A 114912-nucleotide genomic window follows, 5' to 3' on the forward strand; every position below is an offset into this window, starting at 1 on the left:
CTATGCCATTAAGGGCTGCCCGATGCACGAAGAACCGCTGCATCTCATTCCGAACGAGCTTCGCCCGGAGGCGGAGCGCGAGCTTGGCGTTCGCATCGAGGGCAACTTGTGCCCGTCCTGCCAGATGCGGCTCAAGACGGAATTCGGCGGCGAAATCGAGAACGTCCAGGTCGAACGCGTGCTCGTCTCCGAAGAAAACCGCGTCGGCATCGGCACGTTCAGCCCCTCCGATCCGAAATCGCAGGATATCGCCGACCTGACCGGCAGCATCGACTTCTCGACCATCACGGAGTTCGGCTCCGAATCGGACCCGCGGGCCTACCGGTTCGACGGCGAGCTGAACAAGGCGAACCGCGGCCTGATGGAATTTCAGGAGATGCTGAAGTGCGACGAGAAGTTTCTGTGGAACCTGCTCTCGCTGACGCAGGAGGGCAATTTCAAGGCGGGCCGCTTCGCGCTGATCTCGGCGGATGAGCTCATCGTCGCGCATACGAACGAAACGGAGTACAAATCGTTCATCGCCAACAAGAAGAACGAGGCGCTCCAATCGCGGATGATCGTCATGCCGATCCCCTACAATCTCAAAGTATCCGAGGAAGAGAAAATCTACAATAAACTGATCGGCCAGAGCGACATGAAGCACATCCATATCGCGCCGCATTCCTTGCGGTCGGCCGCGATTTTCTCGATCCTGACCCGGCTCAAGGAGACGAAGAAGCAGGGCATGGACCTCGTCAAGAAGATGCGCATGTACGACGGCGAGGAAGTAGAGGGCTACAAGGAAGCCGACCTCAAGGAGATGCAGAGCGAATACATCGAAGAGGGCATGTCGGGCATCGACCCGCGCTACGTCATCAACCGGATTTCGAGCGCCCTCATCAAGCAGGACCTCTCGTGCATCAACGCGCTCGACGTGCTGCGCGCCCTCAAGGACGGCCTGGACCAGCACCCGTCCATCACGAAGGAAGAACGCGAACGGTACTTGAACTTCATCTCGGTCGCGCGCAAAGAATACGACGGCCTGGCGAAGAAGGAAGTGCAGAAGGCGTTCGTTTATTCCTTCGAAGAGTCGGCGCGGACGCTGTTCGAGAACTACCTCGACAACATCGAGTCGTACTGCAACTGGACGAAAATCAAGGATCCGCTGACGGGCGAGGAAATGGATCCGGATGAGCGCCTCATGCGGTCCATCGAAGAGCAAATCGGCGTATCCGAGAACGCGAAGAAGGCGTTCCGCGAAGAGATTCTGATCCGCATCTCGTCGTACTCCCGCAAGGGCAAGAAGTTCGACTACTTCAGCCACGACCGGCTGCGCGAAGCGATCGAGAAGAAGCTGTTCACGGACTTGAAGGACATCGTCAAGATTACGACGTCGACCAAGACGCCGGACGAGAAGCAGCTGAAACGGATCAACGAGGTGACGAAGCGGCTGATCGACGAGCACGGCTACTGCCCGGTTTGCTCGAACGAGCTGCTCCGGTACGTGGGCAGCCTGCTCAACCGTTAATCCGCCGACTTGCTCGGACACGGAATCGGAAACCGCAGCATGCGTTGCAGCATGCTGCGGTTTTGTGTTATCCGGGTCAGGAAGGTGAAAATGCCGGTCCGGCTATGTTAAAATAGGAACACGGAACGAGAACGCATGTTCCTATTAAAGCGAAGGAGTGTGGGGGAATGAAGCTGCTGCTGCAAAACGAGGAAGGCGCGCCGCGCTGGATCGCCGTCGAGGACATTCGCTTGATCGCGCCGACGCCGAACGGGCCCGCGTTCACGATGAGCGACGGAACCGTGTACCGTTACGCCCAGACGATGGAGGAGCTTGACCGGATGTTCGGCCTGTACGGGTTCGCGCGGCTCGACCGCAACGTGATCGCCAACGTGGAGGCGGCGGAGCGGTACGATCCGGAGCTGAGAAAGGTGTTCTTCGGCCAGCCGGAGGGCGGCGAAGGGGAGGCGCTGTACGCGACGGTATCGGGGACGAACGCGCCCAAGGTCAAGCATCTGACCGCGCGCGAATACCGGAGCGGCTACGACGTTTGCGGTGCGGCGTAGATGTTAATATTATGTTATATAAGTTGACATATAATTCGGGATTGGATATGATTTAGATACCGAAAACGAAGGGGACCCGGCGATATCATTCGGAAAACCGAAATACCTCACATTATTCGATAGAATTGGACAACTGACGGCTTTGGAGGCGGAAATCATGTCGATGGCGATGCAATCGCAATTCCACGCTTACGATCCACAATCGTTTTACGACGAGATGTTCGAACGGGACCTGACCGTGCGCCCCCACTACGAAGGCGTCCATCGAACCTTCGCCCGCATGAAGCCGCCGGAGCTCGCAGCCCGGCATGCCGCGATACAGCAGCGGATGCTGGAGGAAGGCATCACCTTTACGCTTTACGCCCAGAACCAGCGCGAGCCGCTCGAGCGGACCATCCCGTTCGACTATATCCCGCGCATCATCCCGAGGCACGAATGGGAACACATCGAGCGGGGGATGAAGCAGCGCGTGTCGGCGCTGAACGCGTTCCTGCGCGACGTCTATCACGGGCAGGCGATCGTGCGCGACGGGATTATCCCGCGGGGGATGATCGTCGGGAACAAGTATTTCCGGCCGGAGATGGCCGGGCTCGAAGTGCCGCGACAGGTGTACATGACGGCATCGGGCATCGATTTGATCCGCGACGAGCAGGGCCGGTATTACGTGCTGGAGGACAATCTCCGGACGCCGTCGGGATTCTCCTACCTGTATAAGGGACGGAGCCTGATGAGCGAGCTGTTCTCCGACTTGTACCTGTCCAGCGCCGTGGCGGACATCGAACGCAGCTTGAACGTGTTCCTCCGTTCGCTCCGCAGCCTCGCTCCGTCCGGGAAACGCGATCCGCTGATCGTGCTCCTGACCCCGGGAGCATACAACTCCGCTTACTTCGAGCATGCCTTCCTCGCGCAGCAGATGGGTATCCATCTGGTGGAGGGCCGGGATTTGGTATACCGGGACCACAACATCTATCTGCGCGGCCTCGGCGGCTTGCGCCAGGTCGACGTCATCTACCGCCGCCTCGACGACGATTATTTGGACCCGCTGGCTTTCCAGTCGGACTCGCTGCTCGGCGTGCCGGGGCTCATGAACGCCTACCGCGCCGGCAACGTCGCCATCGCGAACGCGCCGGGCACCGGGGTGGCGGACGATAAAGCAATCTATGCGTACGTTCCGGAAATGATTCGCTATTATTTGCATGAAGAACCGATTCTGCACAACGTGCCGACGTACATTCTTTCCCGGCCGGAGGACCGCGACTACGCGCTCGCGCATCTGGACCAGCTCGTCGTGAAGGAGACGTCGCTCTCCGGCGGGTACGGCATGCTGATCGGGCCGGCCGCGACGCGCAAGGACATCGACGCGTTCGCGGACGCCATTCGCCGCGATCCGGGCCGCTACATCGCCCAGACGACGATGCGGCTGTCGCGGGCTCCGGTCATGATCGGCGGCGCGATGCAGCCGCGGCATATCGACCTGCGCGTGTTCGTGCTGGACGACGGCTCGGAGACGCACGTCATTCCCGGCGGGCTGACCCGCGTCGCGCTGCAGGAAGGCTCGCTCGTCGTCAACTCCTCGCAGGGCGGCGGCGTGAAGGATACCTGGGTGCTGAGCCGCTAAGGATGAAGAAGGAGGGATGAACGAATGCTCAACCGTAACGCGGAAGCTTTGTTTTGGATCGGCCGGTACATGGAGCGCGCGGAGAATCACGCCCGGCTGATCGATGTCCATTTTCACCTGCAGGACGAAGACGCGCCGTCCGTTCCGCGTGACGGGGCCGACGGCGTGCCCCCGGCGCTGTGCAAGTGGGGGCGGATCGTCGACGCGCTGGGCAGCCGCGCGGCTTACGAGCAGCAGTACGGCGGCGCCTACAACGAGCAGGACGTCGTGCGCTACGTCACGCTGGACCGCGATCACGCGAATTCGCTGGTGACGTGCGTCAACCACGCCCGGGACAACGTCCGGACGCTGCGGGAGAAGCTGCCGAGCGAGCTGTGGGACGTGGCGAACGGGTTCTATCTGTGGCTGCGCGAGAAGCAGGCCGGGGACCCGGCAAGGGAGTCGCCGCATCAGTTTTTCGGGCGGATCAAGGAATGGACGGCGCTGTTCTGCGGGGTGACCCAGTCCGTCATGCCGCGCGAGAACGAATGGCATTTCATCGAATGCGGCCGGTATCTGGAGCGGACCGAAAACACGCTGCGGATCATTCAATCCGCCATTGCGGCAAGCGCCTCGGCGGCGGAAGCGGGGGACGGCTGCGAGCTGTACCCGTACCTGCAGGCGGTGCTCCGCTCCGTGAGCGGCTACCAGCCGTTCCGGCGCCACTACGCGGACGGGGTGTCGGCGGACGCGATCATCGAGTTCCTCGTCCTGAACGAAGCGTTCCCGCGCTCCGTGCAGTTCTCGCTCGACGCGCTGGACGAGAATCTGCGCGGCATCGAGCTGCAGGAGAAGCAGCTGCGCGCCGCGCACGACCGGATCGTCCGCCAGGTGGCGAAGCTGAAGGCGGAGCTCGCCTGCCTGGAGCGGGAGGACCTGGGGCTCGACCGCGAAGGCGCCGTGACCGGACGTTTGCTCCAGGCGGCGGGGCAGCTGGGCACCGCGTTCGCCCACACCTTTTTTCGCGTCGGGGAGGCCACCGCATGAAGCTGCATATCTCGCATACGACGCAGTACACGTACAAGGACGCGGTCGGGGACAGTGTCAATGAAGTGCGGCTGACGCCGTTCACGAACGAGCAGCAGTCCTGCTATCAGCATGCGATCTCCGTCGAACCGAACGCGCCGCTGTTCAGCTACGACGATTATTTCGGCAACCGCGTGCACGCGTTCTCGGTCAACCGCCAGCACCGGAAGCTGACGATCCGCTCGACGATGACGGTCGTCACGCGGGAAGCCTTCAAGCCGCAGCTCGGCAAGGACGGCCTGCCGCCGAAGGACGCGTGGCGGTGGCTCGCGGGCGAGAAGGCGGCCAACCGCTTCGCCGAGTTCCTGCTGCCCACCGCGTACACGGACGTCACGCCCGAGGTGGCCGCCTTCGCGGACGCGACGATCCGGCGGCAGCCGGACAGCGGCGACGGCGCGGAACGGCTCGGCGTGTACAGCTGGCTGCTCGCCCTCTCGAACAAGATCCGCAGCGAATTCGTCTACGATCCGGACGCGACGAACGTCCATACGATCGCGGGCGACATGCTGCGGCGGCGGCGCGGGGTGTGCCAGGATTTCGCCCACCTGATGATCGCGGCGTGCCGGTCGAAGGGCGTGCCGGCGCGCTATGTCAGCGGCTATCATTTCGTCGGCGACCTGCAGGGCGGAAGCGCGGACTTCGAGCAGGCGTCCCACGCGTGGGTCGAGGCGTACGTGCCGGGTCTCGGCTGGTGCGGCTTCGACCCGACGAACGACGCGCTGGTCGGCGAGCGTTACGTCAAGCTGGGCCACGGCAGGGACTACAAGGACATCGTCCCCGTCAAAGGCGTCTATATGGGCACGAGCGAAGCCGTGCTGGAAGTGACGGTCGACGTGAAGCGGGCCGATGAGTAAGCGGCGGCGGTGCCCGGGATTCGGGCATGCCGAACGCAGGCAGGTTGAATTAAACGTCCGGTTCGGCGGAGGCCGAGGCGGGCGTTTTTTTTGGTTTTGGGAAGTTAGCGCGACGGGGAGGGGCGGAAGCCGCCAGCGCCTGCGCGCAGCGCAAAACGCCCGTCCCGGGCATTCCGGGACGGGCGTTTCCGTAACTTCAACTGTCGGCCTCGCGGCGCATCCGATCAAATAAACTTTCGGCTCGTCTTCTTCCCGTCGCAGCTGAACACGATCCGTTTATCCTCCACGATCGTCTCGAGATGAACCGATTTGCCCCACAGGTGGACGACGTAGGGCAGCGTCTTCTCGACGTACTTGAGGTCCAGCTCCACCCCTTCGTACCGGTGGAACAGGTACAGCTCGCCGACGCGGTTGAAGTCGCCGTCCGTGACGACGATGCTCGGGAAGCCCCCGTTTACCCGCGAGAACACGAGCTGGTCGCGGACGGACTCCCACGCTTTTTCGGTGATTTTCCACTCCGCGCCTTTCTTCTCGAACACGTACAGATCCAGGTCGTTCACGAGCTTCTTCGTCAAGTAATTGCGGAGGAAGGAGATGTCGGAGTCGAATTCGCGGACCTCGAACATCTTTTCCCGGCCCAAGCCCGGCTTGCGTCCCATCCGGTCCCGTTCTTCCTGCGTCGGGTTGTCCCAGCGCTTCTCGATGTCCTCGAAAATTTTCAGGCCGAGGTAGTAGGGGTTCAGCGAATGCCGGGACGGCTGCACGACCGACGAGTTCAGATGGGCGAATTCGATCGTCTCCTCGCTCGTCAGATCCAGCTCCCGGATGATTCGCTGATGCCAGTACGACGCCCAGCCTTCGTTCATGATTTTCGTCTCGATCTGCGGCCAGAAGTACAGCATCTCGTCGCGCAGCATCGACATGACGTCGCGCTGCCAGTCCTGCAGGTTCGGGGAATATTCCTCGATGAACCAGATCAGGTCCTTCTCCGGCCGGGGCGGGAATTTCTTCGTCTCCGCGCTCGTTTTCGCCTCGGCGGCGGCCGCTTCCTTCTCTTCTTCGTCGAGCCCCCACAGGTCGTCGTACTGCGATTGCCGCTGCGGCTTCACGCTCTGATTCTCCTTGTTCAGCAGCTCGATGTACTGGGCTTTGTCCAGCTTGTACGGCCGGATGAGGGTGGAATCGACATGCTCCTGGATGGCGAGCACCGCGTCGATGAATTTCTCGACTTCTTCGGTGCCGTATTCCATCTCGTACTGGCTGACGCGCTCCGCGGTCGCGGACATGCTCTCGACCATGTTGCGGTTCGTCATGCTGAAGCGGGCGTTGTTCTTGAAGAAGTCGCAGTGGGCCAGCACGTGCGCGACGATGAGCTTGTTCTGGATGAGCGAGTTGCCGTCGAGCAGGAACGCGTAGCACGGATTGGAGTTGATGACGAGCTCGTAAATTTTGCTGAGGCCGAGGTCGTACTGCATCTTCATCTTATTGAACGTCTTGCCGAAGCTCCAATGACTGAAGCGCGTCGGCATGCCGTAGGCGCCGAACGTATAAATAATGTCCGCCGGACAGATTTCATACCGCATCGGATAGAAGTCAAGACCGAATCCTTGCGCGATTTCGGTGATTTCGTCAATGGCTCGTTCGAGCGCTTTGATCTCGTCCTGATGCACGTTCGCTTCCCCCTCGCAACGCGAATTGTGTTTCATAGCTATATGTATGGGAAGGGGGGAAACGATATGTCCCGCCGCCGCGGTTCCGCTAAAATTGTAGTCCGCGCGATCTCATGGTGGTCGTCAGCCTCATCCGCGCCATGGCCGGCGAGACCGCGATCAACAGCAAGCGGGGGCACGGCACGGTCTGCGAGATCGGGTGCCGGCTCTGCGAGGTTTAAGCCAAACGAACACCCCCCGCCGAATCCGGCGGGGGGTGTCTGGGTATCGTGGATTTTCGGGATAGCCGTCGGTTACGGACCGACCGGCGGGAGCTGCGTGACGTAGCTGTCGGAAAGCTGCAGCAGCTTGAGCGACCGCGTATACTGGTCCTCCGTGGTCGGGACGGCCGCCGCGGCGTTGCCGTGCAGCGGATGGTTCGTGCCGTCCTTGAACGTCGTGCCGGGGATGAACATTTGAGTGTCCGTGATGAGCGAGCCCGTCGGCAGGTAATACCGCTCCGGCAGCAGGTTGGACGGCTGATTCAGCAAGTCTTGGCCGAAGTGAATATGGTCCTGCAGCGAGATGCCGAGCAGGTTGGCGACGGTCGGCATGATATCCGATTGGCCGCCGGTTTCCTTCAGCTCCATCGGCGTCGTAACGCCCGGCGACGAGATGATGAGCGGGATGTTGATCATGTCCGAGTTCGCGTACTCGCGCCCGTAAATGTCCTTCATCAGCTTCTTCTCGTCGCTGTTCAACGAATAGATCGGGAGGCCGAGGTGGTCGCCGTAGATGACGAACACGCTGTTGTCCCAAATGCCGCGCTTCTTCAAATCGTCGATGAACAGGCCGAGCGCGTAGTCGGCGTAGTTCTGGGCGCGGATGTAATCCCCGACGAACGTCCCCTCGTATTCCGGAGGCAGCGTGATCTTGTACTTCCGCGGCGGGATGGAAAACGGATGGTGGGACGACATCGTGATCAGCTGCGAGTAGAACGGGCCGTTCTTCTGCATCGCGTCCAGCTGTTCGGCCGTCTTCTTATAGAGCACCTCGTCGGAAGGGCCGAAGAAGACCGCATCGTCGTGGCCGAACCAGTTTTGGTCGTAATACTTCTCGAAGCCGAGCGCCTTGTACAGGTCGCTGCGGTTCCAAAACTCCACGTAATTCGTATGGAACGTGGCCGTCTGGTAGCCGTTCGCCTGCAGCAGCTTCGGCAGGCTCGGCAGCGCGTGGTTCGTATAGACGACGGACGCGGCGCCGGCCGGCGGCGTGTAGAAGGACGTGTTGACGACGAACTCGGCGTCGGACGTATTGCCTTGGCCGACCTGCTGGTAGAAGTTCGAGAAGTAGATATGCTCCTTCGCCAGCTTGTTCATGTTCGGCGTCACTTCCTGTCCGCCGATTTCGAGGCCGATCAGAAAATTTTGGAACGCTTCCATTTGCACGATGATCAGGTTCTTGCCTTTGGCGGCTCCCCGGTATTTCGGTTCCGCCGGTTCCGTGATGCCCTTCTCTTGGTCGATCGCGGCCTGCGTAATCTCGCTCATCGGAATCGTCGGCTGCTTCGGGTCGGAGAACAGCGTGTACACCTCGTAATTGAGAATGCCCATGTCTTCGGCCTTCACGATTTCGTTCATGCTGGCGCGGTTCGGCAGGATATTGAACAGGCACAGCGCGAGCGAGACGATGAAGAGGGCCGATACCACGGCTTTGTTGAGCGGCAACTGGCTCATCCGCTTCCAGTCGACGAGCCGTTTGCGCCGCGCCAGCAGGGCGACCAACACGACGATATCGAGAAAGATGAACAAATAATAAGGCGCGAGAAGCGAGAAGACGCTGCTCTTGACGGCGGTGACCTGGTTGATCTGCTCCAGCGCGTGGTACGTCACGATGATGCCGAAATACTTGTAATACATAATGACGGCGAAAAAGATGGCGGTTACAAGCAAGTTGACGGTCACGTAATAGACGAGCTTGCGCTTGGAGGCGAACCATTCGATCAGGCAGAACAGCAGCCAGAAGAACGGCATTTCGGTCATCAGCAGCGTCCATGACGGTCCGCCGTCGAAAATGACGAAGTAAGCGAGCATGCTTTTAAGCACTAGAATGAGCGTAAAGAAGACGAACGGACGAACCTGAGACATCCGCCTGAATGACCATGCGGGCATGAAAATATCCTTCCTTTCAACGCGCGTACTGCAAATCCCATAACGTTCATTATGCTCCCTTTGCCAACGGTTTGTCAAAATGGCAAATCGGCGAAATCCTGGCGCCGTTCCCATGGTATACTGGAGCTAAACCATGACCCCCGAGAGGATAGCCGACCCGTGACGACCGCACTCAAAGCCAGATTGGAATCCTTCAAGCTGGGCCTCGGACCGAGAGCCTGGCACAATTTCCGCATCGATGCGGGCGCTTCCGTATTGTTCAGCTTCTTCAACGTCGTCTTCAATCAATTCTATCTTCCGATGGCGATCCAGCAGGGGGCGTCCAACCTGCAGGTCGGCATCATATCGGCCGCCCCGGCCGTCGGGCTGCTCTTCTCGCCGCTCTGGGCGGCGTTCATCGAGCGGTCGGACCCGAAGCCGTTCGTCGTCATCCCGAACTTGATCGCGCGGGCGCTCATCGTGCTGCCGGCGTTCTTCGGCGTGCCGCTTGCGTACGTGGGGGCCGCGCTGCTGTTCCAAATGCTGATGGGCATCCAATCGCCCGGCTACGCGGCGCTCGTCATCCGGATGTATCCGCCCGAAACCCGCGGCCGGCTGATGGGCAACACGCGCGTCATCATGGGCGGGCTCATGATTCCCGTGGCGTTCCTCATCGGCCGGTGGACCGACGCCGCCGGCCCGTCCGGCCCGCTGCTGTTCGCCGCCGCGACCGGCGTGGCGTCGATCCTCGTCTTCGCGCGCGTCAAGGCGCGGAAGGCCGCGCCGCCGAAGCTGCTCGGCGCGAAACGGTTCAACTTCCGCGAGCAGCTGCAGCTCGTCAAGCAGAACCGCGAGATCGCGGTGTTCTTCCTCGCCTGCACCTTCACCGGCTTCGGCAACATATTGGCCGTGCCGCTGTACAACATCATGCAGGTGGACCGGCTCGAGCTGTCCAACACGCAGATCGGGATCGCGCGCGCCGTCTACTACGTCTGCCTGCTGTCCGCCTACTTCGTCACCGGCCGCGTCATCGACAAGCTGTCCCCGAAGCATACGGTCGCGTTCGGCCTCGCGGCGTTCAGCATCGTGCCGTTCTGCTATGCGCTGCTCGGCAATTACGGCGCCGTGCTGCTCGGCAGCGGCATCCAGGGCCTGGGCGATGCCATCTGGGACATCGGCTTCCTCGCCTATATGTTCCGGCTCGCCCCGGGGCGCGAGGCCATCGTCGTCGGGCTCCATTTCATGCTGTTCGGCTTCCGGGGCACGGCCGGCCCGCTGCTCAGCACCTACTTGGCGGACTCGGTGCCGCTGCCCTACCTGCTCGTCGGCGCCGGCGTCTGCGGCCTGCTCGGGCTGACGGCGTTTCTGGCGTATAACCGCGGAACGCTGGGGGTTCGCGGACGCTCCGCATCCCTGTAAACGCGAAGAAGCCTCCCGCGCCGCCGGACGAAATCCGGGGCGGGAGGCTTCTTATATGGTGCATTCGAATAGGATGCATTCGAACGGCTCAGACGGCGACCTCGCGCTTGCGGAAGAACGATTTCAGCGCGTTGTACACTTCGCCTTTTTCCTTGATGACGTAATGCATGAAGTTCGGCAGATTAATATGCTTGTAAGCCGACATGAGCGTGCTGGAGCGGTTGTACTGGTTCACTTCGCCGTAGCCGAACAGGTTGGCGCGCTTCAGCAGCTCGCCGATCAGCTTGACGCAGCGCTCGTTGTCGCTCGTCAGGTTGTCGCCGTCGGAGAAGTGGAAGGGGTAGATGTTGTATTTCGAAGGCGGATACCGGCTGTCGATAATGTCGAGCGCTTTAATGTAAGCGGAAGAGCAGATCGTGCCGCCGCTTTCGCCGCGGGTGAAGAATTCCTCCTCCGTCACTTCCTTCGCCTCGGTATGATGCGCGATGAAGACGATCTCCACGTGCTCGTATTGATGCCGGAGGAAGCGCGTCATCCAGAAGAAGAAGCTGCGCGCGACGTACTTCTCGAAGCTGCCCATGCTGCCGCTCGTATCCATCATCGCCAGAATGACGGCGTTGGACTGCGGCTTCACGATCTCTTCCCACGTCTTGTAGCGCAGGTCGTCCGGGGAGATGCCGTGGATGCCCGGCGCGCCGCTTGTCGCATTGCGCTTCAGGTTTTCGAGGATGGTCCGCTTCTTGTCGATGTTGGACATGATGCCTTTCTTGCGGATGTCGTTGAACCGGATTTCCTTCGTTTCCAGCTGGTCGCGGTCCTTCTGCTTCAGGAAGGGCAGCTCCAATTCTTCGAAGAGCATCGTCTCGAGCTCCGCGAGGCTGATTTCCGCTTCGACGATGTCGTCGCCGGGCTGATCGCCGGCGTTTTCGCCTTTGCCGCCCTTTTGCGCGGAAGCGGGATCGACGCCGAGCACGTCGCCGACCTGGCTGTCGCCGTCGCCTTGGCCGACGTGCTTGTTTTTGTTGAAATTATAGACGAACCGGAATTCGTCGAGACTGCGGATGGGCACTTTGATGACATGCTTGCCGTCCGACATGATGATGTTTTCCTCGGAGACCAGGTCGGGCAAGTTTTGCTTGATCGCTTCGCGTACCTTTTGTTGGTGTCTGGCTTGATCTTGATGTCCCTTCCGGTGCAGCGACCAGTCCTCACGCGACACGGTATACAGCGTTCCGTTGTCCTCTGCCATGCGTAGACACCTCCATGACCAAATGCTTGTTGTTATTCATTGTATTCAGGACGCCGCGCGATATGTGAAGCAAAATGCCCATGGGGAAGCGCCCGATTGACCCGCGGCGCCGGATGGCGGCGCGAAAAAGACCGCGGTCCATGAAGGACGCGGTCTCCCGGCAAGCCGTCTCGCGGATTACGAAGCGGTTCCGCCCAGGGCGAGCCCGAGCACGATCAAGCCGAAGAAGCCGACCGGCAGCAGCGCGCTGACGATGATGCCGATGATCGGGAACGTCTTGGTTTTGTTTTTGGAGCAGGCGCCGACGATGCCGAGGATCAGGCCGACGAGGCTGCCGGCGAAGGAGACGAGCATGAGCAGGCCCGCCACGAGAACGGGCATGACGGCGTTCACGTCGCTGAACCGGGTTTCCAGGTCGGCGCGCAGCTGATTGTAGTTGCTCTCGTTCCCGAACTGGTCCATAATAAAGGTTGTCGTCATGACGATGGCCACGGCGAAGACGATCAGGCTGAGCAGCCCGATGACGAACGAAGCGATGCCCAGCTTGGATTGGGTTTTCTTCGGCGCGCCCTCGTCCGGATCGGGCGGGTACCCATAGGGCGATTGGCCGCGGTCTGCGTGATAGTCATTCAAGGGGATCTCTCCTCCGTGTCGTTCGATATCGTACATTTTATCTTATTTTACAAACCTTGGAAAGAGAAAGGGCGGATACGCGAGGATGTTTAACAAATACGGGGCTTACGGGGCGATTCACGCCCTGCTCGCCGTCGCGCTGGGCGCCTTCGGGGCGCACGGGCTGAAGGCGAAATTGTCGGAGGAAATGCTGAACGTCTTCGAAACGGGCGTCCGTTACCATATGTTTCACGCCATCGGCCTGCTGCTCCTCGCTCTGGCCGCGGACCGGATCGGCCGAAGCAACAACGCGATCCGCTGGGCCGCGCGGCTGATGCACCTCGGCATCTTCCTCTTCTCGGGCAGCCTGTACGCGCTCAGCCTGTCGGACGTGAAGTGGCTCGGCATCATTACGCCGTTCGGCGGCCTGGCGTTCATCGCCGCGTGGGGACTCGCCGCGTATTCCATCTGGAGAGCGAAGGGCAGCGAGTAAGCGTACGGGACGAAGCCTATTCGGTCCCGCATCGCCTGATACGACGAACAGCGGTACAGCCTGCAGCCGCGAACGGACATCGACCGCCAAAAGAGCCGCACCGCCTATCCCAGGCGGCGCGGCTCTTTTGGCGTTGGCGTTAATTCATCTCGTCGATCTCGTTCAGGCCGAACGTGTAGACCTGCTTCTCGTCCACGTGGTACACCGTCAGCGACTGCGCGGCCTCGTCCAGCTTGATGACCCGGCACGGCATGTTCAGCTTCGCGCCCGCGCCCTTGTTGACGCTGATCCGGATCAGCGCATTGCTCGCGATGCTGTCCGCGATCCGCCGCATGACGGGCGATCCCATCGGCGAGGGCTCCGGCGGCCGCGCGCCGGATTCGGCCGGGACGGGAATGGGCTTCGGCTCGGCCTGGGCTTCCAAGGCCGCGATCAGGCGGCCCAGCTCCGCGCCGGAATTGATCCGGTAGTCGGCGAAGCCGGCCTCGTTCAGCAGGCGCAGCAGCCGTTCCAGCGCCTTGGCGGCGGACTCGCTTTCGACAAGCAGATCGACGTTGAACAGATGCGCGTTCGGCCGTTCGGCGCGTTGATTCATTGGATTCATTCGACCAATCTCCGTTTAGTTCGATAGTAACCCCATCATACCACTAAAGACCCGGGTTATGTAGTCCTAATTGCGAAACGGATCGGGCCCCGATCGAAGGCGCGACGATCGTGCAAATCGCCAACACTCCGCGCCCCGGACCCGCATATAGTGAAGAAGCGATTCAGGAAGGCAATGCTGGTGCATCGCGGGAGGAGGTGGCTCGGATGATGCGAATGGTACCTATTCCGCTTGCGGACGGCAGCACGGCGCTCGGCGTCGAAGTGCTTCTGCCGAAGACGACGCTGCTCGCCGTGACGACGGATAAAGGCTACATCATGTGCGGCGCGCTCGACGTCGCGCTGCTGAACGACCGGTTGAAGGACCGGGGCATTATCGCCGGCCGTGCGGTCGGCGTCAGGACGCTGGAGGAATTGATGGAAGCGCCGCTCGAATCGGTAACGGGGAAAGCGGAATCGCTCGGCATTACGGTCGGCATGAAAGGGGCGGACGCCCTGCTCTTGATGGTATAGATCACCGCGACGACGGACGCGGACGCAAGAAAGAAGGCAGCCCGGCACGATGGTTCATCGTGCCGGGCTGCCTTTCTTGCGTTCGTGCGAATCACGCGTTGTCGAACAGCTTCTTGAGATTGACGTCGAACGGGGGGCGAACGATGCCTTTCTCGGTGATGATCGCGGTCACGTACTCGTGCGGCGTCACGTCGAACGCGGGATTGAACACTTTCACGCCCGCCGGCGCCGTGCGCTTGCCGAATCCTTCCGTAATCTCTTCCGCGCTGCGTTCTTCGATCGGAATTTGGTCGCCGGACGGCGTGTTCAGATCGATCGTCGACAGCGGGCAGGCGACGTAGAACGGAATGTTATGCGCCTTGGCGAGCACGGCCACGCTGTACGTGCCGATCTTGTTGGCGACGTCGCCGTTGGCCGCGACGCGGTCCGTGCCGACGATGACGGCGTCGACCCAGCCCTTGCTCATGACCATGCCGGCCATGTTGTCGCAGATCAGCGTCACGTCGACGCCGGCCTGCTGCAGCTCGAACGCGGTCAGCCGCGCGCCCTGCAGCACCGGGCGCGTCTCGTCCGCGAAGACGCGAAGCGCGATGCCCTGCTCCTGCGCGAGATAGAACGGCGCGAGCGCCGTGCCGTATTTCGCAGTCGCGAGCCCGCCGGCATTGCAGTGGGTCAGAACGCCCATGCCGTCCGCGAACAGCGTCAGCGCGTGCTCGCCGATGAGGCGGTTCGTCGCTTCGTCCTCGCTCTGGATGGCGATCGCTTCCTGCAGCAGCGCGTCCTTGCCGGACGCGAGATCGGCGTCCGACGCGGCGAGCGCTTCGGCGCGCGCCTTCATGCGGTCGAGCGCCCAGAACAGATTAACGGCCGTCGGGCGCGACGTTGCGAGGTAGGCGGCCGCGTCGCGCACCGCCTGGAGCCAGGCGGGCTTGTCCCCGTCGGTTTCGCGGCTGCCGAGCACGACGCCGTACGCGGCGGCGATGCCGATCGCCGGCGCGCCGCGGACCTTCAGGTGCCGGATCGCCTCCCAGACGTCTTCTTTGGAGACGAGCGGCAAATAAACGATTTTTTCGGGCAGCAGCCGCTGGTCGAGCAGATCGAGCCGCGATCCGGACCAGATGACGGATTGCAAGCCTTGGTAAGCCGTGGATTCGGTCATGTCGTTCATCCTTTCCTTATGCCTTCGCCGCCGACGAAGCCGATTGAACGGCGGCAATCACCTGATGGATGGAAGCCGCGCCGCGGTTGAGCTTGATCAGCGATTTGCCGATGCGCAGGGCGAGCCGTTGGGCGCGCTCGCGCGCCGACGCGTCCTCGAGCTTGTCGATGTCGGCGACGTGCGCCAAGCCGACGACGCGGCGCACCATCTTGCAGCCGGCGAAACCGACCGTATCCTGCAGCAGGCGGCGCATGTAGGCTTCCTTGTAGCCCGGCGCGGCGTTCGCCAGCCGGTCGACGCCGTGCTCGTTCCAGAGCGCGAGGAATTTCTCCTCGAACTGGGTCCAGATGTCCGCGACGGTCTCGAGCAGGTAGTCGCGGTACCGCTCGCGCTCCGCGTCGGACTTGTCCCAGCCTTCGCGGGAAGCGTAGTTCAGCAGCAGATTCGCCAGCACCGCGCCGATATCGAAGCCCATCGGGCCGTAGTACGCGAACTCGGGATCGATGACCTTCGTCGATTCCGGCGTGATGAAGATGCTGCCCGTGTGCAGGTCGCCGTGGAGCAGCGCCTGCGCGTGCGTCAGAAACTTCTCGCGGAGCAGGGCGACCTCCAGATGCAGTTCCCCGTCGCTCCAGAGCGCCTGCGCTTCGTCGCGGATGGCTTCTTCGAAGCTGTTGGTGTCGGCGTCGCGGTACGGATCGTCGAAGATCAGGTCTTCCGTGATTTTGCACAGCTCGGGATTGGTGAAGCTGCGGGCGAGCAGCTTCTTGTCCTGCTGGTTGTGCCCGAGGTCGCTCGTGAAGAACAGCGTCCGCGCCAAGAACGTCGAGATATGGCCGGCGAAGAGGGGATAGCGGCTGCCTTTCATCAAGCCTTGGCGCATGATGACGTGGTCGCTCAGGTCTTCCATGACCGTCAGCGCGAGCTCCGCGTCGTACAGGTACACCGCCGGCACAAGGCCCGGCGCCAGCTTGCCTTCCAGGATGAGCGCTTCGCTCTCGATGCGCGCGCGGTCGAGCGTGAGCGGCCACGACTCGCCGACGACCTTGGCGTAAGGCAGCGCCTGCTTCAGGATGATGCTGCGTCCCGCGGCGGGATCTGCGATGCGAAAGACGAGATTCAGATTGCCGTCCCCGATTTCGCGGCAAGCCAGCTGCGCGCCCGGCTCGAAGACGCCGTCCAGCTTGCGGGCGATTTCAACCGCTTCGGTTTCGTTTAAAGGATGATAAGCAGACATGAACTGTCCACCTCCGGATCGTTAGAGTGGGAGAGAAGTCCCGTCGCGTCGACGTTCGGACCCCAAATATATATAGTATAGCGAAATTTTTTTCGCGTTGGAATACCCGCCTTTGTTATAATGATTCTAAACAGACCGAAACGAGGGTGAATCGAGCAGATGAACGGCCTAACGCGAGGCGCGGCGGAGAACGCCGCGATGGAGAATGCGGCTGCCGAGCATGCGGCGGCGGAACACACGGCAGCCGATACAAACGAACCGGAGCCGTACGTAGCGCTCAAGGAATGGGCGGTCGCGGTCAAGGCGCTTGCCGAGGGCAAGCAGATCATGGTGCTCCGCAAAGGCGGCATCGCGGAGGAGACGCGGGATTTCCGGTTGAAATCGACGCGGTTCTTCCTGCTTCCCGCCTACGAGCACCAGAGGCCGGGGCTGCTGAAGGAAGCGTACCGGGACGACCTGAAGGCGGCGCTGGACGGCTGGACGCCGGGATCGCCGACGGTGGAGATCGCCGCTTACGCCGAGGCCGCGGACGACATCGAAATCTTCGATCAGGAGACGGTGGACCGTTTGGCGAATTATCATATCTGGACGGATACATTTACCGAAGAGCGTCTAAAATGGAAAAGGAAGCAGCCGCTTCATCTGCTGCTCCTGCGCGTGTACCGGCTGGAGCGGCCCGTGCCGCTGCCGATGCGGGACGCGTATGCGGGCTGCAAATCGTGGGTCGGCCTGGAGGATTTTCCGGAAGGTCTCCGCGGGCAAGCGGTGCTGAGCGACGCGGAATTCGCCCGGCGCGCGGCGGAGATCCGCGCGGCGATCGCCCGTTAGCGGGGTGCCCGGATCCCTTGCGGGGACTAGGGCCGATTGCTTTATAAGCGCTCATATACTAATATATAATTGAGAATCAGTGAGAATCAGTTTAGAGTGATTACTAAAGAGGAATTGTTTCAATATGAAACAACGGACTTTCGGAGGGAGCAGCATACCATGGCAACACATTTCAAGATCGACGGCCTGAAGGCCGCCATCGAAGGCAAAGATATTTTGAAAGGCATCAACCTTGAAATCAAGGGCGGTGAAGTCCATGCCATCATGGGGCCGAACGGTACCGGCAAGAGCACGCTGGCGTCGGCGCTCATGGGTCATCCCAAATACGAAGTAACGGACGGCGAAGTCGAACTGGACGGCGAGAACCTGCTGGAAATGGCTGTCGACGAGCGCGCCCGCGCGGGCCTGTTCCTCGCGATGCAGTATCCGAGCGAAATCACCGGCGTCACGAACTCCGACTTCCTGCGCAGCGCCATCAACGCCCGCCGCGAGGAAGGCAAGGAAATCTCGCTCATTAAGTTCATCCGCCAGATGGAAGGCAAGATGAAGGAGCTCGAAATGAATCCCGAGTTCGCGCACCGCTACCTGAACGAAGGCTTCTCCGGCGGCGAGAAGAAGCGGAACGAAATCCTGCAAATGATGATGCTGGATCCGAAAATCGTCGTTCTCGACGAAATCGACTCCGGCCTCGACATCGACGCGCTCAAAATCGTCGCCAACGGCGTGAACGCGATGCGTTCCGAAGACCGCGGCTTCTTGATCATCACCCACTACCAGCGCCTGCTGAACTATATCAAGCCCGATTTCGTTCACGTCATGATGCAGGGCCGCATCGTCAAGTCCGGCGGTCCCGAGCTGGCGGAGCGTCTGGAGAACGAAGGCTACGACTGGGTCAAGGAAGAACTCGGCATCGTGGACGAAACGGTCGGACAGGTTTAATTCGGAGAGGAGTTTTTGGAAATGAGCACACAACTATCGACTCCGGTAAACCGCCAAACCGTTTCGGCATTGTCCCAAAGCAAAGGCGAGCCGGCATGGCTTGAAGAAATCAGAACGAAGGGCGCCGAGCTGGCGGAAACGCTGGAATGGCCGACGCCCGAGAAAGTCCGCATCGGCCGCTGGAACCTGACGGCCGTCGGCGCGCATAAGCCGCAGGACGCGATCGCGTCCGCGGAAGAGCTGCCCGAAGCGGTCCGCGAGCTGGCCGGACAATCCCCGGCAGGACTCGTCGTGCAGCGCAACTCCGCCAGCGTGCTTCGGCAGCTGTCGCCGGAGCTCGCGGCGAAAGGCGTCATTTTCACGGATCTCGAGACCGCGGCGCGCGAACACGGCGAACTGGTGCGGCAGTACCTGTTCCAAGCCGTGCCGCAGGACGAGAACAAGCTGACGGCGCTGCAATCGGCGATCTGGAACGGCGGAATCTTCCTGTACGTGCCGAAGAACGTCGAAGTGGAGCTTCCGCTGCAGGCGCTGCTGTACAGCGACGACGCCGAAGCGGCGTTCGCGCCGCGCGTGCTCGTCGTAGCCGACAACCACAGCCGCGTCACGTACGTCGACAACGTGGTCAGCACATACGGAGAAGCCGCGCGGCCGGTCACGAAGCCGACGATCGTCGAAGTCATCGTCAAGCCGGGCGCGCACGTCCGCTACGCGACCGTTCACAATATGGGCGACAACCTGGTCGACCTGACCGTCCGCCGCGCCGTCGTCGAGAACGACGGACGCGTCGAATGGGTCATCGGCGACCTGCATGACGGCCACACGCTGTCGGAGACGCAGTCGCTGCTCAAGGGCAACGGTTCGTCGTCCGACGCGAAGGTCATCAGCATCGGCTCCAAGTCGCAGCAGATGAGCCTGACGACCGGCGCCGTCCACTTCGGGCGGAACACGGAGAGCGACATGGTCACCCGCGCGGTCATGAAGGATCAGGCGACGGCGATCATCAACGGCGTCACGAAGATCGAGAAGGGCGCGACGAAGTCGAACGGCCAACAGACCGAGAAGGTGCTCATGCTGAGCCCGAAAGCGCGCGGCGACGCCAATCCGATCCTGCTGATCGACGAGGACGACGTCAAGGCGGGCCACGCGGCGAGCGTCGGCCAAGTCAATCCCGAGCAAGTCTACTATCTGATGTCCCGCGGCATTTCGAAAAAGGATGCGGAGCGCCTGATTATCTACGGATTCCTGACCCCGGTCGTGACGGAAATTCCGATCGACGCGGTGCGGGAACAGCTCCAGCGTCTGCTGGAAAGGAAGCTTGAAGGATGAACGTGCACGCGATCAGAGAGCAATTTCCGATCCTGCATCAACAAGTGAACGGGCATCCGCTCGTTTATCTGGACAGCGCGGCGACTTCCCAGAAGCCGCGTTCCGTCATTGATGCGGTCGTTCGCTATTACGAGCACGACAACGCCAACGTGCACCGCGGGGTCCACACCCTCGGCTCGCGCGCCACGGACGCGTACGAAGGCGCCCGCGAGAAGACGGCCAAGTTCCTGAACGCGGCCAGCCCGCAGGAAATCATCTTCACGCGCGGCACGACGACGGCGCTCAACCTCGTGGCGTCCAGCTACGCGAGAGCCGTCTGCGGCGAAGGCGACGAGATCGTCATTACGCAAATGGAGCACCACTCCAATCTCATTCCGTGGCAACAGGTCGCGAAAGCGACGGGCGCTTCGCTCAAATACATTCCGCTGCAGAAGGACGGCTCCATCCGGCTCGAGGACGTCGAAGCGACGATCACGGACCGGACGAAGGTCGTCTCGGTCATGTACGTGTCCAACGTGCTCGGCGTCGTCAATCCGATCAAGGAAATCACGGCGATCGCGCACAAGCGCGGCGCGGTCATGGTCGTCGACGGCGCTCAGAGCACGCCGCACATGAAGGTCGACGTTCGCGACCTCGACTGCGACTTCTACGCGTTCTCGGGCCACAAGATGTGCGCGCCGACCGGAATCGGCGCCCTGTACGGGAAGAAGGCGCTGCTCGAGGCGATGGAACCGGTCGAATTCGGCGGCGAGATGATCGACCACGTCGATCTGTACGACTCGACATGGAAGGAGCTGCCGTGGAAGTTCGAAGGCGGCACGCCGATCATCGCCGGGGCGGTCGGGCTCGGCGCGGCGATCGACTTCCTGAACGAGGTGGGGCTGGACAACATCCGGCGGCACGAGCACCAGCTCGCCGCCTACGCTTACGATCGTCTGAGCGCGCTCGAAGGCATCTCGATCTTCGGGCCGACGGAGAACCGCGCGGGTCTCGTGACGTTCAATCTCGAAGACGTGCACCCGCACGACGTGGCGACGGTGTTGGATACGAAGGGCATCGCCGTTCGCGCGGGCCATCACTGCTGTCAGCCGCTTATGCGTTACCTGAATGTTTCGTCGACGGCAAGAGCAAGCTTCTATCTATACAATACCGAAGAGGACGTTGATCGGCTCGTTGACGGCCTCCAGCAGACAAAGGAGTTCTTCGGTTATGGAATTGGATGATCTGTACCGCAGAGTGATCATGGATCACTACAAGAACCCGCGCAACCGCGGGAGCTTGGACGACGACTCGCTGACGATCAACCTGAACAATCCGACCTGCGGCGACCGCATCACGCTGCAGCTGCAGGTGGAAGACGACATTGTCAAGCAGGCCAAATTCACCGGCGAAGGCTGCTCCATCAGCATGTCCTCGGCTTCCATGATGACGGAGGCCGTCAAAGGCAAGACGACGGAACAAGCGCTGGCGCTGGCGGAGAAATTCTCATCCTTCATCAAAGGCGAAATCGCGGAGTTCGACGAGCTCGAGGATATCGAGGCGCTTTCCGGCGTCACGAAATTCCCGGCGCGGATCAAGTGCGCGACCCTGTCGTGGAACGCGCTGCGCAAGGGCATCGAACATCAGCAGCAATTATAACGCGCCCCGGTGCGAATCATATACGCACTACGCTGGACTTAAGAATCAGAAAGAAGGAGGCTGTAACGATGGCGAAGCAAATGCCAGATTTGGAAGAGTATAAGTATGGTTTTCGCGACGAGCACAAGGCGATTTTCGAATCCGGAAAAGGGTTGACGCCGGAAGTCGTGCGCACGATCTCGGAAATCAAGGGCGAGCCGGAGTGGATGCTGGAATTCCGGCTGAAGGCGCTGGAGCAGTTCAACAAGATGCCGATGCCGAAATGGGGCGGCAACATGGACGATCTGGATTTCGACGATATCCAGTACTACGTCCGTCCGTCCGAGAAGCAGGGCAAAACGTGGGAAGAGGTACCGGCCGAAATCAAGGAAACGTTCGACAAGCTGGGCATTCCGGAAGCGGAGCAGAAGTTCCTCGCCGGCGTATCCGCGCAGTACGAATCCGAGGTCGTCTACCACAGCATGCAGGAAGACCTGGAGAAGCAGGGCGTCATCTTCACCGACACGGACACGGCGCTTCGCGAATATCCCGAAATTTTCAAGCAATATTTCGGTACGATCATTCCGCCGTCCGACAATAAGTTCGCGGCGCTGAACAGCGCGGTGTGGTCCGGCGGCAGCTTCATCTACGTGCCGAAGGGCGTCAAATGCGAAATCCCGCTGCAGGCGTACTTCCGGATCAACTCCGAAAACATGGGCCAATTCGAACGCACGCTCATCGTGGCCGACGAAGACAGCTTCGTGCACTACGTCGAAGGCTGCACGGCGCCGATCTACAGCACGAACTCGCTGCACAGCGCGGTCGTCGAAATCCTCGTGCTGAAGAACGCGCGCTGCCGCTACACGACGATCCAGAACTGGGCGCCGAACATCTACAACCTCGTCACCAAACGCGCCGTCGCGGAAGAAAACGCGACGATGGAATGGGTCGACGGCAACATCGGCTCCAAGCTGACGATGAAATATCCGGCGGTCGTCCTGAAAGGCCGCGGCGCGAAAGGCATGGTGCTCTCCATCGCCGTCGCGGGCAAAGGCCAGCATCAGGACGCGGGCGCCAAAATGACGCACCTCGCGCCGGACACGACGTCCACGATCGTCTCCAAGTCCATCAGCAAGCACGGCGGCAAGGTGACGTACCGCGGCCTGGCGTCGTTCGGACGCAACTCCGAAGGCTCCAAAGCGAACATCAAGTGCGATACGCTCATTCTGGATAACCAGTCGACGTCGGATACGATTCCGTACAACGAAATCATGAACGACAACATCACGCTCGAGCACGAGGCGACGGTCTCCAAGGTATCCGAGGACCAGCTGTTCTACCTGATGAGCCGCGGTCTGACGGAAGCGGAAGCGACGCAAATGATCGTCATGGGCTTCATCGAGCCGTTCACGAAAGAGCTGCCGATGGAATACGCGGTCGAAATGAACCGTTTGATCAAATTCGAGATGGAAGGTTCGATCGGCTAACGAACCGCGTTCGCCGCATCGCCCCCAATCAAAAAAACTCCGGGAAGGCTTCGCTAAGAAGCTTCCCGGAGTTTTTGCGTTGCGGATCTTACGGGGATGGAGGATCGAGCAGCGTGCGTACGGAGCCGAAACCCTCGAATGAAGAACATTTACATGAACACGTGCTTGACTTCGTAGTCGCGTTCGACCGTCAGGTCCACGAAGCGTTCGCCGAGGCGGACGAGCGGCCGGAAATATTCGGACGAATGCGTCATGACGATCGTGCCCGTCTCGCCGGATTCGAGCTCGACCCGCTTGCCGATGAAATTCGGAATCATGTGGCGGATGAACGTATGCGTCGTCTCGGGATCCAGCTCGGAGAAGCTCATCCGGTACAGCTCCTTCAGCACGTACAGCAGATCGCGCTTCTTCTGGTAGACGCGGGACGAGATCATCGCGCTGTAGACGTCGGCGACGGCGACGATCTTGGAGACGGGATGCATGGCGGAGCCGGGCAGGCAGTTCGGATAGCCGGTACCGTCGATCCGTTCGTGATGCTCGAGCGCGACCGTGGCGGCGATCGAGTCGCCGAACGACTCGCGGATGATGCGGTGGCCGAACACGGTATGCTGCTTGATCGTTTCGAATTCGTCCCGGGACAGCTTGTCCGGCTTGTTCAGGATATCGTCCTGAATCTGGCACTTGCCGATGTCGTGCAGGAAGCCGGCTTGCCCGATCTTGACCGCCGCTTCTTCGCCGTACCCGAGCCAGGAAGCCAGGTAGTACGAGAGCATGCCGACTTGAACGGAATGCTGGTACGTGTAATCGTCCTTCGTGTTCAGCAGTAGCAGCATCGAGACGACGTCGCGCTCCATCTTGAAGTTGTCGACGAGGGGCTGGAACGTCTGGACGACGTCGTCCTCGGCGATTTTGCCGTTCTGGAACGCGTCCCGGAACAGCTGCTCGCAGCCGTTGACCGCGTCCTGGTAAATCGGACCTACGGTCGGGAGCCACTTGGGGTTCAAGCCGGATTCGATCGTGCGGATCGCCGGCTCCTCCGCCGATCTCGTCTCGATGTCGACGTAGTCGATCCGATGCTGAAACAGCTTCGCGATGTCCGGCGCGTTCAGTTCCTTGCCCGCGGACAGCACGTGCAGGCCGTAAGAATTAAAGGTATCGCGAATCAGTCTGTCTCCTTGTTGCAGCTCCGTCACATGAATATGCATGATCCACCTCTACGCGGCTGTAAAATGGGCAAAATAGTAGGTTAATGGTAGCAATAAAATGCAAAATTGGCAATATCAGCATATAAGAATATCATGAGGATAAAGGCCTATATACCTTATCGGCACAACTTCGCCGCTTGTTAACCTGCGTTTTACGCTTCGGACCCCGCCTGCGCGAGCGGATCCCACGGCCCCTGCTGATGCCCCTTCCACTCGGAGCCGTCCTCCCAAATTTCCCGCTTCCAGATCGGCACGATCTGCTTCAGGCGCTCGATCGCGTACCGGCTCGCTTCGTAGCAGCCTTCCCGGTGGGGGGAGGAGACGGCGATGACGACGCTGATCTCCGCGATGTCCACGACGCCGGTCCGATGCCAAATGGCGCATGCCGTGCCCGGCCAACGTTCGGCGATCTCGTCGCCGATCTGCCGCAGCGTCTTGACGGCCATGGGAACGTAAGCCTCGTACTCCAGGCGGACCGTCCGCTGGCCGTGCGTCCATTCCCGCGTCGTGCCCGTGAACGTCAGCGCCGCGCCGTTGTTCGGCACGATCACTTGGGCCGTGACGGCCTCCACCGACAGCGGCTCCGGCGTGACCCGGTATCGGGCGTCCGCGTCGCCGGCCGTTTCCCCGGCCGGCTCGTCTTCGCCGCCCGACACGGGCGGGAGCAGCGCGAGCTCGTCGTCCGCGCGCACCGGCTCGCCGTCGGCCGCATAGGCTTGATTGCGCGCCATGAAGGCGGCGGCGATCAGCCGCGCGTGCCCCGGATAGCGCGCGGCGAGCGCTTCCTTCAGCTGCGCGACGGTCAGCTCGTCCTCCGGCAGCTCGAGCTCGGCGGAAGGGCCGCCGAAGCGGTCGGCAAGGCCGGCGAACAGCCGGACGTTCCATTTCACAGTCATGTCAAAAATCCTCTCGCTTCCAAGGGTAATGGTTCCCATAGCATACCATATCGGGTGCAAAAATGTTATGCTAGGAGGAGTAACGGAAGAATCGCAAAGGAGAGTGCGGGCCATGTCAGCGTTAACGGATCGATTCGGACGCGTCCACGATTATTTGCGCATTTCCGTGACGGACCGCTGCAATCTGCGCTGTCTGTATTGCATGCCGGAGGAAGGCGTTCAATTCGAGCCTTCCGAAAACCTGCTCGGGTACGACCAGATCGCCGAGGTCGTGCGCGCAGGCGCGCGTCTCGGCATTTCGAAGCTGCGCATCACGGGCGGCGAGCCGCTCGTCCGGCCGGGCTTGCCCGGACTGGTGCGGGAGCTTGCGTCCATTCCCGGCATCCGGGACATCTCGCTGACGACGAACGGCGTGCTGCTCGCGGATCAAGCGGAGGCGCTGCGGGCCGCGGGCCTGAAGCGGGTCAACATCAGCCTCGATACGCTCGACGCGTCGAGGTTCCGCTTCATCGCCCGGCGCGGGGAGCTGCGGCGCGTGCTGGAGGGCATCGAGGCGGCGGCGGAAGCGGGCTTCGCGCCGATCAAGCTGAACTGCGTGCTGCTGAAGGGCGTCAACGAGGACGAAATCGCCGCGTTTCTGGATATGGCGGTCAAGCGGCCGCTTCATGTCCGGTTCATCGAATATATGCCGATCGGCCATGCCGACGACAATTGGCGCAACCACTACCTGCCGCTGTCGCGCGTGCTGGAGATCGCCGGAGAGCTCGGCCTGGCGTTCGAGCGGATCGGTGACGTCCTGGGCAACGGGCCGTCCGACGATTACCGCATCCGGGGCGGGGCGGGGACGTTCGGGTTGATCCACCCCGTGAGCGATCAGTTCTGCACGCGCTGCAACCGGCTGCGCCTGACGGCGGACGGCAATTTGCAGCCTTGCCTGTACTGGGTGGACGAATTGAACGTGAAGCCGGCGCTGGGGCATCCGGAAGAGCTGGAGAAGCTGTTCCTGAAGGCGCTGGCCATCAAGCCGCGCAACCACGAGATGGCCGCCAAGCTGGCGGACGAAGCGCAGTCCCACGAGCCGACGGCGCGCCGGATGTCCCAGATCGGCGGTTGACCGCGGGAGAGCGGACGTCGGGCGGGACCGCGAAGCGAAGCGGATCGATCAAGGATGAACAAGCAAGTTGAAAATACGCGACGGACGGAGACGATAGAACCGATGACGCAGCAACAGCAGCAACGGATTGCCGTTCACGACGGGGACCGGGCACCGGTCCTCTTTTCGCCGGAAGAGATGGCCGCATCGGCGGGCATCGTCTTTCCGCTGGCCGAGCGCGTAAGCGGCGCCGCCGGCGACGCGTTCGATTTCGGAGCCTGGTTCGCCCGGTTCCGGGAGCGGGAGGGCGCCGATCCCGGCGAACCGCTGCCGACGCATTTGAAGCTGGAAGCGGCCGATACGTTCGAAGCGGTCATCCCGTGGGAACAGCTGACGGACGCGGCCGTGCAGTTTGCCCTGGACGGAGCGCCTTTGCCGAAGAACGGGCCGGTCCGGCTCTACGTGCCGAACGGGTCGAGCGAATGCCTGAACGTCAAGAGCATCGTCGCCTTCCGCCTCCTGCGGGACGAAGCGCGGCGCGGAGAAGCGTCGTACGGGTTCAAGCGGACCTTCTCGGCGGACGACATGCGAATCAAGAAGCCATAACCAACGCCGCACAGAACCGGGAGGCAGTCATGAAGGAAACGGCAACGAAGGCGCCTGACGTCGTGCTGCTTCACAGCAACGACATTCACAGCAGGCTGGAGCAGGCGGCCAAGATCGCGGCCTACATCGAAGAAACGCGGCGCGCGCACGGGAACGACCATGTGCTGGTCCTCGATATCGGGGACCACATGGACCGCATGCGGGTCGAGACGGAAGCGAGCGACGGCCTGGCGAACGTCGCGCTGCTGAACGCGGCCGGCTACGACGCCGCGACGTTCGGCAACAACGAAGGCTTGACCTTCACGCCGGAGCAGCTGGACGAGGCGTTCGGCGAGCGGGCGGCATTCCGGACGGTGTGCGCGAATCTGTTCCGGAGCGAGGGCGGCGGCCGGCCGGCCTGGATGCTGCCGCGGACGGTGATCGAGAAGGCCGGCATCCGCTTCGGCCTCGTCGGCGTGACCGCGGCGTTCGCGGAATTTTACGCGCTGCTGGGCTGGGACGCGACGAACCCGCTCGAAGCGGTCGCCGAGCAGGTCGGGGCCGTTCGGTCCGAGGCCGACGTGGTGATCGTCATGTCGCATGTCGGGCTGCCGTTCGACCGGCGCCTGGCCGAGACGGTCCCGGGCATCGACGTCATTCTGGGCGGGCATACCCATCATCTGTTGGAAGAGCCCGAGATTGTCGCAGGGACATACCTATGCGCGGCCGGCAAGTACGGGGAATACGTCGGACGGGTGGACATCCGCTATGACGCCGGAACGGGCCGCGCGGCGATCGAAGCCGGCTGCGTGGCGATGGCCGCTTATCCCGAAGACCCGGCCGCGAGCGGCGTCATCGGAGGCTTCCTCGCGGAAAGCGGGCCGCGGCTCGCCCGCGTCGTCGCCGAGCTCGCGGCGCCGCTTCCCGCGCTTCACGGCAAGGAATCGCCGCTCCCGAATTTGCTGGCCGCCGGGCTGCGCCGCTGGACGGGGGCCGAAATCGGCCTCGTGAACGCGGGCCAGCTGCTGGGCGGCCTGGCCGCGGGCGGCGTGACGGCCGGCGATCTGCACGCCTTATGTCCGTCGCCGATCAATCCGTGCCGCCTGACGCTCGCGGGCCGCGACATCCGCGCGAGCCTGGAGGAAGCGCTGCTGCCCGGCTTCATCGAGAAGCCAATCCGCGGCTTCGGCTTTCGCGGGATCGTCCTCGGGACGCTCGCGGTGGACGGGCTCGAGATCCGGTACGACCCCGACGGACCGCCGGGCGCCCGGATCGCGGCCGTCGCCGTGAACGGGGAACCGCTGGACGACGAACGCGCGTACGCGGTTGGGACGATCGACATGTTTACCTTTGGCGTCGGCTATGAGAAAATCAAGAACGGCACGAATGTCGCGTATTTTCTGCCTGAATTCATTCGCGACGTGCTTGAGCGGGAGCTGCGGGACGGCGAGACCGTCGCCGACAGCTTCCGTACGCGCTGGTCGACGTTATGACCGCGCGGAATGATGCAACTTGCGGAAGCGCGCCGTCTTCATAAGGGCGCCGCGTCTTTCGCGACCGTCAGGCGGGAATCCGGCAATAACAGTTTCAGGAGGGTAAAATGGGAGACATTATTCATTCGATTATTCTAGGGATCGTAGAAGGCTTAACCGAATTTTTGCCCGTTTCATCCTCGGGTCACATGATTTTGACGAACAAGCTGCTCGGCATCGCATCGGACGATCAAGCGATCGTGACGTTCGAAATCATCATTCAATTGGCGGCCATCCTGGCGATGGCGCTCGTGTACCGCAACCGGATCGCGGATCTGTTCGGGCTCTCGCGCCGCACGGAATCGCTCGGCACGTTCACGTCCGGCCATTCCGCGCCGCGCCGCAAACGGTTGAACCTCATCCACGTCGCGCTCGGCATCGTGCCGGCCATGCTGCTCGCTTACGTATTGAAGGACGTCATTAAAGGCGAAGGCTTCAACCAGGCGCCGGTGCTGCTGTCCCTCGTCATCGGCGGGATCTATATGATCGTGGCGGAGAAGCTGTCGAATTCCGGCCGCATCCGCGTCAAGTCGGAAACGATGGACGACATCTCGTATCGCCAGGCGTTCGGGATCGGCCTGCTCCAGTGCCTCTCGCTCTGGCCGGGCTTCTCGCGTTCCGGTTCCACCATCGCGGGCGGGATGCTCGTCGGGACAAGCTATAAAGCCGCCGCGGACTTCTCGTTCCTGATGGCGATTCCCATCATGGTGGTCGCGTCCGGCTACGAGATGCTCGACAGCTACAAATACATCACGGGCGACAATCTGTCGTTCTTCATCGTCGGCTTCATCGTTTCGTTCGTGGTCGCATGGCTCGTCATCGTGCTGTTCCTGCGCTTCATTCAGAAGGTCCGCTTGACGCATTTCGCCATCTACCGGTTTATTTTGGCGGCGGCGTTCTGGATTTTCGTCATGAGATAGGAAAATTTTGTCGACATTTGGCGAATCTGATCTTGCTCTTTTTCCTTAAATCCCTTACATTAACATTACGGCACTCATCCTAAAATAGGAAAATAGAAGCAGAGCAGGGGTCGATAAGATGCGTTTATTGCCCGTCCAACTGTGTCAACCCGGCATGCGGCTCGCGAAGAAGATCTATTCCGAGGAAGGCCTCGTGCTGCTTGGCGCCGACGTCGAATTAACCCAGAAGCTGATCAAGCGCCTCGATGAATGCGGCATTCATTTCGTCTATATCCACGATCCCCGGACGGCCGACCTGGTCGTCCCGGATTTGATCAGCGAAGAGACGCGCCGCCGCGCGCTGACCGAGATACGCACCAACTTCCGGAACCTGATGGACCGGCCCGACCGGAAGAGCGGCATGACGTATCCCTACATCGGCAAGGCGTTCCGCCAAGTCATGGGCATGGTCATCGACGATTTGACCGGACAGAAGGACGCCATGGTCATGCTGATGAACATGGGCATCGTCGACAACTATTTGTACCATCATTCGCTGAACGTGGCCGTCTATTCGACCGTGCTCGGCATCGCGAACGGATACTCCCGCGACGAGCTGATGACGCTCGGCCTCGGCGCGGTGCTGCACGATATCGGCAAGACGCAGATCAGCGTGAACATTTTGAAGAAGGAAGCGCAGCTCTCCCGCGAAGAATACGAGGAGATGAAGCGGCACGCGGAGCGCGGCTTCAACCTGCTCAAGGACGAGCCGAACATTCCGCTCTTGGCCGCGCACTGCGCCTACCAGCATCACGAGCGGCTGGACGGCAGCGGCTACCCGCGCGGCATCAAGGGCGACCAGATCCACGAGTACGCGAAATGGATCGGGATCGTCGATTCGTACGACGCCATGACGACGACGCGGATCTACCGCGACCCGATGCTGCCGCACGAAGCCGTGGAGTCGCTGTACGCCGGAAGCGGCACGCTGTACGAGCAGCGGATGCTTCAGCTGTTCCGGGACAAGCTCGCGATCTACCCGCTCGGCATCAGCGTCAAGCTGCAGACCGGCGAGCGCGGCGTCGTCGTCGACATCCATTCGTCCTGCCCGCACCGGCCCGTCGTCCGGGTGCTGAGCGACGAGAGCGGCGAAGCGCTCCGCGCGCCGTACGAAGTGGACTTGTCCAAGCAGTTGACGGCGATGATCGTCGGCGTGAACGAAAGCGAGAAGCGGCCGATGGCGGGGGCGGCGAGCTCATAGCGGCCGCTTCCGTGCCAGCGGAATATGACGTCCAAGGAGCCGAAAGGCTCCTTTTCTCGTCTAACCGGGAGCCGGCGCTGCCGGGCGGTTGGGGACAGGCGCCGCCGAAACCCGTTTGCATCCGCCGCCCCCGGACATTACAATAAGAACAAGCCGCGAAGAACGGCGGGCGATTACGTTGAAAAGTCAGGTGCTGAACAGATGTTGAACGCATTACCGTACCCGTTTACCCCCAAGGACGATCCTTGGGATCCCATTCTTTCGCTCCGCCGCCACGGGCGCCATCGGCTCACGAGCGTGGAGATGACGCTGTCCAATCTCTGCAACATGCGCTGCGAGCACTGCGCGGTCGGAGACACCCTCGTCCTGGCCGAGCCGGAGAAACTGCCGCTCGATCTCATGCTGCGCCGGCTCGATGAGATCGACGAGCTGAAGACGATCAGCATTACCGGCGGGGAGCCGACCTTCTCCGGCCGGACGGTCAAGGAATATATGATTCCGCTGCTTCAATACGCGCGGGACCGGGGTATATTTTCTCAGCTCAATTCCAATATTACATTGGATTACTCCCGTTACGAGGCGATCGCGCCTTACCTGGACGTCATGCACATTTCGTTCAACTATACGTCCGCGGACGATTTTCACGCCATCGGGTTCGCCAAGAGCGGCCATCCGGTGCCGATGCCGGTCGCGAGCCGCATGTACGAGCGCATGATGGACAACGCGCGCAAGCTCAGCGATGGCGGGCTCTTCGTGTCCGCGGAATCGATGATCAACTTCCGCACGCACCGCAACATGCGCGAGATTCACCGGCTCATCGTCGAAATGGGCTGCAAGCGCCACGAAGTGCACCCGATGTATCCGAGCGCGTTCGCCGCGGATTTGCCGGTCATCTCGCCGCAGGAGATGCGCGACGCGGTGAAGGAGCTGCTGGATCATCGGGACCCGTCGCTGTGGATGCTGTTCGGCACGCTGCCGTTCTACGGCTGCAGCGACGACGCCGCGGACCGCGAGCTGCTGAAACGGCTGGCGAGCGAGCCCAACGTCACGGTCCGCAACGATCCCGACGGCCGCAACCGGCTGAACGTGAATGTGTTCACGGGCGACGTGTTCGTCACCGATTTCTCCGACGTGCCGTCCTTCGGCAACGTCAAGCAGGACCGCTTGAACGATCTGTTCGACCGCTGGCTGTCCCACCCGCTCGCCAAAAGCGTGGACTGCCACTGTCCCGCCGCCTCGTGCTGCGGACCCAATCTGCTCGTGAAGGACATGTATTACCGCGACGTGGATTTCGGTACGCGCCAAGCGGTGCTGTGACGGAGGGCGACAGACAGAGAGACAGCGGCTGCAAGGCCGATGAGAGGAGCGGAAACGACTTTTGCAGGAATTTGAATTCGGGAAGATCTTTTGGAATCTTTGCATCGTTCTCATTCTCGTACTGTTAAACGGCTTTTTCGTCGCCGCGGAATTTTCGCTCGTGAAGGTCAGGCAGTCCCGGTTGACGCAGCTCGTCAACGAAGGCAACGCGCGCGCCAAGTACGCGATCAAGGTCAACCAGCGGCTGGACGCGTATTTATCCGCGACGCAGCTCGGCATCACGCTCGCGTCGCTCGGCCTCGGCTGGGTCGGCGAGCCCGCCATCTCCGAGCTGATCGTGGAGCCGCTGTTCCATCTGCTCGGCCTGGACGACGGCGCGTTCATGCATACGGTCTCCGTCGTGATCGGGTTTCTGTGCATCACGTTCCTGCATATCGTGCTGGGGGAGCTCGCGCCGAAATCGCTCGCGATCCAGAAGTCCGAAGGCACGTCGCTGTTCGCGTCCATGCCGCTTCTGTACTTCTACCGGGTGTTCCTGCCGGCGATCTGGCTGCTGAACGGATCGGCCAACCGGCTCCTGCGCCTCTTCGGCGTGCAGCCGGCGAGCGAGCACGATTCCGCCCATACCGAGGAAGAGATCCGCATCCTGATGGATCAAAGCGCGAAGAGCGGCATCATCGACAAGGACGAACTGGAGCTATTCGACAACATTTTCGAGTTTTCCGACCGACTGGCCCGGGAAGTCATGCTGCCGCGAACGGACATGGACTGCCTGTACGCGAACCTGCCGTTCGAAGAGAATTTGAAAACCGTGTACGCAAGCAAGCATACGCGCTACCCCGTCTGCGTCGAGGACAAGGACCAACTGATCGGGTTCGTGCACATTACCGATCTGCTGACCGCGGATCCGGACGAAGAGCATGATTTGCGCCGCTACCTGCGCCCGATCCTGAACGTGCCGGAATCGATGGAGGTCAGCCATGTCCTGCAGCTGATGCAGCGCAGGCACTCCCAGCTGGCGATCGTCGTGGACGAATACGGCGGCACGGCCGGCATGCTGACGACGGAGCTGATCCTGGAACAAATCGTGGGCGAAATCCACGACGAATTCGACGACGTGCAGCCGGAAATCGTCGTCAAGGGCGACGTCACGTCCGTCGAAGGGCGCATGCTGATCGAAGAGATCAACGACATGTTCAACCTCGACATCGAAGACGAAGACGTCGACACGATCGGCGGCTGGCTGTTCACGAAGCTCGAAGGCAATCCCGAACGGGGCAAGAAGGTCGAATTCGACGGCTACGCGTTCGAAGTGGCGGAAAGCGAGCCGCTGCGCGTGCTGCGCGTCTTCATCTACCGGACGGCGAAAGAAGAATTCGAGGTCACGGGGTTCGGCGATTAACGGTCTCCCCTCCCATACATACGCGAAGAGCTCATGTCGGCGGACATGGGCTTTTTTGCGCTGCGTCCGGGTTTAATAAATCGGGCCAAGCAAGATCGCCCGCCCCGCGACATAAGAATAGGAGTGGCAGTCGAATTGTTCGCATTTTCAACATGAGGAGGGGGAAGCGAAGTTGAACGCGGTAAACCCGACGCGAGATTGGTATCCCTTTGTAGGCCCGTGCGACCCGTGTCCGCCGAAATACGTGAAAACCTACTACGTTCCGCCGAACCAGTTCATCCCGTACCAGCCCATGAATCTCCCGCAGTTCCCGCTGCCGGAGGCGCTCAGGAGGGGAACGCTGTGGCCGGCGCTCTACGGCCCGTACGAATCCAAATGCCAGACGGGGAGGCCGGAAGAAAGTGAACAACACTAACCAGACGCTGGACGAACAGTATTATCGCATGCTGCTCGAGCTGCAGCAGATCGAATTCGCGTTGGTCGAATTGACGCTTTACCTCGACACGCACCCGAACGATCTGCAGGCGCTGCAGCAGTTCAACCAGCTGGCCCAGCAGCGCATGCAGAGCGCGCACCAATTCGAGATGCATTACGGACCGCTCATGCAGTTCGGACACAGCTACTCCAAGTATCCGTGGCAGTGGGTCGAAAGCCCCTGGCCGTGGCAGGTGTAACCCAAGCGCCGAGGGAGGTGGAACGCTCGTGTGGATTTATCAGAAAAAGCTCCAATATCCCGTTCGGGTCAGCAAATGCGATCCGCGGGTAGCCCGTTATCTGGTGGAGCAATACGGCGGTGCGGACGGCGAGCTGTCGGCCGCGCTCCGGTACTTAAATCAGCGCTACAGCATTCCGGATAAAGTCATCGGGCTGCTGACCGACATCGGAACCGAGGAATTCGCGCATCTGGAAATGATCGCGACGATGATCTACAAGCTGACGAAGGACGCGACGCCCCAGCAGATGGAGGCGGCGGGCCTCGGCGACAGCTACGTCATTCACGACAACGCGCTGTTCTACAACAACGCGTCCGGCGTTCCGTGGACGGCGGCCTACATTCAGGCGAAGGGCGATCCGCTGGCCGACTTATACGAAGACATCGCGGCGGAGGAGAAGGCGCGCGCGACGTACCAATGGATCATCGACATGACGGACGACGTCGATTTGCAGGACAGCCTGAAGTTTCTGCGCGAACGGGAAATCGTCCACTCCATGCGGTTCAAGGAAGCGGTGGAGATGATCAAGGCCGACCGCGAGACGAAAAAAGTGTTCTGAGGGCGCCGACGACCGGCAAGCTCCCGCGGCATGGAGGCCTCGGGGGCTTTTTTGCGCCGGGTTCCGCCCGCAGACTCGGCGGGGCGGGCGCCGGAACGGGTCGCGATTCCGGTAAACGGCGTTAAACGCGACCATTGCCGGAAAACGGACAAGCTTGCGACGCGCGAACCGGTCCGGCCCGATGGAAGCCGGGGCGAATGCGCGCGGCCGTTGTCGATTGCGGGCCGATGCTGAAACTTTCCGCGGTCGTTTCTCGTCTACTAGGTATCCGCAAGCCGGAGAGCAGAAGGGGAGGACGACAAGGTGAGCACGAGAGTTTCCGCCGGGACCGCCGGCGTTGCCAGGGGCAAGCGCCCGCAGGGGAAGTCGGCGCCGAGACGCGCGGCCAAACGAAAGCGCAAACGGTTCAGGCGGACGGCCGCCGTCTTCGCGCTTCTGCTGGCGCTCGGCGCCGCGGGGGCGGGCTGGTTGTTTTTAACGCCGTCCGGCACCGATATCCGCTACCTGGTCGCGGACACGCTGATTACGACCCAGCACCGGAAATGGGCGAAATATATTATCGGGCAGCACGCGCTGGATACGCGCGTGCAGGCTTATCAGGCGCAATTCGACGCCATGGGAGAAGAGCGGGACACGCACGAAATCCACACGCCGCCCGCAGGCGCCTCCGCGCCCGCGGCGGATGCGGACGGCGAGGCCGAGGAACAGAAGCCCCTCGTCGAGATCGAGCCGGTCTCCGGGCACGGCTACAGCGGCTACGTCATGACCGTCAACGATCCGACCAAGATCCGCGTCGCCGTGCCCGCGAAGCCGGGCCGCGGCGAGCGGGTCGCGAGCATGGCGCAGCGGACCGGGGCCATCGCCGGCGTGAACGGCGGCGGCTTCGCCGACCCGAACTGGCAGGGGAACGGCTTCCAGCCGATCGGCATCGTCATGTCGGGCGGCAAGCTGTTTTACAGCGACCTCGGCCGCTCGAAGTCGACGCAGGTCGTCGGCATCGACGGCAGCGGCAAGATGGTCGCCGGGAGGTACACGCTTGACGAGCTGCGGCAGATGGGCGTCAAGGAAGCGGTCACGTTCCAGCCGCGCATCATCGTCAACGGCAAAGGGCTGATCAAGAACGCCGCCGACGGCTGGGGGATCGCCCCGCGCACGGCGATGGGCCAGCGCGAGGACGGCGCCATCCTGTTCGTCGTCATCGACGGCCGCCAGCCGGGCCACAGCATCGGCGCGAACCTGTACGACGTGCAGCAGATCATGCTGGCGCACGGCGCGGTCATCGCGGCGAATCTCGACGGCGGCTCCTCGACGGTGCTCGTGAAGGACGGCGCGGTGCTGAACAAGCCGTCGACCAAGAGCAGCGAAGGCCGGTATTTGCCGTCCGCGTTCCTGGTCTTCGAGCATCCGGAGCAGGCCGATATCCGAAACGTATGGGAGGGCTTGAAGCCGGGCGACATCGATCCGGCGAAGTGGTAGCTTCAGGAGGCCGCGGCGTTGCGCGCGGTCCACGCCGGCAGCGCCGCCTCCCGCGGGCGGTGCGGCCGGGCACGCCGCGCCGACGCGCCCAAGAGATGTTCCGCGCTCGCCGCGGCAGCCCGCGCAACGGCCGTTTCCTTCTTGCGCGGCGGCATTCCTTTCCAGTATGATTAAGGGCATTACGGACTGGAAAGGGAGTTGCACGATGCAAAGCGGCGTTACGCTTCCGCGGCCGGAAGCGCTCATTTTCGATATGGACGGCACGCTGTTCGAGACGGATACCCTGCTCAAAGGGGTGCATGAACGGATATTCGCGACGCTGCGGGCGGAGGGGCTGTATAGGCAGCCGACGCCTCCCGTGGAGGCGCTGCTCGGCTGCCTCGGCATGCTGCTCGCGGACATCTGGCGCAAAGTCATGCCGGACGCTTCGGAGGCCGCCCGCAACCGGGCCGACGAGCTGCTCCTTCAGTACGAGGTCGAAGGGCTGGAGAACGGCGAGGGCTCGCTCTATCCTCACGTGGCGGAGACGCTCGCGGCGCTGAAGGCGCAGGGCTTCAAGCTGTTCGTGGCGAGCAACGGCCTCGAGCGCTACGTGAAGGAGATCGCCCGGCTCAAGGGCATCGGTCCGCTGTTCGACGGCTTGTACAGCGCCGGCGAATACGGCACGGCGTCGAAGGTGCACCTCGTCGAACGGCTGCTGCGCGACCATGGCGTCCGCTCGGCGTGGATGGTCGGCGACCGGTCCTCGGACGTGGAGGCCGGCAAGCGGAACGGGCTGCAGGTCGTCGGCTGCGCCTACGCGGTGTACGGCCGCAAGGAAGAGCTGAACGGCGCCGACGCGCTCATCGCGGACTTCCGCGACCTGCTGGCGCTCGTGCCGGAGGAGCTGCAGCAGCCCTAACCGGCGGCTCGAGGACGCTTCGACCGGAGATGCAGCGCCGACGAAACGCAAAAAAGAACCCGGCTCGCGCCGTCGCGCGGGCCGGGTTCTTCGGCGTTCAGTCGGGCTCGTGCCGCATGTTCGCGGTCTCCGCGCCCGTCTTCCGTTTCTGCTTTTGCTCGTACAGCCATACCGCGTATTCCAGCGGCCGGACGATGGCCCGCCGGTACGTCTCGCGCTCGCCGGCCTGGATGAACACTTCGCGCGACGGCTTCGGATTGACCTCGAGCAGCCAGATCTGCCCCTTGCGGTCGATCGCCAGGTCGAGCGCCAGCTCGCACAGCCGGCCGTACGACTTCTCCAGGTACGCGGCGACGTCCACTCCGAATTCCTCGGCCTTCCGGACGACGCTCGTCACCGTGTCCTCGTTCCGGATCCAATCCCCGAGCAGCGTCCGCATCTTCGCGGCCTGCCCGCCGCCGTGCAGGTTGGACGTGATGCTGCCGCTCGCGCCGATCCGGCCGGCGCAGCCCGTCACTTCCCATTCGCCGCTGCGGTTCTTCTGCACGAGCATGCGGTAATCGTGCACCCGGCCGCTTGGCAGCTTCAGCTGGATGCCCTGCTGCACGAGGTACCGGTTTTCCTTCAGGTTCCACTTCGCGAGCCGGCCGTGCAGGCCGGTGAGTCCGACGCGCCGCGGACTGATGATTCGCCGGGACTGGTCGCGGCCTTGAATCAGGAAGGTGCCGGTCTGTTCCCGCTCGATCCGCAGGATGCCGCGTCCGCCCGTGCCGTTGATCGGCTTCAGGTAGATGAGCGGATACTTGCGGATGAGCTCGGCGAGGTCGCTCTGATTCTCGTACAGACGCGTCAACGGCAGATGCGGCCGGAACCGCTCCTCCCGGCCGAGCGTCTTGTAGACCGTGTATTTGTTGCGCAGCACCCGGTTGAGGAAGGTCAGGTGGCCGTATTTCCGCCGGAACTGACCCAGCTGGGCGAAGCGGTGGCTCTTCTGGATCCGGCAGCGGTCGTAGATCATATGAGGAAAGGAGCGCCAGCGGCGGCTCCAGGATTTCGCGGTCGGATCGTACTGATGCGCGTGAATGCGGTTCGTCTCGAAGTTGACGTCCGCCGGCGTGAAGACGAAGATCTCGAGGCCGAGACTCTTGCCGGCTTCCGTCATCCGCGCGTAAATGGGCTTCTCTTCCATGAGGCCTCGGTCGTTCAGATAGAGGGTTAAGATGCCGAGAACCGGCTGACCCATAGAGGTTCCTCCTAGCGTTCGAATCGAAGGGTCGGCTTGCCGGTCGGGCCGCTGTGCAGGCTGACCGCTTTCATGCCCGCCCGGAAGCACATGTTCATGCTGGAAGCGTTGTCGGAGGCTACGCTGCAGGTAAGCCGGCCGAGCCGGCGGTGCAGCGCCCGCAGCAGGGCGCTGCCGGTTCCTTGGCCGCGGTATTCGGGCGACACGACGACGAGGCAGGCGCGCTCGCCGCCGTCCTCCGCGAACGCGACGGCCGCCAGCCGTCCGTTCTGAACGGCGACGGCGACGGCCGCCGCGGCGCCTTCGGCCGAGCGGCCCGCGGCCAGGCGGGAGGGCGTCAGCGCGTTCAGCGCGGCGAGTCCCGCGTGGGTAATGCGGCTGTCGCCATACCGGTACAGAAATCGGGTGATCTTCTCCTTGGATGCCGACCATTGGGACGGCGACAGCAGCTTTACCTGCATGAGCTTACCTCCCCGCTATTTGTTCTTGTTGCGCAACAAATAGCTGCTGTATTGGAAAATCCGCTCCAGCGAACGTTTCCGGATGTCCGGCTCGTCGAACTTCATCGGCTTCGCGTTGGCTTCGAAAAACCAGATGCTGCCCGACTGGTCGATGCCGAGATCCATCGACATCTCCGCCAGCCTGCGGCCGGAGCCGCGTTCGATCTGGCGGGCGATGACGAGCGCGGCGGAGCGGGCCTTCGTAAGAAGTTTATTAGCTTCGTCTTGGCCAAATACGCCGACAAGCAGTTTCTCGGGATCCTCGATGCTGCCGCCGCGCGGGACGTGCGTCGTGATGCTCATGGAGCCGGCCAGCCGGGCGCCGATGCCGGAGACGTCCCATTGTCCCCGCTGGTTCTTCTGGATCAGCGCCCGCAGGTCGAAGGAACGGTCGTTGTACGCGGCCAGCTGGATGCCCTGCTGGGCAATGTACCGGTCGCTGCTGCATTCCTTCTTGATGCGGCTCCACAGCTTGACGATCGAGCCGCAGTTGTAGGTCGTGCTGCCTTTGTTGCCTTGGATCTTGAGCCGGTACGGCAGCGCCTTCTCGGGGTGCAGCTCGATCGTCATGATGCCTTTGCCCGCCTTGCCGCTCACCGGTTTCAGGTAGAGAAACCGGTGGCGCTGCATCATTTTGCCGAGTCCGCCCAGCGTCAGCAGCCGGCGCGTCGCGGGGATATAGGGGCTCGTGGTGCGCGACTGCCGGAGCCACTTGAAGAGGCTCCATTTATTGAAGAACTTCGGATTGAAGATTTGCACCTTCGGATTCTTCATGCAGGCGGCGATTTTGCGCCGCACCTCGGGCTGCAGTTCGTCCTCGCGAAGGGGAATCCGGTTGTAGATCAAGTCGGGAAACGGAAACTGCGACTGGATCCACGTATCCGAGCCGGGATCGTACGTGTAGCCGTTCAGCGACTTCCGTCCGATCCGCAGCTGTTTGACGGTCAAGACGTAAACGAGGAAGCCGTTGTCCTTGCCCGCGGCGATCAAATCGGCGAAGTTTTCGCGGTTGCCGCGGAAGAACTGCAGCTCGTCGTCGATCGTCAGAATGGCGAGGACCGGTTGATTGGACTTCGTCTGAGCCGAAGGGTCCGCCGCCGTATCCTCGTGGATGACGAACGCCATCAGTCTTCGCCTCCCTGCTCCTTGAACTTGCTCAAGTACATGCAGTGCTCGAGGATATGCGACATGGAATCGCGGCCCTGCGCGCGCAGCGACGGGTGGGCGAAGATCGAGCGCCCCGGCTTCGCGTTCGCTTCGAACATCCAAACCTCGCCGTCCTTGTCGATGCCGATATCGAGGCCGAGCTCGCCGAGCGTGTGCGGGAAGTTGCGTTCGATCGCCTGCGAGAGCTTGACGGACACCGCCTTCGCTTTGGTCAGCATGTCGTCGGCCTTATCGCCGAACACCCGGCTGAGCGCCTGCTCCGGCGTGAGCAGCGAGCCGCCGTTCTTGATATGGGTCGTGACGCTGCCGCGCCCGGCTTTCTTCGCGCCGATGCCGACCGGCACCCATTCGTTTCGGCCGTTCTTGTGCATGTGGAACCGGAAGTCGATCGGGCAGCCGTCGATCTCGATCAGCCGCACGCCCTGCTGGCTGACGTACCGCCCGAGGCCGCTGCCGTGGCGCGTCTCCAGCATGCGCATCAGGCTGTTGAAGTTCGTGAAGCGCAGCAGCACGTTCGTGTTGCCGCGCCGGTAGCGGGCGAAGTAGCCCCGCTTCGGATGGTAGGTCAGCCGGTAGATGCCGATGCCGAGGCTGCCGGCCGTGGGCTTGAAATAGATGAACTGGTGATTCTCCAGCATCTCCTTGATCTTCTCGGCGCGCGGGTTGTTGACCGATTCCGGCAGGTGCTCGAGCGCCTCCACGTCTTTGTCCAGCAGCTTATAGACGTCGGATTTGTTGAAGAAGCTCCAGTTGAAGAACGGCACGCCCTTGCGGACGAAGCGTTCCCGCATCGACATGATCGAGGCCGTCGTTTCGGCGTAGCGGCTCGGCAGCCGGTTGTAGACGACGTCCGGCAGCGGCACGACCTTGCGGTACCAAGCGCCGGCGCTGTTGAGGAAGTAGCCGTTGACGGTCTCCTTCGTCCAGTTCACGTCGCGCGGCGTGAAGGCGAACACGTACGCCTTGCGCTCGCCCATGCGGATCAGCTGGCGGATGTAGCCGGAGCGGGAGCCGAAGGGCGAGTCGCTCTTGCGGTCGCCGTCGGTCAGCACGCCGATCAGCGGCCCGAGCTGGAGATCGATGTCTTCGCCTTGCACGTACGAGATGCTGCCGGTCTTCGGAACCTTGATCGTCTGGCGGACGCCGGCGGACAGGTACAGGTGGTTGCCCTGCCGGTTGATGGGCTTTACGGCGGCCGTCAGCGTTTCGTGCCCAAATTTCAGTTGGATCGTCTTCTTGCCGGACAGTTTCAGGGAGCGAAGGAGTGAGCCCGACAGGTAGACGATGCGTTCGCTTGAGGGTGAGAAGTGTACATGACAAGATGTCAAACTCATGGATGAACCTCCTGGATGTATCTCCTTTGAATTCGGGTGGTCGGGAACAGGGGACGCTGGCGCGAAGCCAGCAGCATCGCATAATCGAGCGGCCGGCGAACGGCCGCCTCGGCGGCGTCGGCGTCGGCCGCGAAGGACGCGCGGCCCGGCTTGGCGTTCGCCTCCAAAAGCCACAGCCGGCCGTCCGGCTCGAGGCCGAAATCGAGGCCCAGCTCGGCGAACCGGCCGAAGTGCGCTTCGAGGCACGCGCCGGCCCGTTCGCTCGCGCGACGGACGCGCGCCAGCAGCTCCGCCGCGCCGTCCTCGCCGAACCGCGGCCGGAACGCCGCCGCGGCCGTGGCGGCCGTGCCGCCGCCGTGCAGGTTGGCGGTCACGCTGCCCGCGCCGCCGCGCCGCACGGCCGCGCCGGTGAAGGTCCAGCGGCCGCCGGCGTCCTTCTGCAGGAGCGCCCGGACGTCGAAGGCGCGGCCTTCCTCGTCGGTCAGCCGCAAGCAGGGCTGAACGAGGTACGGGGCCGCGGACGCGAAGCGGTCGAGCCACGCGCCGGCGGCTTCCCGCGTGCGGAAGCGGCGCGCGAGCGGGCGGTTATGCCGGTCGCGGCCGTCGGCGCGCCAGCCCTCCGCGTCCGCGAGCAGCCGCAGCGCGCCCTTGCCGTGCATGCCCGCCGCCGGCTTCAGGAACAGGCCGCCCGGATGGCGGGCGAGCAGGCGCGCCAATTGGCCGGCGCCTTCGTAAGGCTCCGTCTCCGGCAGCAGCGGGCGCAGCGCTTCGTCATGCGCCATGGCGCGGAAGACGTCGAGCTTGCCGGGCAGCGAGCCGTTCAGCAGCGCGTACCGCTTGCGCTGCTTCAGCCGCGCGAGCGCGTGCCGGAACCGCCGGGCTTCCGCGGCCGACGCCGGCAGCGCCCGGTCGTAGACGACGTCGGGGAGCGGAAAGCTCTCGGGCCGCCATTCGCCGCTTCGCAGCGCGTAGCCGCCGATCGTCTCCCCGGCGGAAGCGGCGTGGGAGGCGCAAAACAAAAAAACGAGCATGCCGATCGTCTGCCCATACGCGCAAAGTCGGCGGCAAAAATCGTCCTCCGGCATGACGGGAGCTTCTTCGCACCCGCCGGCGCCGTCGAACCGCCGCTGGCTGATCAGGATGCCGAGGATGCCGGTTCGTGCCGGTTCAGCCATCGCCGCTTCCTCCTTTTGCTTCAAAATTCGGCCAAGTGCCGCGCGTAACGGACCATGTTGCGGACGGAGGGACGGATCTTCTGATCCGGCAGCGGCGTATTGTCGTTCTTGGAAGGCTTGGAATTCACTTCCAGCAACCAGACGCGGCCGTGCGTATCGAGCGCCAGATCGATGCCGAGCTCGCCGAAATGCGCGGGAATGAACGCGTCGATGCCGTGCGCGATGTCGATCGCGGCCCGCTGCAGCTTCCCGGGGGCGTCGTGGCTGTTCGCGCCGGACAGGTTGGACCGGCCGACGGCCTCGCGAACGGTGCTGAGCGTGCCGCCTCTCGCGAGGTTCGACACGAAATGATGGCTGCCCGCCGTGCGGGCGACGATGGACGTGAGCACCCATTTGCCGGTTTCGTTCTTCTGCACGAGCGCGCGGAAGTCGACGGGCCGGCCCATGATGTCGATCAGCTGCAGCCCTTGCTGGATCTGGTACCGGACGGTTTTCATCTTGCCGGAGATGGAGCCGTAGAGCTTGAGCAGGCTGCTGAAATAATGCCGGCGCGTCCCTCCGACGGTGGCGTACTGCGCGGAATACGAGTCGCCTTCGAGCCGGGTGATGCGGATGATGCCTTTGCCCAGGCTGCCGCGCACCGGCTTCAGGAAGACGGTGTGGTACCGGGCGCACATCGCCTTGAGCATCGGGAAGGTTTTGAGCACGTGGGATTCCGGCAAATATTTGACCAGGGACGGGTCCTTCGCCAGCGCTTCGAACACTTCCGGCTTATCGAGGAATTTTTCGTTGAACACCGTGCTGTTGTGCCGCGTCTTGACTTCTTGAATGAACGCCTGCACGTTGGGCCGGTTCTCCAGCTTGCGCGACGTGAGCCGGTTGTTGACGACGTCCGGCGACGGCATGAACGCCTTGCGCCAGCCTTCGTTCGAATACGTCCAGCCCTCGACGGTATTGAAATTGCCTTTCAGGTGAAGCGGCGTGAAGAAGTACACGTGGGCGCCCTGCGCGGCGCAGGCATCCACCAGTTCCTTGCAGAACATCGTGATGGAGCCGAACGGCCGCTCGCGGTGCTCCGGGTCGTCGCGGCTGATCAGCACGCCGATCAGCGGCCCGAGCGCGAGCACGGCGTCCTCGGCGCGATAACGGATGCGAAGCGTCGTGTTCTGCAGCAGTCCCATCTTCCTTGCCAGGCTTTGACCGATCCGCATCCCGTCGAACCGTTCGACCGGCACGACTTTGACATATTGGCGCAATGCCCCGAATTTGAGCGTCACCGGCTGACCTTGCGGGATTTTCCATTGTCTCAGATAGGCGTCGCCGAGCATGATGGCGTCATCCGGCAGAATGCCGGGGCTGATGACGTGAACGGCGACTTTCGTTTTCAGCATCGACGGAGCTCCTTCCATGCCGGAGGATGTTGACGTTTTGGCCAGGGGTCCATAGGATTTTGACACGAATTAGTTCATCATATGAGGACATCTATCCCTTGGTGATTGGCGGACAGAGCCGTTTTCAACATAAAATGACGCGTCTCCGCGCCCAAAGAGCGGTGCGTCCGCGTCTAGCTTTCTGGTAAAATGGAATCAGACAGGCAGCGAACGCTGCGCAAAGGACAAGGGGTGAACGCCGTGGCATCCGGAGGGAAGGCGCCAGAGGCGCAAACGAAGCACGAACGGCTGATGGACTATATCCGCCAGCTCGAAATCGGAACGAAGCTGTCCGTCCGGACGATGGCGGAGGAGCTGGACGTGAGCGAGGGAACGGCGTACAAGGCGATCAAGGAGGCGGAGGCGACGGGGCTCGTCAGCACGAAGGAGCGGATCGGGACCGTCCGGATCCAGCGCCGCGGGCGGGAAACGCCGGACCGGCTGACGTTCGGGGAAGTGGCCGACATCGTGCAGGGCCAGCTGTACGGCGGCGCGGGGGGCCTTGAGAAGACGCTGCACAAATTCGTCATCGGCGCGATGGAGCTCGACGCGATGGTCCGCTACATCGACGCGGGCAGCCTGCTCATCGTCGGCAACCGGCAGGGCGCCCACCGCCTCGCCTTGGAGCAGGGCGCGGGCGTGCTCATCACCGGCGGCTTCGGCACGAGCGAGGACATCCGGCTGCTCGCGGACGAGCTCGGGCTGCCGATCATCTCCTCCAAGCACGATACGTACACGGTCGCGTCCATGATCAACCGCGCGATGTTCGACCGGCTCATCCGGCAGAAAATCATGCTCGTCGAGGACATCGTGACGTACAGCCGCCCGGTGGAGACGATGCGGCTCGGCGAGACGAAGGGCGATTACGTGCGGCTGGCCGCCCGGGTCGGGGGCACGCGGTTTCCGGTGCTGGACGAGCGGGGGCGGGTCGTCGGGATGATGACGGCGAAGGACGCGGAGGGCGCGGACGAGGCCGTGCCGGTCGAGAAGCTGATGGCGCGCAATCCGATCACGGCGGCGCCGAACATTCCGATCGCGTCCGCGGCGCACACGATGGCGGCCGAGGGGATCGACCTGCTGCCGATCGTGGACAAGAACCGCAAGCTGCTCGCCGCGGTCAGCCGCAACGAAGCGCTGGAGGCGATGCGCTACGCGGGCAAGCAAAAGGAATCCGGAGAGACGTTCGACGAGCTGATCGGGGCGGGCTTTCGATTGACGGAGGATGCGGAAGGGGAACGCGCGGCGTACGAAGGACGGATCACGCCGCAAATGTCGGGGACGTTCGGCACGATCTCGGAGGGCGTGCTCGTCACGCTGATGACGCAGGCGGCCCGGGGGTTTATCCGGGAGCTGGGGAAGCGGGATTACGTGATCGAGAGCATGACGACGTATTTCGTCCGGCCGCTCCAGCTGGAGAGCGAGATCGTCATCGTGCCGTCGCTGCTGGAGATGAGCCGCAAGAGCGTCAAGCTCGAGATCGAGCTGAAGGACCCCGCGGGCACGGCGGCCAAGGCGATGCTCGCGGCGCAGCTGATCGATCCCTACTAAGGGGGGCGGTTCCGGACTGCGAAGGGGAACGCAAGATTCGACCGAGCTGCTTCGCGAGGGGAAGGCCGGGTTTCGAGCGCCGAGCAGGTTGCGCAAGCCTGAAGGAAGCCGGCCGGCTAGCCTTTCATCGAACGGTAGACGCTGTTGTTGCGCAGCCCCGCGAACAGGTTGAACAGGCCGATGACGATGATGAGCGCGCTGATGATGACCTTGACCGTCGAGCCGGAGAAGGCGAGCATCATGAACAGCGCGATGAAGACGAGCATGACGCCCATGCACATGTTGGTGCGGGCGGCGAGCATGCCGCGCCGGCGCGTGTCGGACGTGCGCCGCGCTTTGTAACTGAAGACGGCCGACATCACCGACGTGAGGCAGATGACGAGGACGATGGCCCAATGTAAGGCGTTAACCATGACTGGCGTGCAGCTCCTTTGCCCAAAGCAGGGCTTGTTTTCTGCCCACCATTGTACCATGAACGGCACGGCAAACGAAAATGCCGTTTTCGTCGCCCGCCCTGCGCCGGCCGCGCCTCGCAGGACGCGAACGCCGGCCGCGGAGCGCTCATTTGATCGGCCGCGCGTACGGCTTCGCCGTAAACCACACCTGCAGCACGTTGTCCACGACCAGCATCGTATGGATTTGCACCGTGAACTCTTTGTTCCCCCCGACGAGATAGGTTTTGTCGTTCAGCAGCAGCCGGGCCAGCTCTCCGTTCGAGTTGATCTTGTAAATGCTCGTCCCGAGGAAGACGGAGAGATCCTTCTTCAGCTTGGTCTTCAACTCCAGCTTCGTCTGCTCGTCCAGCCCGGCGACGGGCTCTTCCTCTTTCCGGTCCAGCAGGATCGGCTGCACGCTCTTCACCACCGTATGCTGGTTCTTGAACTGATTCAGCTTCTCGAGCCGGTCCTCGTAGTCGCTCAGCTTGTCCTCCAATTCCGTATTCGTCTCGCGCAGCGCGTCGAAATTCATGAAAAAAACCGCATGGTACGCCATGGCGCCGAGAATGCCGCCGAGCACGACGAAGGCGACGGCCTGCGTGAACCGCGCGAACCGTTCGAAGGGGGGCACGCGCATCGCTAGGCCGCTCCTTTGCAGAGCCAGCGGATGAGCTCCGTGCCCATATGCGCGCCCAGGAAGGCGCACAGGATGTAGAAGACTTGCTGCACGACGGGCGAGAGATGCCCTTCGAGCATGTTGCTTTCGATGACGCGCATGGGGTCGATCGTGCCGCCGACCGCCGCGACGAGCGCCCATATTTTCAGCCGGGAAGCCGTGTCGATCATGATCGCGGCGGGGGCGGCCATGACGAAGACGGACCCCATGCCGGCGAGCATCGAGCCGCCGAACACGACGCCGAACGCGATGAAGAAGTCGACGATGGATTTCGATAAGAAGGACTCCATGCAGGCTGCGCTCCCTTCGGTTCCGGGGGATCTGGCGGGGACGCGGCCCGTCCCCTCTCGAATCCATTGTATGGGCTTGCGGGGGGCCATTATGATAAAATGATAGAAAAAGATGCTCGTTTACGAGAAAGAAGGAATGGCGATGAGCGGCGACCGCGAGTTTGTACATTTGCACGTCCATAGCGAATTCAGTCTCCTGGACGGAGCCGCGCGGATCAAGGATCTGGTCGAGACCGCCGCGGAGCTGGGCATGAAGGCGCTGGCGCTGACCGATCACGGGGTCATGTACGGCGCCGTTCCGTTTTATAAGGCGTGCCGGGCGCGCGGCATCAAGCCGATCATCGGCTGCGAGGCGTACCTGACGACCGGCTCGCGCTTCGACAAGGGCGCGCGCAAGGACAATCCGATCTATCACCTCATCCTGCTCGCGAAGAACGAGACGGGGTACCGGAATTTGATGAAGCTCGTCTCCATCGGGCATTTGGAGGGGTTCCACTATAAGCCGCGGATCGATTTCGAGGCGCTGCGCGCGCATTCGGAGGGCCTGATCTGCCTCAGCTCCTGCCTCGGCAGCGAGATCGCGCAGCTGCTGCTGCACGACAAGCACGACGAGGCGCTCCGGTCGGCGGAGCGCTACCGGTCGATCTTCGGCGACGATTTCTACCTCGAGCTGCAGGACCACGGCATGCTGGAGCAAAAGAAAGTGCTGCAGGCGACGCTCGAGCTGGCGGCGCGGACCGGCATTCCGACCGTCGCGACGAACGACGTGCACTACCTGCAGCCGGCCGACGCGGCCGTGCAGGACGTGCTCATCTGCATCGGCACCGGCAAGACCGTCGAGGACGACGATCGGCTGCAGATGCTGACCGACCAGATGTACCTGAAGAGCGCGGACGAGATGTACCGGCAGTTCCGGCAGGCGGAGGACGCGGTCCGGCGGACCGCCGAAATCGCGGCGAAATGCGAGCTCGAGCTGACGTTCGGGCGCGCGCTGCTGCCGGCGTTCCATCCGATTCCGGCGGGCATGACGTCCTCCGCGTACCTCGAGGCGCTGTGCCGCGAAGGGCTGGAAGCGCGGTACGCCGGCGATCCCGCCTGGACGGCGGACGAATCCGCGAAGCGGAAGGCGCTCGAGCGGCTGCTCTACGAGCTGAAGGTCATCGACAATATGGGCTTCAGCGATTATTTTCTCATCGTCTGGGACTTCATCCGCTTCGCCCACGAGCAGGGCATCCGGACGGGACCGGGCCGGGGCTCCTCGGCGGGCAGCCTCGTGGCGTACACGCTGCGCATCACGGACGTCGACCCGCTCAAATACAAGCTCCTGTTCGAGCGCTTCCTGAACCCCGAGCGCGTGACGATGCCGGATATCGACATCGACTTCAACGACGAACGGCGCGACGAGGTCATCGCCTACGTCTCGGCCAAGTACGGCGAGGAGCACGTCGCCCAAATCATCACGTTCGGCACGATGGCGGCCAAGGCGGCCGTTCGCGACGTCGGCCGGGCGATGGCGGTGCCGTTCGGCGAGGTGGACCGCGCCGCGAAGCTGATCCCGAGCCAGCTCGGCATCTCGCTCGAGGAGGCGCTGCGGACGAGCGCCGAGCTGCGCGAAGCGGCCGAGCGCCAGCCGAAGACGGCGGACCTGCTGCGCATGGCGCTGAAGGTCGAGGGCATGCCCCGGCACGCTTCGACCCACGCGGCGGGCGTCGTCATCTCCGGCGAGCCGCTGACGAATTACGTGCCGCTGCAGGCGGGCACGGAGCGGACGGCGCTGACGCAGTATTCCATGGAAAACCTCGAGGCCGTCGGCCTGCTGAAGATGGACTTTCTCGGCCTGCGGACGCTGTCCATTCTGGAGCGCGCCCTGGATTGGGTGAAGCGGCAGCAGGGCATTACCGTCGACTTCCGGCGCATCCCGGACGACGATCCCGCGACGTACGCGATGCTGACGCGCGGGGACACGACGGGCATCTTCCAGCTGGAGTCGGCCGGCGTCCGCCGGGTGCTCCGCGAGCTGAAGCCGACGCAATTCGAAGACATCGTCTCCGTCCTGGCCCTGTACCGTCCGGGCCCGATGGAGTTCATTCCCAAATACATCGCCGGCAAGCACGGCCTCGCGGACGTGGAGTACCCGCATCCGTCGCTCGAGCCGATCCTGGCCGACACGTACGGCATCATCGTGTACCAGGAGCAAATCATGCAGATCGCTTCGGCGATGGCGGGCTTCTCGCTCGGCGAAGCCGACCTGCTCCGCCGCGCCGTCTCGAAGAAGAAGCGCGAAGTGCTCGACGAGGAGCGGGCGCACTTCGTCGCGGGCAGCCAGGGGCAGGGCTACGGCGAGCGCGACGCGAACGCCGTCTACGACATGATCGTGCGGTTCGCCGATTACGGCTTTCCGCGCGCGCACGCGGCGGCTTACGGGGTCCTCGCCTTCCAGACCGCTTGGCTGAAGGCGAATCATCCCGTGCCGTTCATGGCGTCGATGCTCGCCTCGGTGACCGGCAACCAGCGCAAGACGGCGGAATACGTCGACGAATGCCGCCGCATGGACATCGAGGTGCTGCCCCCGGACGTCAACGAAAGCAGCGTGACGTTCACGCCCGTCGGCGGCGCGATCCGCTTCGGCCTGGCGTCGATCAAGAACGTCGGCACGCAGGCGATCGACGCGTTGCTGAAGGAGCGGGCGCAGCGCCGCTTCGACAGCCTGACCGACCTGTGCCGGCGCGTCGACCTGCGGGTCGCCAACAAGCGCGTGCTGGAGTCGCTGATCCAGGCGGGCGCGTGCGATTCGCTCGGCGCGCACCGGGCGCAGCTCGTCGCGGTGCTCGACGAGACGGTCGAGGCGGCGCTCAAGTGGCGCAAGGAGCGCGAGGAGCTGCAGATCGAGCTGTTCGGCTTCGACGAGGTGCAGAATTGGGACGTCGAGCTGCCGGAGGTGCGGCCGTACACGACCGGCCAGCTGCTCGGGCTGGAACGGGAGCTGCTCGGCATGTACCTGTCCGGCCATCCGCTGGACGCGTTCGACGAAGCGCTGGCGGGGCTGCCGACGGACCGGCTGGTCGACCTGGCCGAGGCGCCGGACGGGACGTACGCCGTCTCCGCCGCGATGGTCGTGTCGAAGAAGCCGCTCATGACGCGCAAAGGACAGGCGATGGCGTTCCTCGAGGTCGAGGACCGCATCATGCGCGTGGAGGCGGTGGCGTTCCCGACGATCTGGAAACGCTGCGAGCCGCTGCTCGAGCCCGGCCGCCTCGTCGTCCTGCTCGCGAAGGTGCAGCAGCAGGACGAGGATTACAAGCTGCTGCTGGAGGACGCGATCCCGCTCGGCGACGGCGGGATGGACGGCGCCGGCGCGCCGCGCGACCTCGCGGCGCAGGTGCAGCGCCTGCTGCGGTTCGGCCAGAGCCGCGCCGCGCGCGACGGCGCGGCGGCCGGCGGCGCGGGCGGCCGCGCGCATGCGGCGCCGGGCGGCTCCGCGGCCGCTCCGGCCGCGACCGCAGGCGCGCGGCCCGCGGCCTCGCCGCCGGCCGCCGCCGCCGGCGGCCAAGCGCCGCCGCGCGCGGCGGCCGCGAACGGCGGCGCCGCGGGCCGGGCGCGCCCGGCTCCGCCGGCGAAGCGCGCGCAGCGGCTGTACGTCAAAATCGCCGCCGGCCGCGAGGAGGCCGGCGCGCTGGAGCGGCTGAAGTCGCTGCTGACGGGCAGCGCGGGGCCGCTCGAAACCGTGCTGTTCTACGAGCGCGAGGGGCGGACCGTGGCGCTCAGCGACGCCTTCCGCGTGAAGCCGTCGCAGCAGCTGCTGGCGGGCATCGAAGCGCTCTTCGGCAAAGGCTCCGCCATCGTGAAATGACGCTTGTCCGTTTAGGGGCGATCTTTAATTTTCCGGCATGCACATGTTTCCGCAACTCCGCATACATTTAGGAGACACGGAGCTAGATTGACTGACGGCTCCGCATTTTCGAAGCTTGCGCGAGATCGGCCGCCGCCCGCGCGCCGGGTTTTCCGGCTGCTCTGGACGGGCCGTTTCGTACAAGCCGATGCGGGGGGATGGGCATGTCGTCCAACATGGAAAAATGGCTGAACCGGCGAGGCGTCGAGGTGAGCGACGTGGCGGATATCGTATTTTCGCTGCAGCGCCCTTATAATCCGGACCTGACTTACCAAGAATGCGAAGAGAGCGTCCTGCACGTGCTCGGGAAGCGCGAGGTGCAGTACGTGCTGTTCACGGGGATCGCGCTGGATGAGCTGGCCGAGCGGAAGCTGCTTCCGGAGCCGCTGCAGGCGATCATGGAAGCGGACGAATCGCTGTACGGCGTCGACGAGACGCTCGCGCTCGGCATCACGAACGTCTACGGGATGATCGGCCTTACGAGCTTCGGCTACCTCGACAAGGTGAAGCCGGGCATCATCCGCAAGCTGAACGAGAAAGGCAAGCACGTCCACGTTTTTCTGGACGACCTCGTCGCCGGCCTCGCGGCCGCGGCTTCCGCGCGGATCGCGCATCAGGATCCGAAGGCTGCCCGCTACGAAATCGCCGACCAGACGAATTGACACGCGATGGGAGATTTCCGGCGGGAACGGCGGGGCCGGAGGGGGCGGCGTTGCGATGGAATCTAAACATATGGTATCATTATGACATCATATGCCCAGATAACGAGAGTTTATATCGCGGCCATGGTTCTCCATGTGCGTACAGATGCCCCTTTAACAACGGCTCAGGAGGTTCCTTTCATGTGGACGGTTATCTATATCGCGCCGACGGCCAAAATTGCGGAGAGCATCAAAAACCGGCTGACCCAGGAAGGGTTTCTCGTAAAGATAAGACCGATCAACGTTTCGAAGCAGCAGTACGAAATATTGGTCCCATCTGGCGAACTGGAAGAAGTGCAGGAAGTGCTGAACCATATTTTAAACTCGCAGCGTTAACCATAGCTTCGGCGTTTCCGGGCGCCGGCCGCGTTGCCGGAAGCGTTCGCGTTTCCGAACGCCGTCCGCGATGACGGCGGCCGCGACCGGGCGCACCGTGAAAGTTAAACTATCGCGCTCCCAAAGAGGTGTCACTCGTGTTCAAGGACTTATTCCATAAAAAAAAATACGCCACGATTCCTTCGGGCCAGCCCCGCACGAAACCGGAAATTCCGGAGGGCTTGATGTCCAAGTGCCCGAAGTGCGGCAACATTCAGTTCAGCAAGGAGATCGAGAAGAACCTGAAGGTTTGCCCGAGCTGCGGCTATCACTTCCGGCTCAGCGCCTGGGAGCGGATCGCGATCACGCTTGACGAAGGCCGCCTGACGGAATTCGACGCGGACCTCTCCTCCGAGGATCCGCTCGGTTTTCCCGGCTACGCCGCCAAAGTGGAAGCGCAAAAGAAAAGCTCCGGCCTGACCGACGCGGTCGTAACCGGAGAAGGGACGATCGGCGGACTGCCGGTCGTCGCCGCTTTCATGAGCTTCGATTTCTTCGCGGGGAGCATGGGCTCGGTCGTCGGCGAGAAGATCGCGCGCGCGATCGAACAAGCCCACGCGAAGAAGCTGCCGCTCCTCATTTTCTCGACGTCGAGCGGCGCCCGGATGCAGGAGAGCATCCTCAGCCTCATGCAGATGGCCAAGACGAGCGCCGCGCTCGCGAGATTCCAGGGCGACGGCGGCTTGTACATCTCCGTCATGACGGACCCGACGACCGGCGGCGTTTCCGCCAGCTTCGCGATGCTCGGCGACTTCAACCTGGCCGAGCCCGGCGCGCTCGTCGGCTTCGCGGGCCGCGTCGTCATCGAACAGACGATCCGCCAGAAGCTGCCGGACAACTTCCAGACGGCGGAATTCAACCTGCAGCACGGCCAGCTGGACAAAGTCGTGCACCGCAAGGAAATGAAGCCGATGCTGACCAAACTGCTGGATATGCATGCCGAGAAAGGGGATTGGATTCATGGCGGGTGAACTGCCCTTTGAGAAACCGCTGAACGAACTGCAAAAGAAAATCGAAGAGCTGAAAAAATTCGGCCAGGAATCGGGCATCGATTTCAGCGATGAAATCGCCCGCCTCGAGGAGCGCTGCAAACAGCTGCAGGAAGACCTGTACAACGAATTGACGCCCGCCCAGAAGATGCACCTGGCACGCCATCACGGCCGCCCGACGTCCCTGGACTTCATCGGCGAAATCTTTACCGACTTCATCGAACTGCACGGCGACCGGCTGTTCGCGGACGATCTGGCGATCGTCGGCGGCCTCGCCAAGCTGAACGGCGTGCCGGTCACGGTCATCGGCCATCAGCGCGGCAAAGACACGAAGGACAATATCGCGCGCTTCTTCGGCAGTCCGCACCCGGAAGGCTTCCGCAAGGCGCTGCGCCTCATGCAGCAGGCGAACAAATTCGGCCGCCCGATCGTGACGTTCATCGACACGAAGGGCGCCTATCCCGGCAACACCGCCGAAGAGCGGGGACAATCCGAGGCGATCGCGCGCAATTTGCGCGAGATGGCCACGTTCGGCGTTCCGATCATTTGCGTGGTCATCGGCGAAGGCGGCAGCGGCGGCGCGCTCGCGCTCGGCGTGGGCAACCGCGTGCTGATGCTGGAGAACGCCATTTATTCCGCAATTTCGCCGAACGGCGCGGCTTCCATTCTGTGGAAGGACGCGGGCCGCGCGGACGAAGCGGCGGCAGTCATGAAAATTACGGCCGGCGACCTGCTCGGCTTCGGGATCATCGAGGAGATCATCGAGGAGCCGCAGGGCGGCGCGCACCGCGATCTGGCGGCGCAATCCGAATCGATCAAGGAAGCGGTGTGGCGCCATTTGACGGAGCTGTCCCGCATGACCCCGGACGAGCTGATTACGGACCGTTACAATAAATTTCGCAAGGTCGGCGCCTACCGTACGCCGGCGCCGGCCGCGCAAGCGCCGGAGCCCGCGGCGGAAGCCGAGTCCGCTCAAGTTTGACAACCCAATATTCGTAGACGGAATCACGGAGGATGGAAACCACTCATGCGCAAAACAAAGATTGTATGTACGATCGGTCCTTCCAGCGAATCGCTGGAAAACACGAAGAAGCTCATTAACGCGGGCATGAACGTCGCCCGTCTGAATTTCTCGCACGGCGATTTCGAAGAGCACGGCAACCGGATCAAGAACATCCGCCAAGCCAGCCGCGAGCTGGGCAAGAACGTCGCGATCCTGCTCGACACCAAAGGCCCCGAGATCCGTCTCGGCAAGCTGAAGGAAGAGCCGATCGAGCTGAACCAGGGCGAGACGATCACGCTGACGACGGAAGAGATTTTGGGCGACCGCGACCGGATTCCGGTCACGTATTCCAACCTGCCGGCCGACGTCCACGTCGGCTCGACGATTCTGATCGACGACGGCTTGATCGGGCTGACGGTCGAAGACGTGCAGGGCACGGAGATCAAGTGCCGCATCGTGAACAGCGGCCCGATCAAGAGCAAGAAGGGCGTCAACGTTCCGGGCGTGCATATCTCGCTCCCGGGCATCACGGAGAAGGACGCGGGCGATATCGTGTTCGGCATCGAGCAGGGCATCGACTTCATCGCGGCATCGTTCGTGCGCAAGGCGACGGACGTGCTCGAAATCCGCGAGCTGCTGGAGAAGCATAACGCGAGCCATATTCAGATCATCTCCAAAATCGAAAACCAGCAGGGCGTCGACAACCTCGACGAGATTCTGGAAGTGTCCGACGGCCTGATGGTCGCGCGGGGCGACCTCGGCGTGGAGATTCCGGCCGAAGAGGTGCCGCTCGTCCAGAAAAACATGATCCAGAAGTGCAACCGCGCCGGCAAGCCGGTCATCACGGCGACGCAAATGCTGGATTCCATGCAGCGCAACCCGCGCCCGACGCGCGCGGAAGCGAGCGACGTCGCGAACGCGATCTTCGACGGCACCGACGCGATCATGCTCTCCGGCGAGACGGCCGCGGGCAAGTATCCGGTGGAATCCGTGCAGACGATGTCCCGCATCGCGATGCGCGCGGAGTCGGCGCTCGATTTCCGCGAGATCTTCACGAAGCAGGCGCAAGCGCAGCAAACGACCGTGACGGAAGCGATCAGCCAAGCCGTGGCGAATTCCGCGCTCGACTTGAACGCCAAAGCAATCATCACTTCGACGGAAAGCGGCTATACGGCGCGCATGGTATCCAAATACCGTCCGAAATCGCCGGTCATCGCGGTCACGCCGAACGAGCAGGTCATGCGCCGCTTGGCGCTCATCTGGGGCGTCATTCCGTCGCTCGGCACGCCGGCGCAAACGACGGACGAGATGTTCGACATCGCCGTTCAAGGCGGCATCAATTCCGGCCTCGTGAAGCTGGGCGACACGGTCATTATTTCGGCGGGCGTGCCCGTCGGCCGTTCCGGCTCCACGAACCTGATCAAGATCCACACGATCGGCGAAATGCTGGCGAAGGGCCAAGGCATCGGCACCCAAAGCGCGACGGGCAAAGTCGTTACGGCCCGCACGCCGGAGGAAGCCGTCGCGAAGACGACGGAAGGCACGATTCTGGTGACGTCGACGACGGACCGGGAGTATATGCCGGCGATTCAGAAGGCGGCGGCCGTCATCACCGAGCAAGGCGGCATCACGAGCCATGCGGCGATCGTGGCGCTTAACCTCGGCATCCCGGTCATCCTCGGCGTGCCGAACGCGCTCGAGTTGCTGCACGACGGCATGGAAGTGACGGTGTACGCCGAGATGGGCGTCATTTATTCCGGACAAGCCAAGGTCATGTAATCGTAAGCAACCCGGCAACGGCATAGCACGTATAGAGAAGCGATGGCGCGGTAAGCGCCGTCGCTTTTCGTTCAAGTAAGGAGAGAATAACGATGGCGCAGGAAACCGCCGCCGCGGCTTGCCGCTGGCATTTGCACCCCCTTCGGGTGCGGTATCAGGAAAGCGACCAAATGGGCGTCGTGTTCTACGGGAATTACGTGACCTGGTTCGAGATCGGACGGACGGAGCTCGTGCGGTCGCTGGGCATGCCCTACAACGAAATCGAGAAGAAGGGGCTGCTGCTACCGGTCGTCGACCTGGACTGCGCGTACGTCTCGCCGGCACGGTACGACGATCAAGTGCTCGTCTGCACGCGGATCGACGCGCTGTCGCCGGTCCGGATGGCGTTTCGCTCCGAGGTGCGGCTGATCGGGGAAGGCGACTCGTACCCGCTCTTCTGGGACGGCCCCGAACCGCCCGGGAAGCTGCTGGTCAAAGGCGGCACGCGCCACGTCTGGGTGAACCGCGATTGGCGGCCGGCCCGGCTGGACAAGGCGCTGCCCGAGTTTTACGCGATGCTCGAAGCCCGCGCGCGTGCGTAGACGGTCATCGTCAGGAAGCCAAGGAGGAATACGAACATGCTAAAATGGCTCGTTGCGGCGATCATCGTCATTCCGGCGATCGAATTGTGGGGCATTATCCGGATGGGGCATCTCATCGGGGGCTGGTGGACGTTCGGCCTCATTCTGCTGACCGGCTTTTTCGGCGCCAAGCTGGCGAGCAGCGAAGGGCGCAAGGCGTTCGCCGACGTACAGGCGCAGCTGCAAAGCGGGCGGCCGCCCGGTCATGCCATGCTGAACGGCATTTGCGTGCTTCTCGGCGGACTGCTGCTGCTGCTTCCGGGCTTCTTCTCCGATATCGTGGGCATTACGCTGCTGCTCCCGATGACGCGGCCGTTCTATCGGATGCTCCTGTACCGGTGGCTGGAGAAGAAGGTTCGGAACGGTTCGTTCGTCATCCGCCGCCGCTAAGGCACGCGTTCGGAAGATGGCGCCATAGTCGCATCGCCCAACTTGGACGGCATGCAAAAAGACCTGCTTTCGCGAAGGAAAGCAGGTCTTTGGTTTGCGTGCATTCGCGGCTATCCTTGCGGTTATTTGGGCCCTCGGACGATGAAGCCGTAGAGATCTCGGAAGACGTTGGCCCTATGTACGGTGGTGAGGATAACGAGCGAGACGGGCCCGATGATGAGGCCGAGCACCCCGAACAGCTTAAGGCCGACGAACATCGCGATGAGCGTGGGGAGCGCTTCGAGGCCGACGCTCGTCGCCAGCACCTTCGGTTCGATCGTCTGGCGGGCGACGAGGATGATGCCGTAGAGCACGGAAAGCGAGATCCCCAGCTTGACGTCGCCATAGATGAACGTGTAGGCGATCCAAGGCACCATGGCCGCGCCGACGCCGAGGTACGGCAGCAGGTCGACGAGCCCGATGAGCATGCCGATGGTAATCGCGTAGTTCACGCCGATAATGAGCAGGCCGGCGGTGACGACGATGGCGGTAATGGAGATCATGATGAATTGGGCGCGGAGGTAGCCGAACAGCGCTTTTTTGAGCTCGTTCCAGACGATGGAGACGGACTGCAGGATGCCCTGCGGGAACCAGGCGGACGTCCGCTGGCCTAGCCGGCGCCAGTCCTTGCTGATGAAGAAGGCGGCAAGCAGAACCACGACGGAGATGGTGGCGACGTTCGGAAGCGACGTGATGATGTTGACGATGCCGTTCAGGAAGAACGTTACGATGTTAGTGCTCGTCTGGGCGAGCAGATTGGCGGTATCCGAGATGCGGCTGTTGATCGGTTCCTGGTAGTTCGGATTATCCTGGTAGAAGGACGTGATCTTCTCGATCAGGTTCTGGAGTTCCGGCTTGTTCAGGACGTACTCGAACTGGTCCCGCCACCAATCGATGTTGCTGCTGAGCGACTTGGAGAGCGCGATGATCTCGACGACGATGCGCGTGACGAGCGCGGAGACGATCGTCAGCATCGCGACGGCGAAGACGAGGAGCGAGACCGAGACGCCGAGCCATCTGGGAATTTTTAATTTTCGGTTAAGCAGGTTGACAATCGGATTAATCGCATACGCGAGCAGCCATCCTAACAGAAAGGGATACACGAGCGGCGTGACGTAAATGACGGCGAGCACGAAGAGCACCAGCAGCGCCAGCACCAGCGCGGCGCGCCATACCCGTTTCCAGACGACACGATCCATAGACAGCAACACTCCTCCAGGTTTAAGCGGCCGATTTTTCCTGATACAATATTGTATAATTGTAGCATAGCGAGTATGGCCTTTACCAAAAAATAAGTCCGGCGGCATTTCGTTTACGCCCGCTTTACAAACTTTTAATATGCGAGAAACATTGGCCCTACATAATAGAATGGATATCTACGATAGAATGGATATCTACGTTGGGAGGATCCTGGTCTGATGAACAAAATCATGTCGCCCTATTTGAACCGCGATTTAAGCTGGGTCGAGTTTAATCGCAGAGTATTGGAAGAAGCGCAGGATCCCGAAAATCCGCTGCTCGAGCGGGCCAAGTTTCTGGCCATCGTGTCGAGCAATTTGGACGAATTCATGAGCGTCCGCGTCGCGGGCATTCAAGACTTGATGAAAGCCGGTTATTCGAAACGGGATTTCACGGGCTACACGCCCGCCGGCTTATGGAAAAGGCTGATCAAACGTACCGGCCAGATGGTGTCGGATCAATACCGGACCTACCGCGAAGTGCTGCGGGGGCTGACGCGCGAAGGCATCTGCTTCCGCGCGCTGGACGAATTGAATCCGCAGCAGCTTCGGGCGGTCGACGAATATTTTCACGAAATCGTGTTTCCCGTGCTGACGCCGATGGCGGTCGATCAGAGCCGCCCCTTCCCGCTGCTGCACTCCAAGGAGCTGTATCTGGCCGTGCTCCTCGGGCGCGGCGAGCAGCCGGAGCCCGAAGAAGAGCCGTTCTTCGCGATCGTGCAGGTGCCGTCGATTCTGCAGCGTTTCGTGCAGGTCCCGGGCCGGGTCAACAGCAAGAAGCATGAATTCGTGCTGCTCGAGCATCTGATCGAACGCCATATCGCCACGCTGTTCAATGGATATACGACGATCGCGGTCGATCCGTTCCGTTTGACGCGAAATGCCGATCTGACGCTCAACGAGGAAGGCGCGGAGGATTTGCTGGAGGAGATCGAGAAGGAGCTGCGCCGCCGGCGCTGGGGGCTTCCGGTCCGCCTGGAATACGTCAAGGGAATGCATGCGTTCTCGCTGCGGATGCTGAAGGAGGAGCTCGAGCTCGGGGAGAACCTCTTCGAGATCGACGGTCCGCTCGACCTCAGCTTTCTGATGCGCTTCGCCGGCTCGCTGGACGGGTACGAGACGCTGCGTTATCCCAAGATCGAACCGGTGTACCCGCACGAATTCGAGGAGACGGACGATTTGTTCGCCGTGTTGCGGCAGGAGGACGTGCTCGTCTATCATCCGTACGAGTCGTTCGAAGCGGTCACCGACTTCGTCATGGACGCGGCGCAGGATCCCAATGTGCTCGCGATCAAGATGACGCTGTACCGGGTCAGCGGCCAGTCCGCGCTCGTGCAGGCGCTGGCGCTGGCCGCGGAGTCCGGCAAGCAGGTGACCGTCGTCGTGGAATTGAAAGCGAGGTTCGACGAGGAACGGAACATCGCTTGGGCGCGCCAGCTGGAGAAAGCGGGCTGCCACGTCGTCTACGGTCTCGTAGGATTGAAGACCCATGCGAAAATCACGCTGGTGGTACGCCGGGAGCAGGGCATGCTGCGCCGCTACGTCCATGTCGGCACCGGCAATTACAACGACAACACGGCCAAGCTGTACACGGACATCGGCCTCTTTACGAGCCATCCCGTCATCGGGGCGGACGCTTCCGCGCTGTTCAACGAAATCACCGGCTATTCGTCGCCGTACGAATGGCAGGCGTTCGGCGTCGCGCCGACGGATTTGCGGCAGAAGCTGTTCGGGCTGATCGATCGCGAGAAGGCGCATGCGGCGGAAGGGCGGCCGGCGCACATCATCGCCAAAATGAACAGCCTGTCGAATCAGGAAATGATCGACAAGCTGTACGAGGCGTCCATGGCGGGCGTCAAGATCGAGCTGATCGTCCGCGGCGTATGCTGTTTGCGTCCCGGCGTGCCGGGCTTGAGCGAGAATATCCGGATCATCAGCATCGTCGACCGTTTCCTGGAGCATTCCCGCATCATGTATTTCCATAACGGCGGCGACGAGGAGCTCTTCCTCTCCAGCGCCGATTGGATGACGCGGAATTTGACCCGCCGGATCGAGCTGATGTGCCCGGTATTCGACGCGCGGCTCCGCGGCGTGCTGATGAACGTGCTTCGCATGAACTTGAACGACAACGCGAAAGCGCGTGAGCTGACGTCGAACGGCAGCTACGAGCCGGTCCGCAACGAGCTGCAGCCGCTGCGGAGCCAGTTCCAGGCGACCGACATCCGCAGGTGGAAGTACTGATTAGCGGAGATCCGGCGCGTAGAGAACCGGCGACAAGCCCCACAGCTTCTTGAAATCGCCGGCCAGCGCGTCGACTTCCTTCCGTTCGATGGCCAGGGCGCCGTTCGCCCGCACCGCCCGTAGATGAAGCGCGCCGTCCGCAGCTTCGGCCTCGAAACGGCCGATGGCCTGCGTCTCGCTGCGGTCGAGCGCGATCGCGAGCTGCAGCAGCATGCCGAGCAGGCCGACGAGCGCGATGTCGTCCTCGGTGAGCAGCGGCTTGTACAGGACGGCCGTCTGCTTCACGCGGTTTTTGCTTTTGTAGGACGCGATCAGGGAACAGATGAGCAGCTCCCGGTGGGACAAGCCGTTCAGCCGGGAGTTGATCATGAGATAGAACGTGTGCTTCTTGTAATCGTAATAGTCGATGCTCGCGCCGATCCGGTGCAGCGTGGACGCGATGTCGAGGTACAGCTTGGCGCTGCCGGCGTCCGCCAGCCTCGGGCAGAGAAGCTCCGCCAGCTGGAGCGCGATCCGATTGACTTGCGACGTATGCTGAAGCGGCGCTTCCGGGTGCAGGGCGGCCAGATTGTGCACGCTGTACGAGACGACGTCGTCGAGCCGGGGCTTATCCGGGAAACGGGTGGAGAAGAACAGGCCGTCGCGCAGGCCGGCGCCGCAAATCACGTAATGCGAAGCGCCGACCGCGCGGAAAATCGTCCGCAGGATGGCCAAGCCGGGCACGATGATGTCCACGCGGTCTTTGGACAAACCGGGAAAATTTTTGCGCTTGCCGATCGGCAGCTTGCGGAGCAGCTCGAACAGCTCGCCGGCCGCATCGCCCGCGATGGGATAGTTATGCGTGCTTTCGAACGGGTATTTAACGTATGCCTGGTGCATTTTGCCGAGCGACCGGACGGTGCCGCCGACGCCGACGAGCGGCTGCCCCGAAGCCTGCTTAAGCCAGGAATGGCGGGCGACGGCTTGTTCGACATGCTGCTCCAGCTCTTTCAGGGACTGGTCGGACAGCATGCCGTTCTTGGCGTATTGCCGGGTCAGGGAGACGCAGCCGAACGGGAAAGACACGGCTTGGACGAGACTCCGGTCCTTGAACAGGGTCACTTCCGTGCTGCCGCCGCCGATGTCGATCAGGAACCCGTCCCGGACGGGCATCGTGTTGATCATGCCGAGAAATCCGTAGCCGGCTTCCTGCTCGCCGGAGATAAGCTCGATCGGCAGCCCGGTTTCGGCCTCGATCCGCCGGAGCACGCGGTCGCGGTTGGCGGAATTGCGGATGGCGGCCGTCGCGACGGCGCGGATCATGCCGGTTTTGTGATGGGCGCAGATCAGGCGGAAATGGTTGACCATGTCGACCAGTTCGTCGACGGTTCCTTCGGGCAGGGCGCCGTTCTCGTCCAGGTGCTCGCTGAGCCGGGCCGCTCGTTTGCTGCCGTCGATGACCCGGTTGGCGCCGCCCGCGGTCCGTTCGTAGACGACGAGGCGGACGGAGTTGGAGCCGATATCGATGATGCCGATGCGTTGTTCTGTCATAGTGCGGGTATCCTCCTTCGCGGCCGCTTGCGTTAATCGCTACCGCACATTTTACCATTTGCCGCTGCCTACAACAAAGCGGTTTTTATTTGAACCCGGAGGGTAAAAGCCTGTTGTTCTGGGTAAAATCACGGAAGGATTTCACCCGGAAACGCCGTTTTTACGCGGGAAAAAAGCTTTTATGATGCCGATAAAGCATTTTTATGTCTTGTTTTGTTTCCTTCCGCATCGAAATCCGATATGATTAAATACGACGATACGGAACTCGAATCCAACTATTGTTAAAACGTACAATGCATTTTTTAAATAAAAAGTGCTAAAGGAGAGAGAAACATGACAGTAACCAAAGGACTGGAAGGGATCGTCGCCACGACCTCCTCGATCAGCTCCATCATCGACGGCGTTCTGACTTACCGCGGGATCAACATCGACGATTTGGCGGAGAACGCGACGTTCGAAGAAGTGGCTTACCTGCTCTGGTACGGCAAGCTTCCCAGCCAATCCGAGCTGAACGGGCTCCTGAAGCAAATCGGCGAATACGCGGCGGTACCGGCAAGCGTGCTGGAAAGCCTGAAGCTTTATCCGAAAAACACCAATTCCATGGCCGCTCTGCGCACGGCCGTATCGAGCCTGGCGCTCTACGACCAGCAGGCGAACGATATGTCCAAAGAAGCCAACCTGCGCAAAGCCATCAAAATCCAGGCTCAAATTCCGACGCTGATCGCCGCGTTCGCGCGCATCCGCGACGGCAAAGAGCCGATCGCGCCGAAGCAGGGCGCGTCCATCGCGCACAACTTCCTGTACATGCTGAACGGCACCGAGCCGGATCAAGTCGCGGTCAAAGCGCTTGACCAAGCGCTCGTCCTTCACGCCGACCACGAGCTGAACGCGTCGACGTTCGCGGCGCGCGTCACCGTCGCGACCCTTTCGGACATCTACTCCGGCATCACGTCCGCGATCGGCGCGCTCAAAGGCCCCCTGCACGGCGGCGCCAACGAAGCGGTCATGGTCATGCTCGAAGAGATCGGCTCGTTCGGCAACGTCGAACCATACATCAACGAGAAGCTGGCGAACAAAGAGAAAATCATGGGCTTCGGCCACCGCGTGTACAAGAACGGCGATCCGCGCGCGAAGCATCTGCAAAAGATGTCGCGCGAGCTGGGCAAGCTGACGGGCAACATGGAGCTGTACGAAATGTCCGTCAAAATCGAAGAGATCGTCACGGGCCAAAAAGGGCTGAAACCGAACGTCGACTTTTATTCCGCCTCCGTCTATACGACGCTCGGCATCCCGCGCGACCTGTTCACGCCGATCTTCGCGATCAGCCGCGCATCGGGATGGACCGCCCACATTCTGGAGCAGTACGATAACAACCGCCTGATCCGTCCGCGCGCGGAATACACGGGTCCGGTCGATCAGAAAGTCACGCCGATCGCGCAGCGTTAACCGACAACTGCAAATGGACGCCGGGGGACAACCCCCGCGCCGTCTTGCCTCTGACGGGGTGTTGACGCGCAGCTAGCATTCGGGCTGCGTTGCCGGCTCCCGTCAAGTTATGTATACTGAACAAATACGTTTATAGGAGGAATTCATCTCATGCAATTGGAAAAATTCGCGCTGCCTACAGAAGGCGAAAAAATCACGATCGATAACGGCTTGCTTCAAGTGCCGAACAACCCTATCATTCCTTTCATCGAAGGCGACGGCACGGGCCGCGACATTTGGAAAGCCTCCAAGCGCGTGCTGGACGCGGCCGTAGAGAAAGCTTACGGCGGTCAGAAAAAAATCGCGTGGTACGAAGTATTTGCCGGCGAAAAAGCGTACAATACGTATGGCGAATGGCTCCCTGCCGACACGCTGACGGCAATCCGCGAATACATCGTGGCAATTAAAGGCCCGCTGACGACGCCGATCGGCGGCGGCATCCGTTCCCTGAACGTCGCGCTGCGCCAAGAACTCGACCTGTACGTCTGCCTTCGTCCGGTCCGTTACTTCGACGGCGTGCCTTCCCCGGTTAAACATCCGGAGCTCGTGAACATGGTCATCTTCCGCGAGAACACGGAAGACATCTATGCCGGCATCGAGTACCAAGAAGGCTCCGACGACGTGAAGAAGGTCATCGCGTTCCTCCAGAACGAGATGGGCGTCAACAAAATCCGCTTCCCGGAAACGTCCGGCATCGGCATCAAGCCGGTTTCGGCGGAAGGCTCGAAGCGTCTGGCCCGCGCCGCGATCGAATACGCGCTGAAGCATGGCCGCAAGTCGGTTACGCTCGTGCACAAAGGCAACATCATGAAGTTCACGGAAGGCGCGTTCAAAAACTGGGGCTACGAAGTGGCCGAGCAGGAGTTCGCGGACAAAACGTTCACGTGGGGCCAATACGACCGCATTAAAGAAGCGGAAGGCGTAGACGCCGCCAACAAAGCGCAAAAAGAAGCGGAAGCGGAAGGCAAGCTGATCGTGAAGGACGCCATCGCCGACATCGCGCTGCAGCAAGTGCTGACGCGTCCGACGGACTTCGACGTCATCGCGACGCTGAACCTGAACGGCGACTATCTGTCCGACGCGCTGGCTGCCCAAGTCGGCGGCATCGGCATCGCGCCGGGCGCCAACATCAACTACCTGACGGGACACGCGATCTTCGAAGCGACGCACGGCACGGCTCCGAAATATGCCGACAAAGACGTCGTGAACCCGGGCTCCGTCATCCTGTCCGGCGTTATGCTCCTCGAGCACCTGGGCTGGCAGGAAGCCGCAGACTCCATCTACAAAGGTCTGGAAACGGCGATCAACAACAAAACGGTCACGTACGACTTTGCCCGCCTGATGGAAGGCGCGACGGAAGTCAAGTGCTCCGAATTCGCCGACCAAATCATCAAACATCTGTAAGGGCCGATTCGGCGCCCTTCTCACATTTTCTTGAGCCGAGGCTTGTCCCCTGGACAACCGGCCCGGGAGCAACCGCAAGATCCGCATGGCGTTCGCCTATGCGGATTTTGCCCGCTTTGCCGCCATTCGCGGGCGGCTTCACGCTTGCAGCGCAGCTTTGTTTCGGACCATTGGCCGCTTGACGCATCCAGACGCAGTTGTTCATTTGACCGCTTAGCGGCGAAGGAGGCAATACCCAGATGGCGATTCAACGGAATAAGATTACGGTCGTCGGCGCCGGATTCACGGGGGCGACCACGGCCTTGATGCTGGCGCAAAAAGAGCTCGGCGACGTGGTGCTCGTCGATATTCCCCAGCTGGAGAACCCGACGAAGGGCAAAGCGCTCGACATGATGGAATCGACGCCGGTCCAAGGCATCGACGCCAAAATCGTCGGCACGTCGAGCTACGAGGACACCAAAGGCTCCCAGGTCGTCATCATCACGGCGGGCATCGCCCGCAAGCCGGGCATGAGCCGGGACGACTTGGTCAACACGAACGCAGGCATCGTGAAGTCCGTGTGCGAGAACGTCAAAGCGACGAGTCCCGACGCGTACGTCATCATTCTATCCAATCCGGTCGACGCGATGACCTATGTCGCGTATAACGCGCTGGGCTTTCCGAAAAACCGCGTCATCGGCCAGTCGGGCGTCCTCGACACCGCCCGCTACTGTACGTTCATCGCGGAAGAGTTGAACGTTTCCGTCGAGGACGTCCGCGGCTTCGTGCTCGGCGGACACGGCGACGACATGGTGCCGCTCGTGCGCTACTCGAACGTCGGCGGCATTCCGATCGAGAAGCTCATGCCGGCCGAGCGGATCGAGGCGATCGTGCGGCGGACGCGCGTCGGCGGCGGCGAGATCGTCAACCTGCTCGGCAACGGCAGCGCGTATTACGCGCCGGCGGCGTCGCTGGTCCAGATGACCGAGGCGATCTTGAAGGACAAGAAGCGGATCACGCCGGTCATCGCGCTCCTGGAGGGCGAATACGGCTACGACAACCTTTTCATGGGCGTTCCGGCGATTCTCGGCGGCGACGGCATCGAGAGGATTTTCGAACTCGATCTGACCGCCGAAGAGAAAGCCGCCCTGGACAAATCCGCGGATTCCGTTCGCGGCGTCATCGCCATCGTCCAAGGCTGAGAGAGCGGACCGCAATTGACTCATGAAGCACATGAGACCCTGACCGAGCATCGTCAGGGTCTCTGTTTTTATCGAACGAAAGAGGAGGGGTATCATGCATCAGGAAGCGCTGCAGACGCTGAAGCAAGTGTACGGCTACGACAGCTTCCGCAAAGGACAGAGCGACATTATCGAAGGGCTGCTGGACGGCAAGGACACATTGGCGATTTTGCCGACCGGCGGAGGGAAATCCGTCTGTTACCAAATCCCGGCGATGCTGCTGCCCGGCACGACGATCGTCGTCTCGCCGCTCATATCGCTGATGAAGGATCAAGTGGACGCCCTGAACCGGCTGGGGGTATCCGCGGCTTACCTGAACAGCTCGCTCGACGCCGCTACATACCGGGAGGTCGTCCGGCAAACGTCGCAGGGCGCCTATAAGATGCTCTACGTCGCGCCAGAGCGGCTCGACGGCGGCATGTTCGAATCGCTGTCTTCCCAGCTGCACATCCCGCTCATCGCCATCGACGAAGCGCACTGCGTCTCCCAATGGGGCCATGACTTCCGACCGAGCTACCGCCAGCTGGCGGGCTGGATCGGCCGGCTCGAGAACCGTCCGCCGGTCGCCGCGTTCACCGCGACGGCGACGCCGGAGGTGTCGGAGGACATCGCGGCCATGCTCGGCCTGCACCGGCCGAATATTTTCGTCACGGGCTTCGCGCGCACGAACTTGACGCTGTCGGTCGTCACGGGGACGGACAAACGGAAGTTTTTGCGCGACTTCGTGCGGCAGCGGCCGGACCAGTCCGGCATCGTCTATACCGCGACGCGGAAGGAAGCGGAGGAGGTCTGCGACGATCTGTCGAAGCTCGGCGTCTCGGTCGGCAAGTACCACGGCGGCTTGAACGACGAAGAACGCGCCGACGCGCAGGAGCGCTTCCGGTTCGACGACAACCGGGTCATGGTGGCGACGAACGCGTTCGGCATGGGCATCGACAAGCCGAACGTCCGGTACGTCGTGCATTGGCAGATGCCCGGCGACGTGGAGTCGTACTACCAGGAGGCGGGCCGCGCGGGACGGGACGGCGAGGAGAGCGAATGCGTGCTGCTGTTCGAGCCGCAGGACGTGCAGGTGCAGCGGTTTCTGATCGACCGCGGCACGGCGGACCCGGACCGCAAGACGATTCAGCTCAACAAGCTTTACACGATGATGCATTACGCCCGGACCGAGAAGTGCCTGCTGCAGTACATCGTGAAATACTTCGGCGAAGCGGACGTCCCGGAATGCGGCAAATGCAGCAACTGCCTGGACGCCAGCGCGATGGCGGACGTGACGGAGGACGCCCGGAAGGCCTTGTCCTGCGTCGGGCGGCTGAAAGGGCGCTTCGGCATCTCGATGGCGGCGAAGGTGCTGAAGGGCTCGCGCGAGAAGCGGATCCTCGAATTCGGATTCGACCGGCTGTCGACGTACGGGCTCATGCGCCAGTGGGCGGAGCGGGACATTTCCGACCTGCTCTATTATCTTGTCGCGGAGGGATATCTGCGCATCAGCGACGGCGAATACCCGACGGTCTCGCTGACGGCGGAGGCGCTGCCGGTGCTGGAGGGGACGGTGCCCGTCCATCGCCGCCAGAGCGCGGCGGCCAAACGGCGGGACACGGGCGGAACGGGGCTGTCCGCCGCGAACGCGCCGCTGTTCGACGCGCTGCGGGAGTGGCGCAGGGAGACGGCCGCGCGCGAGAAGGTGCCGCCGTTCATGCTGTTCTTCGACGCGGCGCTGCGCGAAATCGCCGACCGGCAGCCCGTAACCTCGGAGCAGCTGCTCGGCGTGAAGGGCATCGGGGCCGCGAAGGTGTCGAAGTACGGACATGACGTCATCGCGATCGTGCGTAAGTTCAAGCAGGAGGCGGGCGGATCGTCAGCCGGAGGCGCGGCGGACGAGGACGCCCCGATGCAGCCGGCGCTCTTCGGCGCCGCCGCGACCGGCGGGGCCGGGAACGGGCGAGGCGCGGGTTCGAACGCAACCGTCTCGGGGAGCGCCGCGGACGCGGCGTCCGAAGGCGAGCTTGCGCGGCTTGAAGGCATGCCGAGCCATCTTCAGACGCTCGCCTTGTATGCGGAAGGCAAGTCGCTTGCCGACATCGCCGGGCTTCGGGGCATGAGCCGCGTAACGATCGAGAATCATTTGCTGCGCTGCGGAGAAGAGGGCGAGGAGCTGCCGTGGAACGAGTTCATTCCCGAGCGGCACGAAGCGCTCATCGTGGAGACGATCGGCCGCGTCGGCGCGGACAAGCTGAAGCCGATCAAGGAAGCGCTGCCCGACGAGATCGACTATTTCGCCATCAAAGCCGTGATCGTGAAGCACCGTTTGTCGGCTGCCGGCGAATGAACCGATTTCTTTGAATTGGCAGGCCGATTTTAGTATACTCATAAGTGACTATGAATACCGAGGAGGACGCTAGATGTTTAGTTTCATGCTCTTTTTGCACGTCATCGGCGCGGCGGGATTGGGATTCTATATTGCCCTTCCGTTCATGGCCGGACGTGCGTCCAAGCTCGACGGGGGCGGACAAGCCGGCTTGGCCGACGGACTCGTCTCCGCGAACCGCATCGCCCAATATTTTCTCGTGCTTCAGCTTCTGACGGGCGGCTATTTGATGTCGCAAAGCGACTACGCGGTCATCTGGATGATCATCGTTACCGTTCTCTTCCTGGCGATCGCCGCGCTCGGCGGCATCATCACGAAGCCGCTCAAGCGGATTTCCGCTTCGATCCAAAGCGGTCAAAGCGCATCGGCGCATATCGCGAAGGTGCGTACGCTGAGCGTCGTGCTGCTGCTCGTGTACCTGGTGACGATCTACTTCATGAAATACCCGATTCTGAAATAGGCTGCGGCAGCGGACCGCTATGGAGGGGATACGGTTGTCGAATACGCAAGCACCGGATTTGCTGACCTTCGGGGAAACGATGGCGCTCTTCATGCCGCAGGAATACCGGAGCCTCGAGCAGGCGTCTTCGCTGGAGCAGAGCTTCGGCGGAGCGGAAAGCAACGTCGCGATCGGCGTCGCGCGGCTCGGCTGTTCGGCAGGCTGGTTCGGCGCGCTGGGCGACGATCCGTTCGGCCGGATGATCCGGAAGCGGGTCCGCGGGGAAGGCGTCGACGTCTCGCGCTCGAAGCTCGTGCCGGACGCGCCGACGGGCATGATGTTCCGCGAAACGGTTGCCGGCAAGCTGGCCGTGCATTATTACCGCAAGCATTCCGCCGCCAGCCGCATGACGCCGGGCGACTTGGATCTCGACTACATAAAGGGCTGCAAAATCCTGCACGTGACGGGCATCACGCCGGCGCTGAGCGACAACTGCCGGGAGACGCTGATCGCGGCCGTGTCGGCGGCCAAAGCCGCGGGCGCGCGCATCAGCTTCGATCCCAACCTTCGGCTCAAGCTGTGGACGATCGAAGAGGCGCGCCGCGTCGTGCTGCCGCTCGCCGAGCAGGCGGACTACTTCCTGCCCGGCTGGGACGAGCTGCGCCTGCTGTACGAGACGGAGGACTTCGCGGAGGCGAAGGAACGGCTGTCCCGCCTGAACGCGGTCAGCATCGTGAAAGGCGTCGGCGATACGACGGTGGTGCTGGAGAACGGCGGCGCGCTCGAGATTCCGTTTTATCCCGCCGATATGGTCGTCGATACGGTCGGCGCCGGCGACGCGTTCTGCTCCGGCTTCCTCGCCGGCTTGCTGAAGGGGATGAAGCCGGCGGAGGCGGTCCGTCTCGGCAGCATCAACGGCTCGCTCGTCGTGCAGATGCGCGGCGATTGGGAGGCGCTTCCGGATTGGGAGACGGCAAGCCGCAGATTATCGGACAAAGGCTGGGTGGAACGGTAAATGGCGGACGCGCAATCGTCGAAAGGGCAGCGCCGGCGGGAAGGCATCATGAACGCGTTGAAGCGGCAGGGCCGGATTACGATCCAGGAGGTCGTCGAACGCTTCGGCGTCTCCGAAGCGACGGCGCGCCGCGACCTTGAGCTGATGGAGAAAGCCGAGCCCGTGATCCGGACGATTGGCGGCGCCATGTACGACGGGATGAACGCGGTGCGCGAGCTGCCCTTCGCCGAGAAGGAAGGACTGTTCTTCCTCGAGAAGGAACGGATCGCCGCGGCCGCGGCAAGCCTTATAACCGAAGGGGACGTCGTCGGCCTCTCCGGCGGCACGACGAATTATTTGCTGGCGAAGCTGCTCAAGACGCGGCGCGGCATCACGGTCGTGACGAACACGGTCAACGTGGCGATGGAGCTCGCGGGCAGCGAGATCAACGTCGTCGTGACCGGCGGCATGATGCGGCACAACAGCTTCGAGCTGTGCGGGCCGCTCGGCGAAGGATTGGTCGCGCAGCTGAACATCGGCAAAATGTTTCTCGGCGTCGACGGCGTGTCCTCGACGGGCGGCATCACGACTTACTCCGAGCAGGAGGCCCATATCGCGCGGGCGATGATCCGGCGGTCGCAGGCCACGTACGCGATGTTCGACCATACGAAGGTCGGCCGGACGTCGCTGTTCTCCATCGCTCCGCTGGCGGAGCTGCAAGGCTTCATCACCGACCGCGAGCTGCCGCAGCAGCTGGCAGCATACGCGCGGACGCACGGCATTCAGACGGTCGTCGCCGGCGGCGGCCAGGACGCCGAGATGCGGCCGACGCAGGGGTAGCAAGACAACGCTCGCATCCGCTACGGCGGAGCGGGCGTTTTTGCCGTTGAACCCCGTGCCCGGGCAAATCCGAACAAATTATTATCATAAATTGCCTATTTTGTCCCTTACCCTTTTCGCGGAATTTGGTATACTGATGGGGAAACTCATTGAAAAGGGGAAATGATACGTGTCCGAACAACAGATCATTGGCAGCGCATCGCACGCTTACGAAGTCGTCAGCGGATGGGGCAAGCTTCCGGAAGGCATTACGTACGGCTACACGCACGGCATCGTCGTCGATGAAAATGATAACGTTTACGTACATAATACGAGCAAGGATTCCGTCGTCGTCTTCGACAAGGACGGCAATTTCAAAACCTCGTGGGGCGCGGAGTTCGAGGGCGGCGCGCACGGCTTCTACCTGCACCGCGACAACGACGGCATCGAGTACCTGTACTTCGCGGACACGAACCGCGCGCTGGTCGTCAAGACGACGCTGAACGGCGACGTGCTGCTCGAAATCGGCGTGCCGGACCGTCCGGACCTGTACGACGCCGAGCGCCGCTACGTGCCGACGGACGTCTGCGTGGCGCCGAACGGCGACATCTACGTATCCGACGGCTACGGCCAATACCACATTCACCAATTCGACGCCAAAGGCCAGTACATCCGCACGTTCGGCGGCCGCGGCTCCGAGCCGGGCAAAGTCATCGAGCCGCACGGCATCTCCATCAACCTGCGCGGCGGCGAGCCGGAAGTATACGTGGCGGACCGCGGCAACGGCCGGATTCAAGTCTTCACGCTCGAGGGCGAGCACAAGCGCTTCGTGGACCATAACCTCGACAAGCCGTGCAGCTTCTACTTCTTCGGCGACGAAGTGTACCTGCCCGACCTGGACAGCCGCGTCACCGTGCTGGACGGCCAGGACCGCCTGATCACGCATCTGGGCGAAGACCAGAAGGCATATAAGCAGCAAGGCTGGCCGAACCTGCCGAAATCGTACTACCGCCCGGACAAATTCAGCTCGCCGCACGGCGTCTGCGTCGACTCGCAGGGCAACGTGTACGTGGCGGAATGGATTTTCGACGGCCGCATCACGAAGCTGGTTCGCCAGAAGTAATCGCCTAACGCGATCCTTTGGAAACAAGAAGCCCCTCGAAGCCGGCGCAGCCGGTGTCGAGGGGCTTCTTTTGATTTAAGGTCTGCTTAGGTACGGTTGGGAAGACGGTCATGAACGGCGGCATTCGGGAAAGTTAGGCTTTCCGAGCCGATGCCGTCGGCCGCGACGATCGACTCAGCCCGCTTGCGAGCCGCCGTGAACGAGCCGGCCCTCCACCCAGGTATGGCTGACGTCCAGGAAATCCGCGTCCGTCAGAACGAGATCGGCCGCCAAGCCGATGCCGATGGCGCCGGTCGCGTCCTGCAGGCCGAGCTGGCGCGCCGGATTGGCGCTCGCCATACGGCTGATCGCCGCGATGCCGAGATCCGTGTGCGTCAGCATGAACCGCACCGCGTCGATCATCGTCAGCGTGCTGCCGGCGAGACTGCCGCCTTCCCGCAGCCGGGCCACGCCGTTCACGACGTCGACCCCGAGCCCGCCGAGCTCGTAGCCGCCGTCGCCGAGACCGGCGGCGGAAATCGCGTCGGTGATGAGAATGACGCGGTCGCGCGGCTTCGCCTTCGCGAGCAGGCGAATGGCCGCCGGATGCACGTGATGGCCGTCGGCGATCAGCTCGGCGTGGATGCGGTCGTCGCTCAGCACCGCGCCGACGGTGCCCGGCTCGCGGTGATGCAGCGCGCGCATGGCGTTAAACGTATGGACCGCCTGCGACAGTCCGGCTTCGGCCGCGGCTTCGACCTGGGCGTAAAGCGCGTCCGTATGGCCGGCGGCCGCTACGATTCCGCCGCGGGCGAGATGCGCGATGACGTCCGCGGCCCCTTCCTTCTCGGGCGCGAGCGTCAGCTGCTTGATCAGGCCGGGATAGCGGGACGTCCACGCCTCGACCCAATCGAGCCTCGGCGGCGAGATGAAGCTCGGGTTCTGGGCGCCGGGCCACAGCTCGCTGATGAACGGGCCTTCCAGGTGTACGCCCGCCAAGGCGGCGTACGGCATCGGCCGGCCGCGATAGGCGGCCGATGCTTCGAGCACGGCTTCGATCGCCTCGCGCGGGGCGGTCACCGTCGTCGCGAGCAAGCGCGTCGTGCCTTTGGACGCGTGGAAGGACGTAATCGCGTCGTAAGCCGCCGCGGAAGCGTCCATGAAATCGGAGCCGAAGCCCCCGTGCACGTGCATGTCGATGAAGCCCGGCAGCAGCCAGCCGCCGCCGCCGTCTACCTCCGCAAGTCCGTCGGCTTCGCCCGGGGGCAGATCGCCGCCCGCCGCGATTCGCGCGATTTTGCCGTTCTTCACCACGATGGCGGCGCCCTCGGCGACGGCGTCGCCGACGACCGCGTTCACGCCGCGAATGAGCCAGTTGCCTGCAGCTTCGTTCATGGTTACAATAACCTCCCTGCCTCTCGGTCGACCAGAACCGTCACGTTTTTGTGCGTCTGGAGCAGCGAAGCGGGCACCTCCGTCGTGATCGGTCCCTGCAGCGCCTGCTTGACGATGCCCGCTTTGTCCGCGCCTTTGACGACGAGGAGGATGGCGTCCGCCTTCAGGATGGAGCCCACGCCCATCGTAATGGCTTGGGTCGGCACCTCGTCGAGGGAATCGAAGAACCGCGCGTTCGCCTCCCGCGTCGCCTGCTCGAGCTCCACGATATGCGTGCCGCCCTGCAGCGCGCGATCCGGTTCGTTAAAGCCGATATGGCCGTTATGGCCGAGTCCGAGAAGCTGAATATCGACGGACTGCTCTTCGAGCATCCGGTCGTAGCCGGCGCATTCCGCCTCCAAATTCGCCGCCGTCCCGCTGGGCAGGTGCGAACGGCCGGCCGGAAGATCGACGTGGGCGAACAAATGGCGGTTCATGAACCGCGCGTAGCTTTGCTCGTGATCCGGCGACAGGCCGACGTATTCGTCCAGATTGAAGGTGGTCGCGTATTTGAAGGAGAGCTCGCCTTGCTGATACAGCTCTATCATTTTTTCATAAATGCCGATCGGTGTCGAGCCCGTCGCCAGGCCGAGCGTCGAATCCGGCTTCGCCTTGAGCGCGGCGGCAAACAGTCCCGCGGCGTAGCTGTCCAATTCGGTCGTCGTGTCGAATACTTTCACTTGCATGGTGATGGCCTCCCTAACTCCGTTTGCCATTATTATAAGCCAGTTTGTTTCGAACGACAATAAAAATGATTGTAAAAATCATTTTAACGAAAATTTCGATCAAAATTTTCGTTTCCCTGATGGAACTTGCGGCGCAGCCCGCAACTATGCCATGATGGATCAAAGGTTGCGAGGATGGAAGGGGCATACGTTCAGCATGACAGACAGCGTAAACGCGGAGCACGAGGCGACCGCCAACCGAAAAGGCGAGCATATCCGCATTTGCTTGGAGGAGCAGGTGCAAAGCACGGGGACGGGCCCCGGCTTCGACCGTTACCGGTTCCGGCACCAAGCGCTTCCGGAGCTTGATTTCGGCGGGATCGACCTGAGCGCTTCCTTCTTGGGCAAACGGCTGCGGACCCCGCTGCTCATCAGCTCCATGACGGGCGGAACGGACGAAACGGCCCGGATCAACGCTCGCCTCGCCGAGGCGGCGGAAGCGCGGGGCTGGGCGATGGGGCTGGGCTCCATGCGCGCGGCCATCGAGAACGAGGCGCTTGCCGCGACCTTCCGGGTGCGGCGGCTGGCGCCGAGCATTCCGCTCATTGCCAATCTGGGCGCCGTCCAGCTCAATTACGGCTACGGCGTCGATCAATGCCGCCGGGCGGTCGAGCTGGCGGAGGCGGACGCGCTCGTGCTGCATTTGAACAGCCTGCAGGAAGTGTTCCAGCCGGAGGGGAACACGGATTTCCGCGGGCTGCTGCGCCGGATCGGCGAAGTCTGCAGGAGCCTCGGCGTGCCGGTCGGCATCAAGGAAGTCGGCTGGGGCATCGATGCCGGGGCGGCGGCGGCGGTGCTCGACGCCGGCGCGGCGTTCATCGACGTGGCCGGCGCCGGCGGCACGTCGTGGAGCCAGGTCGAGAAGCACCGCGCAAGGGACGAGCTGCGCGCGGACGCCGCGGCGGCCTTCGCCGACTGGGGCACGCCGACCGCGGCTTGCGTCCGCGAGGTGCGGGCGGCGCTGCCGGACGCGGCGCTCATCGCGAGCGGCGGCCTCGCAAGCGGGGTCGACGCCGCGAAGGCGATCGCGCTCGGCGCCGACCTCGCCGGCTTCGGCCGCTCGCTGCTCGGCGGCGCGGCGGATCCCGGCGCCGGCAGCGCCGAGCCGTTGATGCGCGTCATGGCGCGCATCGAATTCGAGCTGCGCGCCGCGATGTTCGGCATCGGCGCCGCGACGGTCGGCGCGCTGCGCGCGACGGACCGGCTGCTGCCGGTCTAGCGCGGCGGCGCAAGCACGCAAGAAGGGCAGGCCCGTTCGGAGAACGGCGCGCTGCCCTTTTTTGCTTGCCCTGCCGCGTTCGCCAGCCGCGCTTGCCTGCCGCGTTCGCGGATGCTAGCCGGCCTCGTCCGTGCGCGCGGCGCGCCTGCCGCGATCGCGGATGCTAGCTTGCCTCGTCCGTCCGCGCGGCGCGCCCGCCTCATTTGACCAGCCCCGTGCCTTCGATCTTGACCTTGACCTTGACGTCGAATTTGAGCTGCGGGTAGATGCGCTGCCAATTCCTCCACGTCTGCTCGGTGCCGGCATGCGTCGCCCGGTAGCGGAGACCGAAGCCGAACGGGTCGACCTCGTCCCGCTGCGCCTTCTTCAAAAACTTCTTGATTTCCGCCCCGATCTGCGCGTTGAAGATCCCTTCCAGCTCCGTCCAATTCTCCCCGTACACCCCGATCGGCGCTTCCTCGAAGATGCCGCTGACGTTCAGCCGCAGCTGCAGCACCTGCTCCCCGTTCACGGTCGCGATCTTGTAATGCGACGCGATTTTATCGACGTTGATGACCATCGTCACGCCGTCCTTCACGGCGGCGACCGTCGATTTCGAGTCCTGGTACCGGATTTGGCTGTACGTCTCCGTCTCGGCCGGGGAGACGATGTCCACCAGCTTCGTCTTGTTGAGCAGGCCGATCCGGGTAATGGCGTACCCGGAATCGTCGGCCCGAATGACCGGCAGGACCGGGTCGATGCCGTGTTCCTCGTGCCGGCGGATGAAGTCGAATATATAGACGGGAATCAAGTACGAAGACTGCGTGCCGTCCTTGCCGAACATGAGGAACAGCGTATTGCCGGGATACCGTTCGGTCTTCGGCTCGACCTCGACGATCGTCTTGGCGTCCGGCTGGCCGACGGCCATGAACGCGATGCTCTGCACGTCGCGCCGGCGGGACAGCCAGCGGAGAATTTCCGTGTAGTCCTTGCGGGCAAGCTGCTCGCCGACGACGAACACTTTGCAATGGCCGAAGTCCAGCTCCTTGTCGACATGGGATTTGAGCAGGCGAACGGCCTCCGCGATGGACGTGGCGTCCATCGTCAAAAACTCGTTTTTGCCGGCGCCGGGCTCGACCTTGGGCGAGGGCACCGCCAGGCGCAGCGTGATTTTGAAGCCCTTCGCGCCTTTGTCCGTCGGATCGATGCCCATCGCGACGACGAAAAAACGTTTGTCGATGTCCCTGAAGCCGCATCCGCTCAGGGCGGACAAGCTAAGCGCCATCAGCGCCAGCAGCGTTAGTCGAAGTCGTTTCATGGTTCACCAGTTTCTTTTTTTTGCCGGAGCCGAACAGGCTCAGCGCGAAGATGAAGAGCACGGAGAGGATCTCCCCGTAGGCCCGCGCCACGATCCATTGGCTCGTAAACCGCAGGTTTTGCTTCTCGTCGAAAAAATACCCGTACGCGACCGTGAGCGCGGCGAACACGCCGACGATGACCCAGTTGGACCGGGGCGTCCGGGCGGGGTCGATATCCGTTTTGGGCTTCGGCAGGCATGCCTTGACCATCTCCATCGCCATATGCCAGCCGATGGTCGCGAAGATGAGCGACAGCATCAGATAGAGCAGCAGAAACACGAAGATGACCCGTTCGATGAACCCGTAGCTCATGATCAGCGTGTCCGAAGTGACGCTCCATACGTACAAATAGTCGGCGACGCCTTCCGTCCCGTGGAACCCGATCGGCACGATGAACGTCGTGATCAGGATCAGGCCGCAGAAGATCGGAAGAATCCAGCGGTGCCGGAGGCGGAAGTTCGGCGAGAACAGCCGGTTGAACATAAAGAAATTCATATAGCCCGTGAACACGAACAAAGCCGCGGCGAACGGCTCGATCCGGGGCATCCGGTTCCAATAATGCCCCACCGTCCGGATGGCGTCCCAATCCAGCATCTGGCTGCGGACGGCTTTGAACAGCAGGAACAGGATGACCGGCGCGCAGACCATCAGGCCGACCTCGACGACGAACATGACCGTCAGCGTGGAGCGCGTCGCCGAATACAGGCAGACGAGCGCCATGAACACGAGCACGATGATCGAGCTGGTGTCGGGATTGAAGAACCGGTTGATCAGCACGGAGAAGGCGTACATCGAGATGGAGGCGGCCGTTAGCCACATGAACGCGCAGAGCAGCAGGAACGGCACGGACAGCCACTTCGGCAAATAGAGCGACAATATTTCGGGAAGTCCCCGTCCCGGAAACTTCCGCATGACGCGGGTGTACAGCAGGGCGAGCGTCGTGCCGACGACGGCGGCGCACAGCATCGACAGGATCGCGCCGTTGTACCGGTACTGGATCAGCATGTACGGGACGAAGAGCATCAGGTTGAGCAAGCTGACGAGCACGACGTTGTAATAGAAGTAGCGGCTCATTCCCGCGCCACCTGCCCGATGTCGGCCGATTGCGAGCGCGACCGCCCGAAGAGCCGGAAGTACGGCTTGCCGAAGCTGCGCAGATCCGCCAGGTAGACCAAATAACAGAAAACGCCGAACGTGACCCCGGAGATGCCGAAGAAGATGGCGGGGATGATCAGCGGGTATTTCAAGAACCGGATCGCCGTCGACATGTTGTTGACGGGAATGACGAAGTTCGAAATCGCCACGACGGACGTGACGATGATCATGATGCTGCTGACGAGCCCCGCTTGCTGCGCGGCTTGCCCGAGGATGAGACCGCCGACCGTCGTGGCCGTCGAGCCGATGTACTTGGGCAGGCGGACGCTGGCTTCGATCAGCGATTCGATCATGAACAGCATGATGAAGACCTCCACGAACGACGGATACGGCACGGCGGAGCGGCTGCCGGCGATCGAGAAGGACAGCTGCACGCGGAACAGCTCCGGGTTGTACGACATGATCGCGACGTACAGCGCGGGCAGCGTAACGGTCAGCACCACGGCGAAATAGCGCAGCGTGATCATGGCGCGCGTCATCCAGAAGGAGTCGTAATCGTCGTCCACGGCGTGCAGGAAATCGAAGAAGGTGGAAGGCAGGATGATGGCGAACATGGAGCCCTGCATCATCAGGATCACCTTGCCGTCCTCGATGCCCGCGCACGCGCGGTCGGGCCGCTCCGACATCATCATCGACGGGAACAGGCGGTAGCGGTCGCCGAGCGACCGGACGAGCTCGCCGGTGGCGGTATAGATCGGATCCGAGACGCGCTCGAGCTTCGCGCGGACGTGGCTGAGCACGGTGGCGTCGACCCGGTGCTTGTCGTAGATGAGCACGATCCGGGATTTGGAGATCGTGCCGATCGTCCGTTCCTCAATGGCCAGCTCCTCGCTCGGGTAGCGGCTGCGGATGATGTTGATGGAATCGATCAAATCCTCGCTGAGCGCGATCTGCGGGCCCATGATGACGGTTTCGACCATCGTCTGCGGGTTCTCGTTGCGGATGATCCGCGCGACGTCGAGCTTGTAGACCGTGCCGTTCAGGAGCACCAGCGCGAAGCCGTGCAGCAGCGTTTCGGCCCACTTGGCGGGATCGTCCACCTGCTTGAACGACGGATTGCGCGCGACCAGCTCGTCGAAGGGAAATTCTTGTTTCGTAAAGGGGACGAGAATGAAATCGCTGACCTTGCTCTCGTCGCACAGCGAGGAGATATAGGCGACTTCGATGATGAGCGATTCGTTTTGCAGGCGGTCCATCGTCAAGTCCCGCGATTCGGCGAATAGCGTTCCGAGCCGGTTCAGCATGGCAGCGCGTCCTTTCGTGAATGATTGCCGTCACCGGTCTGGAAACGGCTGGCAGCTTGCTTTAGTATGGATGGCCGATTAGAAAAATATGCCTCTTCCGGCATTTTGCCAGAATTGCGGCCGTACGGTACAATTGAACTCAGTTATGGCCGTTGTTTCTTCGCCGCGAGCGGCCTTAGGAAGACGGCGCCGGGAGGGCTTGATATTGGGCGGTTTGGCAGGTAGACCGGCCGCAACGCTGCGGCCGGAAGGAATCGTGCAGGTGAGGGTGCCGCTGCCCTTCTCGTTGAAGTGGGTCAACAGCTATTTGCTCCGGGACGACCGAGGCTATACCTTGATCGATCCGGGCTTGCATACGGCGGAAGCGGTCGCGTCCTGGGAGGCGGTCATGGCCGAGCACGGCGTGGCGTTCGCGGACATTCATACGATCGTGCTGACGCATCAGCATCCCGATCATTACGGCCTGGCCGGCTGGTTCCAGCAGCGGAGCGGGGCGCCGGTGCGCATGTCGGCCGAAGGCTGCGCGTACGCGGAGCGGCTGTGGGGAGCGGACGGCGGCGCGGCTTTCAAGGCGGAGCTGACGGCGCTCTACGCGCGCCACGGCATGCCGGCGGAAGCCCTCGCGACGCTCGGGCCGCATCTGGATAGCTTCGTGGCGAAAGTCGCGCCGCAGCCGGCGGTGACGTTCCTCGAGGCGGGGCAGACCGTCCGGATGGGGGGCGAGACGTGGCTGGCGATCGACGCGCCGGGCCATGCCGGCGGCCAGCTGGTCTTCTACGCGGCATCCCGAAAGTGGATGCTGTGCGGCGACCAGGTGCTGCCGACGATCACGCCGAACGTCAGCGTCGTGCCGGGCGAGGACGACCGGCAGCTGGAGCGGTTTCTCGCGAGCCTGCGGGAGCTGGCCCGGTACGACGTAGAGCTGGCGTTCCCGGGCCATCGGGAGCCGTTCGACCGCTTCGCGGAGCGCGCGGCGGAGCTGGCGGCGCATCACGAGCGCCGGCTGGCGGAGATCGTCGGGCTTCTGCGGGAGGAGCCGCGGACGGGTTACGCCTTGTGCATGCGGCTGTTCGGCGAGCGGATCGCCGGGGACGCGCATCATCTTCGGTTCGCGATGTCGGAGACGCTGGCTCATGTCTTCCATCTGGAACACGGCGGGCGGATCGGCAAGCGCGGCGGCGAAGGCAGCTATACGTATTTTGCATAGAGGGAACGCGCCGTTCCCGGAAAAGGAGCACGCCCTTATATGGTAATGTCACGCTCGGAATCCCATCAACGCCGGAAGCGGGAGCGGTCCAAGCGGCTGCGGCGGCTGGCCGTCGTCAATTTCGTCCTGCTGCTGGCCGTCGGCGCGCTCGCCGTCGTCTATGCGCTGCAGCGCGGCGACGGCGGCAGCGGCACGCCGGATAAGCCGGACGCCGCCGCGAACGCGAACGGCGGTTCCGCGGACGCCGGCAAAGGAGCCGGCGACGCGCCCGCGGCGAACGGGGAAGGCAGTCAAGACGGCCAAAGCGGCCAGCAGGCCGGCGATGCCGGCGGGACGCCGTCGGCCGGCCAAGCGCAGGACGGAGCGGGCGGCGCCGACGCGGCGAACGGCGGAGAAGGCGGCGGGAACGCCGCTGGCGGGGACGGACCGGGGAGCGGCGGGAAGCCGGACGGAGGCTCGCCGGCGGACGGCGCGGCGGGCACGGCCGCCCCGGGCTCGGGCGGGAGCGGCGCGCCGGCAGAGGCCGGGGTCGGGGCTGGATCCGGAGCCGACGCGGCCAATTTGTCGTTCACGGGCGATATCTTGCTGGCGGCTTCGGTCGAGAAGCTCATGCTGAAGAACGGATACGGCTATCCGTACGCGAAAGCGCGGAATTACTTGCAGCTGTCCGACATCACGGCGGCGAATTTGGAGACGCCCGTCACGCTGCGCGGCACGCCGGCGCCGAATAAGCAGTACGTGTATAAGGCTTCGCCGGACGCCCTTCCCGCGCTGATCGATTCCGGCGTCGACCTGGTCAACCTGGCGAACAACCACACGCTGGATCAGGGCGAAGTCGGCCTGCTCGATACGATCGGTTATCTGAACAAGGTCAAGCTGCCGAACGTCGGCGCGGGCCGCAACGACGCGGAGGCGTTCAAGCCGGTCATCAAGGAAGCGAACGGGATCCGGGTCGCCTATCTCGGTCTGACGCGCGTCGTGCCGGTCGGCTCGTGGAAGGCGGGCCCGAACCATCCCGGACTCGCGGAATCGTACGATCCGTCGCGGGCGGTCGCCGCGATCAAGAAAGCGAAGGCGGAAGCGGACGTCGTGGTCGTCATGGTCCACTGGGGCACGGAGCTGGCCGACCTGCCGAACGCGGATCAGAAACGGCTCGGCCATGCGTACATCGATGCCGGGGCGGATCTGGTCGTGGGCAGCCACCCGCACGTGCTGCAAGGATTCGAATCCTATAAAGGCAAATGGATCGCCTACAGTCTCGGCAATTTCGTGTTCAGCGGCATGCCCGACAAGCGGACGGCCGATACCGGCGTGCTGGACGCGGCGTGCGGCGCCGGCGGCGCCTGCTCGCTCGCGTTCCACCCGATGCGCGCGGTCCAATCGCAGCCGGCCCCTCTGGAAGGCGAAGAAGCCGCCGCGCTGCTGAAGCGGCTCGCGGGCATTTCCGTCCACGCGACGGTCGACGCGAACGGCCTCATTCATGCGAAGGAGTGATTCTTCATGCTTAATCCTTGCGTCGCCCACCGGGGCGCTTCGGGGCTTGCGCCGGAAAATACGATGGCGGCGTTCCGCGCCGCCATGGCGTTTCCGTTCGTGCAGTGGATCGAACTCGACGCGCAGCTGTCCAAGGACGGCATTCCGGTCGTCATCCACGACGATTCGCTGCGGCGGACGGCGAGGACGCCGGGCCGGGTGAGCGATTATACCGCGGAGGAGCTCGGCCGGATGGACGCGGGCGGCTGGTTCGGCAAGCCGTTCGCGGGGGAAGGGATTCCGACGCTGGAACAGGTGCTGGACGCGACCGTCGGGCGCTGCCGGCTCAACATCGAGCTGAAGACGTACGGCGGCCGTTACCCGGGCATGGAGAAGAAGGTCGTCGACCTGCTGTACGCCAAGGGGCTGGAGCATGACGCCGTCATCACGTCCTTCGACCGGAACGCGCTCCTCAAGGTACGGGAGCTGTCGAAGGACGTGCGGACGGGGCTGATCATCGACGCGCTGCCTTGGACCCTCGTGGAAGAGCTGAAGCGGCTCGGCGCCTCGTTCCTCTCCATCGGGTACACGCGCGTGTCCGAGACGCTGCTCGCGGATATGCGCAAAGCGAACCTGGCCGTCATGGCGTGGACCGTCAACGACGCCCCGATGATCAAGCGGCTGGCGGGCTTGAGCAGCACGCTGATGATCTGCACCAATTACCCCGACCGCTACGCGGAGGTCATGAACGCGAAGGTATAAGCCGGCGAAGCGTCGCCGGCATGACAAAGACGCATAGCCGCGGAAGTCCGCGCTATGCGTCTCGTTATTTGCCGCCGCGCGCAAGGGAGCGCATGCGTCGGGCATTATTCGCTATCGCCGTTGTCCCCGTCCCGGTAACGGTTCCGAATCTCGATCAGCGCCGGCAGCTGTTCGAAGAAGACGTCGACGATACGGGGATCGAAATGCTTGCCGCGTTCCTCGCGGAACAGGCCGAGGATGCGCTCGAGCTCCCACGCTTTCTTGTAGATGCGTTCGCTGCCGAGCGCGTCGAACACGTCGGCAACCGCGGTAATCCGTCCGTACAGGTGGATTTCTTCTTCTTTCAGCCCGCGCGGATAACCGGTGCCGTTCCACTTCTCGTGATGCTGGTAGGCGACGATCGCCGCGGTCTTGAGCAGCGCGCGGCCGGACGACCGGAGCAGCTGGTAACCGACCTCGGTGTGCTGCTTCATCTGCTCGAACTCCGCGGGCGTCAGCTTTCCGGGCTTGAGCAGCACGGCATCCGGAATGGCGACCTTGCCGATGTCGTGCATCGGCGACACCATCCGCAGCAGCTCCGCTTCGTCGGCGGACAAGCCGAGCCCGAGCGCGAGGACGGCGGAATACTCGGCGACGCGCTTGACGTGGTTGCCCGTTTCCTTCGAGCGGCTTTCCCCGATCTGGCCCATCGCGAAAATGATCTCCCGCTGCGTCGATTCGATTTCCTCCTGCAGGATGACGGATTCCAGCGACTTGCCGGCGTACGCGGCGGCGAGCTTGAGCTGCTCGAGATCCCGCGGGGTGAACGCCGCCTGCGGCGTCAGTTTGTTCACGGCTTGGTACGCGCCGATGATCGTTCCGTCGTTGCCGACGAACGGGACGGTGACGACGGCTTTCGTCCGGTAGCCGGTCCGCAGGTCGGATTCGGGATGATGCCGCGGATCCGCGTAGGCGTCTTCGATCAGCAGGCTTTCGCCCGACGCGATGGAATGGCCCACGAAGCCGCTGCCGAGCGGGAGGCGAATTTCGCTCGCCCCGTGCGCGATCATGGTGAACAGCTCCTGCTTCGCGTGGTCGATGAGCCAGACGGTGCAGCGGTCGGCGACGATCATGTCGCGGCCCATGTCGGCCATCAGCAGCAGCACGCTGCGCAAGCTGCGCTCTCCGCTGATTTTCGCGGTATAATCGAAGATGATGCGAAGCAGCTCTTCCGGCGTCCGCTCCCGCGGAACGCCGCGTCCGTCATCGCGGTAATGCGGCGGCTCGTTCATGGACTGGAGACACTCCTTCGCGTGGCGGCGGCGTGCCGCCTTGGTCGCTTGGCGTTTCGACGGTATGACTTACCTACTTATGTTCAACGCCAAGCCGCATAATCCTGCATGGAATCGGCAGATAAAGACAAATTTCGACAGATCGAATGTCGTATAATCGAAGAAGCGATCGGTTTCGCGAAGGAGGACGCGCAGATGGACGTGTGGATACGAGCGGCGGCGGGGTTGATCGGCAGCGCCGCGATCGCGGGCGCCGCGTACCGGCTTCGTTCGCTGTCGGGGTCGGGCGCCTGGTCGGCGGCGATCATGGGCACGGGCTACGTCGCGCTCGGCGGGCCGTTCTGGTTCGGGGCGCTGCTGGCGTTTTTCCTGTCTTCGACGCTGTGGTCGAAGTGGAAGCGCAGGCATGCGCGGAAGGAGGCGGCGGAGGCGAATTACGCCAAGACCGGCAGGCGGGACGCGATGCAGGTATGGGCGAACGGCGGGCTGGGCTTGCTGCTCTGCGCCGGGCATTTCCTGTGGCCGGCGCAGGGCTGGGCGTACGCCTTCGCCGGCGTCATGGCCGCGGTGAACGCGGATACGTGGGCGACGGAGATCGGCGCGCTGAGCCGCCGGGCGCCGCGCTCGGTGCTGAGCGGCCGCCGGGTCGCGGCCGGCGCGAGCGGCGGCGTCACGCCGCTCGGCAGCGCCGCCGCGCTGGCCGGCGCCGCCTTCATCGGCGCCGCGTGCGCCTGGCTCGCGCCGGCGGAGGCTTCGCCCGGCGCGCTGCTGGCCGCCGCGGCCGCCGCGGGCACGGCCGGCGCCTTCGCCGACTCGGCGCTCGGCGCGACCGCGCAGGCGATGTACCGCTGCCGCGCCTGCGGCAGCGAGACGGAGCGCGCCGTGCACTGCGGCGCGCCGGCCGAGCGGATCCGCGGCTTCGCCTTCATGACCAACGACGCGGTCAACTTCGCGTCCTCGGCCGTCGCCGGCTTGCTGGCGTGGGCCATCGGCTGCGCCGTCGCCTGAGGCGCGGGCGACAGCGCCTCGCCCCTCGGGCGTAATCCGAGCCGCAGCAGCCCCTCGCTTCCCGGCTCGGCGCCCCGCGCGCGGCTCCAACCCCAATTCCCATCGTTTTACCCCCCTAAAAGTAAAAGGATGCCGGTTGACAGGGGGGACAATCCCCTAGTATCCTAACTCTGATAGAAAAAATTTACAAATAACTCTCGTGATGAAAGCGAATTCATAGGACAGACGCGGAAGGGGAATGACCGAATCGTGACGAATGTAGCGGCGGAATCGCCGATCTCGCAGCCTCTGCTCAAGGCCGTCAACGTCAAGAAGGTGTTCGGGCGCGGCGACAATGCTGTAACCGCTGTCAAAAATATCGATCTCGCGATCAAACCGGGCTCCATGATCGCCCTCAAGGGGCGCTCCGGCTCCGGCAAGACGACGCTGCTCAATCTGCTGGCGGCGCTGGACCAGCCGACGGAAGGACAAGTCTATTACGACGGGCGAATCATCTCCGAGCTGCCGGAGAAGCAGCGGAGCACCTGGCGCCGGACGCATTTGGGCCTCGTATTTCAAGCCTTCGGGCTGATTCCGCTCATGTCGGCGTACGAGAACGTGGAGTTCGGGCTGCGCATCGCCGGCAGCGATCCCTCGCTGCACAAGGAGCGGGCGGAGCAGGCGCTGGATTGGGTGGGCATGAAGAGCCGGATGAAGCACCGGCCGCCGGAGCTTTCCGGCGGGGAGCAGCAGCGCGTGGCGATCGCGCGGGCGATCGCCCACCGGCCGGCGCTGCTGTTGGCGGACGAGCCGACCGCCGAGCTGGACAGCCGCATGGGGCTTCAGGTCATCAAAGTGTTTCGCGATCTCGTCGAGGACCTCGGCATGACGATCGTCATGACGACGCACGACCCCGGCATTATGGAAATTGTCGATCACGTCATTGCACTGGAGGATGGAGAGATTGTCGCAGAGCCAAACGCCTAATCGCCGACGCAAGCAGCTTGCCAAGCAAGCCGCCGTCTTGCTGTTCGCCGCCTCGCTGATGTCGGGCTGCTCCCTGCTGCCGATGCAGCAGACGACGCTGCAGCCGCCCTTGATCAAGCCGGCCGAGGAGAAGGTCGACGCCGTCGACGTCAAGAAAGGCACGATCGAGAAATACTTCTCCGGCACGGCCGTGGTCGCGTCCAGCCATACGGTGCCGCTGTATTACAAAGAAAGCGGGCGCCTGAAGACGCTTCACGTGTCGCAGGGCGACGTCGTGAAAGCCGGCCAACTGATCGCAGAGCTCGACCGGGGCGATCTGGACCTGCGCGTGCAGCTTCAGAAGCTGAACCTGGAACGGGCCCGGATCGTGCTGAACGCCGCCAAGCGCGACGGCGTCGAGGGCACCGATCTTCGCTTGAAGCAGATCGACGTCGAGCGCGAGCAGCTGACGCTCGATTCCATGCTGGATCAGCTGGAATCCGCCAAGCTGGTCGCGCCGATCGCGGGGGTCATCGCCTATGCGGACGCCAAATCGTCGGGCGACGGCATCAACGGTTACACCCCGCTCGTGACGATCGCCGATCCGGCGCGGACGCAGCTCGTCTATACGGCGGAGGACCCGAAGGTCATCTCCGGCATCGAACGCGAAATGCCGGTCGAAGTGACCGTGGACGGCAAGAAAACGACGGGCAAGGTGCTTCAAGCGCCGCTCGACGCGCCGCTCACGGGGAACAAGGACGTCGACGAGCGCAACACGAAGATGCTGTACGTCGGCGTGACGGACAAGTCCGCGAAGCTCGAGCTCGGCAAGTCGGTCGACATCCGCATCGGCCTCGAGAAGAAGACCGGCGTCATCGTCATTCCGCGCAGCGGGCTGCGGACGTATTTGGGCCGCACGTACGTGCAGGTGGCCGACGGCGACCGGCGCAAAGAGGTCGACGTGGAGCCGGGTCTCATGACCCAGACGGACGTCGAGATCGTGAAGGGATTGGACGAAGGCATGAAGGTCATTTTGAATAACTGATCCCGGCTTAGGCGAGAAGAGGTGAATCCATTCGATGGCATTATTGACGATGATCTTTCGGAAAATGGCCAAAAACCGCTGGCTGCAGCTGAACCTGTGGTTCGGGCTGACGCTGTGCGTCGCCTTGTTCAGCTCCATGCCGCTGTACTCGCACGCGATTCTGCAGCGCACGTTGTTCAAGGAGCTGCAGCAGCTGCAGAGCGACCAAAATATTTATCCGGGCTTGCTGCGGGCGGCGACGTCCGTCTCGGGCGGGCGGGAATTCGGCACGCAGCTGTCGCTGATCCAGAAGGCGGACCGTTACATGGCGGACGCCCCGAAGCGGATGGGGCTGGACGTGCAGGCGTATATCGTCATGCGGGCCACGCAGTCGTTCCGGGTGCTGCCGGCGGACGCGACGGAGAAAGAAAAGAAGGAAATGACGGTGTCCGGCAGCTTCCGGACCGTCTCGGACCTCGAGAAGCGCGTGAAGGTCATCGACGGCCGCCTGCCGAACCCGAACCGCACGGACGGCGTGTACGAGGCCGTCGTCACGCAGAAGTTCATCATCGACCTGAAGCGCGACCTCGGCAGCGAGCTGGTGTACACGAACAAGGATACCGGCGCGACGGTGCGCATCATTCCGGTCGGCATCGTGGAAGCGAACGCGGCGAACGCCTACGACCAATTCAGCCTGGAGGGCAGTTCGTCGTTCTATATTCCGTTCGGCGAGTTCAATCATGACTTCGTCGAGAACCCCGGTCCGCTGAAGCTGTCGCTGCTGAGCTGGCAGTATTCGCTCGACTATTCGCAGATGAACATCGACCGCATCGATACGTACGTGTCGCAGTTCAACGCGATCAATAATTATTTCAATACCCGCATCGGCATCGGCAACGCCGACATGCCGGCCAAGAATCCGATCGCCACCTATACGGAGAAGAAGGACAAGCTGAACCTCATGCTCTGGTCGCTCTATTCGCCGGTCATGTTCATGCTCGCGTTCTATCTCTTCATGGCGGCCAATCTGATCATCGACCGGCAGAAGACGGAAATCTCGGTCCTGCGCAGCCGCGGCGCCAGCCGCCTGCAGATCATGACCGTGTTCCTGATCGAGAGCCTGCTGCTCGGGGCGCTGGCGCTCGCGGCGGGGCCGTTCGTCGGCGTGTTCTTCACGAAGATTCTCGGCGCGTCCAGCGGCTTCCTGGAATTCGTCCAGCGGGCTTCGCTCGACGTCGTCCTGAACAGCACGGCCTACAAAATCGCGGCCGCCGCGATCGGCGGTTCCATCGTGCTCATTCTCATCCCGGCGCTTCTGGCGACGCGGGTCACGATCGTCGGGCACAAGCAGCGGATGGCGCGGCTCACGAAGCTGTCGTTCTGGCATCTGATCGGCGCGGATATCATCCTGCTCGTGGTCTCGGTCTACTTCCTGAGCCGGTTCAATAATCAATTGTCCAATTTGAAGGCGCTCGCGCTCGACCCGACCTCGATTCAGGTGGATCCGCTTATCTTCTTCATGCCGGCGCTGTTCTCGCTGGGCGCGGGGCTGCTCATTCTGCGCGTGTATCCGTGGTTCGTGAAGCTGGTGTTCTGGATCGGCCGCAAATGGTGGACGCCGGCGCTCTACTCCACGCTGCTGCAGATCAGCCGCTCTTCGTCGCAGTATTTGACCATCAAGGTGTTCCTGATCATGACGGTCGCGACGGGGCTGTTCAGCGCGAACGCCGCCCGGACGATCAACGGCAACATGGAGGACCGGATCCAATACACGACCGGCTCCGACATCCAGCTGTCCGTTCATTGGGACAACGACAAGCCGCCGCCGGGACCGTCCGGCCCGCCGGGCCAGCCGCAGGAGGAGTCGGCGGGCGCCGCGCCGAAGGTCGTCACGTATACCGAGCCGTCGTTCATCACGATGACCGAGCTGGCCGGCGTGGAGTCCGCCGCGCGCGTCTTCCGCAAGGACGACGCCAGCTTCTCCGCGGGCAGCCAGAGCGGCGCGGCGACGCTGTACGGCATCGATCCGTACGACTTCGGCCACGTGGCGTGGATGCGGGGCGGCCTGCTGCAGTATCCGCTCAACAGCTATTTGAATCTGCTCTCGACCAACCCGAAGGCGGTGCTCGTCTCGCGCTCGATGGCGAAGCAGTACGGCGTCAAGACGGGCGACACGATCTCGGCGAAGTGGGAAGGGCTCGACGGCGCCGACTTCATCGTCTACGGCATCGTCGATTACTGGCCGGGCTGGAGCCCGCTGCCGGTATCGGGCGACGCCGACGACCCGGAGGTCCGGCTGCCCAATCTGATCGTCGGCCAGCTGCCGTACATCCAGAACCATTTGGCGCTCGAGCCCTACGACGTCTGGATCAAGCTGAAGGAGGGAGCCGGCAGCAAGGTCATCTACGACGATCTGATCAAGAAGGACATTCCGATCGAGAAGCTCGTCGACGCGAACCAGCTGCTCATCCGGTCCAATAACGATCCGTTCCGCCTGGCGATCAACGGCGTCATGACGCTCGGCTTCGTCATCTCGATGCTGATCAGCTTCTTCGGCTTCCTGCTGTTCTGGGTGCTGACGCTGTCCGGCCGGACGCTTCAGTTCGGCATCCTGCGGGCGATGGGCATCTCGTTCCGGCAAATCATCGGCATGCTGCTGAGCGAGCAGGCGCTGACCTCGGCGGCGGCCATCCTCTTCGGCGTCGTGATCGGCAACACCGTCAGCAGCTTGTTCGTGCCGCTCTTCCAGCTGTCGTTCAACGCGACGGACCAGGTTCCGCCGTTCGAAATCGTGCGCCGGCTCAGCGATTACGCGCAGCTGTACGGCGTCGTCGGCCTCATGCTCGCGATCGGGCTGGCCGTGCTCGGCGTCCGGATTTCGCGCATGAAGATTACGCAAGCGCTGAAGCTAGGGGAGGAATAAGCGATGATCCATTGCGACGGGCTTGTGAAAATCTATAAGACCGACGATCTGGAGGTCGTCGCCCTTCAGGGCTTGGACCTGCACGTGGAAGCCGGCGAGCTGATGGCGATCATCGGCAACAGCGGCAGCGGCAAGTCGACGCTGCTCAACATGCTCGGCGGACTCGATCGGCCGTCCGCGGGCAGGCTGGTCGTGGACGAGAAGGACCTGCTCAAATTCACGGAGCGCGACCTCGTCGCGTACAAGCGCGAGACGGTCGGCTTCGTCTGGCAGAACAACGCCCGCAACCTGATTCCGTACTTGACGGCGCTCGAAAACGTGGAGCTGCCGATGCTGCTCAAGGGCCGCTCCAAACGGATGCGGGCGCTGGAACTGCTCGACGCCGTCGGCCTCGGCCACCGCATCAAGAACCGGCTGAGCGAGCTCTCGGGCGGCGAGCAGCAGCGCGTGGCGATCGCCATCGCGCTCTCCAATTCGCCGAAGCTGCTGCTTGCCGACGAACCGACCGGCTCGCTGGACACGCGGATGTCGAATCAGATCCTCGACCTGTTCCGCCAGTTGAACCGCAGCATCGGCATCACGATCGTCATCGTCACGCACGACCCGCTGCTCGCCCGGAAGGTGGACCGCGTCGTCGCGATCCGCGACGGGAAGACGTCCTCGGAGATCATCCGGCGCCAGTCGTACGCGGAGGAGCTGGCCGCGCTCGAGAACGGGGCGGCCCTCGAGGAAGAGAGCCACGTCGAATACGCCGTCATCGACAGGGCGGGACGGCTGCAAATCCCGTCCACCTACCTGCAGGCGGACGAATTCAAAGAGAAGAACAAAGTCCGGGTCGAGAAAGAAGAAGGGCGGATCATCATCTACCCGCCGGAATCGTAAAGGACGCGACACGCGTCCGTCGTCCTGCCAATCGTCATCGGAACGGCCGCTTCCCGGTTCGCACGGAAGCGGCCGTTTCCATGACGCCGGCCGAAGCCAGCCCACCGGTTTTCGTTCAATTCATAGTTTACGGGTAGGAATTGGATGTGTATAATGAAGCCATTAACTTGCTCGACAAGGGAGGAACCATTCCTTATGCCAAAAGCCATTATCATCTCCGGAAGCCCGAATCCGGTATCCCGTTTGAACGGCATTACGCTGTACGCGACCGAGAAGCTGACCTCGCTCGGTTGGGATGTCGTCGACCTGCACGTCGCCTCGCTGCCCGCGGAAGACCTGATCGGCGCCCGCTTCGACAGCCCCGCGATCGCCGAAGCGAGCAGGCTCGTGGCGGAAGCCGACGCGGTCGTCATTGCAAGCCCCGTCTACAAAGCGTCGTACACGGGCGTGCTGAAGACGTTCCTCGATCTGCTGCCGCAGAAAGGGCTGACCGGCAAAATCGTTCTTCCGCTGTTCATCGGCGGCACGATCGCCCATCTGCTCGCGATCGACTTCGCGCTGAAGCCGCTGCTGTCGGCGCTGTACGCCAAGCACGTGGAAACCGGCGTCTACGCGGTCGATTCGCAAATCTTGAAGACCGACGACGGGGGCTACATCCTCGACGAAGAACTCGCTCAGCGGCTGAACGCCGCGGTCGCGTCGCTCGTCGAAACGACGCTGCTGCTGAAGGGGCCGACCGGCATGCTGAACGGCTGAAGCGCTAGCCGAACTCCTTCATCGCGGCGTTTCAACGCCAGACAAATCAAAAAAGCAGCGGCATTCCCGGATCCAGGTCCGGAATGCCGCTGCTTTTGCGTGCAGGGGACGTTATTTCGTCAGCTGCTCCATTTGTTCGATCAGGCTTTCGAAGACGCTCATCGCTTCCTCGATCGGCTGCGGCGACGACATGTCGACGCCCGCCTTCTTCAGGATGTTGATGGAATAGTCGCTGCCGCCGCTCTTCAGGAAGCCGAGGTAGCGTTCGACCGCCGGCGCGCCTTCCTCGAGGATCTGCTTCGAGAAGCTCGTCGCGGCGGAGAAGCCCGTCGCGTACTTGAAGACGTAGAAGCTCGTATAGAAATGCGGGATGCGGGCCCATTCCATTTCGATATCCTTGTCGATGACCATGCCGTCGCCGTAGTACAGCTTGTTGAGGTCGTAGTAGATTTTGCTGAAGTCCTGCGGCGTCAAGGACTCGCCGCTTTCCGCGCGCTCGTGGATGATCTTCTCGAACTCCGCGAACATCGTCTGGCGGAACACCGTCGTGCGGAACTGGTCCGCGTAGTAGGTGAGGAGGTACAGTTTCTCCTTCGGATCGGTCGACTTCTTCAGCATGTAGTCCATCAGCAGGGCTTCGTTCAGCGTCGAAGCGACCTCGGCCAGGAAAATCGTGTACTGCGCGTCGCGGTAGTCCTGGTTCGTGTCGGAGTAGTACGAGTGGAGCGCGTGCCCCATTTCGTGCGTCAGCGTGAACATGCTGTTCAGGTTGTCCTTGTGGTTCAGCAGGACGTACGGGTGAGTGCCGTAAGCGCCCCAGCTGTACGCGCCGGACCGTTTGCCTTCGTTCTCGTAGACGTCGATCCAGCTCTTGTCGAAGCCGTCCTGAAGCACGTTCAAGTAGTCTTCGCCGAGCGGCTTCAGGCTGTCCTTGACCGTCGCTTTGGCCTGCTCGTACGTGATGTCCATCTTGAACTCGTCCACGAGCGGGGCGAAGAGGTCGTACATGTGCAGTTCGTCGACCTTCAGCAGCTTCTTGCGCAGCTCCATGTACCGGTGCATGAGCGGAAGGTGCTTATGGATCGTCCCGATGAGGTTCGTGTAGACTTCCTTCGGAATATTGTCGCCGTACAGCGACATTTCAAGCGCGGACGGATACTTGCGCGCGCGCGCGTAGAAAATGTTTTTCGTCACGTTCGCGTTCAGCGTGGAGGCGATCGTGTTTTTCAGCTTGCCGTACGTTTCGTACATCGCCTTGAAGGCGCCTTCGCGCACCTCGCGGTTCTTGCTCTCCAGGAACTGTATGTAGCGGCCTTGGGTGAGCTCGATCTCTTCGCCGTTCTCGTCCTTCACCTTCGGGAATTTGAGGTCGGCGTTGTTCAGCATGCTGAAGATCGTGCCCGGCGCCTGGCTGATGTTGCCGACCTGCGCGAGCAGCGCTTCCTCCGACTTGGAGAGGACGTGCGCCTTTTGCCGGCGCATCTCTTCCAGCGTCTGGCGGTATTTCGCCAGGTCCGGATTCTCGATCATCGCGTTCAGCGCTTCATCGGAGAGGCTCAGCACCTCCGGCGTGACGAAGGACAGCGCTTCGCCCGTTTCGACGCTCAGCTTCTTCGACTTCTCCGACAGCGCCTGGAAGTTCGGCTCGGCGGTGTCTTCGTGATGCTTCATATTGGCGTACACGTAGAGGCGCTCGACCTTCAGCGACAGGTCGTCTTCGAGCTGGAAGCAGGCCTTCAGCCGGGCCGGGTCGGACAGCTTGCCCTGATAGGCTTCGACGCCTTTCATTTGCTCCTTCGCTTGCGCGTATTCCTTGTCCCATGCGGATTGGTCCGCGAATAAGTCCTCGAGCCTCCAGCGGTGTTCGGGTGCGGTTTCGGAACGCTTCGGTACGTGATTCATAGGAACTCTCCTCGCCTTCGTGTGGGATGGTGAATCGGTTGAATCGGCATAGGATGCTTGCGGAAGCAAGCTGTTCCCGCTGCCCTGCAGCAGCGAGAACGACAGGACGATCGGCAGCCATTTCACGCCGGAGGTCACGCTCCTTTGACAGAATGTGCCTCTTAGTTTGACCCGGCCGCCTCTGCGTTATGTTCCCATCGCGGCAAAACTGTAAACGATTAGAAAAAAAGCAAAGGCGATAAAGACGATGGCCGCGATGGCCAGCCCTCTGCGCAAGTTCGCGGGAACGTTGTTCCGCTGCATGATCAGAATGCCGCCCAGCGAAAATGCCGCGATGATGAAAATAATCGTCGATGTCGTATCCACCTGACTTTGAGCTCCCCTCCGCACAACCTATGCAAATTTACATACGGTTATGTTCGCTAAACAGGCATCATTTTCCTCCCGGACGGCCCGGGAGTTCCGGCTAAATCGAACGGAATCCGTCGAGTATGGCATCGCGCTCCGCTTCCCGTCCCGCGAAGTCCTCCGGACGGAAGCGGTTCTCCGCCCAGTGCAGCATTTCCGGACGGCTCACGAACGTGTGGCATTCCTCGCCCCATTGGTCGGAGATTTCCCGGACGATCAGCGTCTTGCCCTGCACCTCGACGTTGAGCATGTTGTATTTATCGGTTTTATAAATTTGCACCTTCTTGAACATCATGACCATCCCTTCCATATAAAGCGCGTAGTATCTTCCCATGATAGCCAATTTCAGGGGTAGAAATCAAATGCCGCGCATGCTAAAATATGGCAACCGGACGCATGGCTGCGGCATTTCGCAAGCCGGAGCGACGCGGGCGGACGCAAGCAGGAAGAGATGAGAAAAGTCTACCGGAGAAGAGACGAGAAGAGACGAGGAGAGATGAGATGAGCATGAATACGAAACAAGGGTACGAACAAATCGGCGTGGCCGTGACGTGCCGCGGCTTCGAAGAGTACGCGCGGATGTTCGGCGCGGACCTGCGCGGGCCGGCCGCCGGCCGCGTGCTGGACATCGCCGGAGGCGCATCCTCGTTTACCGCGGACGCGGAGGCGGCCGGCATCGACGCCTATGCCGCGGATCCCCGTTACGCGCTGGAGAGCGAAGAGCTGGTGCGAGAAGCGGAGGGCGAAATCGCCGTCTCGGCGGCGAAGCTGGAGAAGCTGCGGGACCGGTACGACTTCAGCTATTACGGGAGCCTGGACCGGCACCGGGCGGGCCGGGAAGCGTCGCTGAGGCGGTTTGCCGCGCATTACGGCGATCCGGCCAAGCGGGCCGAGCGGTATGCGGCCGCGAGCCTGCCGCGTCTGCCGTACGCCGACGGGCGGTTCGATCTCGTGCTGTGCAGCCATTTTCTGTTTCTGTACGAAGACCAGTTCGACGAACGGTTCCACCGCGAAGCCGTTCTCGAGATGATGCGCGTCTGCAAGCGGGGCGGAGCCGTCCGGATCTATCCGATCGTGTCGCTTCGGTGGACGCCTTATGCCCATATGGACGCGCTTCTGGATGCCGTTCGCGGGGCGGGCGGAAACCCGGGCTTCTATGCATCCGAGCTTCCTTTCATTCCCGAATCAGAGCTTGGTCTTTTTGTCAACCTTTAATTGCAAATTTCTCCCACTAGGTATATAATGGAGGAAGCCGCCGCTTAACGGCGCTCATTTTTAGGAGGTTGTTACATTGAAAGGAACAGTGAAGTGGTTTAACGCAGAGAAAGGCTACGGCTTCATTCAAGTTGAAAACGGAGAAGACGTGTTCGTTCACTACTCCGCGATTCAAGGCGAAGGATTCAAGTCTTTGGACGAAGGCCAATCCGTCGAGTTCGATATTACGCAAGGCAACCGCGGACCTCAAGCCGCTAACGTTATCAAATTGTAAGATGACTGCTTCCTCCGGAAGTTTCTTATAATGGAGTAATGGAACAGAATATCGACATGACGTTTTACCCGACAGCGATGTCGGGTTTTTTTCATTCGTCTGCCCGCTCCCCGCTAGAATCTTCGCAGCGCGATGATACCGGATACATGGCCGGCGCCGCGTAGGTCCGCCGCCTGCGGGACGTAGGCCGTTTTTCATAGGGGGAACAAGTTTTCGCGCTGGATTTACACTCTATGAAATGGTACATTAGTGGATGGAGGTTTTGAGACGTGAACCGTTACTTTGCATGGGACGACCGGCTCGGAATCCCGCTGCCGGCGCTTCGTCTGGCGTGGGAGCAGTACGGCGAAGCGGAACGGACGTCGATCGTCACGCAGTGGGAAATCATCCGCGGGACGATTCCGGACCGGGTCATGGCATTCGAACGCGTCATCAACGCCAAGCAGACGGAGCTGTTCGAGGAGGAAGACTTCGAACGTTCCTGCGGCATCAATGCCGATATTGCGGAGCTCGCCAGCCGGATCAACGATCTGCACATCTGGTACCGCATGAACCAAGACATCGAAAACAAGCGCCATTCCTGAAGCAGCGGAGTGGATCAAAGGAGGGCGCACCCACGAATGAACCTGTCAGCACAGGCCCGCCAAGTGCCGAAGACTCCCGTTACCCTCATGTACAGGGTATACAAATACGTGTTGCCGGAAGTGCGCGCGGAATTGGCACGGCTGCGCGTCATCGCGGAGCGCATTCCGGACGACGAACTGCGCGTGCAGGCGTTAGCGAGCATGACGAGCAAGCAGTTTCACTGCGAAGGCGGCGGCATCTACGCCGCCGCGAACTTGAACAGCCGCCATATTCTCGTCCCCCTGATCGTCTGCTTGCAGACGATCAGCGACTACCTGGACAATTTGTGCGACAGAAGCACGTCGCTCGCTGCCGACGATTTCCGGCTGCTGCATCAATCCATGCTGGATGCCGTCGATCCGGAGGCGCCGCTGCGGGACTATTACGCGCTGCGGTCGGAGCGGGAGGACGGCGGGTATTTGCATGAGCTCGTCCGGACATGCCAGTCGTGCGTGAGGCAATTGCCGTCCTATGCGTCCGTGCAGCCGCACGTGACGGAGCTGGTCGGCTTGTACGGGGACCTGCAGGTCCACAAGCATATCGCCAAGGAACTGCGCGAACCGGCTCTGCTCGTCTGGTGGGAGGCTCACCGGCACCAGGTGCCGCATCTGCAGTGGAACGAATTCGCGGCCGCGACCGGCTCCACGCTCGGCATGTTCATGCTGTTCCTCGCCGCGTCGGACGAGGCCTGCACGCCGGAGGACGCGCTGCGCATCCGGGGCGCGTATTTTCCGCATGTGTGCGGCCTTCACATCATGCTCGACTACTTGATTGATCAGGAGGAAGATCGAATCGGCGGCGATTTGAACTTCTGCAATTATTATACGAATCAAAGCCAGCTTACGGAGCGGATCGGCCTGATCGTCGAAAACGCCCGCAAGGACGTCACGAGACTCCCGGTTCCGCGGTTTCACCGCATGGTCATCGAGGGGCTGATCGCCCTGTACCTGTCGGATCCGAAGGTGAGCGGACAGCAGGACGTACGGCTCGTCTCGCGGCGCCTGATGCGCAGAAGCCCGCTGACGCGGCTGTTCTTCTGGGGGAACAGCGTCGTCATCCGCAAGCGGCAATCTTCAAACTGAATCAATAACCGAGATACACCATAGAGGAGTGAGTAGAATGTCAGCAGTTAAATCGATTGCCGTTCTTACCAGTGGCGGAGATTCGCAGGGCATGAACGCCGCCGTGCGCGCCGTCGTCCGCAGCGCCCTGTACCACGGCCTGGAAGTGTACGGCGTGCAGCGCGGATATCAAGGGCTGCTTAACAACGACCTGCGTCAAATGGACCTTCGCAGCGTGGGCGACATCATCCAGCGCGGCGGCACCATTCTCCAAACGGCGCGCTGCAAGGAATTCCTGACGCCGGAAGGCCAGCAGAAGGGCGCGGAAGTGCTGCGCGAGCGGGGCATCGACGGACTGGTCGTCATCGGCGGCGACGGTTCGTACCAAGGGGCGAACAAGCTGTCCAAGCTCGGGATCAAAACGATGGGCCTGCCGGGCACGATCGACAACGACATTCCGTTCACGGACTATACGATCGGCTTCGATACGGCCGTCAGCATCGTCGTCGACGCGATCAACAAGCTGCGCGACACGATGACGTCGCACGAGCGCTCGTCCATCGTCGAAGTCATGGGCCGCCATTGCGGCGACATCGCGCTGTACGCGGGCCTCGCGAGCGGCGCGGAGACGATCATCGTGCCGGAAGTGCCGTACGATCTCGATATGGTCGCGAACCGGATGAAGGAGAATTTCGCCTCCGGCAAGCGCCACAGCATCATCGTCGTCGCGGAAGGCGCCGGCACGGGCGAGGAGATCGGCCACGGCATCATGACGCGCTGCGGCATGGAGCCGCGCGTAACGGTGCTCGGGCATATTCAGCGCGGCGGTTCGCCGACGCACAACGATCGGATTTTGGCGAGCCAGCTCGGCGACTTCGCGGTGCGCAAGCTGATGGAAGGCGATTCCGGCAAAGCGTGCGGCATCATCAACAACGAGCTCGTCGTCACGGACATCGACCGGGTCGTCAACACGAAAAAGCCGTTCAACATGGAGCTTTACAACCTGGCGCTGCGCCTATCGCAATGACGGCAAGCGTCCGGGTCCGCAAGCCTTAGCATCGCCCGCGTATCGGCCCGGACAGGCCGGCAGGAGGCGGCTAAGGCTTTCGTTTTGCCATGCGGAACGACGATGGGCATTGGCATGCCGCATCCGTGGTCAGTCCGCAGCGCCATGTTTCAGAGATGATCTCATCCATACGAAGCGCAAGGGAGCGTGCCGACATGTTTTTGTACAAAATCGAAATCGAGCTGGAGGACGAGACGGGCCATCTGATCCTGCTCGCCGAGACGGACGAGAAGGCCTTCGCCGAGGTGGAAGTCCAGCTGGAGCGCCACTACGTGAAGAAGCCGGCGCTGAAATCCGCGGCCATCGTCGAGAAGAAGCGGACGTCGGCGGGCAGCGGCTATTTCATTCCGCATCAGCCGCTGTAGGCGGCCGGCCAATCCTGGGCGATTTTCTCTTGACCGGAATTACTTTCCATACTATCATGTATGTAAAGTTGGATGGATGGAGGGATTGAGCATGCGCATTGCCATTCTTGTCGGCGCGACCCGCCGCGAATCGACAACCGCCTTAATCTTGAATTATATCGCGAACGTCATCGGGAACGAAGGCCATGAAGCGGCCGTATTCGACCTGCGGGAGAAGCCGCTGCCGCTGTATAACGACGATGACGAGGAGATTCATCCGCATACGTCGGAGCTGATGGACCTGGTGCTGCACGCCGACGCCGTCGTGCTCGGTTCCCCCGAATACCACGGCAGCGTCACCGGCGTGCTGAAGAATGCGCTGGACTATCTCGGCGGCGATCATTTCGGCGACAAAGCGGTGCTGTCCGTCAGCTCCGCCGGCGGCGCGGTCGGCGTCAGCTCGCTGCAGCATATGCAGACGATCGTCCGCAACCTGCACGGCATCAACTCGCCGGAGTGGATCTCCGTCGGCGGCGCGCAGCGCCAATTCGGCCCCGGCGGCGCGCCGGAATCCCCGGACGTCCAGAAGCGGGTGCACCGCGCGGTTTCGTCTTTCCTGCGTCTCGCCGCGAAGCTGCGGGGATAATGAACGCAAAAACGCTCTGCAAGTCCGGATACGGAGCATGTTCCGTTTCCCGGCTCGCAGAGCGTTTTCGAATTTAATAGGCCGCGTCCGCCGTGTAGCGGTTGTTCGCGTTCCACAGCAGGTATTCGCCGACGCCCGATTCCCGCAGCGCCTTGATCTGCGCGTCGACTTGGGCTTTGCCGTAGGGGATATAATGGCCCTTGCCCAGCCAGCTTGCCGTGAAGTCCTGGATCCACGGCCGAATGAAGGGCTGGTACGAGCCGAGCGGATCGAGCTTCTTGTGCGTGTCCTTCATCGCGCCTTTGATCGTGGCGTACGGGCTCGTGTCGGGATCCTTCACGCCGAACCAGCCCGTGCCGTAGTGGCTCGGATAGATCATCGGCGAGATGACGTCCACGTTTTTGGAGATTTTCACGAAGTCCTGGCCGATCCCTTCGGCGGCCGGCACGGAGGCGGCGTAGCCGAAGATGTCGACGGACACCCGCACGCCGAGCGGCTCGAGCTGCGCTTTCGCGTATTTCACGAACGCCGCGATCGTATCGACGCGCGAGTCCTTCGTCTTGTCGAAGACGAGCGAATCGGCTTTCTTCTCGAACCCTTCCGGGAACCGGACGTAGTCGAACTGGATCTCCTTGAACCCCATCTTGGCGGCTTCCTTGGCCACCGCGATATTGTAGTCCCACACTTCCTTGCGGTAAGCGTTCACGAAGCTGTCGCCTTTGCCGTTGGACCACACCGAGCCGTCCTTGCGCCGGAACGACAGCTCGGGATGCTGCTTCGCCAGCACCGTATCCTTGAACACGACGATCCGGCCGATGGGGTAGACGCCGTGCTGCTTCAGCTTGGCCATGAGCGCCGGCAGGTCGCGGATGAATTTTTGCGGCTTGCCGTATTTCAGCAGGTCCGGGTTCGTCGTCGGGTACGTAATGTAGCCGGAATCGTCCTTGACGTCGATGACCATGCTGTTCAGCTCCGTGTCGTCGAGCAGCTTGAGGAGCGAGTCGAGTCTCGACCCTCCGGCGCTGTACGCGGTGACGTAAATGCCTTTCACTTTCGGCGCGCCGGGCTGGGGATCGTGCTTGACGAAACCGGCGCCGGCGGTCTCGGGTTTTCCGGACGGCCCGGCGTCCGGCGTCTTGCCCGGCAGCGCGGCCAATCCGGGCTGCAGCTGCGCGGCTTGCGCGGTCAGGAGCTTCGCCGCGAGCCGTTCCGCCGAAGCGGATTCCGTTCCTCCGCCCGCGGACGTCCCCGTCCATACATGGAGCAATAACAATAAGGCCGATACGATCGCGTCCATCGCATTCTCTCCCCGCCAAACAGTGTCACATCGATTATAAGGCAGCCGCGGAAGGCGGCACAGAGGTATTTCGTACGAACTTTGACGCGGCCGCGAAACGAAGCGCGAATGCCTCCTTACAGATGTATTTAAACAAAAAAAGAACGAGAACAACGCGTTGTTCTCGTTCCGGTTTATGAGTAGCAGTCCATTTAGTGCAGGAGCACTTCTTTCTGGTGCTCGCATATGCTGTGCTGCACGATTTCCATCGCGTCTTCCGGTTCCAGCCAAGCCAATCCGTCCCGCAGCACGATATTCAGGTTCAATTCCCGCTCCGTGAGGAAAGGCACTAATTCCGGCGCTAATTTCTCCACAATCTGTACGAGCCTGACCGTTTCCATATCCATGAAGCATCACCCTTTCATCGTAATGGAGGGTAAAACGTATGGCACGAAACTTTGTTGTACGACGGGATAGCCTTATTATAACAGTCGGGGTTTGAAAAACCTAGTGCTCTTTCAAAAATCCATGTTTGTCTCGGCTGCCGCCGCGGGTAAAGGCAAGAGGGGGGCTACACCGTCGGCTTGCGGAATTCGCCAAGGACGGCGACCGTCTCGACGATATTGACGAACGCTTTGGGATCGGTCGCGGCGATGATTTTGCGCAGCTCGCTAAGCTCGTAGCGCGTGGTGACCGTCATGAGCATGTCCTTCTCTTCGTTCGTGTAGCCGCCGCGGGTCCGGATCACCGTGACGCCGCGATAGAGCGGGATGAGCGCCGCCCGCATCGCTTCCGTCCGCGACGTGACGATGAAGGCCGTCATTTTGACGTGGTTGATGTGGATCAGATCGATGATCTTCCCGGAGGTGAAGATGGAGAGCAGGGAGAAGAGCGCGACGTCCCAGTTCTTCGTCATCAGTCCGAGCGCGCCGATCACGGAGCCGTTCATCACGAAGATGAGCATGCCGATGGAGATGTCCCGCCTGCGCGTCACGATGGCCGCGACGACGTCGAAGCCGCCGGAGGAGGAGCCGGAGCGAAGCGCGAGCCCGCTGCCGAAGCCGACGACGACGCCGCCGAACACGGCGCCGAGCATGATGTCGGAGACAAGCGGCTTCTGCGGCACGAGCTGCAGAAAAAGCGTCGTCGCCGCGACGGACACGAGGCTCCAGCCGACGAAGCGGAGGCCCAGCTCGCGCCAGCCCCAGAGTAGAATGGGAACGTTCAGAATAAAATAGAGCCAGCCGATATTGAGGCCGGTCGCGTAGCCCGCGATCATCGTGATGCCGGAAACGCCGCCGCTGATCATCTTGTGGGGAATCAGCAGCTGGTTGAAGCCGAAGGCGATCAGCAGCGCGCTGAGCAGCGTCGCGGCTGCGGTTCGGGACGCTTTCATGGTCGGTCGCCACCTCGAATGTTTCTTGCTGGAATAACATTTAGTATGTGCCTTCCGCCTTTGCTGGTATTCTGAAACCCAACTGTGTTATAATGAACTGTATATTTTCTGTAGGATGCAGATAGAAGGAGATTGAAACAGTTTGAAAACATTCGCTGAATTCGGCCTGGAGCCCAAAGTGCTCCAAGCCATTACGGAGCTTGGATTCGAGGAATCGACCCCGATTCAATCCAAAGCCATTCCAATCGCGCTTACCGGATCGGATCTGATCGGTCAAGCACAGACGGGCACGGGGAAGACGGCAGCCTTCGGGATCCCGCTCGTCAACAAAATCCCGGTCACGGAAGACCGCATCGTCGCGCTCATCATGACGCCGACCCGCGAGCTTGCGATTCAAGTATCGGAAGAAATCGGCAAGCTGACCCGCTACAAAGGCTTGCGTTCGCTGCCTATCTATGGCGGACAAGAGATCGGCAGACAGATCCGCGCGTTGAAAAAGAGGCCGCAAATCATTATCGGAACGCCCGGCCGGTTGCTCGACCACATCAACCGGAAGACGATTCGTCTCGACGACGTTCAAACGGTCATTCTGGACGAAGCGGACGAAATGCTCGACATGGGCTTCATGGAAGATATTACGTCCATTCTTTCTCTGGTACCGGAAGACCGCCAAACGATGCTGTTCTCGGCCACGATGCCGCCGAACATCCGCAGACTGGCGGATCAGTTCCTGAAGGATCCGCAGCACGTGTCGGTCATCCCGACGCAGGTGAGCGCGCCGACGATCGACCAGGCGTATATCGAAGTGCACGAGCGCCAAAAGTTCGATGCGCTGAGCCGGTTGCTCGACATGGAATCCCCTGAGCTCGCCATCATCTTCGGCCGTACGAAGCGCCGCGTCGATGAACTGAGCGAAGCGCTGCAGAAGCGCGGCTACTCCGCGGACGGGCTGCACGGCGACTTGTCGCAGAACCAGCGCGACGCCGTCATGCGCAAATTCCGCGACGGCAGCATCGACGTGCTCGTGGCAACGGACGTTGCGGCGCGCGGTCTCGACGTTTCGGGCGTAACGCATGTTATCAACTTCGACCTGCCGCAGGATCCGGAGAGCTACGTCCACCGTATCGGCCGTACCGGCCGCGCGGGCAAAGAAGGCACGGCGTGGTCGTTCGTAACGCCGCGCGAGCTCGACCACATGCACTTCATCGAGAAAGTAACGCGCCACAAAATCGCCAAGAAGCCGCTGCCGAGCATCGCGGAAGCGATCGAAGGCAAGCAGCGCGTCACGGCGGAGCGCATTCTCGAAGCGATGGACGGCGAGTCCGTCCACGAGTTCAAGGCGATCGCCATCCAATTGCTGGAGCAGTACGATTCCGTCAACCTGCTCGCGGCGGCGATCAAATTGATCACGGGGGAGAAGAAAGACGTGAACATCGAGCTGACGCCTGAGGATCCGATCCGCGCGAAGAAACGCAGACCGGACGTGCGCACGAACGGACGCCGTTTCTCCGGCGGTCCGTTCGGCGGCGGCAACCGTTCCGGCAGCGGTCCGCGCGGCCGCGGCGAAGGCGGCGGCTACGGCGGCGGCAACCGGGGCGGCTACGGCGGCAACCGGAGTTCGAGCGGCAGCGGCAGCAGCGGCGGCGGCTATAACCGCGATCGCGACCGTGATGGCGGCGGCGGCGGCTACAGAGGCCGCGGCGAAGGTCGCTCGGACGCGCCGCGCCGTCCGCGTCCGTCCGCAGACGAATAGATTTGAACGTGACCGGGGCTTCCGTTTACCGAGCAATCGGATGAACGGAAGCCCTTTTCTTTAACCGGATCCTCGGCGCCGGAGCAGCGTTCGACGACTCTTTGCGCGCAATCGCGCGGCTGACCCGACTGACCGGCGGAAATGCCGCAGCGGCAAGGCTGAGCGGTCTAGAGAGCGAGCGGAACGGACGCGGCGCAGGCACGTATGAAGGGGTATAGCCATATCTGCGGTACGCGGCGCGGATTCCCGAAAATGGACGTTGGCTTTATTCGGCCGCCTATATTATAGTTATCGTAGGACGAAATGAAATCGCTTGCTAGGAGGATTCGGCAGTCATGGAAATGAAAGGCATGATGGGCGGGTTTTACAAAATTTCAGAGTGGATCATGCGATTATCGGTCACGAATATCCTGTGGCTCATCTGCTCGATTCCGTTCGTGTTCGTGTTGCTTCCGATCCTGTTCGCGGAAACGACCGACCAAGTTACATCCAATCTCATTATCGCGGCGATTATCGCGCCGTTCACGCTCTTCCCGGCTACGGCCGCGCTGTTCGGCGTCGCGCGCAAATGGGTGATGGGCGAAGTGGACGCGCCGCTTCTGCGGACTTTCTTCAAAAATTATAAAGAGAGCTATGTCCAAGCCATGCTCGGCGGCATCCTGTATGCCGTGCTGTTCGCGATTCTGATCGTGGACTTCCGGGTCTATCTGGTCAAGCTCGGATCGATGGGCATCGTCTCGTATTTGTTCGTGGCGCTGATCGTCCTGGTCGGCGTGTCGCTGCTCAACTTCTTCTCGATGCTGGTGCACTATCACATGAAGACGCTCCAGCTGCTGAAGAACGCGCTGCTCATCACGATCGGACGCCCGCTTCGCTCGCTGTCGACGGTCGTCATGTGCGGGGTCGTGCTCTTCATCAGCTTCAGCTCGCCGAAATTGATGTTCCTGGTTCCGTTCTTCACGATGAGCCTCGTGGGCGTCATCGCGTTCTGGAACTTCTACGGCATCTACACGAAGCTGCAAATGCAAGCGGAGAAAGCGGCGGAGGCAGAGGCCGAGGAGGAGCGCAAACGGCTGGAGGAAGACGCGGCCATCATGCTGCCGAACACGGAGGACGGCCGCACGACCATTAAATAACGGCGCGCGTCACGTTTACTTTTGCGCCGGAACGGTCTATAATAGCAGTACATCCTGCGATGTGCGTTACGGCTATACACTTGTTTTGAACCAATGGCTGTTTTTAGGGAGACTAATATCGAAACGCGGCTGACAAGCCCTCGAAAGGGGATCTCAAAAACGTTTCTGCGGCCACCCACCTGCGAGAGCGGGTTCAGAAACAAGCTAGCCGGACGGCATGGCGGGTTACTCACGAAACGAAAAGGGGGCAACCCCTTTTTTTTATGTCGCAAATTGTGCTATGATAGCTCTTAGCGTACATAGAAGACGTTGGAGGGGGAGATTGCCTTTGTTGAAGCGGACCCTTATCGGGTTGCTGCGCAGTCACGAACTGACTGGCGATAAAGCGAAAGATCCGTTGCTGAAATCCCATTATTACAAGCTATCTCGAGAAAAAGCGTGGGAAGAAGTCGTCTCCACACTCAAAAAAATGCAAGGCTACCGGCTTTTGCACGAAGTACAGTCCGTCGGCGAAATCGTGCTGGAGAAGCGCACGATGACCGGCCGAACGATGGATATTACCGTATCCGTCATCAACATCAATCCCGTGACGTCCGCGGTCGACATCTATTCCGCGTCGCGCGGCTCCTTTGGCGACCTAGGGTCTAATTACCGTACGATTCTTGATATTTACCGAACGCTCGATAAGAAGCTGGCTCAATACAAAACATCCAGCATATAAATAAACGGGAAAAAGCGAGGAAGGGGATCCCTGTCCTCGCTTTTCTGATGATTCCGTCCGAATGGCTTATACGAGTGCTTGCAGCGCGTTCAGCGCGTTTTCGTAGTTCGGGTGTTCCGTCATTTCGCTAAGCACTTCGATGTATTGGATCTTATCGTTGGCGTCGATGACGAAGATGGCGCGCATGTCGAGCGCGAATTCCTTGATCAATACGCCGTAAGCTTCGCCGAAGTTGTTGTTCTTGTAGTCGGAGAGCAGAACCACGCGGTCCACGCCGGCGGCGCCGCACCAGCGGGCTTGGGCAAACGGAAGATCCGCGCTGACCGTCAGGATGACGACGTTGTCGCCGAATTTGCTTGCTTCTTCGTTGAAGCGGCGGGTCTGCGCGTCGCAAACGCCCGTATCGATGGAAGGCACGACGCTGATGAGCTTCACTTTGCCGGCATAGTCCTTCAAGGAAACGACGTCCACGAGCGATTTGTTCAGTTGAAAATCAGGGGCTTGGTCGCCGACCTTGAGTTCCGGTCCGATCAGCGTAAGCGGGTTGCCTTTAAATGTCGAAACGCCTGCACGTTCTTGAGCCATTATGAAATAGCCTCCTTGATTGGAATTGGTTTCTACCAAAATCATTATAAGCATAACGAAATACGGTTGTCCAATAAGGATGCGTAAAGGAGACGTCCATGATCTTTCTTCGTTACGAAAGCTTCCAAGGCTATTTGCGGATGTATCCCGTCACGTCCGCGATTCTGCTGCTCAATATTTTGGCGTATGCGGCCGATCACTTGCTGTTGGACGGCCGGCTGCTGAATTGGGGCTTGTTTTACAGCTCCCCGGGCGACAATTACTTCTCGTTGGAGGAACCGTGGCGTTATGTGACGGCCATCTTCCTGCACCTCAGTCTGTCGCATATTTTCTACAACCTGTTCAGCATTCTCGTCTTCGCGCCTCCGCTCGAACGGATGCTCGGCCATTGGAAGTACGCCGCGTTCTTTCTGTTGAGCGGCATCGTCGGCAATTTGGTCAGCGTCATCGCGAATCCGACGACGGCCGGAGCCGGCGCTTCCGGCGCGATCTACGGCGTGTTCGGCGCGTATCTCTTTTTGGCGCTGATGAAGCGGTCGCTGGACCCCAACTCGCGCAAGACGGTGTATACGATTTTGATTTTCGGCGTTATTTATACGCTGATCGTGCCGAATATCGGCATCTGGGCGCACTTCGGCGGCTTGCTGGCCGGGTTCGCGCTCGCTTATGCCTACGACTGGTACCTGATCGCTAGACGGGACCGCTCCTATCGGCGGTGACGCGGGCAGCGGGATCGAACCAAGCTTTTTTGGGGGATAGGAACGTTATGGAGCTTCGTCAATTGTATTATTTCGTCAAAGTAGCCAAACGGGAGCATGTCACGAAGGCGGCGGAGGAACTGCACGTGGCCCAATCGGCCGTCAGCCGGCAGATTCATCAGCTCGAGGAGGAGCTGGGGGCGAAGCTGTTCCTACAGAAGGGCCGCAATCTGCAGCTGACGCCGGTCGGATCGCTGTTCCTGAAGCGCGCGGAGGTGATTCTGGCAGATCTCGAGCGGGCGGTCATGGAGATCCAGGAGTTTCTGGACCCCGACAAGGGCGAGGTTCGCCTCGGCTTCCCGCACAGCTTGGGCATCTCGCTCATTCCGGAGGTCGTCGCGGCGTTTCGTAAAATGAACCCGAACGTCAATTTCCGCTTCCGGCAAGGCATGTATCCGTCGCTGATTCAGGATGTGATGAAGGGCGACGTGGATCTGGCCTTCGTCTCGCCGTATCCCGAGAAACACGCGCACGTGACCGGGCAAACGGTGCTGACGGAAGAGCTGTTCGCCATCCTGCCTCCCGGCCATCCGCTGTCGGGCGAGGAAGCGATCGATCTGAGCCAGCTGAAGGACGAGACGTTCGTGCTGTTCAGCGACGGCTATTCGCTGCGCCCGATCGTCATGGACGCATGCCGGGAAGCCGGGTTCGCGCCGCGCATCGGGTTCGAAGGGCAGGAGACGGATACGATCCGCGGTCTCGTGGCGGCCGGCATGGGCGTCAGCCTGCTTCCGGAGATGGCCCTGCAGGGCGCGGGCAAGCTGCAGCCGGCCAAGGTGCGCGTCCGTTCGCCGCGCGTCACGCGGACGATCGGCTTGATCTATCGCTCCAACGAGAAGCTCCCCCTTGTGGCGAAAGCGTTTCAGCGGTTTTTGCTCGATTTCTTCGCCTGCATTGAATCGAAGAACCGGATGTAAGGCAGCCGCGCTCGAGGAGCGGCGGCTCATGGACGGAACGCCTTGTACGGCGCCGCGGCTGCTTTCCGCCGCGCCGCGCAAGGCGTTTTTTGTCGTGCCGCCGAGCGGCCCGCCAGGTCTGAACGGCCGCCCGCAAGGAGATACTGGAAGGCAAATGCTGTGCATGAACGATAGCGGAGGCGGACGGCGGGATGAGCAAGGAATGGCGAAGAAAGAGGCAGCGCAGGGTATTTCACGCCCTGCTCGGCATGAGTCTGCTGTTGGCCGGCATGTTGCTTCGGCTGGCCTGGCTGCAGCTGGCGCCGGCGAAAACGGCGTCCGCCGAAAGCTCGCATTGGAAGACGGAATCCGTCGCCCAGCGGGAACGCGAACTCGTGCTCGACAGCGGACGCGGCGATTTCGTCGACCGGCACGGGTTGACCTTGACGGGAGAGACGTACGAGGCGCTCGCGGTGTTTCCGCTGCAGGCGAAGGCGCGGCCGGCCGGCGACCCGGCGGACTTGACGCGCCTGGCCGCCGCGCTCGGCGTGCCGGAGGAACGGCTGGACCGCTGGATGAAGTCGCTCAAGGAACCGGCGTTCTGGCAGGCGGAAGGAGCAGGCAGGCCGCTTAAACTGACGGCGAAGCAGGTGGAGGTCATGCGCAGGCTTCGGCTGAACGGCGTGCGCGTCCTGCCGTACCGGAACCGGTATCCGGACGGCTTCCGCGCCAAGCACGCGCTCGGTTACGTCAGCCAGCATCCCGAGCTGCTGCGGCTGGATTACGCGCTTCGGCTGCGGGAGCGGACGATGAAGCTGACGGATCTGACCGGAGGAGCGGGACTCGAACGCTCGCTGGACGTCCTGCTGCAAGGAACGGGACCGACCACGGTATCGTATTTCACCGACGGCGCGGACAAGCCCATGCACGGCTTAGAGTGGCGGTTGAAACGGCCGACGAATCCGTTTTATCCGATACGGGTGCGAACGACGCTGGACCGAACGGTGCAGAACCGGCTGGAAGCCTATGTCGACAAGGAAGGCTTGCGGGAAGGCGCGGTCGTGGTCTTGGATGCGGACACCGCGGACGTCGTCGCGATGATCTCCCGACCGGACACCGCCCCTGGGCGGGGGGCCGGCACCCGGACGGAGGACTACGCGAATCGCGCCGTGCGGGCCGCGACGCCGGGCTCGATCTTCAAGCTCGTAACGGAAGCCGCCGCGCTCGAGGCCCATGCCGTCGACGAAAGAGAGCTGTTCCACTGCGGGGGCGATTATGGCCGTTACGGGCTTCACTGTTGGAAGCGCGGCGGCCACGGCAACCTCACGCTGCAGGACGCGCTGGCCGGTTCGTGCAACGTCGCGTTCGCCACGCTGGCGGAACGGCTGGACGCGCGCCAGCTGGATGTCACGGCCGAGAAACTCGGCATCGGGGAGCAGGTGGGTTGGGCAAGCGCCGCGCCGTTCGCGCCGCTGGACAGGCCGCTGAGGCTGCTGCCGGAAGAGGAGGGCGGCCATGTGTTTGCCGCCCTGCCGACCGTTCGGGACGGCGGGCAGCTGGCGCAGACGGGCATTGGCCAGCGCGACGTGCGGCTGTCGCCGCTGCAGGCGGCCAACCTCGTCGTCACGCTGCTGCACGGCGGCCTGGTGCAGGAGCCTCGGCTCGCGAGCGAGATCCGCTATGGCACCGGTCAGCTGCTGGCCGGGATTCCGCGTCAAGCATGGCCCTCGCGTTACGGCCAAGTGAGCCGGAAGACAACGGAGACGATTCTGCGCGGCATGGAAGCGGTCGTGGCCTACGGCACCGGCCGAAGCATTGCCGAAGGCCGGTGGCCCGTCGCCGGGAAATCCGGCACCGCGCAAGTGATGCAGGGCGGCACGGAACGGCTCAATCAGTGGTTCGTCGGGTACGGTCCCGTCCGTTCGCCCCGTTACGCCGTGGCCGTGCTCGCCGAGAATCGCGGCGTCCGCACGTCCAATCAGGCGACGCGGCTGTTCCGGGGCGTCATGGACATTTTGGCGGCGCCCGGCCAATGAAAGGAAAAAGCCGGATCCATCAACGGATGGAATCCGGCTCTTCGTACGGGTTCGTGGGGTTCTCGAATTCGCCCTTCGGCGAATGAATCCAGCGGTGGAAGTACCGCTGATCGTACAGCGCCTTCAGCAGAATCATGAGGATCGGCGACAAGATGACCCCTGAGATGCCGAAGATCGAAAGCGATACGATCATGAAGGCGAGCATCGTAAACGCCGAGACGCCGAGCGTATCGCCCGTGATTTTGGGCTCCAGGATTTGGCGCGTGAGCACGACGAACAGGAACAGCACGGTCAGCCATATCGCGAGCGACGTCTGGCCCACGATGAAAAGGTAAATAATCCATGGAATAAAGACCGTCCCCACGCCCAGCAGCGGCAGCACGTCGAAGAACGCGGACAAGAGCGCGATCGAGAAGGCGTTCTGCACGCCGAGCGCCAGCAGCGCGACGAAAATCACGGCGAACGTGATGCTGATCAGCTTGCCCTGCGCTTTCAAGTACCCCGCAATGCCGACAAAGACGTTTTCGCGCAGAAACTGAAACGCGCGCTTGAACGTGTTGGGCGTCTTTTCCTTCGCGAGACGCTTCCACTCCGTGATTTCCAAGCTGAGAAAATAGGCGAGAATAATCCCGATCGAGAAGTTAATGATAAACGTGGAGAACGACATCAAGTAACCGCCGAGCGCGCGCAGGAAATTCACGGCCAGCCGCTGGCCCCAATCGGTGACGTAGCCGATGACTTCCTCGGCCTTGTCGACGACGTCCGGAGGCAAGCCTGAGATCTTGTCCTGCAGCAGGCCGGCGTTCGACTGAAACTGGTCGACGAGCAGCCGCTGGTACGTCGGAAGCTTGTCCGCGAGCCCCGTGACCTGCGTCGTCACCACGTAGCCGGCGCCGACGAACGCGGCGACGATGACGAGCGTGAAGAGAAGCACGGATATGCCGGCGGCGATCGATTTCTTGAGACCGAGGCGCGTCAGCCAGCGGGCCGGCGGTTCGATGAACAAATAAATCAGGAACGAGAGAAAGATCGGCGTCGCGATGCGGTATAAATAACTGAACAGGAACATGATGAGCCAGACCGTGAAGATGATCAGCGCGATATCGAACGCGGTCCGCCAATACTTACGATAGAAAGAAAGCATGACAAAGCTCCTTTTCACTCTATGATTCTCTTATAGAATACCATTATTTCCTAATAACGCTATGTTTAGTGCATGGATTTCGCGCCGTCTTAACGTTTACTTTAACTTACGTAGCCGATTTCCGCGGGGCTATGGTACAATGGATGAAGCGATCAAGCAATGGGCACATGGCACTCCCTCTTCCATGGACGAACGAGCGATTGAAACTAGGGGTGGTGGGAAAACGAGACATGGAAAACTTCCTGCTGTGGGGCTTTTATTTTTTGACGTTTTATGCATTTTTGCCCGGTTTGGTCAGCCGGACGTTCGGATTTCGCGTATTCAAGCGGGGACGGGCGGAGCGCGAAATCGCGCTTACGTTCGACGACGGCCCCGATCCGGTTTATACGCCTTTGCTGCTTGATCTTTTAAAGCGCTACGATGCCAAAGCGACGTTTTTCGTCGTGGGCATCCATGCGGAGAAACATCCGGAGCTGCTGAAACGGATGCATGACGAAGGACATGTAATCGGCATTCATAATTACGTGCATAAAACGAACTGGCTCATGCGTCCGCGTACGGTCAAAAAACAGATCAACCGTACGTGCGAAATCATCCGTCAAGCGACCGGGTCGCAATCCGTATATTACCGTCCGCCGTGGGGCATCGTCAACCTGTTCGATTTTTCGAATCTGGGCCACCTGCAAATTATACTATGGTCGGCCTTATTTGGCGATTGGCGCAAGCGCGTGGGTTCCGAACGGCTGCTGAACCGAATGATGAAGAAGCTTCGCCCGGGCGAAGTGCTCCTGCTGCACGATTGCGGCGCGACGTTCGGCGCGGACAAGGATGCGCCAGCAAACATGCTCGCGGCGCTGGATCCGTTTTTGGCCGCCGGGCAATCCAAGGGCTACCGGTTCGTGAACATCGCGGACATGATCGCGCTGACCGACCGAACCAAGAAGAAGGCGAAGAAGCCCGCGGCCATGAGTTGGATGAAGCGGATCGCCGTCTCTTGCTGGATGGGCTGGGAACACGTCTTCCACGTCCTGTTCCGGGTCAAGGAAGTCGCCGAAGACTGCTTGTTTTTTTACCGGGTCGTGCCGTACCACGGCAAGACGCTGACGCTTTCGGACGGCAGCACGATCGCCGCGAAGGATCCCGTGGTCGAGCTTCACATGGACAACAAGAAGCTGTTGAAACTGATGTCCGAAGCGCGGTCGATGATGCAGCTGGCCGTCATGCTGCTCCGGGAAGCCAAGAAGAGCATGCCGCAGCTTGCGCGCAAGCTGGCCGCCGACGAAGCGGCCCAACCGGCGAAAGGGGTTTACGGCGTCAGCATGATCAACCGGGGCGTGGAGCAGTTCGGCTTCGACGTGCTGCCGATCCCCAAGGGCTTATTCGATACGTCAACCCGCCTTTATTTGAGGCTGCTGCTTCGGGTGCTCAACCCTTCGGGCAAGGAGCGCTTGCATGACCAGAGAAGCAAGCTGACGCCGATTATCATGGCCATGTCCATGGAGCACTTCTGGCAGCAAACCGGGAGCGAGCTTCGGAACGAAACGAGCGCCGCGCGCAGGAATCCGTCCAAGGCATACGAAGACGGCCTGCACGGCGGGGACGACCTCCCGCCCGTCGCGTACGACAATTCAAATGCCGCAAGGGAGTTTACGCCCTAGCGGCATTTTTTTTGAAAATCAACCCCAATTCGTGGCGATGAATTGAAATTGCAATTTTCCCCTTCGCGGGTAAGATGGATCTAGATCCAAACGTTATTCGCGAAAGGGCAACCGATATGAAGCGGCAAACACGCCAAGAACCCGACAATCGATGCGAGTTCGCCGCATCCTATATGTTCGGCGGCTTGAACGAGGCCATGCGCTTGGCATTCGAGGATCACTTGGCGCGATGCGGCGAATGCCGTCAGTTCGTGTGCGACATCGCCAGCGTCACGGACGGCTGCCCGGAGCCCGGAGCCGCCGAATGCGCGCCGCCAGCCGGGCTCAAGGCATGGGTCCGCGCGCAACTTCTGCACGACGATTTGACGGAGGAGGAGCTTGCGCACTCGCCGAGGATCATCGGGGGCATAGTCGCGGTTTGCCTGCTGCTGATCACGGCCGCGGCGCTGTCAGCCTTCCATACGAACGAAATGTCGGCCACCGGCTCAAGTCTCGCCGCTCCGTATCACATCCAACGCATCGTCGATCTGCAGGCTGCAGATGCGGGCTTCGCTGCCGGAGCCGAGGGGCATGCCGTCGTTATCTTCGACGGGTTCGGCGCCCATCTAATCGTGCAAGCCGATAAGCTCCCTGAACCCGAGAAGGACGAAGCTTACCGCGTCTGGCTGCAGAAGGACGGCGTCTCCGTCGGCGCCGGCACGATCCCGACGGAGGCGGGCGAAGGCGCGCTGCGCTGCGACGGCATTACGGAGCGCTACGAACGGATTGCCATCTCGCTGGAGCCCGACGCGTTCGTCGCGAACGGCCCGCACGGACCGCTCGTGCTGACGGGGGATTTCTCTTAGCCGGGGTCAACGATGATGTGCTTAATGATGCATATAACGATCGAACACGGCACCGAAGTCTTTGGATTTGAACTGTTTCTGCGTATCGGTCAACCAGTTGAACGCGATCTGGTTGACTGCTTTGAATTGCTCGGACAAGTCGATTTCCGCCTTGTGAATCTGGCTGACGGTCGCGGCCGCCATATCGAGGCTCTGCCGCGCGAAGCTGAGCGAGATCTCGTTCTCGTGGGTAATTTCGGCGATTTTGATTAGCGCTTTGTACAGATCCTTCAAGTCCTCGACGTATTTTTTGCTGACGTCGATGGAGAACGGCGTACCGCCGAGGGAGAATTTGATCTCGACGTCCAGATCGACCGTACCCGCCGTTTCGAGCGTGACGTCCGCGACCTTATAGGTGCTGTACGCATAGCGATGCAGGATCCGCTTCTTGCTGATGGCGCTATCGCCGTCCAGATGAAGGAGCGCCAGATTGGTGAAGCAGTATTCGTCCGACTTGGACTTGATGACGAAATAAATTTTCTCCTGATCTTCATGCAGAATATAATCGTCTGCGTCGACCTTGTCGTAGTGCTCCGGCTTAATGACGGCGCCAAGATCGCTTAACCCCAGTAAATCCGCGGCTACTTTACCGAACATATGCGTACGTCCTCCTCGTATAAAAAAAATCGCCCTGCGTAATGAACTGACATTCAGTCATACGCAGGGCGATTCCTGTTCGTTTCACGTTAGCCCCGAAATGAAAGGCAGACGGGGGCGTTCTTTAGTTGAACTTGAGCACGCCGCCCGTGCTGGCGTTCGTGACCAGATGGGAATAGCGGGCCAGGTAGCCTTTTTTGATCTTGGACTCGAAGCCCGGCCATGCGGCACGGCGCGCTTCGAATTCCTCGTCGCTGATCAACAGGTTCATTTGGTTGTTGTTCAGATCGAGCTCGACGATATCGCCGTCATGGACGAACGCGATCGGTCCGCCTTCGGCCGCTTCCGGCGATACGTGGCCGATGCTGATGCCGCGGGATGCGCCGGAGAACCGGCCGTCCGTGACGAGGCCTACTTTCGCGCCGAGACCCATGCCGACGATTTGCGATGTCGGCGCCAGCATTTCCGGCATGCCCGGTCCGCCTTTCGGGCCTTCGTAGCGGATGATGACGACGTGGCCTTCTTTAACCTTGCCGTTCGCGATGCCGTGAAGCGCTTCGTCCTGCGAATCGAAGCAGATGGCAGGACCTTTGTGGTAGCCGCCGACGGACTTGTCGACCGCGCCGACCTTGATGATCGCGCCGCGCGGCGCCAGGTTGCCGAACAGGACGGCCAAGCCGCCGCGTTGGCTGTGCGGATTATCCAGCGTGTGGAGGACGTCCGTGTCCTTGATGTCGTGTCCGGCGACGTTTTCGCGCAGCGTTTTGCCCGTGACCGTCAGCATGTCGCCGTTCAGCGCGCCTTCCTTCTTGAAGAGCTCGTTGATGATGGCGCTGACGCCGCCGGCATTGTGCACGTCTTCGATGTGGTAATCGGAAGCCGGCGCGATCTTGGCGAGGTGCGGCACGCGCGCCGCGACTTCGTTGATGCGCTCGATCGGGTATTCGATGCCGGCTTCATGCGCGATGGCGAGCGTGTGAAGCACGGTATTCGTGGAGCCGCCCATCGCCATGTCGAGGGCGAAGGCGTTGTCGATGGATTCCAGCTTCACGATATCGCGAGGCTTGAGGTCCATTTCGATCAATTTCATCAGCTGGCGAGCGGATTGCTTGACAAATTCTTTGCGCTCCGGGGAGACGGCGAGAATCGTGCCGTTGCCGGGCAGCGCGAGGCCGAGGCCTTCGGCGAGGCAGTTCATGGAGTTCGCCGTGAACATGCCGGAACAGGAGCCGCAGGTCGGGCAGCCGAATTGCTCGAGCTCGGTCAGGCCGGCTTCGTCGATCTTGCCGGCTTGGTAGGCGCCGACGCCTTCGAAGACGCTGGAGAGCGAGATGGAACGGCCGTCGGACGTTTTGCCGGCTTTCATCGGGCCGCCGCTGACCATGATCGTCGGGATGTTGACGCGCAGCGCGCCCATGATCATGCCCGGCGTGATTTTATCGCAGTTCGGGATGCAGACCATGCCGTCGAACCAGTGCGCGTTGACGACGGTCTCGACCGAGTCCGCGATGAGCTCGCGGCTCGCAAGGGAGTAGCGCATGCCGATGTGGCCCATGGCGATGCCGTCGTCGACGCCGATCGTGTTGAATTCGAACGGCACGCCGCCGGCTTCGCGGATCGCTTCTTTCACCAATTTACCGAATTCTTGGAGGTGAACGTGGCCGGGAATGATGTCGATGTACGAGTTGCACACCGCGATGAACGGTTTGCCGAAATCTTCTTCCTTGACGCCGGCGGCACGCAGCAAGCTGCGGTGCGGAGCGCGGTCAAAGCCTTTTTTGATCATGTCGGAACGCATCTTGTTTGAAGCCATATCGGTACCTCCCAATTGATTGTGCAATATTATTGAGTAGTCTATCACATTGCACTAGGAATGACCAGCATTCCGAGCCTTCGGGTCCCTCGCGAAACGATGGGAAAATCGGGTCTGATACGCAGCGTTCGGAAGATCGTTTCGACATAAACTGACATGATATTAACCGTTTGTTCGGAAATCATCGAATAATCTTTCATGATATGTTAGTAAACTT

105 protein-coding genes and 1 other RNA gene (1 of these 106 running past the window's edge) are annotated in these 114912 nt (G+C 62.0%); 70 read left to right on the forward strand and 36 right to left on the reverse strand.

The window, feature by feature from the left end; genetic code table 11:
• From BMZ79_RS13325 to BMZ79_RS13345, 5 genes are all read left to right on the forward strand, one after another.
• On the forward strand, window positions 1-1507 hold the 3' portion of the coding sequence (locus tag BMZ79_RS13325) for a PrkA family serine protein kinase (RefSeq protein WP_090640820.1). It extends 389 nt beyond the left edge of the window; the window shows 1507 of its 1896 coding nt (coding positions 390-1896); the start codon falls outside the window, past its left edge; its stop codon occupies window positions 1505-1507.
• Between the two features lie 167 nt (window positions 1508-1674).
• Complete coding sequence (locus tag BMZ79_RS13330; protein ID WP_090640821.1) at window positions 1675-2052, forward strand: hypothetical protein; 378 nt, start codon at window positions 1675-1677, stop codon at window positions 2050-2052.
• Between the two features lie 157 nt (window positions 2053-2209).
• Window positions 2210-3670, forward strand: coding sequence for a circularly permuted type 2 ATP-grasp protein (locus BMZ79_RS13335; protein WP_090640823.1), 1461 nt, complete (start codon window positions 2210-2212; stop codon window positions 3668-3670).
• Window positions 3671-3694: 24 nt separating this feature from the next.
• Window positions 3695-4696, forward strand: a complete 1002-nt coding sequence (locus BMZ79_RS13340) for an alpha-E domain-containing protein (protein ID WP_090640825.1) — start codon at window positions 3695-3697, stop codon at window positions 4694-4696.
• Entirely contained in the window at window positions 4693-5589 is an 897-nt protein-coding gene (locus BMZ79_RS13345) for a transglutaminase family protein (RefSeq protein WP_090640826.1), read from the forward strand. Before BMZ79_RS13340 ends, BMZ79_RS13345 begins: the two co-directional genes overlap by 4 nt.
• Window positions 5590-5813: 224 nt before the next feature.
• On the opposite strand, the gene BMZ79_RS13350 is transcribed toward BMZ79_RS13345, so the two are convergent.
• Entirely contained in the window at window positions 5814-7259 is a 1446-nt protein-coding gene (locus BMZ79_RS13350; RefSeq protein ID WP_090640827.1) for a SpoVR family protein, read from the reverse strand.
• A 293-nt stretch (window positions 7260-7552) separates the two neighbouring features.
• A complete protein-coding gene (locus BMZ79_RS13355) occupies window positions 7553-9385 on the reverse strand; it encodes an LTA synthase family protein (RefSeq protein WP_371263719.1) in 1833 nt (610 codons plus the stop codon).
• A 183-nt stretch (window positions 9386-9568) separates the two neighbouring features.
• Between BMZ79_RS13355 and BMZ79_RS13360 the strand changes: the two genes are divergently transcribed.
• Window positions 9569-10807, forward strand: coding sequence for an MFS transporter (locus BMZ79_RS13360; RefSeq protein ID WP_256252719.1), 1239 nt, complete (start codon window positions 9569-9571; stop codon window positions 10805-10807).
• Window positions 10808-10895: 88 nt separating this feature from the next.
• Here the strand turns inward: BMZ79_RS13360 and yhbH are convergent, their stop codons facing one another.
• Window positions 10896-12056 (reverse strand): sporulation protein YhbH, encoded by a 1161-nt coding sequence (gene yhbH / locus BMZ79_RS13365; protein ID WP_090640832.1) that lies wholly within the window; start codon window positions 12054-12056, stop codon window positions 10896-10898.
• 177 nt (window positions 12057-12233) lie between these two features.
• A complete protein-coding gene (locus BMZ79_RS13370) occupies window positions 12234-12689 on the reverse strand; it encodes a hypothetical protein (protein WP_090640834.1) in 456 nt (151 codons plus the stop codon).
• 85 nt (window positions 12690-12774) lie between these two features.
• Here BMZ79_RS13370 and BMZ79_RS13375 point away from each other — a divergent pair, with 85 nt between their 5' ends.
• Window positions 12775-13161: a DUF423 domain-containing protein gene (locus tag BMZ79_RS13375; RefSeq protein ID WP_090640835.1), complete on the forward strand. Its 387-nt coding sequence runs from the start codon at window positions 12775-12777 to the stop codon at window positions 13159-13161.
• Window positions 13162-13300: 139 nt separating this feature from the next.
• Here the strand turns inward: BMZ79_RS13375 and BMZ79_RS13380 are convergent, their stop codons facing one another.
• A complete protein-coding gene (locus tag BMZ79_RS13380; protein WP_090640837.1) occupies window positions 13301-13765 on the reverse strand; it encodes a hypothetical protein in 465 nt (154 codons plus the stop codon).
• Window positions 13766-13971: 206 nt separating this feature from the next.
• Between BMZ79_RS13380 and BMZ79_RS13385 the strand changes: the two genes are divergently transcribed.
• Complete coding sequence (locus BMZ79_RS13385; RefSeq protein WP_090640838.1) at window positions 13972-14277, forward strand: YunC family protein; 306 nt, start codon at window positions 13972-13974, stop codon at window positions 14275-14277.
• 91 nt (window positions 14278-14368) lie between these two features.
• On the opposite strand, the gene mtnA is transcribed toward BMZ79_RS13385, so the two are convergent.
• Both mtnA and mtnK read right to left on the reverse strand, forming a co-directional pair.
• The gene (gene mtnA / locus BMZ79_RS13390; protein WP_090641028.1) at window positions 14369-15436 is read right to left on the reverse strand and encodes an S-methyl-5-thioribose-1-phosphate isomerase; all 1068 of its coding nucleotides are present in this window, start codon (window positions 15434-15436) and stop codon (window positions 14369-14371) included.
• A 16-nt stretch (window positions 15437-15452) separates the two neighbouring features.
• Window positions 15453-16673, reverse strand: a complete 1221-nt coding sequence (mtnK, locus tag BMZ79_RS13395; RefSeq protein ID WP_090640840.1) for an S-methyl-5-thioribose kinase — start codon at window positions 16671-16673, stop codon at window positions 15453-15455.
• A 159-nt stretch (window positions 16674-16832) separates the two neighbouring features.
• Between mtnK and BMZ79_RS13400 the strand changes: the two genes are divergently transcribed.
• The 6 genes from BMZ79_RS13400 to sufB all read left to right on the forward strand — a co-directional run bounded on the left by BMZ79_RS13400 (window position 16833) and on the right by sufB (window position 22873).
• Entirely contained in the window at window positions 16833-17501 is a 669-nt protein-coding gene (locus BMZ79_RS13400; RefSeq protein ID WP_256252720.1) for a DUF1802 family protein, read from the forward strand.
• A gap of 159 nt (window positions 17502-17660) precedes the next feature.
• Window positions 17661-18440: a Fe-S cluster assembly ATPase SufC gene (gene sufC / locus BMZ79_RS13405; RefSeq protein WP_090640841.1), complete on the forward strand. Its 780-nt coding sequence runs from the start codon at window positions 17661-17663 to the stop codon at window positions 18438-18440.
• A gap of 21 nt (window positions 18441-18461) precedes the next feature.
• A complete protein-coding gene (gene sufD / locus BMZ79_RS13410; protein WP_090640843.1) occupies window positions 18462-19769 on the forward strand; it encodes a Fe-S cluster assembly protein SufD in 1308 nt (435 codons plus the stop codon).
• A complete protein-coding gene (locus tag BMZ79_RS13415) occupies window positions 19766-20992 on the forward strand; it encodes a cysteine desulfurase (protein WP_090640844.1) in 1227 nt (408 codons plus the stop codon). Before sufD ends, BMZ79_RS13415 begins: the two co-directional genes overlap by 4 nt.
• Window positions 20979-21407, forward strand: coding sequence for a Fe-S cluster assembly sulfur transfer protein SufU (gene sufU, locus BMZ79_RS13420; protein ID WP_090640846.1), 429 nt, complete (start codon window positions 20979-20981; stop codon window positions 21405-21407). The genes BMZ79_RS13415 and sufU overlap by 14 nt, the downstream gene beginning before the upstream one ends.
• Before the next feature lie 68 nt (window positions 21408-21475).
• Window positions 21476-22873, forward strand: coding sequence for a Fe-S cluster assembly protein SufB (gene sufB / locus BMZ79_RS13425; RefSeq protein WP_090640847.1), 1398 nt, complete (start codon window positions 21476-21478; stop codon window positions 22871-22873).
• A 149-nt stretch (window positions 22874-23022) separates the two neighbouring features.
• On the opposite strand, the gene BMZ79_RS13430 is transcribed toward sufB, so the two are convergent.
• The gene (locus BMZ79_RS13430) at window positions 23023-24078 is read right to left on the reverse strand and encodes an HD-GYP domain-containing protein (RefSeq protein WP_090640849.1); all 1056 of its coding nucleotides are present in this window, start codon (window positions 24076-24078) and stop codon (window positions 23023-23025) included.
• Between the two features lie 152 nt (window positions 24079-24230).
• Entirely contained in the window at window positions 24231-24974 is a 744-nt protein-coding gene (locus BMZ79_RS13435) for a molybdenum cofactor biosynthesis protein (protein ID WP_177222139.1), read from the reverse strand.
• A gap of 112 nt (window positions 24975-25086) precedes the next feature.
• Between BMZ79_RS13435 and moaA the strand changes: the two genes are divergently transcribed.
• The 12 genes from moaA (at window position 25087) to BMZ79_RS13495 (ending at window position 36712) form a co-directional block, all read left to right on the forward strand.
• Window positions 25087-26088 carry a GTP 3',8-cyclase MoaA gene (gene moaA, locus BMZ79_RS13440; protein ID WP_090640852.1) on the forward strand — a complete coding sequence of 334 codons (1002 nt, stop codon included), beginning with the start codon at window positions 25087-25089 and terminating at the stop codon, window positions 26086-26088.
• Window positions 26089-26190: 102 nt separating this feature from the next.
• Entirely contained in the window at window positions 26191-26673 is a 483-nt protein-coding gene (locus tag BMZ79_RS13445) for a hypothetical protein (protein ID WP_090640854.1), read from the forward strand.
• A 29-nt stretch (window positions 26674-26702) separates the two neighbouring features.
• Window positions 26703-28145, forward strand: a complete 1443-nt coding sequence (locus BMZ79_RS13450; RefSeq protein WP_090640855.1) for a bifunctional metallophosphatase/5'-nucleotidase — start codon at window positions 26703-26705, stop codon at window positions 28143-28145.
• A 107-nt stretch (window positions 28146-28252) separates the two neighbouring features.
• Window positions 28253-29104 carry an undecaprenyl-diphosphate phosphatase gene (locus BMZ79_RS13455; protein WP_090640857.1) on the forward strand — a complete coding sequence of 284 codons (852 nt, stop codon included), beginning with the start codon at window positions 28253-28255 and terminating at the stop codon, window positions 29102-29104.
• A 118-nt stretch (window positions 29105-29222) separates the two neighbouring features.
• Window positions 29223-30344 carry an HD-GYP domain-containing protein gene (locus tag BMZ79_RS13460; RefSeq protein WP_090640858.1) on the forward strand — a complete coding sequence of 374 codons (1122 nt, stop codon included), beginning with the start codon at window positions 29223-29225 and terminating at the stop codon, window positions 30342-30344.
• 201 nt (window positions 30345-30545) lie between these two features.
• On the forward strand, window positions 30546-31661 hold the full coding sequence (gene yfkAB / locus BMZ79_RS13465; protein WP_090640860.1) for a radical SAM/CxCxxxxC motif protein YfkAB: 1116 nt from the start codon (window positions 30546-30548) through the stop codon (window positions 31659-31661).
• A 61-nt stretch (window positions 31662-31722) separates the two neighbouring features.
• Window positions 31723-33063 (forward strand): hemolysin family protein, encoded by a 1341-nt coding sequence (locus tag BMZ79_RS13470; RefSeq protein WP_090640861.1) that lies wholly within the window; start codon window positions 31723-31725, stop codon window positions 33061-33063.
• Between the two features lie 172 nt (window positions 33064-33235).
• A complete protein-coding gene (locus BMZ79_RS13475) occupies window positions 33236-33478 on the forward strand; it encodes a spore coat associated protein CotJA (RefSeq protein ID WP_090640863.1) in 243 nt (80 codons plus the stop codon).
• A 28-nt stretch (window positions 33479-33506) separates the two neighbouring features.
• Window positions 33507-33737 carry a spore coat protein CotJB gene (locus BMZ79_RS13480; protein WP_090641032.1) on the forward strand — a complete coding sequence of 77 codons (231 nt, stop codon included), beginning with the start codon at window positions 33507-33509 and terminating at the stop codon, window positions 33735-33737.
• Window positions 33738-33765: 28 nt separating this feature from the next.
• Window positions 33766-34335 (forward strand): manganese catalase family protein, encoded by a 570-nt coding sequence (locus BMZ79_RS13485; RefSeq protein WP_090640864.1) that lies wholly within the window; start codon window positions 33766-33768, stop codon window positions 34333-34335.
• Between the two features lie 303 nt (window positions 34336-34638).
• Window positions 34639-35811: a phosphodiester glycosidase family protein gene (locus BMZ79_RS13490; protein ID WP_090640866.1), complete on the forward strand. Its 1173-nt coding sequence runs from the start codon at window positions 34639-34641 to the stop codon at window positions 35809-35811.
• A 205-nt stretch (window positions 35812-36016) separates the two neighbouring features.
• Entirely contained in the window at window positions 36017-36712 is a 696-nt protein-coding gene (locus tag BMZ79_RS13495; protein ID WP_090640867.1) for an HAD family hydrolase, read from the forward strand.
• A gap of 97 nt (window positions 36713-36809) precedes the next feature.
• On the opposite strand, the gene BMZ79_RS13500 is transcribed toward BMZ79_RS13495, so the two are convergent.
• Genes BMZ79_RS13500 through BMZ79_RS13525 form a run of 6 tightly spaced genes read right to left on the reverse strand, consistent with a single transcriptional unit; the run spans window position 36810 to window position 43522 of the window.
• Complete coding sequence (locus BMZ79_RS13500; RefSeq protein ID WP_090640869.1) at window positions 36810-37955, reverse strand: YheC/YheD family endospore coat-associated protein; 1146 nt, start codon at window positions 37953-37955, stop codon at window positions 36810-36812.
• An 11-nt stretch (window positions 37956-37966) separates the two neighbouring features.
• Complete coding sequence (locus tag BMZ79_RS13505) at window positions 37967-38416, reverse strand: GNAT family N-acetyltransferase (RefSeq protein ID WP_090640871.1); 450 nt, start codon at window positions 38414-38416, stop codon at window positions 37967-37969.
• A gap of 15 nt (window positions 38417-38431) precedes the next feature.
• The gene (locus BMZ79_RS13510) at window positions 38432-39580 is read right to left on the reverse strand and encodes a YheC/YheD family endospore coat-associated protein (protein ID WP_090640873.1); all 1149 of its coding nucleotides are present in this window, start codon (window positions 39578-39580) and stop codon (window positions 38432-38434) included.
• Window positions 39580-40956, reverse strand: coding sequence for a YheC/YheD family endospore coat-associated protein (locus BMZ79_RS13515; RefSeq protein WP_090640875.1), 1377 nt, complete (start codon window positions 40954-40956; stop codon window positions 39580-39582). The genes BMZ79_RS13510 and BMZ79_RS13515 overlap by 1 nt, the downstream gene beginning before the upstream one ends.
• Window positions 40953-42131, reverse strand: a complete 1179-nt coding sequence (locus tag BMZ79_RS13520; protein WP_090640876.1) for a YheC/YheD family endospore coat-associated protein — start codon at window positions 42129-42131, stop codon at window positions 40953-40955. Before BMZ79_RS13520 ends, BMZ79_RS13515 begins: the two co-directional genes overlap by 4 nt.
• 20 nt (window positions 42132-42151) lie before the next feature.
• On the reverse strand, window positions 42152-43522 hold the full coding sequence (locus tag BMZ79_RS13525) for a YheC/YheD family endospore coat-associated protein (RefSeq protein ID WP_090640878.1): 1371 nt from the start codon (window positions 43520-43522) through the stop codon (window positions 42152-42154).
• Window positions 43523-43762: 240 nt separating this feature from the next.
• Here BMZ79_RS13525 and BMZ79_RS13530 point away from each other — a divergent pair, with 240 nt between their 5' ends.
• Window positions 43763-45109 carry a DRTGG domain-containing protein gene (locus BMZ79_RS13530; protein ID WP_371263720.1) on the forward strand — a complete coding sequence of 449 codons (1347 nt, stop codon included), beginning with the start codon at window positions 43763-43765 and terminating at the stop codon, window positions 45107-45109.
• Between the two features lie 116 nt (window positions 45110-45225).
• Here BMZ79_RS13530 and BMZ79_RS13535 read toward each other — a convergent pair whose 3' ends face one another.
• The 3 genes from BMZ79_RS13535 to BMZ79_RS13545 form a co-directional block, all read right to left on the reverse strand.
• Window positions 45226-45522 (reverse strand): YtpI family protein, encoded by a 297-nt coding sequence (locus BMZ79_RS13535; RefSeq protein WP_090640881.1) that lies wholly within the window; start codon window positions 45520-45522, stop codon window positions 45226-45228.
• 148 nt (window positions 45523-45670) lie between these two features.
• On the reverse strand, window positions 45671-46183 hold the full coding sequence (locus BMZ79_RS13540; RefSeq protein WP_090640884.1) for a sporulation membrane protein YtrI: 513 nt from the start codon (window positions 46181-46183) through the stop codon (window positions 45671-45673).
• 2 nt (window positions 46184-46185) lie between these two features.
• Window positions 46186-46512, reverse strand: coding sequence for a YtrH family sporulation protein (locus BMZ79_RS13545; RefSeq protein WP_090640885.1), 327 nt, complete (start codon window positions 46510-46512; stop codon window positions 46186-46188).
• Between the two features lie 142 nt (window positions 46513-46654).
• Between BMZ79_RS13545 and BMZ79_RS13550 the strand changes: the two genes are divergently transcribed.
• From BMZ79_RS13550 to BMZ79_RS13585, 8 genes are all read left to right on the forward strand, one after another.
• The gene (locus tag BMZ79_RS13550) at window positions 46655-50362 is read left to right on the forward strand and encodes a DNA polymerase III subunit alpha (protein WP_090641034.1); all 3708 of its coding nucleotides are present in this window, start codon (window positions 46655-46657) and stop codon (window positions 50360-50362) included.
• 203 nt (window positions 50363-50565) lie between these two features.
• Window positions 50566-51063 carry a phosphatidylglycerophosphatase A family protein gene (locus BMZ79_RS13555; RefSeq protein ID WP_090640887.1) on the forward strand — a complete coding sequence of 166 codons (498 nt, stop codon included), beginning with the start codon at window positions 50566-50568 and terminating at the stop codon, window positions 51061-51063.
• Between the two features lie 180 nt (window positions 51064-51243).
• Complete coding sequence (locus tag BMZ79_RS13560; protein ID WP_090640888.1) at window positions 51244-51438, forward strand: glutamate decarboxylase; 195 nt, start codon at window positions 51244-51246, stop codon at window positions 51436-51438.
• A 137-nt stretch (window positions 51439-51575) separates the two neighbouring features.
• The gene (gene accD / locus BMZ79_RS13565) at window positions 51576-52448 is read left to right on the forward strand and encodes an acetyl-CoA carboxylase, carboxyltransferase subunit beta (RefSeq protein ID WP_090640889.1); all 873 of its coding nucleotides are present in this window, start codon (window positions 51576-51578) and stop codon (window positions 52446-52448) included.
• Window positions 52438-53448, forward strand: a complete 1011-nt coding sequence (locus tag BMZ79_RS13570; protein WP_090640890.1) for an acetyl-CoA carboxylase carboxyltransferase subunit alpha — start codon at window positions 52438-52440, stop codon at window positions 53446-53448. Before accD ends, BMZ79_RS13570 begins: the two co-directional genes overlap by 11 nt.
• Before the next feature lie 45 nt (window positions 53449-53493).
• Window positions 53494-55248: a pyruvate kinase gene (pyk, locus tag BMZ79_RS13575; RefSeq protein WP_090640892.1), complete on the forward strand. Its 1755-nt coding sequence runs from the start codon at window positions 53494-53496 to the stop codon at window positions 55246-55248.
• A gap of 92 nt (window positions 55249-55340) precedes the next feature.
• Window positions 55341-55829 (forward strand): acyl-CoA thioesterase, encoded by a 489-nt coding sequence (locus BMZ79_RS13580; protein ID WP_090640893.1) that lies wholly within the window; start codon window positions 55341-55343, stop codon window positions 55827-55829.
• Between the two features lie 36 nt (window positions 55830-55865).
• The gene (locus BMZ79_RS13585; protein WP_090640894.1) at window positions 55866-56258 is read left to right on the forward strand and encodes an FxsA family protein; all 393 of its coding nucleotides are present in this window, start codon (window positions 55866-55868) and stop codon (window positions 56256-56258) included.
• 122 nt (window positions 56259-56380) lie between these two features.
• On the opposite strand, the gene ytvI is transcribed toward BMZ79_RS13585, so the two are convergent.
• The gene (ytvI, locus tag BMZ79_RS13590) at window positions 56381-57496 is read right to left on the reverse strand and encodes a sporulation integral membrane protein YtvI (RefSeq protein WP_090640896.1); all 1116 of its coding nucleotides are present in this window, start codon (window positions 57494-57496) and stop codon (window positions 56381-56383) included.
• 219 nt (window positions 57497-57715) lie between these two features.
• Between ytvI and ppk1 the strand changes: the two genes are divergently transcribed.
• Window positions 57716-59776, forward strand: a complete 2061-nt coding sequence (gene ppk1 / locus BMZ79_RS13595; protein WP_090640897.1) for a polyphosphate kinase 1 — start codon at window positions 57716-57718, stop codon at window positions 59774-59776.
• On the opposite strand, the gene BMZ79_RS13600 is transcribed toward ppk1, so the two are convergent.
• On the reverse strand, window positions 59777-61306 hold the full coding sequence (locus tag BMZ79_RS13600; protein ID WP_090640898.1) for a Ppx/GppA family phosphatase: 1530 nt from the start codon (window positions 61304-61306) through the stop codon (window positions 59777-59779).
• A gap of 333 nt (window positions 61307-61639) precedes the next feature.
• Between BMZ79_RS13600 and citZ the strand changes: the two genes are divergently transcribed.
• The 8 genes from citZ to BMZ79_RS13640 all read left to right on the forward strand — a co-directional run bounded on the left by citZ (window position 61640) and on the right by BMZ79_RS13640 (window position 71158).
• A complete protein-coding gene (citZ, locus tag BMZ79_RS13605; protein ID WP_090640899.1) occupies window positions 61640-62752 on the forward strand; it encodes a citrate synthase in 1113 nt (370 codons plus the stop codon).
• A 150-nt stretch (window positions 62753-62902) separates the two neighbouring features.
• Window positions 62903-64195, forward strand: coding sequence for an NADP-dependent isocitrate dehydrogenase (gene icd / locus BMZ79_RS13610; RefSeq protein ID WP_090640901.1), 1293 nt, complete (start codon window positions 62903-62905; stop codon window positions 64193-64195).
• A gap of 239 nt (window positions 64196-64434) precedes the next feature.
• Complete coding sequence (mdh, locus tag BMZ79_RS13615) at window positions 64435-65376, forward strand: malate dehydrogenase (protein ID WP_090640902.1); 942 nt, start codon at window positions 64435-64437, stop codon at window positions 65374-65376.
• Window positions 65377-65470: 94 nt separating this feature from the next.
• Window positions 65471-67744, forward strand: a complete 2274-nt coding sequence (recQ, locus tag BMZ79_RS13620) for a DNA helicase RecQ (RefSeq protein WP_090640904.1) — start codon at window positions 65471-65473, stop codon at window positions 67742-67744.
• 73 nt (window positions 67745-67817) lie between these two features.
• Window positions 67818-68243, forward strand: coding sequence for a hypothetical protein (locus BMZ79_RS13625; RefSeq protein WP_090640905.1), 426 nt, complete (start codon window positions 67818-67820; stop codon window positions 68241-68243).
• A 19-nt stretch (window positions 68244-68262) separates the two neighbouring features.
• On the forward strand, window positions 68263-69237 hold the full coding sequence (locus tag BMZ79_RS13630; RefSeq protein ID WP_090640907.1) for a sugar kinase: 975 nt from the start codon (window positions 68263-68265) through the stop codon (window positions 69235-69237).
• Window positions 69238-70056: a DeoR/GlpR family DNA-binding transcription regulator gene (locus tag BMZ79_RS13635; protein ID WP_090640909.1), complete on the forward strand. Its 819-nt coding sequence runs from the start codon at window positions 69238-69240 to the stop codon at window positions 70054-70056.
• A gap of 169 nt (window positions 70057-70225) precedes the next feature.
• On the forward strand, window positions 70226-71158 hold the full coding sequence (locus BMZ79_RS13640) for an NHL repeat-containing protein (protein WP_090640910.1): 933 nt from the start codon (window positions 70226-70228) through the stop codon (window positions 71156-71158).
• Window positions 71159-71332: 174 nt separating this feature from the next.
• On the opposite strand, the gene nagA is transcribed toward BMZ79_RS13640, so the two are convergent.
• Both nagA and nagB read right to left on the reverse strand, forming a co-directional pair.
• Window positions 71333-72532, reverse strand: a complete 1200-nt coding sequence (nagA, locus tag BMZ79_RS13645) for an N-acetylglucosamine-6-phosphate deacetylase (protein ID WP_090640911.1) — start codon at window positions 72530-72532, stop codon at window positions 71333-71335.
• A 2-nt stretch (window positions 72533-72534) separates the two neighbouring features.
• Window positions 72535-73257, reverse strand: a complete 723-nt coding sequence (gene nagB, locus BMZ79_RS13650; protein ID WP_090640913.1) for a glucosamine-6-phosphate deaminase — start codon at window positions 73255-73257, stop codon at window positions 72535-72537.
• Window positions 73258-73453: 196 nt separating this feature from the next.
• On the opposite strand from nagB, the gene fni reads away from it, so the two are divergent.
• On the forward strand, window positions 73454-74515 hold the full coding sequence (gene fni / locus BMZ79_RS13655) for a type 2 isopentenyl-diphosphate Delta-isomerase (protein WP_090640914.1): 1062 nt from the start codon (window positions 73454-73456) through the stop codon (window positions 74513-74515).
• Window positions 74516-74714: 199 nt separating this feature from the next.
• On the opposite strand, the gene BMZ79_RS13660 is transcribed toward fni, so the two are convergent.
• The 3 genes from BMZ79_RS13660 to BMZ79_RS13670 are packed head-to-tail and all read right to left on the reverse strand — an operon-like array spanning window position 74715 to window position 78251.
• Window positions 74715-75812, reverse strand: coding sequence for a Ger(x)C family spore germination protein (locus BMZ79_RS13660; protein ID WP_090640916.1), 1098 nt, complete (start codon window positions 75810-75812; stop codon window positions 74715-74717).
• Window positions 75769-76926, reverse strand: coding sequence for a GerAB/ArcD/ProY family transporter (locus tag BMZ79_RS13665; protein WP_090640917.1), 1158 nt, complete (start codon window positions 76924-76926; stop codon window positions 75769-75771). Before BMZ79_RS13665 ends, BMZ79_RS13660 begins: the two co-directional genes overlap by 44 nt.
• Window positions 76923-78251, reverse strand: a complete 1329-nt coding sequence (locus BMZ79_RS13670) for a spore germination protein (RefSeq protein WP_090640918.1) — start codon at window positions 78249-78251, stop codon at window positions 76923-76925. The genes BMZ79_RS13665 and BMZ79_RS13670 overlap by 4 nt, the downstream gene beginning before the upstream one ends.
• Window positions 78252-78456: 205 nt before the next feature.
• Here BMZ79_RS13670 and BMZ79_RS13675 point away from each other — a divergent pair, with 205 nt between their 5' ends.
• The 3 genes from BMZ79_RS13675 to BMZ79_RS13685 are packed head-to-tail and all read left to right on the forward strand — an operon-like array spanning window position 78457 to window position 81693.
• On the forward strand, window positions 78457-79458 hold the full coding sequence (locus BMZ79_RS13675; RefSeq protein WP_256252723.1) for an MBL fold metallo-hydrolase: 1002 nt from the start codon (window positions 78457-78459) through the stop codon (window positions 79456-79458).
• 39 nt (window positions 79459-79497) lie between these two features.
• A complete protein-coding gene (locus tag BMZ79_RS13680) occupies window positions 79498-80952 on the forward strand; it encodes a CapA family protein (RefSeq protein ID WP_090640921.1) in 1455 nt (484 codons plus the stop codon).
• 6 nt (window positions 80953-80958) lie between these two features.
• Window positions 80959-81693 carry a glycerophosphodiester phosphodiesterase gene (locus BMZ79_RS13685; protein ID WP_090640923.1) on the forward strand — a complete coding sequence of 245 codons (735 nt, stop codon included), beginning with the start codon at window positions 80959-80961 and terminating at the stop codon, window positions 81691-81693.
• Between the two features lie 104 nt (window positions 81694-81797).
• On the opposite strand, the gene BMZ79_RS13690 is transcribed toward BMZ79_RS13685, so the two are convergent.
• A complete protein-coding gene (locus BMZ79_RS13690; protein WP_090640924.1) occupies window positions 81798-82964 on the reverse strand; it encodes an HD domain-containing phosphohydrolase in 1167 nt (388 codons plus the stop codon).
• A gap of 195 nt (window positions 82965-83159) precedes the next feature.
• Between BMZ79_RS13690 and BMZ79_RS13695 the strand changes: the two genes are divergently transcribed.
• From BMZ79_RS13695 to ssuE, 6 genes are all read left to right on the forward strand, one after another.
• Window positions 83160-83972, forward strand: a complete 813-nt coding sequence (locus tag BMZ79_RS13695; protein WP_090640925.1) for a DUF92 domain-containing protein — start codon at window positions 83160-83162, stop codon at window positions 83970-83972.
• A gap of 249 nt (window positions 83973-84221) precedes the next feature.
• Window positions 84222-84938, forward strand: a complete 717-nt coding sequence (locus tag BMZ79_RS13700; protein WP_090640926.1) for an ABC transporter ATP-binding protein — start codon at window positions 84222-84224, stop codon at window positions 84936-84938.
• Window positions 84907-85962, forward strand: a complete 1056-nt coding sequence (locus BMZ79_RS13705) for an efflux RND transporter periplasmic adaptor subunit (RefSeq protein ID WP_090640927.1) — start codon at window positions 84907-84909, stop codon at window positions 85960-85962. Before BMZ79_RS13700 ends, BMZ79_RS13705 begins: the two co-directional genes overlap by 32 nt.
• Before the next feature lie 34 nt (window positions 85963-85996).
• Window positions 85997-88864, forward strand: coding sequence for an ABC transporter permease (locus tag BMZ79_RS13710; RefSeq protein ID WP_090640929.1), 2868 nt, complete (start codon window positions 85997-85999; stop codon window positions 88862-88864).
• Between the two features lie 3 nt (window positions 88865-88867).
• A complete protein-coding gene (locus tag BMZ79_RS13715; RefSeq protein WP_090640930.1) occupies window positions 88868-89746 on the forward strand; it encodes an ABC transporter ATP-binding protein in 879 nt (292 codons plus the stop codon).
• Window positions 89747-89941: 195 nt separating this feature from the next.
• The gene (ssuE, locus tag BMZ79_RS13720; protein WP_090640931.1) at window positions 89942-90502 is read left to right on the forward strand and encodes an NADPH-dependent FMN reductase; all 561 of its coding nucleotides are present in this window, start codon (window positions 89942-89944) and stop codon (window positions 90500-90502) included.
• Between the two features lie 111 nt (window positions 90503-90613).
• Here the strand turns inward: ssuE and pepF are convergent, their stop codons facing one another.
• From pepF to BMZ79_RS13735, 3 genes are all read right to left on the reverse strand, one after another.
• The gene (gene pepF, locus BMZ79_RS13725) at window positions 90614-92404 is read right to left on the reverse strand and encodes an oligoendopeptidase F (RefSeq protein ID WP_090640932.1); all 1791 of its coding nucleotides are present in this window, start codon (window positions 92402-92404) and stop codon (window positions 90614-90616) included.
• Between the two features lie 186 nt (window positions 92405-92590).
• Window positions 92591-92770 carry a hypothetical protein gene (locus BMZ79_RS13730; RefSeq protein ID WP_090640933.1) on the reverse strand — a complete coding sequence of 60 codons (180 nt, stop codon included), beginning with the start codon at window positions 92768-92770 and terminating at the stop codon, window positions 92591-92593.
• Between the two features lie 100 nt (window positions 92771-92870).
• Window positions 92871-93104, reverse strand: a complete 234-nt coding sequence (locus tag BMZ79_RS13735) for a hypothetical protein (RefSeq protein WP_090641036.1) — start codon at window positions 93102-93104, stop codon at window positions 92871-92873.
• A gap of 215 nt (window positions 93105-93319) precedes the next feature.
• Here BMZ79_RS13735 and BMZ79_RS13740 point away from each other — a divergent pair, with 215 nt between their 5' ends.
• The 7 genes from BMZ79_RS13740 (at window position 93320) to BMZ79_RS13770 (ending at window position 98042) form a co-directional block, all read left to right on the forward strand.
• Window positions 93320-94027, forward strand: a complete 708-nt coding sequence (locus BMZ79_RS13740) for a methyltransferase domain-containing protein (protein WP_256252724.1) — start codon at window positions 93320-93322, stop codon at window positions 94025-94027.
• A 76-nt stretch (window positions 94028-94103) separates the two neighbouring features.
• Complete coding sequence (locus BMZ79_RS13745) at window positions 94104-94301, forward strand: cold shock domain-containing protein (protein WP_090640936.1); 198 nt, start codon at window positions 94104-94106, stop codon at window positions 94299-94301.
• A 269-nt stretch (window positions 94302-94570) separates the two neighbouring features.
• Window positions 94571-94885 (forward strand): hypothetical protein, encoded by a 315-nt coding sequence (locus BMZ79_RS13750; protein ID WP_090640937.1) that lies wholly within the window; start codon window positions 94571-94573, stop codon window positions 94883-94885.
• A gap of 36 nt (window positions 94886-94921) precedes the next feature.
• Window positions 94922-96007: a tetraprenyl-beta-curcumene synthase family protein gene (locus tag BMZ79_RS13755; protein ID WP_090640938.1), complete on the forward strand. Its 1086-nt coding sequence runs from the start codon at window positions 94922-94924 to the stop codon at window positions 96005-96007.
• A 37-nt stretch (window positions 96008-96044) separates the two neighbouring features.
• Window positions 96045-97013 carry a 6-phosphofructokinase gene (gene pfkA, locus BMZ79_RS13760; protein WP_090640940.1) on the forward strand — a complete coding sequence of 323 codons (969 nt, stop codon included), beginning with the start codon at window positions 96045-96047 and terminating at the stop codon, window positions 97011-97013.
• 194 nt (window positions 97014-97207) lie between these two features.
• Window positions 97208-97417, forward strand: coding sequence for a DUF3906 family protein (locus BMZ79_RS13765; RefSeq protein ID WP_090640941.1), 210 nt, complete (start codon window positions 97208-97210; stop codon window positions 97415-97417).
• Window positions 97418-97508: 91 nt separating this feature from the next.
• Complete coding sequence (locus BMZ79_RS13770; RefSeq protein WP_090640943.1) at window positions 97509-98042, forward strand: NADPH-dependent FMN reductase; 534 nt, start codon at window positions 97509-97511, stop codon at window positions 98040-98042.
• Window positions 98043-98115: 73 nt separating this feature from the next.
• Here the strand turns inward: BMZ79_RS13770 and BMZ79_RS13775 are convergent, their stop codons facing one another.
• From BMZ79_RS13775 to BMZ79_RS13785, 3 genes are all read right to left on the reverse strand, one after another.
• Window positions 98116-99339: a putative glycoside hydrolase gene (locus BMZ79_RS13775; protein WP_090640945.1), complete on the reverse strand. Its 1224-nt coding sequence runs from the start codon at window positions 99337-99339 to the stop codon at window positions 98116-98118.
• A gap of 191 nt (window positions 99340-99530) precedes the next feature.
• Window positions 99531-99725, reverse strand: a complete 195-nt coding sequence (locus tag BMZ79_RS13780) for a hypothetical protein (RefSeq protein ID WP_090640946.1) — start codon at window positions 99723-99725, stop codon at window positions 99531-99533.
• Between the two features lie 164 nt (window positions 99726-99889).
• Window positions 99890-100714 (reverse strand): YitT family protein, encoded by an 825-nt coding sequence (locus BMZ79_RS13785; protein ID WP_090640948.1) that lies wholly within the window; start codon window positions 100712-100714, stop codon window positions 99890-99892.
• Between the two features lie 142 nt (window positions 100715-100856).
• Here BMZ79_RS13785 and BMZ79_RS13790 point away from each other — a divergent pair, with 142 nt between their 5' ends.
• The 4 genes from BMZ79_RS13790 (at window position 100857) to BMZ79_RS13805 (ending at window position 104324) form a co-directional block, all read left to right on the forward strand.
• Window positions 100857-102467: a degradosome RNA helicase CshA gene (locus tag BMZ79_RS13790; RefSeq protein WP_090640950.1), complete on the forward strand. Its 1611-nt coding sequence runs from the start codon at window positions 100857-100859 to the stop codon at window positions 102465-102467.
• A 335-nt stretch (window positions 102468-102802) separates the two neighbouring features.
• A complete protein-coding gene (locus BMZ79_RS13795; protein ID WP_090640951.1) occupies window positions 102803-103603 on the forward strand; it encodes a YesL family protein in 801 nt (266 codons plus the stop codon).
• Window positions 103604-103651: 48 nt separating this feature from the next.
• Window positions 103652-103834, forward strand: a non-coding RNA gene (gene ssrS / locus BMZ79_RS13800) — 6S RNA.
• A gap of 97 nt (window positions 103835-103931) precedes the next feature.
• Window positions 103932-104324 (forward strand): DUF1499 domain-containing protein, encoded by a 393-nt coding sequence (locus BMZ79_RS13805; RefSeq protein ID WP_090640953.1) that lies wholly within the window; start codon window positions 103932-103934, stop codon window positions 104322-104324.
• A 66-nt stretch (window positions 104325-104390) separates the two neighbouring features.
• Here the strand turns inward: BMZ79_RS13805 and tpx are convergent, their stop codons facing one another.
• A complete protein-coding gene (gene tpx / locus BMZ79_RS13810) occupies window positions 104391-104909 on the reverse strand; it encodes a thiol peroxidase (RefSeq protein ID WP_090640955.1) in 519 nt (172 codons plus the stop codon).
• Window positions 104910-105007: 98 nt separating this feature from the next.
• Between tpx and BMZ79_RS13815 the strand changes: the two genes are divergently transcribed.
• The 3 genes from BMZ79_RS13815 (at window position 105008) to BMZ79_RS13825 (ending at window position 108599) form a co-directional block, all read left to right on the forward strand.
• Window positions 105008-105628, forward strand: a complete 621-nt coding sequence (locus BMZ79_RS13815) for a rhomboid family intramembrane serine protease (protein WP_090640956.1) — start codon at window positions 105008-105010, stop codon at window positions 105626-105628.
• 47 nt (window positions 105629-105675) lie between these two features.
• Entirely contained in the window at window positions 105676-106584 is a 909-nt protein-coding gene (locus tag BMZ79_RS13820) for a glutamate biosynthesis transcriptional regulator GltC (protein ID WP_090640957.1), read from the forward strand.
• Between the two features lie 191 nt (window positions 106585-106775).
• Window positions 106776-108599 (forward strand): peptidoglycan D,D-transpeptidase FtsI family protein, encoded by a 1824-nt coding sequence (locus BMZ79_RS13825; RefSeq protein WP_090640959.1) that lies wholly within the window; start codon window positions 106776-106778, stop codon window positions 108597-108599.
• 19 nt (window positions 108600-108618) lie between these two features.
• On the opposite strand, the gene BMZ79_RS13830 is transcribed toward BMZ79_RS13825, so the two are convergent.
• Window positions 108619-109743, reverse strand: a complete 1125-nt coding sequence (locus BMZ79_RS13830; RefSeq protein ID WP_090640961.1) for an AI-2E family transporter — start codon at window positions 109741-109743, stop codon at window positions 108619-108621.
• 230 nt (window positions 109744-109973) lie between these two features.
• Between BMZ79_RS13830 and BMZ79_RS13835 the strand changes: the two genes are divergently transcribed.
• Together BMZ79_RS13835 and BMZ79_RS13840 are read left to right on the forward strand one after the other, a co-directional pair.
• Window positions 109974-111401 (forward strand): polysaccharide deacetylase family protein, encoded by a 1428-nt coding sequence (locus BMZ79_RS13835; protein WP_090640962.1) that lies wholly within the window; start codon window positions 109974-109976, stop codon window positions 111399-111401.
• A gap of 203 nt (window positions 111402-111604) precedes the next feature.
• The gene (locus tag BMZ79_RS13840) at window positions 111605-112246 is read left to right on the forward strand and encodes an anti-sigma factor domain-containing protein (protein ID WP_177222141.1); all 642 of its coding nucleotides are present in this window, start codon (window positions 111605-111607) and stop codon (window positions 112244-112246) included.
• A 21-nt stretch (window positions 112247-112267) separates the two neighbouring features.
• Here BMZ79_RS13840 and BMZ79_RS13845 read toward each other — a convergent pair whose 3' ends face one another.
• Window positions 112268-112882 carry a PH domain-containing protein gene (locus tag BMZ79_RS13845; protein WP_090640966.1) on the reverse strand — a complete coding sequence of 205 codons (615 nt, stop codon included), beginning with the start codon at window positions 112880-112882 and terminating at the stop codon, window positions 112268-112270.
• Between the two features lie 124 nt (window positions 112883-113006).
• A complete protein-coding gene (gene ilvD / locus BMZ79_RS13850) occupies window positions 113007-114695 on the reverse strand; it encodes a dihydroxy-acid dehydratase (RefSeq protein WP_090640967.1) in 1689 nt (562 codons plus the stop codon).
• Window positions 114696-114912: the final 217 nt, after the last annotated feature.

It is taken from the genome of Paenibacillus sp. UNC496MF (assembly GCF_900113915.1).
GTDB classification, from domain to species: domain Bacteria; phylum Bacillota; class Bacilli; order Paenibacillales; family Paenibacillaceae; genus Paenibacillus_Z; species Paenibacillus_Z artemisiicola.

Bases quoted from the DNA above. Each gene is read 5' to 3' on its own strand.
- sufD (WP_090640843.1), top strand. From the start codon at position 18,462: ATGAGCACACAACTATCGACTCCGGTAAACCGCCAAACCGTTTCGGCA.
- BMZ79_RS13545 (WP_090640885.1), bottom strand. From the start codon at position 46,512: ATGGAGTCCTTCTTATCGAAATCCATCGTCGACTTCTTCATCGCGTTC.
- BMZ79_RS13585 (WP_090640894.1), top strand. From the start codon at position 55,866: ATGCTAAAATGGCTCGTTGCGGCGATCATCGTCATTCCGGCGATCGAA.
- BMZ79_RS13665 (WP_090640917.1), bottom strand. From the start codon at position 76,926: ATGAGCCGCTACTTCTATTACAACGTCGTGCTCGTCAGCTTGCTCAAC.
- BMZ79_RS13705 (WP_090640927.1), top strand. From the start codon at position 84,907: ATGGAGAGATTGTCGCAGAGCCAAACGCCTAATCGCCGACGCAAGCAG.
- BMZ79_RS13555 (WP_090640887.1), top strand. From the start codon at position 50,566: ATGTCGTCCAACATGGAAAAATGGCTGAACCGGCGAGGCGTCGAGGTG.
- BMZ79_RS13415 (WP_090640844.1), top strand. From the start codon at position 19,766: ATGAACGTGCACGCGATCAGAGAGCAATTTCCGATCCTGCATCAACAA.
- BMZ79_RS13400 (WP_256252720.1), top strand. From the start codon at position 16,833: ATGAACGGCCTAACGCGAGGCGCGGCGGAGAACGCCGCGATGGAGAAT.
- mtnA (WP_090641028.1), bottom strand. From the start codon at position 15,436: ATGACCGAATCCACGGCTTACCAAGGCTTGCAATCCGTCATCTGGTCC.
- BMZ79_RS13510 (WP_090640873.1), bottom strand. From the start codon at position 39,580: ATGGCGTTCGTCATCCACGAGGATACGGCGGCGGACCCTTCGGCTCAG.
- BMZ79_RS13535 (WP_090640881.1), bottom strand. From the start codon at position 45,522: ATGGTTAACGCCTTACATTGGGCCATCGTCCTCGTCATCTGCCTCACG.
- sufC (WP_090640841.1), top strand. From the start codon at position 17,661: ATGGCAACACATTTCAAGATCGACGGCCTGAAGGCCGCCATCGAAGGC.
- yfkAB (WP_090640860.1), top strand. From the start codon at position 30,546: ATGTTGAACGCATTACCGTACCCGTTTACCCCCAAGGACGATCCTTGG.
- BMZ79_RS13525 (WP_090640878.1), bottom strand. From the start codon at position 43,522: ATGCTGAAAACGAAAGTCGCCGTTCACGTCATCAGCCCCGGCATTCTG.
- BMZ79_RS13550 (WP_090641034.1), top strand. From the start codon at position 46,655: ATGAGCGGCGACCGCGAGTTTGTACATTTGCACGTCCATAGCGAATTC.
- mtnK (WP_090640840.1), bottom strand. From the start codon at position 16,673: ATGTCTGCTTATCATCCTTTAAACGAAACCGAAGCGGTTGAAATCGCC.
- BMZ79_RS13445 (WP_090640854.1), top strand. From the start codon at position 26,191: ATGACGCAGCAACAGCAGCAACGGATTGCCGTTCACGACGGGGACCGG.
- BMZ79_RS13600 (WP_090640898.1), bottom strand. From the start codon at position 61,306: ATGACAGAACAACGCATCGGCATCATCGATATCGGCTCCAACTCCGTC.
- sufB (WP_090640847.1), top strand. From the start codon at position 21,476: ATGGCGAAGCAAATGCCAGATTTGGAAGAGTATAAGTATGGTTTTCGC.
- BMZ79_RS13520 (WP_090640876.1), bottom strand. From the start codon at position 42,131: ATGGCTGAACCGGCACGAACCGGCATCCTCGGCATCCTGATCAGCCAG.
- BMZ79_RS13380 (WP_090640837.1), bottom strand. From the start codon at position 13,765: ATGAATCCAATGAATCAACGCGCCGAACGGCCGAACGCGCATCTGTTC.
- BMZ79_RS13355 (WP_371263719.1), bottom strand. From the start codon at position 9,385: ATGTCTCAGGTTCGTCCGTTCGTCTTCTTTACGCTCATTCTAGTGCTT.
- ppk1 (WP_090640897.1), top strand. From the start codon at position 57,716: ATGAACAAAATCATGTCGCCCTATTTGAACCGCGATTTAAGCTGGGTC.
- ssuE (WP_090640931.1), top strand. From the start codon at position 89,942: ATGCCAAAAGCCATTATCATCTCCGGAAGCCCGAATCCGGTATCCCGT.
- BMZ79_RS13765 (WP_090640941.1), top strand. From the start codon at position 97,208: ATGTTTTTGTACAAAATCGAAATCGAGCTGGAGGACGAGACGGGCCAT.
- BMZ79_RS13825 (WP_090640959.1), top strand. From the start codon at position 106,776: ATGAGCAAGGAATGGCGAAGAAAGAGGCAGCGCAGGGTATTTCACGCC.
- BMZ79_RS13795 (WP_090640951.1), top strand. From the start codon at position 102,803: ATGGAAATGAAAGGCATGATGGGCGGGTTTTACAAAATTTCAGAGTGG.
- BMZ79_RS13835 (WP_090640962.1), top strand. From the start codon at position 109,974: ATGGAAAACTTCCTGCTGTGGGGCTTTTATTTTTTGACGTTTTATGCA.
- BMZ79_RS13815 (WP_090640956.1), top strand. From the start codon at position 105,008: ATGATCTTTCTTCGTTACGAAAGCTTCCAAGGCTATTTGCGGATGTAT.
- BMZ79_RS13625 (WP_090640905.1), top strand. From the start codon at position 67,818: ATGTTTAGTTTCATGCTCTTTTTGCACGTCATCGGCGCGGCGGGATTG.
- BMZ79_RS13330 (WP_090640821.1), top strand. From the start codon at position 1,675: ATGAAGCTGCTGCTGCAAAACGAGGAAGGCGCGCCGCGCTGGATCGCC.
- pyk (WP_090640892.1), top strand. From the start codon at position 53,494: ATGCGCAAAACAAAGATTGTATGTACGATCGGTCCTTCCAGCGAATCG.
- BMZ79_RS13335 (WP_090640823.1), top strand. From the start codon at position 2,210: ATGTCGATGGCGATGCAATCGCAATTCCACGCTTACGATCCACAATCG.
- BMZ79_RS13505 (WP_090640871.1), bottom strand. From the start codon at position 38,416: ATGCAGGTAAAGCTGCTGTCGCCGTCCCAATGGTCGGCATCCAAGGAG.
- BMZ79_RS13755 (WP_090640938.1), top strand. From the start codon at position 94,922: ATGAACCTGTCAGCACAGGCCCGCCAAGTGCCGAAGACTCCCGTTACC.
- BMZ79_RS13435 (WP_177222139.1), bottom strand. From the start codon at position 24,974: ATGACTGTGAAATGGAACGTCCGGCTGTTCGCCGGCCTTGCCGACCGC.
- BMZ79_RS13430 (WP_090640849.1), bottom strand. From the start codon at position 24,078: ATGCATATTCATGTGACGGAGCTGCAACAAGGAGACAGACTGATTCGC.
- BMZ79_RS13480 (WP_090641032.1), top strand. From the start codon at position 33,507: ATGCTGCTCGAGCTGCAGCAGATCGAATTCGCGTTGGTCGAATTGACG.
- citZ (WP_090640899.1), top strand. From the start codon at position 61,640: ATGACAGTAACCAAAGGACTGGAAGGGATCGTCGCCACGACCTCCTCG.
- BMZ79_RS13630 (WP_090640907.1), top strand. From the start codon at position 68,263: ATGGAGGGGATACGGTTGTCGAATACGCAAGCACCGGATTTGCTGACC.
- BMZ79_RS13580 (WP_090640893.1), top strand. From the start codon at position 55,341: ATGGCGCAGGAAACCGCCGCCGCGGCTTGCCGCTGGCATTTGCACCCC.
- ilvD (WP_090640967.1), bottom strand. From the start codon at position 114,695: ATGGCTTCAAACAAGATGCGTTCCGACATGATCAAAAAAGGCTTTGAC.
- mdh (WP_090640902.1), top strand. From the start codon at position 64,435: ATGGCGATTCAACGGAATAAGATTACGGTCGTCGGCGCCGGATTCACG.
- yhbH (WP_090640832.1), bottom strand. From the start codon at position 12,056: ATGGCAGAGGACAACGGAACGCTGTATACCGTGTCGCGTGAGGACTGG.
- BMZ79_RS13560 (WP_090640888.1), top strand. From the start codon at position 51,244: ATGTGGACGGTTATCTATATCGCGCCGACGGCCAAAATTGCGGAGAGC.
- BMZ79_RS13695 (WP_090640925.1), top strand. From the start codon at position 83,160: ATGGACGTGTGGATACGAGCGGCGGCGGGGTTGATCGGCAGCGCCGCG.
- BMZ79_RS13540 (WP_090640884.1), bottom strand. From the start codon at position 46,183: ATGCGCGTGCCCCCCTTCGAACGGTTCGCGCGGTTCACGCAGGCCGTC.
- BMZ79_RS13340 (WP_090640825.1), top strand. From the start codon at position 3,695: ATGCTCAACCGTAACGCGGAAGCTTTGTTTTGGATCGGCCGGTACATG.
- BMZ79_RS13375 (WP_090640835.1), top strand. From the start codon at position 12,775: ATGTTTAACAAATACGGGGCTTACGGGGCGATTCACGCCCTGCTCGCC.
- BMZ79_RS13820 (WP_090640957.1), top strand. From the start codon at position 105,676: ATGGAGCTTCGTCAATTGTATTATTTCGTCAAAGTAGCCAAACGGGAG.
- BMZ79_RS13735 (WP_090641036.1), bottom strand. From the start codon at position 93,104: ATGTTCAAGAAGGTGCAAATTTATAAAACCGATAAATACAACATGCTC.
- BMZ79_RS13345 (WP_090640826.1), top strand. From the start codon at position 4,693: ATGAAGCTGCATATCTCGCATACGACGCAGTACACGTACAAGGACGCG.
- BMZ79_RS13685 (WP_090640923.1), top strand. From the start codon at position 80,959: ATGCTTAATCCTTGCGTCGCCCACCGGGGCGCTTCGGGGCTTGCGCCG.
- BMZ79_RS13660 (WP_090640916.1), bottom strand. From the start codon at position 75,812: ATGAAACGACTTCGACTAACGCTGCTGGCGCTGATGGCGCTTAGCTTG.
- BMZ79_RS13780 (WP_090640946.1), bottom strand. From the start codon at position 99,725: ATGGATATGGAAACGGTCAGGCTCGTACAGATTGTGGAGAAATTAGCG.
- BMZ79_RS13740 (WP_256252724.1), top strand. From the start codon at position 93,320: ATGAATACGAAACAAGGGTACGAACAAATCGGCGTGGCCGTGACGTGC.
- BMZ79_RS13455 (WP_090640857.1), top strand. From the start codon at position 28,253: ATGGGAGACATTATTCATTCGATTATTCTAGGGATCGTAGAAGGCTTA.
- BMZ79_RS13570 (WP_090640890.1), top strand. From the start codon at position 52,438: ATGGCGGGTGAACTGCCCTTTGAGAAACCGCTGAACGAACTGCAAAAG.
- nagB (WP_090640913.1), bottom strand. From the start codon at position 73,257: ATGCAAGTGAAAGTATTCGACACGACGACCGAATTGGACAGCTACGCC.
- BMZ79_RS13710 (WP_090640929.1), top strand. From the start codon at position 85,997: ATGGCATTATTGACGATGATCTTTCGGAAAATGGCCAAAAACCGCTGG.
- icd (WP_090640901.1), top strand. From the start codon at position 62,903: ATGCAATTGGAAAAATTCGCGCTGCCTACAGAAGGCGAAAAAATCACG.
- nagA (WP_090640911.1), bottom strand. From the start codon at position 72,532: ATGAACGAAGCTGCAGGCAACTGGCTCATTCGCGGCGTGAACGCGGTC.
- fni (WP_090640914.1), top strand. From the start codon at position 73,454: ATGACAGACAGCGTAAACGCGGAGCACGAGGCGACCGCCAACCGAAAA.
- BMZ79_RS13830 (WP_090640961.1), bottom strand. From the start codon at position 109,743: ATGCTTTCTTTCTATCGTAAGTATTGGCGGACCGCGTTCGATATCGCG.
- BMZ79_RS13385 (WP_090640838.1), top strand. From the start codon at position 13,972: ATGATGCGAATGGTACCTATTCCGCTTGCGGACGGCAGCACGGCGCTC.
- BMZ79_RS13515 (WP_090640875.1), bottom strand. From the start codon at position 40,956: ATGAGTTTGACATCTTGTCATGTACACTTCTCACCCTCAAGCGAACGC.
- BMZ79_RS13690 (WP_090640924.1), bottom strand. From the start codon at position 82,964: ATGAACGAGCCGCCGCATTACCGCGATGACGGACGCGGCGTTCCGCGG.
- BMZ79_RS13670 (WP_090640918.1), bottom strand. From the start codon at position 78,251: ATGCTGAACCGGCTCGGAACGCTATTCGCCGAATCGCGGGACTTGACG.
- BMZ79_RS13785 (WP_090640948.1), bottom strand. From the start codon at position 100,714: ATGAAAGCGTCCCGAACCGCAGCCGCGACGCTGCTCAGCGCGCTGCTG.
- sufU (WP_090640846.1), top strand. From the start codon at position 20,979: ATGGAATTGGATGATCTGTACCGCAGAGTGATCATGGATCACTACAAG.
- BMZ79_RS13500 (WP_090640869.1), bottom strand. From the start codon at position 37,955: ATGGGTCAGCCGGTTCTCGGCATCTTAACCCTCTATCTGAACGACCGA.
- BMZ79_RS13635 (WP_090640909.1), top strand. From the start codon at position 69,238: ATGGCGGACGCGCAATCGTCGAAAGGGCAGCGCCGGCGGGAAGGCATC.
- BMZ79_RS13775 (WP_090640945.1), bottom strand. From the start codon at position 99,339: ATGGACGCGATCGTATCGGCCTTATTGTTATTGCTCCATGTATGGACG.
- BMZ79_RS13770 (WP_090640943.1), top strand. From the start codon at position 97,509: ATGCGCATTGCCATTCTTGTCGGCGCGACCCGCCGCGAATCGACAACC.
- BMZ79_RS13495 (WP_090640867.1), top strand. From the start codon at position 36,017: ATGCAAAGCGGCGTTACGCTTCCGCGGCCGGAAGCGCTCATTTTCGAT.
- ytvI (WP_090640896.1), bottom strand. From the start codon at position 57,496: ATGGATCGTGTCGTCTGGAAACGGGTATGGCGCGCCGCGCTGGTGCTG.
- BMZ79_RS13845 (WP_090640966.1), bottom strand. From the start codon at position 112,882: ATGTTCGGTAAAGTAGCCGCGGATTTACTGGGGTTAAGCGATCTTGGC.
- BMZ79_RS13680 (WP_090640921.1), top strand. From the start codon at position 79,498: ATGGTAATGTCACGCTCGGAATCCCATCAACGCCGGAAGCGGGAGCGG.
- BMZ79_RS13460 (WP_090640858.1), top strand. From the start codon at position 29,223: ATGCGTTTATTGCCCGTCCAACTGTGTCAACCCGGCATGCGGCTCGCG.
- recQ (WP_090640904.1), top strand. From the start codon at position 65,471: ATGCATCAGGAAGCGCTGCAGACGCTGAAGCAAGTGTACGGCTACGAC.
- moaA (WP_090640852.1), top strand. From the start codon at position 25,087: ATGTCAGCGTTAACGGATCGATTCGGACGCGTCCACGATTATTTGCGC.
- BMZ79_RS13715 (WP_090640930.1), top strand. From the start codon at position 88,868: ATGATCCATTGCGACGGGCTTGTGAAAATCTATAAGACCGACGATCTG.
- BMZ79_RS13450 (WP_090640855.1), top strand. From the start codon at position 26,703: ATGAAGGAAACGGCAACGAAGGCGCCTGACGTCGTGCTGCTTCACAGC.
- pepF (WP_090640932.1), bottom strand. From the start codon at position 92,404: ATGAATCACGTACCGAAGCGTTCCGAAACCGCACCCGAACACCGCTGG.
- pfkA (WP_090640940.1), top strand. From the start codon at position 96,045: ATGTCAGCAGTTAAATCGATTGCCGTTCTTACCAGTGGCGGAGATTCG.
- tpx (WP_090640955.1), bottom strand. From the start codon at position 104,909: ATGGCTCAAGAACGTGCAGGCGTTTCGACATTTAAAGGCAACCCGCTT.